Origin of the sequence: Schumannella soli (assembly GCF_006517435.1) — a bacterium.
Taxonomy (GTDB): domain Bacteria; phylum Actinomycetota; class Actinomycetes; order Actinomycetales; family Microbacteriaceae; genus Schumannella; species Schumannella soli.
The window spans coordinates 119,831-229,437 of record NZ_VHQG01000002.1 but is presented as its reverse complement, the minus strand read 5'-3'; the positions used below and the strand labels follow the sequence as shown (position 1 = coordinate 229,437).

Annotated in this window: 116 protein-coding genes and 3 tRNA genes (2 of these 119 running past the window's edge); 53 read left to right on the top strand and 66 right to left on the bottom strand. The window is 71.3% G+C overall.

What is annotated here, in order from left to right; translation table 11 throughout:
- Positions 1 to 700, bottom strand: the 5' portion of a protein-coding gene (locus FJ657_RS06785) for a helix-turn-helix transcriptional regulator (RefSeq protein WP_141162947.1). 140 nt of this gene lie to the left of the window's left edge; only the first 700 of its 840 coding nucleotides appear in the window; its start codon is at positions 698 to 700; its stop codon lies off the left edge, out of view.
- Between the two features lie 158 nt (positions 701 to 858).
- On the opposite strand from FJ657_RS06785, the gene FJ657_RS06780 reads away from it, so the two are divergent.
- Positions 859 to 1,794: an SDR family oxidoreductase gene (locus FJ657_RS06780; protein WP_141162946.1), complete on the top strand. Its 936-nt coding sequence runs from the start codon at positions 859 to 861 to the stop codon at positions 1,792 to 1,794.
- A 551-nt stretch (positions 1,795 to 2,345) separates the two neighbouring features.
- Positions 2,346 to 2,663 carry a hypothetical protein gene (locus FJ657_RS06775; RefSeq protein ID WP_141162945.1) on the top strand — a complete coding sequence of 106 codons (318 nt, stop codon included), beginning with the start codon at positions 2,346 to 2,348 and terminating at the stop codon, positions 2,661 to 2,663.
- A 125-nt stretch (positions 2,664 to 2,788) separates the two neighbouring features.
- On the opposite strand, the gene FJ657_RS06770 is transcribed toward FJ657_RS06775, so the two are convergent.
- From FJ657_RS06770 to FJ657_RS06755, 4 genes are all read right to left on the bottom strand, one after another.
- Positions 2,789 to 3,598: a nuclease-related domain-containing protein gene (locus FJ657_RS06770; protein ID WP_219995880.1), complete on the bottom strand. Its 810-nt coding sequence runs from the start codon at positions 3,596 to 3,598 to the stop codon at positions 2,789 to 2,791.
- A 177-nt stretch (positions 3,599 to 3,775) separates the two neighbouring features.
- Positions 3,776 to 4,672, bottom strand: a complete 897-nt coding sequence (locus FJ657_RS06765; protein WP_181408901.1) for a toll/interleukin-1 receptor domain-containing protein — start codon at positions 4,670 to 4,672, stop codon at positions 3,776 to 3,778.
- Entirely contained in the window at positions 4,669 to 6,312 is a 1,644-nt protein-coding gene (locus tag FJ657_RS06760; RefSeq protein WP_141162943.1) for a phytoene desaturase family protein, read from the bottom strand. The genes FJ657_RS06765 and FJ657_RS06760 overlap by 4 nt, the downstream gene beginning before the upstream one ends.
- 40 nt (positions 6,313 to 6,352) lie before the next feature.
- Entirely contained in the window at positions 6,353 to 7,051 is a 699-nt protein-coding gene (locus FJ657_RS06755; RefSeq protein WP_141162942.1) for an SDR family oxidoreductase, read from the bottom strand.
- Positions 7,052 to 7,153: 102 nt separating this feature from the next.
- Between FJ657_RS06755 and FJ657_RS06750 the strand changes: the two genes are divergently transcribed.
- Entirely contained in the window at positions 7,154 to 7,609 is a 456-nt protein-coding gene (locus tag FJ657_RS06750) for a winged helix-turn-helix transcriptional regulator (RefSeq protein WP_141162941.1), read from the top strand.
- A 92-nt stretch (positions 7,610 to 7,701) separates the two neighbouring features.
- Here FJ657_RS06750 and FJ657_RS06745 read toward each other — a convergent pair whose 3' ends face one another.
- The 5 genes from FJ657_RS06745 to FJ657_RS06725 all read right to left on the bottom strand — a co-directional run bounded on the left by FJ657_RS06745 (position 7,702) and on the right by FJ657_RS06725 (position 12,221).
- Positions 7,702 to 8,157, bottom strand: a complete 456-nt coding sequence (locus tag FJ657_RS06745; RefSeq protein WP_141162940.1) for a VOC family protein — start codon at positions 8,155 to 8,157, stop codon at positions 7,702 to 7,704.
- 39 nt (positions 8,158 to 8,196) lie between these two features.
- Positions 8,197 to 9,246, bottom strand: a complete 1,050-nt coding sequence (locus tag FJ657_RS06740; RefSeq protein WP_141162939.1) for a CPBP family intramembrane glutamic endopeptidase — start codon at positions 9,244 to 9,246, stop codon at positions 8,197 to 8,199.
- A 171-nt stretch (positions 9,247 to 9,417) separates the two neighbouring features.
- Positions 9,418 to 10,644 (bottom strand): CE1758 family FMN-dependent luciferase-like monooxygenase, encoded by a 1,227-nt coding sequence (locus tag FJ657_RS06735; protein ID WP_141162938.1) that lies wholly within the window; start codon positions 10,642 to 10,644, stop codon positions 9,418 to 9,420.
- Between the two features lie 80 nt (positions 10,645 to 10,724).
- A complete protein-coding gene (locus FJ657_RS06730) occupies positions 10,725 to 11,396 on the bottom strand; it encodes a VOC family protein (RefSeq protein ID WP_141162937.1) in 672 nt (223 codons plus the stop codon).
- A gap of 48 nt (positions 11,397 to 11,444) precedes the next feature.
- On the bottom strand, positions 11,445 to 12,221 hold the full coding sequence (locus tag FJ657_RS06725; RefSeq protein WP_141162936.1) for an alpha/beta fold hydrolase: 777 nt from the start codon (positions 12,219 to 12,221) through the stop codon (positions 11,445 to 11,447).
- Positions 12,222 to 12,473: 252 nt separating this feature from the next.
- Here FJ657_RS06725 and FJ657_RS06720 point away from each other — a divergent pair, with 252 nt between their 5' ends.
- Entirely contained in the window at positions 12,474 to 12,683 is a 210-nt protein-coding gene (locus tag FJ657_RS06720) for a hypothetical protein (RefSeq protein WP_141162935.1), read from the top strand.
- A gap of 482 nt (positions 12,684 to 13,165) precedes the next feature.
- On the opposite strand, the gene FJ657_RS06715 is transcribed toward FJ657_RS06720, so the two are convergent.
- From FJ657_RS06715 to FJ657_RS06690, 6 genes are all read right to left on the bottom strand, one after another.
- Positions 13,166 to 14,806, bottom strand: coding sequence for a DUF5677 domain-containing protein (locus tag FJ657_RS06715; RefSeq protein WP_141162934.1), 1,641 nt, complete (start codon positions 14,804 to 14,806; stop codon positions 13,166 to 13,168).
- 358 nt (positions 14,807 to 15,164) lie between these two features.
- Positions 15,165 to 15,239, bottom strand: a tRNA-Arg gene (locus FJ657_RS06710).
- 115 nt (positions 15,240 to 15,354) lie between these two features.
- Positions 15,355 to 15,777: a VOC family protein gene (locus tag FJ657_RS06705; protein WP_439653934.1), complete on the bottom strand. Its 423-nt coding sequence runs from the start codon at positions 15,775 to 15,777 to the stop codon at positions 15,355 to 15,357.
- 144 nt (positions 15,778 to 15,921) lie between these two features.
- Complete coding sequence (locus FJ657_RS06700) at positions 15,922 to 17,292, bottom strand: CHAP domain-containing protein (RefSeq protein ID WP_141162933.1); 1,371 nt, start codon at positions 17,290 to 17,292, stop codon at positions 15,922 to 15,924.
- Between the two features lie 283 nt (positions 17,293 to 17,575).
- Positions 17,576 to 18,073: an HNH endonuclease gene (locus FJ657_RS06695; protein ID WP_141162932.1), complete on the bottom strand. Its 498-nt coding sequence runs from the start codon at positions 18,071 to 18,073 to the stop codon at positions 17,576 to 17,578.
- A gap of 339 nt (positions 18,074 to 18,412) precedes the next feature.
- Positions 18,413 to 19,105 carry an iron-dependent transcriptional repressor DtxR gene (locus FJ657_RS06690; RefSeq protein ID WP_141162931.1) on the bottom strand — a complete coding sequence of 231 codons (693 nt, stop codon included), beginning with the start codon at positions 19,103 to 19,105 and terminating at the stop codon, positions 18,413 to 18,415.
- 205 nt (positions 19,106 to 19,310) lie between these two features.
- Between FJ657_RS06690 and serC the strand changes: the two genes are divergently transcribed.
- Together serC and FJ657_RS06680 are read left to right on the top strand one after the other, a co-directional pair.
- Positions 19,311 to 20,438, top strand: a complete 1,128-nt coding sequence (gene serC, locus FJ657_RS06685; protein WP_141162930.1) for a phosphoserine transaminase — start codon at positions 19,311 to 19,313, stop codon at positions 20,436 to 20,438.
- Positions 20,439 to 20,513: 75 nt separating this feature from the next.
- Positions 20,514 to 20,816 carry a DUF2530 domain-containing protein gene (locus tag FJ657_RS06680; protein WP_141162929.1) on the top strand — a complete coding sequence of 101 codons (303 nt, stop codon included), beginning with the start codon at positions 20,514 to 20,516 and terminating at the stop codon, positions 20,814 to 20,816.
- 19 nt (positions 20,817 to 20,835) lie between these two features.
- Here the strand turns inward: FJ657_RS06680 and FJ657_RS06675 are convergent, their stop codons facing one another.
- Both FJ657_RS06675 and FJ657_RS06670 read right to left on the bottom strand, forming a co-directional pair.
- Positions 20,836 to 21,423 carry a DUF3027 domain-containing protein gene (locus FJ657_RS06675; RefSeq protein ID WP_141162928.1) on the bottom strand — a complete coding sequence of 196 codons (588 nt, stop codon included), beginning with the start codon at positions 21,421 to 21,423 and terminating at the stop codon, positions 20,836 to 20,838.
- Complete coding sequence (locus FJ657_RS06670) at positions 21,416 to 21,799, bottom strand: cold-shock protein (protein ID WP_141162927.1); 384 nt, start codon at positions 21,797 to 21,799, stop codon at positions 21,416 to 21,418. Before FJ657_RS06670 ends, FJ657_RS06675 begins: the two co-directional genes overlap by 8 nt.
- Before the next feature lie 60 nt (positions 21,800 to 21,859).
- Here FJ657_RS06670 and FJ657_RS06665 point away from each other — a divergent pair, with 60 nt between their 5' ends.
- From FJ657_RS06665 to FJ657_RS06650, 4 genes are read left to right on the top strand one after another with little or no spacing between them, the layout of a single operon-like run.
- The gene (locus FJ657_RS06665; RefSeq protein ID WP_141162926.1) at positions 21,860 to 22,126 is read left to right on the top strand and encodes a hypothetical protein; all 267 of its coding nucleotides are present in this window, start codon (positions 21,860 to 21,862) and stop codon (positions 22,124 to 22,126) included.
- Positions 22,113 to 24,014 (top strand): helicase-associated domain-containing protein, encoded by a 1,902-nt coding sequence (locus FJ657_RS06660; protein WP_141162925.1) that lies wholly within the window; start codon positions 22,113 to 22,115, stop codon positions 24,012 to 24,014. The genes FJ657_RS06665 and FJ657_RS06660 overlap by 14 nt, the downstream gene beginning before the upstream one ends.
- Before the next feature lie 50 nt (positions 24,015 to 24,064).
- Entirely contained in the window at positions 24,065 to 25,750 is a 1,686-nt protein-coding gene (locus FJ657_RS06655; protein WP_141162924.1) for a DNA repair helicase XPB, read from the top strand.
- Positions 25,751 to 25,769: 19 nt separating this feature from the next.
- Entirely contained in the window at positions 25,770 to 26,399 is a 630-nt protein-coding gene (locus FJ657_RS06650; protein ID WP_141162923.1) for a dihydrofolate reductase family protein, read from the top strand.
- Positions 26,400 to 26,402: 3 nt separating this feature from the next.
- On the opposite strand, the gene dinB is transcribed toward FJ657_RS06650, so the two are convergent.
- Complete coding sequence (dinB, locus tag FJ657_RS06645) at positions 26,403 to 27,602, bottom strand: DNA polymerase IV (RefSeq protein ID WP_141162922.1); 1,200 nt, start codon at positions 27,600 to 27,602, stop codon at positions 26,403 to 26,405.
- Between the two features lie 141 nt (positions 27,603 to 27,743).
- On the opposite strand from dinB, the gene FJ657_RS06640 reads away from it, so the two are divergent.
- The 4 genes from FJ657_RS06640 to FJ657_RS06625 all read left to right on the top strand — a co-directional run bounded on the left by FJ657_RS06640 (position 27,744) and on the right by FJ657_RS06625 (position 31,370).
- Positions 27,744 to 28,436 (top strand): response regulator transcription factor, encoded by a 693-nt coding sequence (locus FJ657_RS06640; RefSeq protein WP_141162921.1) that lies wholly within the window; start codon positions 27,744 to 27,746, stop codon positions 28,434 to 28,436.
- 166 nt (positions 28,437 to 28,602) lie between these two features.
- Positions 28,603 to 30,315, top strand: a complete 1,713-nt coding sequence (locus FJ657_RS06635) for a sensor histidine kinase (protein WP_141162920.1) — start codon at positions 28,603 to 28,605, stop codon at positions 30,313 to 30,315.
- A gap of 9 nt (positions 30,316 to 30,324) precedes the next feature.
- Positions 30,325 to 30,612: a WXG100 family type VII secretion target gene (locus FJ657_RS06630; protein ID WP_141162919.1), complete on the top strand. Its 288-nt coding sequence runs from the start codon at positions 30,325 to 30,327 to the stop codon at positions 30,610 to 30,612.
- A 113-nt stretch (positions 30,613 to 30,725) separates the two neighbouring features.
- Positions 30,726 to 31,370, top strand: a complete 645-nt coding sequence (locus FJ657_RS06625) for an HD domain-containing protein (protein WP_141162918.1) — start codon at positions 30,726 to 30,728, stop codon at positions 31,368 to 31,370.
- Positions 31,371 to 31,557: 187 nt separating this feature from the next.
- Here the strand turns inward: FJ657_RS06625 and groL are convergent, their stop codons facing one another.
- The 5 genes from groL to FJ657_RS06600 form a co-directional block, all read right to left on the bottom strand.
- On the bottom strand, positions 31,558 to 33,177 hold the full coding sequence (gene groL / locus FJ657_RS06620) for a chaperonin GroEL (RefSeq protein WP_141162917.1): 1,620 nt from the start codon (positions 33,175 to 33,177) through the stop codon (positions 31,558 to 31,560).
- A 243-nt stretch (positions 33,178 to 33,420) separates the two neighbouring features.
- Positions 33,421 to 33,624 (bottom strand): cold-shock protein, encoded by a 204-nt coding sequence (locus FJ657_RS06615; RefSeq protein WP_141162916.1) that lies wholly within the window; start codon positions 33,622 to 33,624, stop codon positions 33,421 to 33,423.
- Between the two features lie 192 nt (positions 33,625 to 33,816).
- Positions 33,817 to 34,395, bottom strand: coding sequence for a LytR C-terminal domain-containing protein (locus FJ657_RS06610; RefSeq protein ID WP_141162915.1), 579 nt, complete (start codon positions 34,393 to 34,395; stop codon positions 33,817 to 33,819).
- A 16-nt stretch (positions 34,396 to 34,411) separates the two neighbouring features.
- Entirely contained in the window at positions 34,412 to 34,774 is a 363-nt protein-coding gene (locus tag FJ657_RS06605; RefSeq protein WP_141162914.1) for a DUF3263 domain-containing protein, read from the bottom strand.
- 189 nt (positions 34,775 to 34,963) lie between these two features.
- Positions 34,964 to 36,262, bottom strand: a complete 1,299-nt coding sequence (locus FJ657_RS06600; RefSeq protein WP_141162913.1) for a DUF2332 family protein — start codon at positions 36,260 to 36,262, stop codon at positions 34,964 to 34,966.
- On the opposite strand from FJ657_RS06600, the gene msrB reads away from it, so the two are divergent.
- The 5 genes from msrB to FJ657_RS06575 all read left to right on the top strand — a co-directional run bounded on the left by msrB (position 36,261) and on the right by FJ657_RS06575 (position 40,384).
- On the top strand, positions 36,261 to 36,713 hold the full coding sequence (gene msrB, locus FJ657_RS06595; protein ID WP_141162912.1) for a peptide-methionine (R)-S-oxide reductase MsrB: 453 nt from the start codon (positions 36,261 to 36,263) through the stop codon (positions 36,711 to 36,713). The genes FJ657_RS06600 and msrB overlap by 2 nt on opposite strands.
- Complete coding sequence (locus tag FJ657_RS06590; RefSeq protein WP_141162911.1) at positions 36,710 to 37,252, top strand: nitroreductase family protein; 543 nt, start codon at positions 36,710 to 36,712, stop codon at positions 37,250 to 37,252. Before msrB ends, FJ657_RS06590 begins: the two co-directional genes overlap by 4 nt.
- A 162-nt stretch (positions 37,253 to 37,414) precedes the next feature.
- Positions 37,415 to 37,783 carry a metal-sensitive transcriptional regulator gene (locus FJ657_RS06585; protein ID WP_141162910.1) on the top strand — a complete coding sequence of 123 codons (369 nt, stop codon included), beginning with the start codon at positions 37,415 to 37,417 and terminating at the stop codon, positions 37,781 to 37,783.
- Positions 37,784 to 37,814: 31 nt separating this feature from the next.
- Positions 37,815 to 38,084 carry a heavy-metal-associated domain-containing protein gene (locus FJ657_RS06580; RefSeq protein WP_141162909.1) on the top strand — a complete coding sequence of 90 codons (270 nt, stop codon included), beginning with the start codon at positions 37,815 to 37,817 and terminating at the stop codon, positions 38,082 to 38,084.
- Complete coding sequence (locus FJ657_RS06575) at positions 38,081 to 40,384, top strand: heavy metal translocating P-type ATPase (RefSeq protein WP_141162908.1); 2,304 nt, start codon at positions 38,081 to 38,083, stop codon at positions 40,382 to 40,384. Before FJ657_RS06580 ends, FJ657_RS06575 begins: the two co-directional genes overlap by 4 nt.
- Positions 40,385 to 40,473: 89 nt before the next feature.
- Here FJ657_RS06575 and FJ657_RS06570 read toward each other — a convergent pair.
- Both FJ657_RS06570 and FJ657_RS06565 read right to left on the bottom strand, forming a co-directional pair.
- Positions 40,474 to 40,547 (bottom strand) — tRNA-Thr (locus tag FJ657_RS06570).
- 39 nt (positions 40,548 to 40,586) lie between these two features.
- Complete coding sequence (locus FJ657_RS06565; protein WP_141162907.1) at positions 40,587 to 41,600, bottom strand: DsbA family protein; 1,014 nt, start codon at positions 41,598 to 41,600, stop codon at positions 40,587 to 40,589.
- A 330-nt stretch (positions 41,601 to 41,930) separates the two neighbouring features.
- Here FJ657_RS06565 and FJ657_RS06560 point away from each other — a divergent pair, with 330 nt between their 5' ends.
- The gene (locus tag FJ657_RS06560) at positions 41,931 to 43,079 is read left to right on the top strand and encodes an ABC transporter ATP-binding protein (RefSeq protein WP_141162906.1); all 1,149 of its coding nucleotides are present in this window, start codon (positions 41,931 to 41,933) and stop codon (positions 43,077 to 43,079) included.
- Between the two features lie 121 nt (positions 43,080 to 43,200).
- On the top strand, positions 43,201 to 44,499 hold the full coding sequence (locus FJ657_RS06555; RefSeq protein ID WP_141162905.1) for a DUF4032 domain-containing protein: 1,299 nt from the start codon (positions 43,201 to 43,203) through the stop codon (positions 44,497 to 44,499).
- Positions 44,500 to 44,511: 12 nt separating this feature from the next.
- Here the strand turns inward: FJ657_RS06555 and FJ657_RS06550 are convergent, their stop codons facing one another.
- The 6 genes from FJ657_RS06550 to FJ657_RS06525 form a co-directional block, all read right to left on the bottom strand.
- Positions 44,512 to 48,126: a TM0106 family RecB-like putative nuclease gene (locus tag FJ657_RS06550; RefSeq protein WP_141162904.1), complete on the bottom strand. Its 3,615-nt coding sequence runs from the start codon at positions 48,124 to 48,126 to the stop codon at positions 44,512 to 44,514.
- Between the two features lie 109 nt (positions 48,127 to 48,235).
- A complete protein-coding gene (locus tag FJ657_RS06545; RefSeq protein ID WP_181408899.1) occupies positions 48,236 to 49,189 on the bottom strand; it encodes an ADP-ribosylglycohydrolase family protein in 954 nt (317 codons plus the stop codon).
- A gap of 2 nt (positions 49,190 to 49,191) precedes the next feature.
- Positions 49,192 to 50,196 (bottom strand): 23S rRNA (guanosine(2251)-2'-O)-methyltransferase RlmB, encoded by a 1,005-nt coding sequence (rlmB, locus tag FJ657_RS06540; RefSeq protein WP_141162903.1) that lies wholly within the window; start codon positions 50,194 to 50,196, stop codon positions 49,192 to 49,194.
- Positions 50,193 to 51,596: a cysteine--tRNA ligase gene (gene cysS, locus FJ657_RS06535; RefSeq protein ID WP_141162902.1), complete on the bottom strand. Its 1,404-nt coding sequence runs from the start codon at positions 51,594 to 51,596 to the stop codon at positions 50,193 to 50,195. The genes rlmB and cysS overlap by 4 nt, the downstream gene beginning before the upstream one ends.
- 76 nt (positions 51,597 to 51,672) lie before the next feature.
- The gene (gene ispD / locus FJ657_RS06530) at positions 51,673 to 52,830 is read right to left on the bottom strand and encodes a 2-C-methyl-D-erythritol 4-phosphate cytidylyltransferase (RefSeq protein ID WP_141162901.1); all 1,158 of its coding nucleotides are present in this window, start codon (positions 52,828 to 52,830) and stop codon (positions 51,673 to 51,675) included.
- Positions 52,831 to 52,964: 134 nt separating this feature from the next.
- Positions 52,965 to 53,447 carry a CarD family transcriptional regulator gene (locus FJ657_RS06525; protein ID WP_141162900.1) on the bottom strand — a complete coding sequence of 161 codons (483 nt, stop codon included), beginning with the start codon at positions 53,445 to 53,447 and terminating at the stop codon, positions 52,965 to 52,967.
- A gap of 130 nt (positions 53,448 to 53,577) precedes the next feature.
- Between FJ657_RS06525 and FJ657_RS06520 the strand changes: the two genes are divergently transcribed.
- Positions 53,578 to 54,183 (top strand): hypothetical protein, encoded by a 606-nt coding sequence (locus FJ657_RS06520; RefSeq protein WP_141162899.1) that lies wholly within the window; start codon positions 53,578 to 53,580, stop codon positions 54,181 to 54,183.
- Between the two features lie 91 nt (positions 54,184 to 54,274).
- Here FJ657_RS06520 and FJ657_RS06515 read toward each other — a convergent pair whose 3' ends face one another.
- Together FJ657_RS06515 and FJ657_RS06510 are read right to left on the bottom strand one after the other, a co-directional pair.
- Positions 54,275 to 54,955 carry a response regulator gene (locus tag FJ657_RS06515; protein ID WP_141162898.1) on the bottom strand — a complete coding sequence of 227 codons (681 nt, stop codon included), beginning with the start codon at positions 54,953 to 54,955 and terminating at the stop codon, positions 54,275 to 54,277.
- Entirely contained in the window at positions 54,952 to 56,106 is a 1,155-nt protein-coding gene (locus tag FJ657_RS06510) for a sensor histidine kinase (protein WP_141162897.1), read from the bottom strand. Before FJ657_RS06510 ends, FJ657_RS06515 begins: the two co-directional genes overlap by 4 nt.
- 166 nt (positions 56,107 to 56,272) lie before the next feature.
- Between FJ657_RS06510 and phoU the strand changes: the two genes are divergently transcribed.
- From phoU to FJ657_RS06495, 3 genes are all read left to right on the top strand, one after another.
- Entirely contained in the window at positions 56,273 to 56,926 is a 654-nt protein-coding gene (gene phoU, locus FJ657_RS06505; RefSeq protein WP_141162896.1) for a phosphate signaling complex protein PhoU, read from the top strand.
- 140 nt (positions 56,927 to 57,066) lie between these two features.
- Complete coding sequence (locus FJ657_RS06500; RefSeq protein ID WP_141162895.1) at positions 57,067 to 57,570, top strand: P-loop nucleotide/nucleoside kinase family protein; 504 nt, start codon at positions 57,067 to 57,069, stop codon at positions 57,568 to 57,570.
- A 96-nt stretch (positions 57,571 to 57,666) separates the two neighbouring features.
- Positions 57,667 to 58,209: a YaeQ family protein gene (locus FJ657_RS06495; protein ID WP_141162894.1), complete on the top strand. Its 543-nt coding sequence runs from the start codon at positions 57,667 to 57,669 to the stop codon at positions 58,207 to 58,209.
- Between the two features lie 82 nt (positions 58,210 to 58,291).
- On the opposite strand, the gene FJ657_RS06490 is transcribed toward FJ657_RS06495, so the two are convergent.
- Together FJ657_RS06490 and FJ657_RS06485 are read right to left on the bottom strand one after the other, a co-directional pair.
- A complete protein-coding gene (locus FJ657_RS06490; protein ID WP_141162893.1) occupies positions 58,292 to 58,771 on the bottom strand; it encodes a 2'-5' RNA ligase family protein in 480 nt (159 codons plus the stop codon).
- 19 nt (positions 58,772 to 58,790) lie between these two features.
- A complete protein-coding gene (locus FJ657_RS06485) occupies positions 58,791 to 59,537 on the bottom strand; it encodes a phosphoglyceromutase (protein WP_141162892.1) in 747 nt (248 codons plus the stop codon).
- A gap of 85 nt (positions 59,538 to 59,622) precedes the next feature.
- Here FJ657_RS06485 and FJ657_RS06480 point away from each other — a divergent pair, with 85 nt between their 5' ends.
- Together FJ657_RS06480 and FJ657_RS06475 are read left to right on the top strand one after the other, a co-directional pair.
- Positions 59,623 to 60,441, top strand: coding sequence for a class I SAM-dependent methyltransferase (locus FJ657_RS06480; protein ID WP_141162891.1), 819 nt, complete (start codon positions 59,623 to 59,625; stop codon positions 60,439 to 60,441).
- A gap of 52 nt (positions 60,442 to 60,493) precedes the next feature.
- Entirely contained in the window at positions 60,494 to 61,309 is an 816-nt protein-coding gene (locus FJ657_RS06475; protein ID WP_141162890.1) for a DNA/RNA non-specific endonuclease, read from the top strand.
- A gap of 120 nt (positions 61,310 to 61,429) precedes the next feature.
- On the opposite strand, the gene FJ657_RS06470 is transcribed toward FJ657_RS06475, so the two are convergent.
- The 4 genes from FJ657_RS06470 to FJ657_RS06455 all read right to left on the bottom strand — a co-directional run bounded on the left by FJ657_RS06470 (position 61,430) and on the right by FJ657_RS06455 (position 64,780).
- Positions 61,430 to 62,599, bottom strand: a complete 1,170-nt coding sequence (locus tag FJ657_RS06470; RefSeq protein WP_141162889.1) for an FUSC family protein — start codon at positions 62,597 to 62,599, stop codon at positions 61,430 to 61,432.
- Positions 62,600 to 62,644: 45 nt separating this feature from the next.
- On the bottom strand, positions 62,645 to 63,712 hold the full coding sequence (gene ygfZ / locus FJ657_RS06465) for a CAF17-like 4Fe-4S cluster assembly/insertion protein YgfZ (protein WP_141162888.1): 1,068 nt from the start codon (positions 63,710 to 63,712) through the stop codon (positions 62,645 to 62,647).
- Positions 63,705 to 64,313 carry a heme-binding beta-barrel domain-containing protein gene (locus FJ657_RS06460; RefSeq protein ID WP_141162887.1) on the bottom strand — a complete coding sequence of 203 codons (609 nt, stop codon included), beginning with the start codon at positions 64,311 to 64,313 and terminating at the stop codon, positions 63,705 to 63,707. The genes ygfZ and FJ657_RS06460 overlap by 8 nt, the downstream gene beginning before the upstream one ends.
- Positions 64,314 to 64,501: 188 nt before the next feature.
- Positions 64,502 to 64,780, bottom strand: coding sequence for a hypothetical protein (locus FJ657_RS06455; RefSeq protein ID WP_141162886.1), 279 nt, complete (start codon positions 64,778 to 64,780; stop codon positions 64,502 to 64,504).
- Between the two features lie 54 nt (positions 64,781 to 64,834).
- On the opposite strand from FJ657_RS06455, the gene FJ657_RS06450 reads away from it, so the two are divergent.
- The 7 genes from FJ657_RS06450 to pstB all read left to right on the top strand — a co-directional run bounded on the left by FJ657_RS06450 (position 64,835) and on the right by pstB (position 73,005).
- A complete protein-coding gene (locus tag FJ657_RS06450) occupies positions 64,835 to 65,536 on the top strand; it encodes a winged helix-turn-helix domain-containing protein (protein ID WP_141163907.1) in 702 nt (233 codons plus the stop codon).
- 50 nt (positions 65,537 to 65,586) lie between these two features.
- The gene (locus FJ657_RS06445) at positions 65,587 to 67,758 is read left to right on the top strand and encodes an RNA degradosome polyphosphate kinase (protein ID WP_141162885.1); all 2,172 of its coding nucleotides are present in this window, start codon (positions 65,587 to 65,589) and stop codon (positions 67,756 to 67,758) included.
- Positions 67,755 to 68,699, top strand: coding sequence for an NUDIX hydrolase (locus FJ657_RS06440; RefSeq protein ID WP_141162884.1), 945 nt, complete (start codon positions 67,755 to 67,757; stop codon positions 68,697 to 68,699). Before FJ657_RS06445 ends, FJ657_RS06440 begins: the two co-directional genes overlap by 4 nt.
- 159 nt (positions 68,700 to 68,858) lie before the next feature.
- Positions 68,859 to 69,980, top strand: coding sequence for a phosphate ABC transporter substrate-binding protein PstS (locus tag FJ657_RS06435; RefSeq protein ID WP_141162883.1), 1,122 nt, complete (start codon positions 68,859 to 68,861; stop codon positions 69,978 to 69,980).
- Positions 69,981 to 70,029: 49 nt separating this feature from the next.
- The gene (gene pstC / locus FJ657_RS06430) at positions 70,030 to 71,091 is read left to right on the top strand and encodes a phosphate ABC transporter permease subunit PstC (RefSeq protein ID WP_141162882.1); all 1,062 of its coding nucleotides are present in this window, start codon (positions 70,030 to 70,032) and stop codon (positions 71,089 to 71,091) included.
- Positions 71,088 to 72,194: a phosphate ABC transporter permease PstA gene (gene pstA / locus FJ657_RS06425; RefSeq protein ID WP_141162881.1), complete on the top strand. Its 1,107-nt coding sequence runs from the start codon at positions 71,088 to 71,090 to the stop codon at positions 72,192 to 72,194. Before pstC ends, pstA begins: the two co-directional genes overlap by 4 nt.
- Before the next feature lie 31 nt (positions 72,195 to 72,225).
- Positions 72,226 to 73,005: a phosphate ABC transporter ATP-binding protein PstB gene (pstB, locus tag FJ657_RS06420; protein WP_141162880.1), complete on the top strand. Its 780-nt coding sequence runs from the start codon at positions 72,226 to 72,228 to the stop codon at positions 73,003 to 73,005.
- A 105-nt stretch (positions 73,006 to 73,110) separates the two neighbouring features.
- On the opposite strand, the gene FJ657_RS06415 is transcribed toward pstB, so the two are convergent.
- The 3 genes from FJ657_RS06415 to FJ657_RS06405 form a co-directional block, all read right to left on the bottom strand.
- Positions 73,111 to 74,295, bottom strand: coding sequence for an aminotransferase class I/II-fold pyridoxal phosphate-dependent enzyme (locus FJ657_RS06415; protein ID WP_255447298.1), 1,185 nt, complete (start codon positions 74,293 to 74,295; stop codon positions 73,111 to 73,113).
- Between the two features lie 65 nt (positions 74,296 to 74,360).
- Positions 74,361 to 75,170, bottom strand: a complete 810-nt coding sequence (locus FJ657_RS06410; protein ID WP_141162879.1) for a polyprenol monophosphomannose synthase — start codon at positions 75,168 to 75,170, stop codon at positions 74,361 to 74,363.
- A gap of 110 nt (positions 75,171 to 75,280) precedes the next feature.
- Complete coding sequence (locus FJ657_RS06405) at positions 75,281 to 75,976, bottom strand: hypothetical protein (RefSeq protein ID WP_181408898.1); 696 nt, start codon at positions 75,974 to 75,976, stop codon at positions 75,281 to 75,283.
- A gap of 159 nt (positions 75,977 to 76,135) precedes the next feature.
- Here FJ657_RS06405 and moaA point away from each other — a divergent pair, with 159 nt between their 5' ends.
- From moaA to FJ657_RS06385, 4 genes are all read left to right on the top strand, one after another.
- On the top strand, positions 76,136 to 77,227 hold the full coding sequence (gene moaA / locus FJ657_RS06400) for a GTP 3',8-cyclase MoaA (protein ID WP_141162878.1): 1,092 nt from the start codon (positions 76,136 to 76,138) through the stop codon (positions 77,225 to 77,227).
- Complete coding sequence (locus FJ657_RS06395) at positions 77,220 to 77,468, top strand: MoaD/ThiS family protein (RefSeq protein ID WP_141162877.1); 249 nt, start codon at positions 77,220 to 77,222, stop codon at positions 77,466 to 77,468. The genes moaA and FJ657_RS06395 overlap by 8 nt, the downstream gene beginning before the upstream one ends.
- A gap of 62 nt (positions 77,469 to 77,530) precedes the next feature.
- Positions 77,531 to 78,370 (top strand): MTAP family purine nucleoside phosphorylase, encoded by an 840-nt coding sequence (locus FJ657_RS06390; protein ID WP_141162876.1) that lies wholly within the window; start codon positions 77,531 to 77,533, stop codon positions 78,368 to 78,370.
- Positions 78,370 to 79,419, top strand: a complete 1,050-nt coding sequence (locus FJ657_RS06385) for an NAD-dependent epimerase/dehydratase family protein (RefSeq protein ID WP_141162875.1) — start codon at positions 78,370 to 78,372, stop codon at positions 79,417 to 79,419. The genes FJ657_RS06390 and FJ657_RS06385 overlap by 1 nt, the downstream gene beginning before the upstream one ends.
- A gap of 10 nt (positions 79,420 to 79,429) precedes the next feature.
- Here FJ657_RS06385 and FJ657_RS06380 read toward each other — a convergent pair whose 3' ends face one another.
- Entirely contained in the window at positions 79,430 to 80,137 is a 708-nt protein-coding gene (locus FJ657_RS06380; protein ID WP_255447297.1) for a sensor histidine kinase, read from the bottom strand.
- 172 nt (positions 80,138 to 80,309) lie between these two features.
- Positions 80,310 to 81,056 carry a response regulator transcription factor gene (locus FJ657_RS17345; protein WP_141162873.1) on the bottom strand — a complete coding sequence of 249 codons (747 nt, stop codon included), beginning with the start codon at positions 81,054 to 81,056 and terminating at the stop codon, positions 80,310 to 80,312.
- Positions 81,057 to 81,205: 149 nt separating this feature from the next.
- On the opposite strand from FJ657_RS17345, the gene FJ657_RS06370 reads away from it, so the two are divergent.
- The 3 genes from FJ657_RS06370 to FJ657_RS06360 are packed head-to-tail and all read left to right on the top strand — an operon-like array spanning position 81,206 to position 83,261.
- Positions 81,206 to 81,874, top strand: coding sequence for a glycosyltransferase family 2 protein (locus tag FJ657_RS06370; protein WP_141162872.1), 669 nt, complete (start codon positions 81,206 to 81,208; stop codon positions 81,872 to 81,874).
- Complete coding sequence (locus FJ657_RS06365) at positions 81,871 to 82,530, top strand: TIGR04282 family arsenosugar biosynthesis glycosyltransferase (RefSeq protein ID WP_141162871.1); 660 nt, start codon at positions 81,871 to 81,873, stop codon at positions 82,528 to 82,530. Before FJ657_RS06370 ends, FJ657_RS06365 begins: the two co-directional genes overlap by 4 nt.
- Entirely contained in the window at positions 82,527 to 83,261 is a 735-nt protein-coding gene (locus FJ657_RS06360) for a methyltransferase domain-containing protein (protein ID WP_141162870.1), read from the top strand. The genes FJ657_RS06365 and FJ657_RS06360 overlap by 4 nt, the downstream gene beginning before the upstream one ends.
- Here the strand turns inward: FJ657_RS06360 and FJ657_RS06355 are convergent.
- A complete protein-coding gene (locus FJ657_RS06355; protein ID WP_141162869.1) occupies positions 83,159 to 83,674 on the bottom strand; it encodes a hypothetical protein in 516 nt (171 codons plus the stop codon). The genes FJ657_RS06360 and FJ657_RS06355 overlap by 103 nt on opposite strands.
- Positions 83,671 to 84,837 (bottom strand): molybdopterin-dependent oxidoreductase, encoded by a 1,167-nt coding sequence (locus FJ657_RS06350; protein ID WP_255447191.1) that lies wholly within the window; start codon positions 84,835 to 84,837, stop codon positions 83,671 to 83,673. The genes FJ657_RS06355 and FJ657_RS06350 overlap by 4 nt, the downstream gene beginning before the upstream one ends.
- Positions 84,838 to 84,949: 112 nt before the next feature.
- Between FJ657_RS06350 and FJ657_RS06345 the strand changes: the two genes are divergently transcribed.
- Positions 84,950 to 86,371, top strand: coding sequence for a glycosyltransferase 87 family protein (locus FJ657_RS06345; protein WP_141162868.1), 1,422 nt, complete (start codon positions 84,950 to 84,952; stop codon positions 86,369 to 86,371).
- Positions 86,368 to 87,978, top strand: a complete 1,611-nt coding sequence (locus tag FJ657_RS06340; RefSeq protein WP_141162867.1) for a glycosyltransferase family 39 protein — start codon at positions 86,368 to 86,370, stop codon at positions 87,976 to 87,978. Before FJ657_RS06345 ends, FJ657_RS06340 begins: the two co-directional genes overlap by 4 nt.
- Before the next feature lie 52 nt (positions 87,979 to 88,030).
- Here the strand turns inward: FJ657_RS06340 and FJ657_RS06335 are convergent, their stop codons facing one another.
- Genes FJ657_RS06335 through FJ657_RS06320 form a run of 4 tightly spaced genes read right to left on the bottom strand, consistent with a single transcriptional unit; the run spans position 88,031 to position 91,881 of the window.
- Entirely contained in the window at positions 88,031 to 88,444 is a 414-nt protein-coding gene (locus FJ657_RS06335; RefSeq protein ID WP_141162866.1) for a molybdenum cofactor biosynthesis protein MoaE, read from the bottom strand.
- Complete coding sequence (gene moaCB, locus FJ657_RS06330; protein WP_141162865.1) at positions 88,437 to 89,525, bottom strand: bifunctional molybdenum cofactor biosynthesis protein MoaC/MoaB; 1,089 nt, start codon at positions 89,523 to 89,525, stop codon at positions 88,437 to 88,439. The genes FJ657_RS06335 and moaCB overlap by 8 nt, the downstream gene beginning before the upstream one ends.
- Positions 89,522 to 90,751, bottom strand: a complete 1,230-nt coding sequence (locus FJ657_RS06325; protein WP_141162864.1) for a molybdopterin molybdotransferase MoeA — start codon at positions 90,749 to 90,751, stop codon at positions 89,522 to 89,524. Before FJ657_RS06325 ends, moaCB begins: the two co-directional genes overlap by 4 nt.
- On the bottom strand, positions 90,751 to 91,881 hold the full coding sequence (locus FJ657_RS06320) for a ThiF family adenylyltransferase (RefSeq protein WP_141162863.1): 1,131 nt from the start codon (positions 91,879 to 91,881) through the stop codon (positions 90,751 to 90,753). Before FJ657_RS06320 ends, FJ657_RS06325 begins: the two co-directional genes overlap by 1 nt.
- 90 nt (positions 91,882 to 91,971) lie before the next feature.
- Between FJ657_RS06320 and FJ657_RS06315 the strand changes: the two genes are divergently transcribed.
- From FJ657_RS06315 to FJ657_RS06300, 4 genes are read left to right on the top strand one after another with little or no spacing between them, the layout of a single operon-like run.
- On the top strand, positions 91,972 to 92,403 hold the full coding sequence (locus FJ657_RS06315; protein WP_141162862.1) for a TOBE domain-containing protein: 432 nt from the start codon (positions 91,972 to 91,974) through the stop codon (positions 92,401 to 92,403).
- Entirely contained in the window at positions 92,400 to 93,215 is an 816-nt protein-coding gene (gene modA, locus FJ657_RS06310) for a molybdate ABC transporter substrate-binding protein (RefSeq protein WP_141162861.1), read from the top strand. Before FJ657_RS06315 ends, modA begins: the two co-directional genes overlap by 4 nt.
- Before the next feature lie 31 nt (positions 93,216 to 93,246).
- Positions 93,247 to 94,035, top strand: coding sequence for a molybdate ABC transporter permease subunit (modB, locus tag FJ657_RS06305; RefSeq protein ID WP_369407401.1), 789 nt, complete (start codon positions 93,247 to 93,249; stop codon positions 94,033 to 94,035).
- Complete coding sequence (locus tag FJ657_RS06300) at positions 94,011 to 94,760, top strand: ATP-binding cassette domain-containing protein (protein WP_219995879.1); 750 nt, start codon at positions 94,011 to 94,013, stop codon at positions 94,758 to 94,760. Before modB ends, FJ657_RS06300 begins: the two co-directional genes overlap by 25 nt.
- On the opposite strand, the gene FJ657_RS06295 is transcribed toward FJ657_RS06300, so the two are convergent.
- The 4 genes from FJ657_RS06295 to FJ657_RS06280 all read right to left on the bottom strand — a co-directional run bounded on the left by FJ657_RS06295 (position 94,679) and on the right by FJ657_RS06280 (position 97,831).
- On the bottom strand, positions 94,679 to 95,203 hold the full coding sequence (locus tag FJ657_RS06295; protein WP_181408897.1) for a GtrA family protein: 525 nt from the start codon (positions 95,201 to 95,203) through the stop codon (positions 94,679 to 94,681). The two genes, FJ657_RS06300 and FJ657_RS06295, sit on opposite strands and share 82 nt — an antisense overlap.
- Positions 95,204 to 95,264: 61 nt before the next feature.
- A complete protein-coding gene (locus FJ657_RS06290; RefSeq protein WP_141162858.1) occupies positions 95,265 to 96,086 on the bottom strand; it encodes an anti-sigma factor in 822 nt (273 codons plus the stop codon).
- Entirely contained in the window at positions 96,083 to 96,679 is a 597-nt protein-coding gene (locus tag FJ657_RS06285; RefSeq protein WP_141163902.1) for a sigma-70 family RNA polymerase sigma factor, read from the bottom strand. The genes FJ657_RS06290 and FJ657_RS06285 overlap by 4 nt, the downstream gene beginning before the upstream one ends.
- A 522-nt stretch (positions 96,680 to 97,201) precedes the next feature.
- The gene (locus FJ657_RS06280; RefSeq protein WP_141162857.1) at positions 97,202 to 97,831 is read right to left on the bottom strand and encodes a DNA-directed RNA polymerase subunit beta; all 630 of its coding nucleotides are present in this window, start codon (positions 97,829 to 97,831) and stop codon (positions 97,202 to 97,204) included.
- Positions 97,832 to 97,911: 80 nt separating this feature from the next.
- On the opposite strand from FJ657_RS06280, the gene FJ657_RS06275 reads away from it, so the two are divergent.
- Positions 97,912 to 97,984: transfer RNA gene (locus tag FJ657_RS06275), tRNA-Lys, on the top strand.
- Positions 97,985 to 98,069: 85 nt separating this feature from the next.
- On the opposite strand, the gene FJ657_RS06270 is transcribed toward FJ657_RS06275, so the two are convergent.
- Entirely contained in the window at positions 98,070 to 98,849 is a 780-nt protein-coding gene (locus tag FJ657_RS06270) for an SDR family NAD(P)-dependent oxidoreductase (protein ID WP_141162856.1), read from the bottom strand.
- 87 nt (positions 98,850 to 98,936) lie between these two features.
- Between FJ657_RS06270 and FJ657_RS06265 the strand changes: the two genes are divergently transcribed.
- Positions 98,937 to 99,788, top strand: coding sequence for a helix-turn-helix transcriptional regulator (locus tag FJ657_RS06265; RefSeq protein ID WP_141162855.1), 852 nt, complete (start codon positions 98,937 to 98,939; stop codon positions 99,786 to 99,788).
- A gap of 109 nt (positions 99,789 to 99,897) precedes the next feature.
- On the opposite strand, the gene FJ657_RS06260 is transcribed toward FJ657_RS06265, so the two are convergent.
- Positions 99,898 to 100,098 carry a hypothetical protein gene (locus FJ657_RS06260; protein ID WP_141162854.1) on the bottom strand — a complete coding sequence of 67 codons (201 nt, stop codon included), beginning with the start codon at positions 100,096 to 100,098 and terminating at the stop codon, positions 99,898 to 99,900.
- Positions 100,099 to 100,256: 158 nt separating this feature from the next.
- Between FJ657_RS06260 and FJ657_RS06255 the strand changes: the two genes are divergently transcribed.
- Entirely contained in the window at positions 100,257 to 100,619 is a 363-nt protein-coding gene (locus FJ657_RS06255; RefSeq protein ID WP_141162853.1) for a helix-turn-helix domain-containing protein, read from the top strand.
- Complete coding sequence (locus FJ657_RS06250) at positions 100,619 to 100,990, top strand: ImmA/IrrE family metallo-endopeptidase (protein ID WP_141162852.1); 372 nt, start codon at positions 100,619 to 100,621, stop codon at positions 100,988 to 100,990. The genes FJ657_RS06255 and FJ657_RS06250 overlap by 1 nt, the downstream gene beginning before the upstream one ends.
- Positions 100,991 to 101,017: 27 nt before the next feature.
- On the opposite strand, the gene FJ657_RS06245 is transcribed toward FJ657_RS06250, so the two are convergent.
- On the bottom strand, positions 101,018 to 101,902 hold the full coding sequence (locus FJ657_RS06245; RefSeq protein ID WP_141162851.1) for an NAD-dependent epimerase/dehydratase family protein: 885 nt from the start codon (positions 101,900 to 101,902) through the stop codon (positions 101,018 to 101,020).
- Positions 101,903 to 101,976: 74 nt separating this feature from the next.
- Here FJ657_RS06245 and FJ657_RS06240 point away from each other — a divergent pair, with 74 nt between their 5' ends.
- Positions 101,977 to 102,318 (top strand): metalloregulator ArsR/SmtB family transcription factor, encoded by a 342-nt coding sequence (locus FJ657_RS06240; RefSeq protein ID WP_141162850.1) that lies wholly within the window; start codon positions 101,977 to 101,979, stop codon positions 102,316 to 102,318.
- Between the two features lie 42 nt (positions 102,319 to 102,360).
- On the opposite strand, the gene FJ657_RS06235 is transcribed toward FJ657_RS06240, so the two are convergent.
- The 3 genes from FJ657_RS06235 to FJ657_RS17065 form a co-directional block, all read right to left on the bottom strand.
- Complete coding sequence (locus FJ657_RS06235) at positions 102,361 to 102,765, bottom strand: arsenate reductase ArsC (protein ID WP_141162849.1); 405 nt, start codon at positions 102,763 to 102,765, stop codon at positions 102,361 to 102,363.
- 66 nt (positions 102,766 to 102,831) lie between these two features.
- Entirely contained in the window at positions 102,832 to 104,016 is a 1,185-nt protein-coding gene (locus tag FJ657_RS06230) for a Na+/H+ antiporter NhaA (protein ID WP_141162848.1), read from the bottom strand.
- A 187-nt stretch (positions 104,017 to 104,203) separates the two neighbouring features.
- Entirely contained in the window at positions 104,204 to 104,347 is a 144-nt protein-coding gene (locus FJ657_RS17065; protein WP_179567046.1) for a hypothetical protein, read from the bottom strand.
- Positions 104,348 to 104,753: 406 nt separating this feature from the next.
- Between FJ657_RS17065 and FJ657_RS06225 the strand changes: the two genes are divergently transcribed.
- On the top strand, positions 104,754 to 105,008 hold the full coding sequence (locus tag FJ657_RS06225; protein ID WP_141162847.1) for a hypothetical protein: 255 nt from the start codon (positions 104,754 to 104,756) through the stop codon (positions 105,006 to 105,008).
- 241 nt (positions 105,009 to 105,249) lie between these two features.
- Here the strand turns inward: FJ657_RS06225 and FJ657_RS06220 are convergent, their stop codons facing one another.
- The 5 genes from FJ657_RS06220 to FJ657_RS06200 form a co-directional block, all read right to left on the bottom strand.
- On the bottom strand, positions 105,250 to 105,753 hold the full coding sequence (locus tag FJ657_RS06220; protein WP_181408896.1) for a hypothetical protein: 504 nt from the start codon (positions 105,751 to 105,753) through the stop codon (positions 105,250 to 105,252).
- A gap of 77 nt (positions 105,754 to 105,830) precedes the next feature.
- A complete protein-coding gene (locus FJ657_RS06215; protein ID WP_141162846.1) occupies positions 105,831 to 106,922 on the bottom strand; it encodes a VIT1/CCC1 transporter family protein in 1,092 nt (363 codons plus the stop codon).
- Positions 106,922 to 108,010 carry an aldose 1-epimerase family protein gene (locus FJ657_RS06210; RefSeq protein ID WP_181408895.1) on the bottom strand — a complete coding sequence of 363 codons (1,089 nt, stop codon included), beginning with the start codon at positions 108,008 to 108,010 and terminating at the stop codon, positions 106,922 to 106,924. The genes FJ657_RS06215 and FJ657_RS06210 overlap by 1 nt, the downstream gene beginning before the upstream one ends.
- 10 nt (positions 108,011 to 108,020) lie before the next feature.
- Positions 108,021 to 109,142 (bottom strand): aldose 1-epimerase family protein, encoded by a 1,122-nt coding sequence (locus tag FJ657_RS06205; RefSeq protein WP_141162844.1) that lies wholly within the window; start codon positions 109,140 to 109,142, stop codon positions 108,021 to 108,023.
- Positions 109,143 to 109,164: 22 nt separating this feature from the next.
- On the bottom strand, positions 109,165 to 109,607 hold the 3' portion of the coding sequence (locus FJ657_RS06200) for a DeoR/GlpR family DNA-binding transcription regulator (RefSeq protein ID WP_141162843.1). It continues 379 nt past the right edge of the window; the window shows 443 of its 822 coding nt (coding positions 380-822); the start codon falls outside the window, past its right edge — the gene reads right to left on this strand; its stop codon occupies positions 109,165 to 109,167.

Sequence of the window (109,607 nt, the reverse complement as noted above, 5' to 3'; positions counted from 1 at the left end):
CCTCGGGGTGCACGAATCGCTTCGTCTCGCGCGGCTGCAGCCCCACTTCGTGTCGTTCCCAGAGCGAACGGAACTCGTCATTGCCAGCCCGCAGCGCTTCGGCGAGACGTGCTGCTCGGGAAGCGGGTCCGCGCCGAGCGGTCAGCTCGCGTAGTCCCGATGCGAACAACCGGGAGAGGAACTCGTGATCCTCTGCGGCATAGAGGCGTCGTGAGCCCGGATCGGCAAACCATCGATAACCGAGGCTTCTCGCCGGGCCGCGCAGACTGGCTGTGTCGCCCGTGAGTGCGAGCCCGAGTCGGGTCTGCCGCAGGGTCTCGCCCAACTCGGTGACGATCTCGGCGGGCGTATCCTCCAGGCGATCGAGGATGCGCAGCATGCCCGGAGAGATGTGCTCGTCCGTCGCGTCACGTGTCGGCGGATGGTGGCCGCCGAGTCGGAAGAGGTGGTCACGCTCCGCCGGTTCCAGGTGCAGACCGAGAGCGATCGACGCCAGCATCTGATCCGAAGGCTGCGGCCCGCGCTCGCGTTCGAGGCGGGCGTAGTAGTCGACGGACATATTGCAGAGCGCCGCCACTTCCTCCCGCCGCAGCCCGCTCGTGCGCCGCCGTCGACCATGGGGAAGCCCGACGTCCTCGGGTTGCAGGGCTGACCGCCTGCTCCGGAGGAACGCCGCGAGCGCTGCTCGATCCAATTGCATCCCTGCTCCTTCGTTCGGCATCCATCGTGCCGGTCGGCGTCTCCCAGAGCCACGCCCCGGCGATCCCTGGTTCCAACCTCGGATCGCCGAGTCCTGGCTGAGCTGCGAGCTCCGGCGCGATGGTGGCTTCACACGATTCGACTCGAGCGGAGAACTCCATGCGCCACCATCAAGAAATCGACCTCCCCGATCTTCGCGGCGCGGTCGCGCTGATCACAGGAGCCAGCGACGGGATAGGACTTCGGATCGCATCGAGACTTGCCGGCGCGGGAGCCGACCTCATACTTCCTGTTCGTAATCCCGTCAAAGGCACTGCTGCGGCGGAGACGATCCGCGCCACGTCGCCGCACGCGCGGATCGATCTTCCCGAGCTCGATCTGTCCTCACTCGACTCGGTCGCGGCCCTCGCCACCGGGTTGCTCGACCGCGCCACGCCGATCCATCTGCTCATCAACAACGCGGGCGTCATGCAACCCCCGCACCGCCGGGTGACATCCGATGGTTTCGAGCTGCAGCTGGGCGTGAACCATCTGGCGCATTTCGCCCTCACTGCGCAACTCATGCCGCTCTTGCAGGAGGGGAGGGCCCGCGTGGTGTCGCAGACGTCGGTCGCGGCGCGCCGTGCCGTCATCGACTGGGACGATCCGAACTGGGAGCGCTCTTACGATGTCGCTCGGGCGTATGCACAGTCCAAGCTCGCGATCGGTCTGCTCGGGGTGGAGCTGGGGCGGCGCAGTGCGGAGGCCGGGTGGGGCATCACAAGCGCGGTTTCCCACCCCGGCGTCGCGCCGACCAGCCTTCTGGCCGCACGCCCGGAGATCGGGCGCGCCGGCGACACTGCGGGCGTGCGGATCATCCGCTTCCTCTCGGCCCGAGGCGTTCTGGTCGGCACCCCGGAGAGCGCGGCGGAGCCGGCGTTGATGGCCGCCACCACACCGACCCTCGACGAGGGGACCATGTACGCGCCGGTCGGAGCGGGCCAGCTCAGCGGGGCGGCGGCCTCCGTGGAGCTGTTCCCGCCTCTTCGGCGGAACGCTGATGCGAACCGGATGTGGGAGCTCTCAGCGCGCCTCACGGGGGTCGCGTTCGACTGAGGCCCCAAGAGCGCCGGCTCTCAGATGTCCAGCTCCTCCAGCACCGCCATCGCCGCGTCGTGGTCGCCGAGTCCGCTGACCGCTCCCCGCGCTGCGCGCCGCGTCGCAGAGCAGGATGCGCGTGCGCCGTCGCGACACCGTGGGTGCGTGTGGTGCCCGCGTTCGCGGTCGCGGCGCCGGCTTCGTTCGGGGATTCGGCGGTTTCGGGTGGTGGTGCGGGACCCCGTCGTCGGGTCGCCGCTCCTTCGGCGGCCGGTACCGAGCCGTCTGGTCGTACGAGGTCGACGGCGCGCAGCACAGCCTGCGCGACGTGGTCAATCGGATGAGCAGCTCGGACTGCACCGCCCTGCTGAACCGCGCGGCGCAGGCGGAGATCTTCTTCGACCCGGACGACCACGACCGCGCGGCCCGCGGCGATCTCGTCTAGGCGGCACTCTCGAGGCAGTGCACAGCATCCGTTCGACGGACGCGCGCGCTAACGTCATCGATGAGAACGGCTCGCCTGCAGGCCCGGCGAGCGTCGACCGCCGACGACGACCCAGGATCAGACAATGAGCTCCCTGCCCTACCCGCCGCCCGACCAGCACACCGGCACGGCGCCGGTCGCGCCCCCTCGCCGCAGCCCCGTCATGGGCGCGCTGGCGCTGACCTTCGGCATCGTGTCGCTCGTGCTCTGCTGGGTGCCGATCGTCGACTACTTCACCTTGGTGCTCGGGATCGCGGCGATCGTGCTGGGTGTGCTGTCCGGTCCGCGCCGCTCGGGCACGAGGCTCGGCTACTGGGGCTTCTGGCTCGGCCTGTTCGGCGCGACCTTGTCCTTCGCCCTCGGCATCGTCTGGACGATCATCCTCGTCGCGACGGGGTGGTGAGACGGCGATCTCGGCGCCGAACGCGCGATCCGCGATGACGTCGATCCCGCAAGCACCTCGTGGCGCGGGTGGTGCTGGGGTGTCGGCGCTGCCGGCACTGCTGAGCCGCGCTGCACACCGGCGAGTCAGAACAGCTTCGACACGACCCCGGCGATGAACTGCGGGTATCCGCCCGCCATCGAGAGGGCGAGCGCCGCGATCCCACCTGCGACGAGGATGCCGACGAGCAGCACCAGCAGATTCCAGCGATCAAGACCGCGGTCCAGCCGGTCGTAGACGTCACGCAGGGCCGCGAGGTCGATCGACACCCGCTCGCTTGCGGCCCAGGTGTCGGGCCGTGCGAGCGCCGCCGCGATGCGCCCGACCTGGTCGGCATCCAGCCGGGCACGGCGGCGCAGACGTCGAGCGATCGCCGGCGTCTCGACGACCTCCACGGGCTCGCCGTTCCAGCGCGGAGGGGACTTGACGGTCAGCGACTTCACGCCCGACACCGCGATCACCGGTGTGGCGGTGGCCGTGACGCCGACGGCGGCGAGCAGCTTCTCCAGTCGACGCGCCTCGTGGGTCGAGTTGCGCAGGTAGGGCTTCTTGCTGCCGTTGATCAGGAAGGTGCCGCCGCCGACCCAGACCCGCGCATCCGGGCTGCGCTTGGTGTTGATCGTGAACAGGCCGCCGGGTCCGACGGCGACATGATCGATGTCGCTGTCGTTCGAGCCGACCGGCACCGAGTGCAGCACCGTCCACCCATCGCCGAGCTTCGCCAGACGCCGCGCGACCTCGATCTCGCCGCGCGCGCCCTTGAACCACGACAGCCAGTCGCGCGACGGATACGCGATGCCGAACGGCAGCCAGCGCACGGCGCCGTCCTGCTCGAGGGCATGCAGCTTCTCCATGAGCGCCTGCGCGGGCATCCTGCTGGCAAGGTCGATCGGCACGCGTCCCCCTCCTGATCCCTGCTCATATTGGATGAGTGTTTAAGGTCGCCTACAGCCGAGGAGCGAGGTGCAGTTGTCAGCTAAGTACCGGACCTGGATAAGGCAGAACTATCACTGTTGCGACCGCCCGAGGCGGCACCAATCCGCACCATCGCGACCCATCTACTTCTCCAGAGGTCAGAAGGGAGCTTCGTCGGTTGATCCATCGCGGGCAAAACTGGCAGTCCGGTTAGAAGCCAACAACCGCACGCGAACCTTCTCGTGCTGCGCGACTTCGAAGGCTGCATCGAAAACACGAGTCGGGAGGGGCGAGGGCAAGTCGGATCCGAGCAATGCATCGATTCCTTGTGGCGTCGCTTCGCATTGGAAGACAGCTATTCCCTCGGCCTCTAGCTCCTTCTTCAAGAAACTAGCTGCCGGCTCAAGCCTGTCGCGCCGCGACGGGCTCACCGTACGCGGAGCCGCGGTTCGCTTCTCCATTCGGGCGACACGGGTATCAACGTCTCTGACTCGATGGAGCAACTCCTCGATCATCTCCGAGATGTCGATTTCTGGTTTCACGGGCTCTGGACTCTCCACAGCTCCACGAGTTGGCTTGCCAGGGAGTTTGATCAACTCGAGCCGCTGCTGAAGCTTCGGCCACCAAACTTCGATCGCTTCATCTAGCGCCGCCGATGGAACAGCGTCGCCTGCGACCTTATTCATAGATGCGAGCAAGAGCTTGAAATCTTCAGGCTCGATCGCAGTCATTTGAAGCTGCGCGATCGGAGCCTTGACGTCGGACTTCTCGACCCCAAAAAGCACTGGACAAACTCGTGAATGTACCGATTTCGTAATCGCTCCGGCCTCGTAATTAAGCCACGGGGAAGACAGGTTGTCGGGAGCCAGACAGATCACGCCGAATTCCGCGTCCTCGAGTTCACGCGCCAATTCAACGGTCCAGTTAGCACCCTTATCGATGTCTTTAGCAGATACGAACGGGTCGATGCTTTGCACGACTTTAGGCAACCATTCGGCGAGCGCTTCTGCGACCGCTCGACTCGTGGCTCCGGACCAGCTGATGAAGACCTTCACGACGAAAGAGTAGCGCGAGCAATGGTCAACTCCTCCAGCACCGCCATCGCCGCGTTGTGGCCGCCGAGGCCGCTGACCGCTCCCCCGCGCCGCGCACCCGACCCGCACAGCAGGATCCGCTCGTGGGCCGTCGCGACGCCCCAGCGCTGAGCCGGGGTGTCGAGCGGCTCGTCGTCGGACGCGAAGGGCCACGACAGCGGTCCGTGGAAGATGTTGCCTCCGGGCATCGCGAGCGCGCGCTCGATGTCGCGCGTCGTCTTCGTCTCGACGCAGGGGCGTCCGTCCGCATCCGTCAGCAGCAGCGGCTCGATCGGCTCGGCGAGCACCGAGTTCAAGGATGCGAGTACCGCCGCCTGCAGCGCGTCGCGCAGCTCGTCGTGTGCCGCTTCGCTTCCACCGGCCGCCGCGCTCGCCAGCCGGTCGGGCACGTGCAGCCCGAAGACGGTCAGCGTGTACGCCCCGCTCGCGGCGAGCTCGAGGCTCAGGATCGACGGGTCGGCGAGCGTGTGGCAGTAGATCTCCGCCGGCAACGGGTTCGGGATGCGGCCCTCGGCCGCAGCCGCGCGCGCCGCCTCGAGCTGAGTGGCGGTCTCGTTGATGTGGAAGGTGCCGCCGAAGGCCGCCTCGGGCGCGACCGCCGCATCCTTCAGTCGGGGAAGCCGGCTCAGCAGCAGATTCACCTTCACCTGCGCTCCCTCGGGATGCGCGGCGCCGGTCGCCGGAGTCGCGCCGCCGGCGGCGAGCAGGCGGTCGAGCACCTCAGGCGCGGCCCCGCTGAGGATCTTCTCGGCCGAGATCGTCTGCTCGACCCCGTGCTCGCCCACCCGGTACCGCACCTCGCCGTCGGGCGTGACCGACAGCACCTCGGCGCCCGTGATGATCCGCGCCCCGGCCTCCCGCGCGACCCGCGCGAGCTCGTCGGTCACGGCGCCCATGCCGCCGATCGGCACATCCCAGTCGCCGGTTCCGCCGCCGATCACGTGGTAGAGCAGGCAGCGGTTCTGGTCGAGACTCGCGTCGTGCAGGCCGGCGAAGGTGCCGATGAGCGCATCGGTCGCGACGACACCACGCACCAGATCGCTCGCGAAGCGCCGCTCGATCGCCTCGCCGATCGGACGCTCGAACACCTCGTCCCAGAGGTCGTCACGCGCGAGTGCGGTCCGCACCGCCGAACGGCGCCGCAGCGGCTCGGTCACGGTCGGCCAGAGTGCTTCGGCCAGCGCGCCGAGATCGTCGCCGAGCTTTGCGTAGGCCTCGGCATCCTCAGCGGCGCCGATGTCGGCGAAGGATGCGCGAGTCGCGTCGGCGTCGTTCCGATCGACGAGCAAGCCCAGCCCCTCGGCGTCGCCTGGAACCGGCGTGTACGACGAGTATCTCCGCCGCGCCAGCCGGATGTCGAGCCCCAGGTCGTCGATGATCGTGCGCGGCAGGAGGCTCACCAGATACGAGTAGCGCGAGAGTCGCGCATCCACTCCCGCGAAGGCCTGCTCGCTGACGGCGGCGCCGCCGGTGCGCCCGAGCCGCTCGAGCACGACGACGCTGCGCCCGGCCCGGGCGAGGTAGGCCGCGGCGGTCAGTCCGTTGTGCCCTCCGCCGACGATGACGACGTCGGCACTGACAGGGGCGTCGGGTTCGCTCATGACCTCATCGTGCCGCACCGCTCGGCGCCACGACCAGGGCTCACCCGAGCTGCGGGTACATCCCCTCCACCGGCCCCGACAGCTTCGCGCGCACGTCGCGGCTGACCTGATCAACGAGCACCTCGTGCTCCCCCGCGACGACCGCATCCCAGATCGCCGCGACCACATCGGACGGCGCGTTCTTCTCGGTGTCGAGGTGCTCGATCATCGGGGTGTCGGTATAGCCGAGGTGCGCGCCGAGCACCTGCGTGCCCTGCGGCGCGAGCTCGACGCGCAGCGAGTTCGTGATCGACCAGAACGCCGCCTTCGACGCCGAGTATCCACCGGCGAGCGCGATCCAGCTGAGCACCGAGTGCAGGTCGACGAGAGCGCCGCCGCCGTTCGCGCCGAGCACCGGCGCGAAGGACTTCGCCACACGAAGGGCGCCGAAGACGTTCGTCGCGAACAGCGCCTCGACCTCCTCGACCGACGCCGCGAGCAGCGACGCGGCCCCGCCGACGCCGGCGTTGTTGACCACGATCGTGACGTCGGATGCGGCGGCGACGGCCGCATCCACGCTCGCCTGGTCTGTCACGTCGAGCGCGAGCGGGATCACCCGCTCGTCGGCCCAGTCGCGCGGACGCCGCGCCGTCGCGTACACGCGGCTCGCGCCGCGGTCGAGCGCCTGCGTTACGAACTCCGCCCCGAGTCCGCCGTTGGCGCCGGTGACGAGCACGACGGCTCCGCTGAGGTCGGTCATGGTCTCTCCTGTCGATCCGAGGATGCGGCGCGACCAGGCTGTCGTCCGCGAGCCCTCACGCTACACCTGGATCTGCTTTTCAAACTCAACTAAGATGAATCCATGCTCGGCATCCTCGGTGGCGACGACCGCTGCCCCATCGCCCGCTCGCTCGACGTGCTCGGCGAGAAGTGGACGATCATGATCGTGCGGGACGCCCTCGCCGGCGTGACGCGCTTCGGCGACTTCCAGAGCTCGCTCGGCATCCCCCGCGACGTGCTCGCCGCGCGTCTGGGCTCCCTCGTCGAGGGCGGCGTGCTCGAGCGCCGCGACTACAAGCCCGAGGGCGGGCGGCGCCGCGAGGAGTACCTGCTGACCGCCGCCGGGCGCGAGCTCTCGCTCATCCTGCTGGCGCTCGGCAACTGGGCGGACCGGCACCGGCCATCGCCCCGCAACTCCCGGATGCGCTTCCTCGACAGCGAGACCGGCGCGACCGCCCAGGCCGTCGCGATCGCCGCCGGCGCCGTCATCCCGAGCGAGCGCATCGTGACGCGGATCGAGGATGCCGCGGTCGGCTGACCGGCCCGATCCGGCCGCGTCGTCCGCCCGATCACAGCGCGACCTCGTCGAGCGGCCCCATCCGATGAGCTCGCCGCGGTCGCCGCAGTTGGTCAGCCATTGGCCGCCGCATCCAGGTCGGCGACGATGATCTTCTGCATGCGCATCATCGCCGCGTTCACCCGTGCGGCGAGCGCGCGGTCGGGGTCGGCCTGGTAGCGCATGAGCGCCGAGGGCACGATCTGCCACGACAGTCCGAAGCGGTCCTTGAGCCAGCCGCACTGCGACTCGGCGCCGCCGTCGGCGGTGAGCGCATCCCAGTAGAAGTCGACCTCCTCCTGCGTCTCGACCGAGACGAAGAAGGAGAACGACTCGTTCTTCACGAAGTGCGGCCCGCCGTTGAGCGCCATCACCGTCTGCCCGGCGATGCGGAACGTCGCATAGAAGAGCGCGCCGTCCGGCATGCGGTTCTCCTCGAGCACCGCCGCGTCGGGGAACAGCTTCGTGTAGAGCTGGATGGCCTGCTCGGCGTCGTCGTCGAACCAGATGAAGGGGGTCACGGAGGTCATGTGGACAGTGTCCACCCGCGACCTCAGGCCGGCAACCGGTCAGTCAGCAGATCCGGACCTGACACCCGCCCCATCCGCCCGGCTCTCCGCCAGCGTCAGCCCCGGCAGCGGCTGCTTGCGCAGCTGCCCCGTCGCGAGCAGCACCACGATCGTCAGCCCGAGCACGATCCAGCCCGACCAGCCGAGGATCGAACCCCACGTGCTCGTGGCGACGCTGTCGCGGTCGACGAAGATCATGTAGATGTTCGTTGTCGCGTTGAGCGCCGCGTGGGCGAACACGGCCGGCCACACCGAGGCCGAGCGCAGCCGCATCCAGCCGACGACGACGCCGAGCAGCACGCACCATCCGGTCATCAGCAGCACGCCGAGCGCATCCGTGCGCTGGTAGTTGTAGCCGAGCAGGATGATCGGCGCGTGCCAGACGCCCCAGATGACGCCGCTCAGCCCCAGCGCCGGGAGGGTGCCGAGCGGACGCAGGTTCGGCAGCAGCCAGCCGCGCCAGCCGAGTTCCTCGCCGAAGGTCGCGAGGGCGTTGATGACGATGATCACGGGGATGAGCGCGAGCTGCATCACGACGGCCCGCGAGACGACGTCGGGCGAGTGCGGCTGACCGGCCAGCTCGAGAGTCGCCTCGAGCGCGCTGAAGTGCACCAGGTCGAGCTTCACGAGCCCCATCGCGCTGCCCAGGAAGAGCGCCGCGAGCGGTAGCAGGCTCAGCAGCACCGAGGCGAGCAGCACCATCCCGAGCGTGCGCTTCACCGGACGCAGCGGCCCCAGTCCGAGCAGGCGCGGGATGCTCGGCGGGCGCCGCACGAACAGCACCACCACGAACGCGGCGAGCGTCGGCGTGAACATCATCGCGCTCGTCAGCACCCCGAACAGCGGACTCGTCAGCCCGTCGCCCGACAGCCAGACCGGCAGCATCACGAGCCACGCCCCGCCGAGCGCGACCAGCAGGAACACGAGCACCGCGCGCCACGGAACGGTGGCGGGGAAGAGCGGACCGCGTTCGGGATGCGCGGCGTTGCGTGCGCGCTGCCTCTCGACTGGATCGGCCGGTGCGGTCAACTTGAGGGGGTTCTCAGCCATGACCTCATCCCACTCCTCGACCGCGTCGGGCGACTCCCCCGGGTGAGGGAATCCCGACTCCGCCGCACGGCGGAGCGGCTCCCGCGCCGTGTGAGGACGCCCCGACGGATGACGCGCGCCTCGCCGGTGAGGAGGAGGCGCGCGTCGTGCGAGGCGAGGCGCGAGTCGGGGTCAGAGGCCGAACGCGGCGCCCTGCTTCGCCGGCGCCGCACCGGACGCGGCCGCGGTCGCCGCCGTCGCGGGCGCAGCGCCGTCGTCCGACGGCGACGCACCCGTCCACACGTCCTCGCCCTCGACGTGATCCGCACCGGCGGTTCCGGCGGCCCGCGCAGCGGCGACGCGCTCGGCGTGGCTCGGCGGGTTGCTCGGCACATCCGCAGGTCGGCCGACCTCGTTGATCTTGCGCAGCTCGGGCACGATGTCCTCGGCGAGGAAGTCGATCTGCTCGAGCACCGTCTTCAGCGGCAGGCCGGCGTGGTCGATGAGGAACAGCTGACGCTGGTAGTGGCCCACCGCATCCTTCATCGCGCCGTAGCGGTCGATGACCTGCTGCGGCGAGCCGACCGTGAGCGGGGTCTGCTGAGTGAAGTCCTCCATCGACGGGCCGTGGCCGTAGACCGGGGCGTTGTCGAAGTAGGGGCGGAACTCGTTCCAGGCGTCCTGCGAGTTCTTGCGCACGAACATCTGCCCGCCGAGGCCGACGATCGCCTGATCGGCGCGTCCGTGGCCGTAGTGCTCGAAGCGGCGACGGTAGAGGTCGACCATCTGCTGGGTGTGCTGGATAGGCCAGAAGATGTTGTTGTGGAAGAAGCCGTCGCCGTAATAGGCGGCCTGCTCGGCGATCTCGGGCGTGCGGATCGAGCCGTGCCAGACGAACGGCGGCACCCCGTCGAGCGGGCGCGGCGTCGAGGTGAAGCCCTGCAGCGGCGTGCGGAACTGGCCCGACCAGTCGACGACCTCGTTCTCCCACAGCTGGCGCACGAGCGCGTAGTTCTCGACCGCGAGCGGAACGCCCTGGCGGATGTCCTGCCCGAACCACGGGTACACCGGGCCGGTGTTGCCGCGCCCCATCATCAGGTCGGCACGGCCGTTGCTGATGACCTGCAGCATCGCGTACTCCTCGGCGATGCGCACCGGGTCATTCGTGGTGATGAGCGTCGTCGAGGTCGACAGCGTGATGTTCTTCGTCACGCCGGCGAGGTAGCTCAGGATGGCGACGGGCGAGGATGCGACGAACGGCGGGTTGTGGTGCTCCCCCGTCGCGAAGACGTCGAGTCCGGCCTCGTCGGCGTGCTGCGCGATGGTCAGCAGCGAGCGGACCCGCTCGGTGTCATCGGGTGCGCGGCCCGTCGTGGGGTCGGTCGTGACGTCGCTGACGGTGAAGATGCCGAACTGCATGATGTCCTCCAAATTCGATGCGTTTGCATGAACCTGTTCAGGCTAGCGGACATTCCCGCCGCATCGGATCCGTCGCGGGATCAGTCGCCGACGTCGTCCGACCAGGCCGCGATGTCGACGCCGTGGTTGTCGGGCGAGGCGAGCGACCACCACGCCGGCGCGTGCGAGTCGTCGGCCAGACGACCGCCGGCCGCGAGCGCCGCGGCGACGCGCGCCTCCGCTTGATCGGCGGGAACCGAGACGTCGAAATGGGTTCGGCCGCGGCGCGGCACGTCGCCGGTGATCGGGTTGAACGCCAGCTGCGGCCCACGCCGCAGCGGGTCCACCGCATCACCGTCGCCGAGGTCCTCGTACCCGAGCGCGGCCGCGAAGAAGGGCCGCGCATCTGTCGCCGAATGCTGCGCCACGTAGATGCCGACCGACTGGATGCGCGCCGGATCCGGCTCGAGCCCCAGGCTCGCGGCGGCGGTCGAGACCGAGGCCGAGAACGCGATCGCGGCGGCCGAGATGCCGCCGAAGTCGCGATCCGGCACGCACACGATCACGCCCTCGGGCCGTACGTCGATGTCAGCGAGGATGCCGAGTCGCTCGGCCGCCTCGACCGCCGGCCCGACCAGCGACGCGGCCTGCGTGAGCGACACCGCCCGGAAGACCGCCTGCGGCCCGGTCGCTGTCACGCGCCACGCGGCGGTACCCGCACCACCCCGGAACTCGGCCGCGGTGATCCTCGCCTCGTTCTCTGATCCCACCATGAGGTGCTCCCTTCGGGTGCCGTGCTCGCTGTCGACCCGGCCGATCGCTCAGGCCGGGTCGATCGCCGCGGCGACCTGCCGCGCCATGCTCTCGCGGATGAGGTGGTCGTTGCCCGGAACGACCCGTGTCGTGACGTTCGAGAGCCGCGCGAGCCCGTCGAGGCTCCCTGGCACGTGGAACTCGTCGAGGGCGCCGACGAGAATGTCGACCGGCGCCGGGGTGTTGACCAGGTCGGTGATCGTCGTCTGGGACTCGATGCAGTTCTCCAACGACTTGATGAACGGCACCCAGGTCTCGACGTTGATGTCCATCGCCTTCGGAATCGGCAGCATCCGTTCGACCAGGCGGGCGTTGCGCAGAGTGAAAGCCTGGTTCTCGCGCACGAACTTGTAGAGCTGAAGGTAGACGCTCACCCGGGCCCGGAGCAGAGGATCGCCGAGCTGCGCCGGGTCGACGTACAGCGGCGGCGAGACCATCACGAGGTGCCGCACGCGCCGGGGATGCGTCGCCGCGTAGCGTGCGCCGAGGATCGTGCCGAGCGAGTGTCCCACGAGCGTGAACGGCGCGCGGAGGTGCAGTCGGTCGATGGCACGCGCGATCGCGTCGACGTGCTCGGCGACCGTGTACTCGGCGTCAGCCGGAGCCGGGGAGCGACCGAATCCGAGCAGGTCGATCGCGATCACCCGGTGGTTCGGGGTCAGCAGCGGCACCAGGTTCTGGAACGTCACCGACGACGAGGCGATCCCGTGAACGAGCACGACGACACGACCGCGCCCCTCGTCGATCGACACGGCCAGCTGGCGCTCATCCCGTCTGCCGAGCATGCCCGCCTTCCGTCCGTCACGACCCGATCGCACGAAGCCGAAGTGCGGATCTTGCACAACTATTCAAACTATGTCGTAGTAGGCGATTCACCTCTAGAACTGCTGCGCCGTTCGGCTCGGTCGCGGAGGCATAGCCGCGATCGTGCCTCTTCGCCTGCTTCGGCCCGACAGTTGCGAGAGCGTGAAGTGAACACCTTAGTTGAGCGGTACCGAGAACTTCGAAACAGGCGGACTGTCGCGCGCGAGTTCAAGATGAGCCGCACGACCGTGGCCCAACACCTCGCCCGGCGAGGTGTCGACGTGTCGCGCGGGATGAAGCCGGCGGACGTCGCTCAAGCAATCGATCGCTACGCCGAAGGATGGTCGAGCGCTCGGATCGGCGCCGAACTCGGTTTCGACAACAAGACGATCATCGCGGCACTCAGAAAGCACGGCGTCGTGATTCGCCCGCGGGTGGCGTGAAGCCAGGCGGTGAGCCCTGCTCCGCGAGTCGGAGGATGATTTTGGCCACCTGTTCGGCACTGACATCCGGATTCACCAAGCTCAACAATTCGACCGAACGCCCCTCCCCCACTCGCTCGATCGTCTTGGAGTCGCCAGTCGCGACGTCGACGTCGAAGAGACGGCCGGCATGTCAAGGAACGGCTTGATGCGCGCGAAGGCGCGGCCAGCTGGTTGCGGCAAAGAAGGGGTTTGTGCTGAGACACTGCGGCGATGCTCGGCAACTTCAAGGGGCGAAAGGTTCTTCGCCGGCTCGAAGTAGGTGTGGATACAAATCTGTTCGGCCGGACTCAGAACGACGAAGGCTCGAGCATCACGGTCGAACCACTCGCGCTGAAGTGCGGCGCGTTGACGGACGTAGCTGAGGGTCGTGAGTCGCGGCATGAGGACCGATCACTATGAGCCTTCACGCTGATCGCGTCAAACATGACCGGATCCACTAGCTAGTCGTCCTTCTGCAGGTAGATCTCATGCCAGGTATCCACGTCGTGCAGCTTCTTTCGCAGGTTCATGAGCCGTTTCGAGAACGACTCTCTTGCTTCGGGCACCCATGCGGTGATGTAGCCGAGCATGGCGTCATTCATGAGTAGCGCAATCGTCAAGAGAGGCTGAGGTCGGAACCTCACCGGGTCAAGAACAATTTCGAATCCGGTCCCCTTCCTCACTAGGTGGCTCTTCTCGATATCCGCGAAGGCACCGTGTACGACGTTCGAACCCATTCGGTACGCCGAGTACGCAGTTGGCCCGAGCGCGTGAACGCGCTTCTCCGCGGATGGCCAGCCATTTGCACCACGACTAGGCAGCGCATCCTCACTGACGCCCGCAGCGGCAAACGATGCGGCGATGGACGACAAGATGCGCTCTTCGATCGGAAGCTGTCGGCCTCTCTGCGCGATCTGCCGATCGACATCTTTCTTGAACTCGCGTTCCGCGATCATGCTGTCGTTGACGTATGAGTCGAAACGAGCTCCCGATCCATCGTCACCGAGGAGATAGTTGACGGTTGCGATCGATTCGAGCACCTCGCGGAAGATCGGGAGTTGCAGGTCCCCGTCGTGACCATCGGACAGCTGGCGAACGAGGCCCTTCACAAGCTTTATTGACTTGGCGAAGTGCCCAACGAGGATGGCCTGGTTCCGGTCCAGGCCGTTCTCCTGCTGAGTGTCTCGTCGCAGGCCGGCGACAGTGACCATCACGACGACGCTCTCCCTGAGGAGATCGAAGGAAGCGCGGATGAACGGTTCTTCGTCAGTTGCCGCCTGGAGATCGGCCACCTCCACTACCGCCTCCTCTGGAAGCACGCCCTTGAGCTCCTTGTCCAAGCGCTTTCGCCCCTTCATATGAGCGCGATACTCCCGCATGACCGCGCGCGCTTCTTGTGCGGTCGTGAGTTTCCCTACCCGTGCACGCCACTCCCCCGTGAACGCACCGGCCAACCGTGTGCTGAATCGGAGTCCAACGAGAATGGCGGCTCGAACTCTCAACGGAAGAGGTTCGCGGTCATTGAAGAAAGGAAGCATGACGAACAGCAGCTGGGCTTGTGAGTAAAAGCTCGTGGCGTAGATGAACGGCAGCAGCGCGAACGGATACCAGATAGAGAGCGCCAGGGTGCGAGCTATCAGACCGAGGTCTTGGCTGCTCCAGTTCGCGATCAGCTGAGACGTTGTGAAAACCAGCATCCCGAGCCCGATCAACCCGAGGATCACATCGAGGACGCGCGCGATCGGCTTGCCTCCCGCCCGATACTTCAGCAATACGGAAGTGACTGAAAGCACAATCACAACGAGCTGTATCGCCAGTTCCGCCACTAGGGGCATCGACACGAGGTTGACGTAGAACAGGACGAGCGCCGAGATGCCAAGAGTATCGGCAAAGGTTCGACCAAGCAGTACGACTCCGTCCTTCGCGTTGGCAGCGCGAAAGAGTAGAGGCAACCCCACGAGAAGGACTACAAGGATCGTGTCCTTCAACAAATCGAGCTGCCACCAGCCGACCCAATGCAAGGTCGCGATCACGACAGTCGCGAAGCCGAAGTAGCCCAGGAAAATCGGAAGCAGCTGTCGCGAAAACAGCAGCTTCGCCATCTTGGGAACCTCGACTCGTACACCTCGAACGAGCATCGCCAACGCTAGGAAGGCGGCGAGGAGAATCAGGGAGGCGATTTCGCGATCTGTCAGCATCTGTGCCAACGATTATGACAGCGGCATCCGACACTGAATATGGTCAGAAACACAACACCATCAGGCACATCCGACAGGGGTTGCGAATCACGCCAGATCCCGTACTGATGCACCCTGGGACGCAGCGACCCCGGGGGTGGGTTCTAGTAGCGCGCGACAGGATGACCTGCCGCAAAAGCCTCCTGGGCAACGAAGAAGGCCACCATCGGTGAATGGTGACCTCTGCAACAAGTTGGTTATGAACACAAATACTGCTCATGCTTGGTGCCCCTGGAGGGACTCGAACCCCCAACCCTCTCCTTAGGACGGAGCTGCTCTTCCATTGAGCTACAGAGGCCGGCGCATCCACTCTACCGAGGCGGCGCGCAGCGGTATCGCGCTCATGGCCGGACGCAACGGAGGGCGCCCGCCGCAACGAGCGCCCTCCGAGGTCGAGCCGGATGCAGGCCCGATCAGGCCTGGCCGGGCGCGTTGATGTTGACGAGCCAGCTGGTGCCGAACTTGTCGTCGAGCATGCCGAACAGGCCGCCCCAGGGGGCCTCGCCGAGCGGCATCGAGATCGTCGCGCCCTCGGAGAGCTTCTCCCAGTAGCCGCGCAGCAGCTCCTCCTCATCACCGCTGAGCGAGACGCTGAACGCGCTCGCCGGGGCGTACTGCATGTAGGCGGGGGTGTCGGAGGCCATGAGGGTGAAGCCTGCCGGGCTGTTCGAGATCTGCGAGTGCATGACCTTGTCGTACTCGGCCTCCTCGATGCCGGGCATCTTGAAGTCGCCGAAGGTGCTGATCGTCAGATCGCCGCCGAAGATCGAGTGGTAGAACTCGATCGCCTCGCGCGCGTTGTCGCGGAAGTTCAAGTACGGGTTCAGGATCGCCATGATGAACTCTCTTCCCGGCACCGCACGGCGCCACGGAGGTCAGCATCCCACCCGCCGGTGACAGTCACCACCGTCACCTGTCGGCGATCACGCGAACAGCGGCTATCCGCTAGCCGCTAACGGCCAACCGAGCACAGCGACGGATCAGGCGGGCGGCGCGTAGAGGAACAGCGGGATCTCGCTGACCTGCAGAACACGCTGGCCGTACTGGTGCTTGCCGCCCATGTTGTACTCCTCGAGCACGACCGAGCCGTCGGCGAGGATGCCGCTGACGTAGGCGACGTGGTTGTAGTTGAACCACGCCACAGCGCCGACCTCGGGGGTGTTGCCGGTGGGCCAACCGTGGGCCTGCCAAGCCGACTTCCACTGGCTCGCGTTGCCGCCGTTCGGGGTCAGGTTCGACCAGTCCCACTTCCACGGCGCCTGCGTGACGCCCTGGTCGCGGTTGAGCCGCCAGGCCACGAAGTCGACGCACTCGCGGTAGTAGTAGCGGAACGGCGACAGGCCGCCGCCCTCGTTGCGGGTCAGGTCGGTGGCGTAGGGGTAGTCGTCACCCTGCGCCTTCGCACCCGACGCCATGTAGGCCTCGAGGTTCTTCTGACGCAGCGCGTTCGCGTAGAGGGCGCGCAGGTCGGCGGCCTTGGTCACGCCGTAGGCGTCGCGGCCGACGGAGCCCTGCGCGACATCCGCGGCGACCGACAGCTTCTGCGTGTCGCCCTCGAGCGCGGCCTGCGTCGCGGCGGTGGGCTTGCCCTCGTCGTCGAAGGCGTAGGCCGGCAGCGCGAGAGAGGCGAAGATGCCGCCGACGAGCAGCATCGTGCCGGTCGCGGTGATGCGCTGGCGCAGTCCGCGCTTGGCGGGCTTGCTGAACGACGAGCCAGCGGAGGTGCTCGACGAGGTGCGCGCGGCGGCGGCGCGGGCGACACCCTGGGTGCGCTTCACGCGGCGGTCGCGCACGGCGGTGGCGGTCGCGGCGACGACGGCCGGGGTCACGATCTCGATCGACGCGGTCGCCGGCGTCGCGGCGACGGGGTCGATGCTCGTCGCGACGACGAGCGGAGCAGCCGATTCGACGTGCGTGGGACGGGCGGCGGGGATGGCGGACTCGGCATGGGAGCGTACCTCCGCCGGCGCGGCGGGAACGGCCGGAGCCGCCGCGATCTCGGCGGCGGCCGGCTGGTCGCCGACGATCTGGGCGAGCACGGCCTCAGCCGACTGCGCCGGAGTCGGCACGATCTCGGCCGGGGCGGCGACGCTCGGGGCCGGGGTCGCGACAGGCGCGGCTGCCTCGGCTGCGACCGGGGCGTCGGCGAGGCCGGCAGCGGCGGCGCGCTCGGCGGCCTCCCGCTGCGCACGCAGCTCGCGACGCGAGGGGAAGGGTCGCTCAGCGGGTGCGGAAGCACTCGACGATGCGAGCGCGTCCGGCGTGGTCTTGTTCTTCTCGGTTCCGGCTCCCGACTCAGTCAGGCCACCGAAGAGAAACCCCAGCGAATCGGGGATCTCGGGTTCCGTCACAGCACAGCCTCCGGGTAAGCGACCTTTCGAGGGTAGACGACCATCCACCGATTGTCACGCCGAGGTAACGAAAACGTTAGACCCCACTGCGGGGGCGGGCTTCCGGCCACGAGTCCGCACCCTGAACAGGCGAAAACCGTCGATATCGCGATGGATGCTCAGCAAACACGAACGGATCCGTCCCCACACAAGCGGGCACGCGCATCCCGCGGCGTCGACCTGACGAACGCACGCCGAAGGAATCGACGACGAGCTGCTGCTGCGCCGTGACCGGCGCCCGACCTCACGCCGCGTCGGCGAGGAACGGGCTCCACTCGTCCTGCGGACGCTCGACTCCGCGCACCATCCACGCCGAGCCGTGCGGCGCCTTCGGCTGGTACCGCAGCGTCCACCCCATCTCCTGCGGGGTGCGGTCGCCCTTCACGTTGTTGCACTTCAGGCAGCACGCCACGAGGTTCTCCCAGCTGTCCGCTCCCCCGCGCGACCGCGGCATGACGTGGTCGATGGTCGACGCCGACAGGCCGCAGTAGCCGCAGCGCTGCGAGTCGCGCCGCAGCACTCCGCGGCGCGAGACCGGGACGCTGCGCCCGTGCGGCAGCCGCACGTAGCGGGTGAGCAGGATGACCGCCGGCCGATCCCACTCCCCCGACCGCGAGAGCACCGGGTGCCCGTCGTCGCGGGCCAGGATGGCCGCCTTGCCGCTCATCACGAGCACGAGGGCTCGCTTGAACGACACGACCGCCAGGGGCTCGTATCCGGCATTGAGTACCAGGGTGCGCATGGGCGTCCTCTCGAGTCGACCCGCATGGAGTGCAGGTGATCCAGCCACGCGGCCGGTGGGGAGGAGAGGTGCCCGAAGACGAGAAAAGGCGCCGTCGCGAACGACAGCGCCTTACAGCTCACGAGTGTGACAGGGCACACTCGGACGGACGGTGTGCCGTATGCGGAACACGGCGCGGGCATCCACGGATTGGATGCTGCCCCGAGCGCGCATGCGGCCCTCCTCTTCCTTCCTCACGGAACGCGAGGACACCAGAGTACGTCCGACACGCCCGGATTGCCGGGATTGCGCGTCACGACGCGACACACGTCACCGGATGGTCATCCGGCGTTCGCCCGGTCAGGCCGCGACGTAGACGTGGATCGCGACCTCGTTGGGCAGCTCGAGCCCGTCGCCGTAGCCGTCGACCTGGATGCTGACGTACGAGCCCTCCGAGGCGATCGTCGCGGTGGCGCCCGGCACGACGCCGGCGCCGAGCAACTGCTGCAGCAGCTCCGGCTCGAACTGCACGGGCTCGCCGAGGCGGCGGATGGTGCCGGTCACGGCATCCTTCTCGTCGCGCACGCGCTCGACGATGTTGACGACGCCCTCGAGGAACGGCTTCGACTTCGCTCCGCCGATCTCCTCGAGCGCGGGGATCGGGTTGCCGTAGGGCGACTCGGTCGGGTGGTCGAGGATCTCGAGCAGGCGGCGCTCGACCTGCTCGCTCATCACGTGCTCCCAGCGGCAGGCCTCGTCGTGCACGTAGGCCCAGTCGAGGCCGATCACGTCGGCGAGCAGACGCTCGGCGAGACGGTGCTTGCGCATGACGTGCAGGGCACGGCTGCGGCCGTCGGCGGTGAGCTCGAGGTGGCGGTCGCCCTCGACGCGCACGAGGCCGTCGCGCTCCATGCGGCCGACGGTCTGCGAGACGGTCGGGCCGGAGTGGCCGAGGCGCTCGGAGATGCGCGCGCGCAGCGGGACGATCCCCTCCTCTTCGAGGTCGAGGATGGTGCGGAGGTACATCTCCGTGGTGTCGACGAGGTCGGTCATCGCTGTCCCTTTGAGCCGGTGTCCGTCGCATCCGCTGATCGGGATCGACAGATGCTGAAATCGGTTCTCACCCTACCGGTCACGGGTGACAGAAAACCGGCACGGCGTGCGGGGCGACCTCGACACGGCGGCATCACGGTGGCGGAGCGATCCCGCCGCAGTCGACCGGCCGGACGGCGTCGCGCCGCGGCCTAGGATCGTCAGCATGTCGAGCATCGAGATCCCCGCCGAGCTCCTCCCCGCCGACGGCCGCTTCGGATGCGGCCCGGCGAAGGTGCGCCCCGAGCAGCTGGACCACCTGGTCGCCAACGCGTCCGTGCTCGGCACCTCCCACCGTCAGGCCCCCGTCAAGCAGATGGTCGGTCGCGTGCGCGCCGGTCTCGCCGAGCTCTTCGACATCCCCGAGGGCTACGAGGTGCTGCTCGGCAACGGCGGTTCGACCGCCTTCTGGGACGCCGCCGCCTTCGGCCTCATCGAGAAGCGCAGCGCCCACCTCGACTTCGGCGAGTTCGGCGGCAAGTTCGTCAAGGCGGCCTCGGCGCCGTGGCTCGAGACCCCCTGGTCGGCGAAGGCCCCGGGCGGATCGCGCAGCGAGTTCGAGGCCGGCATCGAGGCCGACGTCTTCGCCTACCCGCACAACGAGACCTCGACCGGCGTCATGGCCCCGGTGCGGCGCGTGACCGGCGGAGTCGAGGGCGCGCTGACGGTCGTGGATGCGACGAGCGCCGCCGGCGGCGTCGCGGTCGACGTGAGCGAGACCGACGTCTACTACTTCGCGCCGCAGAAGAACTTCGCGAGCGACGGCGGCATCTGGTTCGCCGTGGTCTCGCCGGCGGCGATCGAGCGCATCGAGCGCATCGCCGCATCCGGCCGCTACATCCCCGAGTTCCTCAGCCTCAAGAACGCGGTCGACAACTCGCGGCTCGAGCAGACCCTCAACACCCCGGCGCTGACGACGCTGCTGCTCATGGAGTCGCAGATCGACTGGATGAACGCCGGCGGCGGCCTGTCGTTCAGCGACGCCCGCACCCGCGAGTCGTCGCAGCACCTCTACTCCTGGGCCGAGGCGTCGTCGGTCGCGACGCCCTTCGTCGTCGACCCGGCGCACCGATCGCAGGTCGTCGCGACGATCGACTTCGACGAGAGCATCGACGCGACGAAGATCGCGAAGACGCTGCGCGCCAACGGCGTCGTCGACACCGAGCCCTACCGCAAGCTCGGCCGCAACCAGCTGCGCATCGCGACCTTCGCGGCGATCGACCCCGACGACGTGCGCGCGCTGACCGCGACGATCGACTGGGTGCTCGAGAACGCGCCGGTCGGGCGCGACTGACACGACGGATGCGGTCGACCGGGCGCAGACCCGATGCCGACCGCGAGGGCGCCGCGGCGCCGGAGGAGTGAGCGGATGCGCTTCTACGTTCCCAGCGCCGAGCGCCGGCCCGACCCCGCGCCCCTGAAGACCGACGATCGCGCGGCGATCCTCGTCGGGCTCGCCCTGTGGATCCTCGCGCTCTGCGGTCTGCTGATCGGCCTGCGCCCGCTCGTCGAAGGCGGGCACGAGGTCTGGCTGTGGACGGCCGTGGTCGGCATCACGCTGGGACTGGGCGGCCTGGTGTACACCCAGCTGCGCCGCGGGCGCCTGCGTCGACGCGTGGCGGACGCGGCGGCCGAGGCGGCGGCCTCGTCACCCGAGCAGCCGACCGCCTAGCGCAGCCGCGCCGCGGAGATCACTCGTCCTCAGGGTCCGACTCGTCCGCATCCTCATCCGCGTCGTCGTCGCGGTCGTCGACGTGCTGCGCCGCCGCCTCCGGGTCGAGCCCGTCGTAGACGTCGTCGCCGAAGTCCTCGCCGTGCTCGTCGTCATGATCGTCGAAGTCGTCGTCATCCGCGTCGTCGGCGTCCGATTCCTCGTCGTCGTCATCGAAAGCATCGTCATCGTCGTCGTGCTCGCCGCCGTGCTCGTCGTCATCCGACTCGCCCGCAGCCTTGCGCGCCGCGGCCTCGGCGGCCTGCGCCGCCTTGTACTCCTCGAGGCGCACCGACCACGGAACCCAGTCGGGGGCGATGAGAGCGCCTTCGCCGGGCAGCAGCTCGGCCTCGAGCACCGTCGGCTCCTCGCCGTCGAGCTGGGCGACGCTGACCGTCCAGTGCCATCCCGGGTAGCCGAGCATCGTCGCCGCGAAGGTGAGGGTCGTCACCCCGTCGGCGTCGGTCGTCTCGCTCGTCAGGTCGCCGACCTGCGCGTCGGGGGTGATCTCGCTCAGGGCGGCGCGGGCCACATCCACTCGGCTGGTCATCGCGGTCGCCTCAGGCATCGAGATCGTCGGCGACGCGGCGCAGCACGGCCGCGAGCTTGCCACCGTGGCTCTTGTCGGGGTAGCGGCCGCGACGCAGGCCCTCGCCGATTCCGTCGAGCAGCTTCACGAGGTCTTCGATGACGACAGCCATGTCCTCGGCCGATCGGCGGTTCATCTTCGACAGCGGGATGGGCGTGTCGAGCACGCGCACGGAGAGCGCCTGGGCTCCCTTGCGCCCGTCGGCGATGCCGAACTCGAGGCGGGTGCCGGCACGCACGTTGGTGACGCCGCTCGGCAGAGCCGAGGCGTGCAGGAAGACCTCCTGGCCGTCATCGGCGGCGATGAAGCCGAAGCCCTTCTCCTCGTCGTAGAACTTGACCTTGCCGGTGGGCATCGCGGCAGCCTCTCGATCTGGGGGGAATGGGGCGGCCCCGAACGGGCCTATCCTGATGGGATGCCGAAAGACACCCCGGTGCGCTCCAATCGTATCGAACGCGCGCTCGGCGTCATGGCCGCCACCGTGCTCGGAGTGGCGATCGTCGACATCGTCGTGATCCTGATCCTGGCGCTGACCAAGGTGTCGCTGTCGAGCGGCCCCGGGCAGTTCGCCCGCTGGCTGCCCCTGCCCGCGCTCGCGATCGGCCTCGTGCTGCTGATCGCCTTCATCTTCGTCTCCGGGCTGCGACGCCGCCGCGAATCGCAGCAGGATGCCCGCCGCTAGCAGCTCCGCTCTCGCGCTCGCGGCACGGCTGCGCGCGCTCGACGACGACGCCCTGCTGCGTCTGCTGCGCGAGCGCGAGGTGCGCTCCGCGGGGATTCGCGACTGGTTCGATCTGGCGGAGGCCCTGCTCGAGCGTCCGAGCGTGCAGCGCGCGCTCGAGGGGCTGGACCGGCACGCGCTCGCGGTGCTGGCGGGCGCCGCCGAGCTGTCCGCCGCGGGGCGGGCGCCGACGGTGGAGCAGCTGGCCGACCGCATCGGCAGCGACAGCACCGAGGTGCGCCATCGCGCGGCCGTGCTCGCCGAGCTCGGTCTCGCGGCCGTCGAGTCCGATCGCGTGGCACCGTGGGACGGCGTGGCCGAGCAGCTCGCCGCGTGGCCCTCGTTCGACCTGCCGAGCGCGGAGGAGCTGATCTGGACGCCCGCTCCCGGCGCGCTCGTGCCGGTCGCCGACGCCGATCGGGACGCCGTCGACCGGCTCGCCGGCGAACGCGCCTTCGCGGCCACCGGCCGCGTCACCGAGCTCGTCGCCGAGCTGCAGCGCGAGCCGGCCCGACGCCTCGCGAAGGGCGGGATCGCGCTGCCCGAGACTCGACGCCTCTCGGCGGCGATCGGAGCCGAGCAGGATGATCTGACCCCGTTGCTCGACCTGGCGCAGCGTGCCGAGCTGATCGGCGACGACGGCGCCGTGCTCGCCGTCACGGCGGCGGGAGCCGAATGGCTGGGTCTCGACGACGCCGAACGCTGGTCGACGCTCGCCGCCGCCTGGATCGCGCGACTGGCGCCCGACGTGCGCCGCCTGCTCGAGGAGCGCGCCGCCGCCGAGTGGGACGACGGGCTGCTGCACTATCTCGCCTGGCTCTACCCGGGCTCCGCCGAGCGGATGCTGCGCCGGGTCGAATCGGCCCGCGCGCACGCCCGTCTGCTCGGCATCACCGTCGACGCCACGCCCTCCGGCCCCGGGCGCGCCCTGCTGATCGAGGGCGTCGCCGCCGCGCGTGACCGTGTCGCCGCGCTGTTCCCCGAGCACGTCGAGCAGGTCTACCTGCAGCACGACCTCTCGATCATCGCGCCCGGCCCGCTGCGCGCCGACCTCGACGGCCGCCTGCGTTCGATGGCCGACGTCGAGGCCCGTGGCCTCGCCTCCACCTACCGCATCACCGCCGCCTCGCTCGGCCGCGCCCTCGCGCGCGGCGAGACGGGCGACACGATCCGCGACTTCCTGTCCGGCATCTCGCTCACCGGCATCCCGCAGCCGCTCGACTACCTCGTGCGCGACACCGCCGAGCGCTTCGGCGCGCTGCGGGTCGGCGCGATCGCCGAGGCCGATCGCCCCGCCGACGCGGGAGCCCGCAGCTACGTGCGCAGCGACGACGCGGCGCTGCTGCGCCAGCTGACGGTGGATGCCTCGCTCGGCTCGCTCGCGCTCATCCGCTCGGGCGAGCACCGCGCGGTCAGCCGGGTCGAGGCGAGCGTGCTGTTCTGGTCGATCGTGGATGCGCGCTATCCGGCCGTGCTCGAAGACGCCGCGGGAGTCATCCAGCCGGCGTCGCGCCGCACGACCCTGGCGCCGGCGGCCTCCGGCGGGAGCCGCGATCCCGCGGTCGAGCTGGTGAAGCGACTGCGCGACTCGGGCGCCGCGACCTCGGGGGCGACGGGATCCGATGACGAGACCGACGGAGCGGCGTGGATCGCACGCCAGCTCGAGCTCGCCGCGAAGGGCCGCACCCCGGTCGTCGTGACCGTGCGGATGCCCGACGGATCCGACGTCGAGCTGCGCCTCGAGCCCACCTCGGTCGCCGGCGGACGTCTGCGCGCCCGCGACCCTCGCGCCGATCTCGAGCGCACCCTGCCGCTCAGGTCGATCACCGCGGTCGTCCCGCTCGACTGAGCTCCGCGCTCCCAGCGCAGGCACCCCGGGCGCGACTATTCTGGGAGGTCATGTCCGGACCCCTGATCGTGCAGAGCGACCGCACCGTGCTGCTCGAGGTCGCGCATCCCGACGCCGAGGATGCCCGCCACGAGCTGGCCGTCTTCGCGGAGCTCGAGCGCGCACCCGAGCACATCCACACGTACCGCATCACGCGCCTCGGACTCTGGAACGCGCGCGCCGCCGGCCACACGGCCGAGCAGATGCTCGAGACGCTGAACCGCTACGCAAAGTTCCCCGTGCCGCAGACGGTGTCGATCGACATCGACGAGACCGTCGCCCGCTACGGACGACTCGTGATCTCGCGCGACCCCGAGGTCGAGCAGGCGAACCCCGACGGCACATCGACCACGATCCCGGGCGAGCTGATCCTCAGCTCCACCGACCCGGCCGTGATGAGCGAGATCACCCGCAACGCAAAGGTCGGGCCGCTGCTCGGCGTTCGTCGCACCCCGAGCGAGTGGACGCTGCAGCCCTGGGCGCGCGGCCAGATCAAGCAGGAGCTGCTCAAGCTCGGCTGGCCCGCCGAGGACAACGCGGGCTACACGCCGGGAACCCCGCACGAGATCGAGCTGGATGAGTCGGGCTGGCACCTGCGCGACTACCAGCGCAAGGCGGTCGACAACTTCTTCGACGGCGGCTCCGGCGTCGTCGTGCTGCCCTGCGGCGCCGGCAAGACGCTCGTCGGCGCCGGGGCCATGGCGGCCGCCGGCACGACCACGCTCATCCTCGTGACCAACACCGTCAGCGCACGGCAGTGGCGGGCCGAGCTGCTCAAGCGCACGAGCCTGACCGAGGACGAGATCGGCGAGTACTCGGGGCAGGTCAAGGAGATCAAGCCGGTCACCATCGCGACCTACCAGATCCTGACCGCGCGCCGGAAGGGCGAGTACGCGCACCTGGCCGTGCTCGACGCGCTCGACTGGGGCCTCATCGTGTACGACGAGGTGCACCTGCTGCCCGCACCGGTGTTCAAGCTGACCGCCGACCTGCAGGCGCGCCGCCGCCTCGGCCTCACCGCCACGCTCGTGCGCGAGGACGGCCGGGAGTCGGACGTGTTCTCGCTCATCGGCCCGAAGCGCTTCGACGCCCCGTGGAAGGAGATCGAGGCCCAGGGCTACATCTCCCCCGCCAGCTGCTACGAGGTGCGCATCGACCTTCCGCAGGACGAGCGCCTCGAATACGCGGCGAGCGCCGACGACGAGCGCTACCGCCTCGCCGCGACCGCGCCCGCGAAGCTGCAGGTGGTCAAGGACCTCGTGGCTAAGCACGCGGGCGAGCGCATCCTCGTGATCGGCCAGTACCTCGACCAGATCGACGAACTTGCCGAGACCCTGAACGCCCCGCAGCTCACCGGATCGACCCCGATCGACGAGCGCGAGCGCCTGTTCCAGGAGTTCCGCGACGGCACGCTCACCGTGCTCGTCGTCTCGAAGGTCGCGAACTTCTCGGTCGACCTGCCCGAGGCGACCGTCGCGATCCAGGTCTCCGGATCGTTCGGGTCGCGCCAGGAGGAGGCTCAGCGACTCGGCCGTCTGCTGCGCCCGAAGGAGAGCGGGCTTCCCGCGAACTTCTACACCCTCGTCGCCCGCGACACGATCGACCAGGACTACGCGCAGAACCGCCAGCGCTTCCTCGCCGAGCAGGGGTACTCGTACACGATCCTCGACGCCGGGGACCTCGCGACCGCCGCGTAGTCGGCGATAGCCTCGCGACATGGCAGCCCCGGTGCACGCGACCATGTCCCTCTCGCTCGACGGCTACGGCGCCGGCAGCGGGCAGACCCTCGAGAGCCCGATGGGCGACCTCCCCGGCCCGGCCCTCCATCGGTGGATGTTCGAGACGCCGGAGGAGAACGCCGAGGAGCAGGCGCACATCGTCGGCGCCTCGGCGTACATCATGGGCCGCAACATGTTCGGGCCCGTGCGCGGCGAATGGCCCGTCGACGGCGAGCCGTGGACCGGATGGTGGGGCCCCGAGCCGCCGTACCACGCGCCCGTGTTCGTGCTCACCCATCACGAGCGCGAGCCGCTGGAGATGGCGGGCGGCACGACCTTCCACTTCGTGACCGACGGCATCCACTCGGCCTTCGAGCAGGCGCAGGCGGCGGTGCGGGAGCGCGGCGACGACGGCCGCATCCACATCGCCGGCGGGGTCTCGACGATCAACCAGTACCTGGCCGCGGGGCTCATCGACGAGCTGCACCTGCAGATCTCGCCCGTCATCCTCGGGCACGGCGAGCGGCTCTTCGAGGGGCTCGGCCACATCCCGCTCGAGCAGGTGTCGATCACGCCGAAGTCGCTCGTGACGCACGTCGTCTACCGCGTGTTGAAGCCCGGGGCCTAGAACTCACTCGTGCTCGGGCAGCACCGGCGTCGACCAGCCGGCATCTCGGCCGACCTGCGTGCCGCGTGACACCGCGGCGGCGCCGAAGCGATCGCGCACCGCGTCGAGCACGGTGTCGAGTCGCGCGCCGTCGTCCCAGTCGATGGGCAGCTCGGGCTGCTGCTCGCTCGCCCGGCCGAGCTGCGCGAGCGACACCCCGATCAACGTCAGTCCGCGCGCGGAGATCTCGGGGGCGCACTCGGCGAGCAGCCGCCGGGCGACGCCGAGGATGACGCCGGTGCGATCGGTCGCCGGGCCGAGGCTCTGCGACCGGGTCGCCTTCGCGTAGTCGCCGAAGCGCAGCCGCAGCACGACCGTGCGACACACCCGGTCGCCGTCGCGCAGCCGCCGGGCGAGTCGATCGACGATCTGGCTGAGGATGACGTCGAGCTCCTCGGGCGATCGCCGCCGGGCGGCGCCGAGCGCGCGCTGCGATCCGATCGACGAGCGGCGTCGTGCCGTCTCGACGGGGCGCGGGTCACGCAGACGAGCGAGCGCGTGCAGGTGCGCGCCGGCCGCGCGACCCAGCAGCCGCTCGGCGCTCGCCTCCTCCAGCTCGGCCAGCTGACCGACCGTGCGGATGCCGAGCCGACGCAGCTTCTCGGCGGTCACCGCCCCGACACCCCACAGCCGCTCGACCGGCAGCGGCAGCAGGAACTCGCGCTCGCGGTCGGGCGGCACGACCAGCAGGCCGTCGGGCTTGCTCACGGCGCTCGCGACCTTCGCCAGGAACTTCGTGCGGGCGACCCCGACCGAGATCGCGAGACCGGCCTCGGCGCGCACCCGCTCGCGAAGTCGGGCGGCGACCTGCTCCGGCTCCCCGGCGAGTCGCCGCAGGCCGCCGACCTCGAGGAAGGCCTCGTCGATCGAGAGCCCTTCGACCAGTGGCGTCGTGTCACGGAAGATGTCGAAGACCTGCCGGCTCGCGGCCGCGTAGGCGTCCATCCGCGGCGGCACCACGATCGCCTGCGGGCACAGCTCGCGCGCCCGGCGTCCGCCCATCGCGGTGCGGATGCCGAAGGCCTTCGCCTCGTAGCTCGCGGCGAGCACCACTCCGCCGCCCACGATCACGGGCCGGCCGCGCAGCTGCGGAGCGTCGCGCTGCTCGACCGAGGCGTAGAACGCGTCCAGGTCGGCGTGCAGCACGGTCGCCTCGCCCCGCATCCCCGCCTCCTGTCGCCGATCCGATGCGGGGATGCTCGCACGCGCCGACGACATCGACGGTGGCGTGGCGTGCACCGGACGTCCGGCTCGGACTGGCAGCGCTCCCAGGAATGCTCCAGGCAATGGTCAGATACTGACTGCATGACCGACGGACCCAAGATCCTCATCGTCGATGACGAGCCCAACATCCGCGACCTACTCACCACCTCCCTCCGCTTCGCCGGCTTCGCCGTGCGCGCGGTCGGCAACGGCGCCCAGGCCATCTCGGCGGTGCTGGAGGAGGAGCCCGACCTCATCATCCTCGACGTCATGCTCCCCGACATGAACGGCTTCGGGGTCACCAAGCGCCTCCGCGCCTCGGGATACACGGCGCCGATCCTGTTCCTCACCGCGAAGGACGACACCGAGGACAAGATCACCGGTCTCACCGTCGGCGGCGACGACTACGTCACCAAGCCCTTCTCGCTCGATGAGATCGTCGCCCGCATCAAGGCCATCCTGCGCCGCACCATGCACGACGACGACGACGCGATCATCCGCACCGGCGAGCTCTCGATGGACCAGGACACGCACGAGGTCACCGTCGGCGACGTGTCGGTCGAGCTCTCCCCCACCGAGTTCAAGCTGCTGCGCTACCTCATGCTCAACCCCAACCGCGTCCTGTCGAAGGCGCAGATCCTCGATCACGTGTGGGAATACGACTTCAACGGCGACGCCGGCATCGTCGAGAGCTACATCTCCTACCTGCGCCGCAAGCTCGACCAGCACTCGAGCGAGCCGATGATCCAGACCAAGCGCGGCTTCGGCTACATGCTCAAGGCCTCCAAGGTCTGATCGGATCGCCGGGACCCGATCGCCGATCGGTCCACCGGCCCCTCATCGCCGCTCCATGGTTCCGCCCCTGCTTCCTCACGGTCGCAGGGGCGTAGCCTTGCCCGCAGTGTCCGCCGTCGCGTCGCCCGCCGCGCATCCCCTGAAAGAGGTCTGAACCGTGGCCTCGATGCACGCCTCCTTCGATCACTGGTGGAACGGCATCTCGCTGCGCACCAAGATCACCGGCGTCACCGTGCTGCTGCTGACCTTCGGTCTCGCGGTCGCCGGCGTCGGCACCGCGAACGTGCTGCGCACCTACCTCTTCGAGCAGGCCGACACCCAGCTCGACAACGTCTACAACGACACCCGCAACAAGCAGCTCGGGCCCTCGGGCAGCCAGCCGTACCTCTCCGACTCGTCGCCGTACTACATCCGCATCGTCGATTCGAGCGGCACGACCCAGTGGATCAACATCGCGAGCGGTCAGGCGGATGCGGGGCCCGACCTCGAGGGCGTCGACCTCACGTCGATCGCCGATCACCACGAGGGCATCAACGTCTACAGCGTCGACCACAAGAGCCAGTGGCGCGTGAAGGCCTACAGCGGCCAGTTCAACACCGGCTCGAGCTCGACGCCGGGAACCCTGCTCATCGCCGTGAGCGTGGCCTCGACGGATGCGACGGTCGGCCGCTACGCCGTCATCTTCTTCGCATTCGCGATCGCGGTCATCGCGCTCGGCTGGGCGCTCAGCCAGCTGCTCGTCACGAGCACCTTCGCCCCGTTGCGCGATGTCGAGCGCACGGCCGCGCGCTTCGCCGCCGGCGACTACAGCCAGCGCCTCGGCGGGGCGACCCCGAACACCGAGGTCGGCCGCCTCAACCGCTCGCTCAACACGATGCTCGCGCGCATCGACTCGGCCTTCGCCGACCGCGCGCGCACGATCGAGCAGATGCGGCGCTTCGTCGGCGACGCGAGCCACGAGCTGCGCACGCCGCTCGTCTCGCTGCGCGGCTACGCCGAGCTCTACCGCATGGGCGCCATCCAGAAGCCCGAGGATGTCGCCCAGGCCATGGATCGCATCGAACGCGAGGCGATCCGGATGAGCGCGCTCGTGAGCGACCTGCTCGAGCTGGCACGCCTCGACGAATCGCGCGAGCCGCAGCTGGCCGAGGTCGACCTGCTTCCGCTCGCGCAGGATGCGGCACTCGACGCCAGCGCCTCCAACCCGAATCGCAAGATCACGGTCGTCGTGCCCGACCACACGCTGGATACCCTGTTGACGCTGCCGGCGAGCATCCCCGCGGTCGCGGCGGGTGCGCTCGAAGCCGGGCAGCCGGCGACCGTGACCAGCCCGATCGCCCTCGCCGGCACCGCGCTCGCGCGCCTGCGTCGCCGTCGCGGTCAGGCGCGCACGAACGCCACGGCCGAGATCCCGCCGCTGCAGGTGCCTCCCGTGCCGCTGCCTGCGGTCGGCCCGATCGTGCTCGCCGAGGGCGACAAGATCCGGCAGGTCATCACGAACCTCATGGGCAACGCGATGCGCTTCACCGCCGACGACAGCCCGATCGAGCTCGTCGTCGACGTGGATGCGGCCGGCGGCTACGGATCGATCTCGATCGTCGATCACGGCGAAGGCATCCCGCCGCAGCTGCGCGAGAAGATCTTCCAGCGCTTCTGGCGCGCCGACTCCTCACGCACCCGCGACACGGGAGGCAGCGGACTGGGGCTGGCGATCGTCGCCGGCATCGTCGCCAATCACCACGGCCACGTCGAGGTGCTCGAGACGCCCGGTGGGGGCGCGACCTTCCGGGTGAGCCTGCCTCTCCTCCCCCGCGCCGTCGACGAGGAGAAGTCCACGGATGCGGGCGACGGCCCCGGATCGGACGCGCCGTCGGCCTAGCTTCGAGCCATGGCTACTTACACGGTTGACAGTGACATGGTCCAGCAGACGGCGACCGCCGTGCGGTCGGCGATCGACCGCATCCGCGGCGACGTCGACTCCCTCAACTCGCGCGTGATCGAGCTGCAGCGCTCGTGGACGGGCGCGGCGTCGACCTCGTTCGCCAGCGCCGCGCAGGACTGGCGCACGGCCCAGACGGGCGTGCAGAACTCGCTGCAGAAGCTCAGTCAGGCGCTCGACATCGCCGGGCGGAGCTACGAGGAAGCGGAGTCGGCGACGCAGCGCATGTTCCGCTGACCTCGCCGGCGTCTCGACCCGAAAGAGACGCCGAGGGTCGAAGTCCTGCCGAACTCGACCGCGCGCGTCCCCGCGCGGCCCCGAGAAGGTGCGGGCGGCAGCAGGATGAGCACATGGACCCCGCCGTGCGCCCAGATCCCGACGCCGCCCGCACCGCACTGCCGACGCCGCCCGACACCGCCGCGGTGCGCGCCGCCGTGGACGTGCTCGACCGCTTCGCCTCTCCGGCGGTCCGGGCGCACTCGTGGCGCTCGTGGCACTGGGCGCTCGCGTTCGGCGCACGCCTCGGCATCGCCCCCGACGACGCCGAGCTGCTCTGCGTCGCCGCACTGCTGCACGACATCGGGCTCGCCCGTGAGTTCGACGCCGCTGTGCCCTCGTACGAGGAAGCCGGCGGTCACGTGGCCTGGGCGGTCACGGCCGGCGCCGGGTGGGCCCCGGCGCGGCGCGATCGACTCGCCGACGTGATCGTGCGCCACAACTGGCCCGAGGTGCCGGTCGATGACCCGGACGGGCACCTGCTCGAGATCGCGACCGGCCTCGACATCAGCGGCGCGCGCCCCGACGTGCTGCCCGCCGACCTCGTGGATGCGGTGCTCGCGCGATTCCCTCGCGGCGACCTGGGCGTCGAATTCGGTGCGCTCGTCACGGCCCAGGCGCACCGGAAGCCGAGCACGCAGGCGCACCGTCTCGTCGCCGGCGGTCTCGTCGACAAGCTCGCCGCGCATCCGCACGAGCATCGGTTCGACGCGCACTGAGCCGCGACGTCCACGGAGACGCGACGCTCACGGAGACGCGACTCCCACGGTGACGCGACTCCTACCGCGACTCGGCGCGGCTCGAGCTCCGGCACGCGAGCGGGAACGCCGAAGCGGGCGGCTCCCCGAAGGGAACCGCCCGCTTCTGAGCAGTGCGAGCCGAGGCTCAGACCGTCTGATCAGTGGATCAGAAGTCCATGCCGCCGGTCGGGTCGCCAGCCGGAGCCGCGACCTTCTCGGGCTTGTCGGCGACGACGGCCTCGGTGGTGAGGAAGAGGCCCGCGATCGAGGCCGCGTTGAGCAGCGCCGAACGGGTCACCTTCACCGGGTCGGCGATGCCGGCGCCGAGCAGGTCGACGTACTCGCCGGTCGCCGCGTTGAGGCCCTGGCCGGTCGGGAGGTTGCGCACCTTGTCGACCACGACGCCCGGCTCGAGGCCGGCGTTGAGGGCGATCTGCTTGAGCGGGGCGTCGATCGCGACACGCACGATCTTGGCGCCGGTCGCCTCGTCACCGGTGACCTCGAGCTTCTCGAAGGCGGTCTTGCCGGCCTGGATGAGCGCGACGCCACCACCGGCGACGATGCCCTCCTCGACGGCGGCCTTCGCGTTGCGCACGGCGTCTTCGATGCGGTGCTTGCGCTCCTTGAGCTCGACCTCGGTGGCCGCGCCCGCCTTGATGACGGCGACGCCGCCGGCGAGCTTGGCGAGGCGCTCCTGCAGCTTCTCGCGGTCGTAGTCGGAGTCGGTGTTCTCGATCTCCTGGCGGATCTGCTTCACGCGGCCCGCGATGGCGTCGGCCGAGCCGGCGCCCTCGACGATCGTGGTCTCGTCCTTGGTGACGATGACCTTGCGCGCCTGGCCGAGCAGGTCGAGGGTGGCGTTCTCGAGCTTGAGACCGACCTCCTCGCTGATGACCTGGCCGCCGGTGAGGATCGCGATGTCCTGCAGCTGCGCCTTGCGACGGTCGCCGAAGCCGGGGGCCTTGACGGCGACCGACTTGAAGATGCCGCGGATCTTGTTCACGACGAGAGTCGCGAGCGCCTCGCCGTCGACGTCCTCGGCGATGATGAGCAGCTGCTTGCCGCTCTGGATCACCTTGTCGACGACCGGGAGCAGATCCTTGATGTTCGAGATCTTCGAGTTGACGATCAGGATGTACGGGTCTTCGAAGACCGCCTCCTGACGCTCGGGGTCGGTGACGAAGTACTGCGACAGGTAGCCCTTGTCGAAGCGCATGCCCTCGGTCAGCTCGAGCGTGGTGCCGAAGGTGTTCGACTCCTCGACGGTGACGACGCCCTCCTTGCCGACCTTGTCGATCGCCTCGGCGATGAGCTCGCCGATCTCGCTGTCGGCGGCCGAGATGCTCGCGGTGGCGGCGATCTCGTCCTTGGTCTCGATCTCCTTGGCGGTCGCGACGAGCTCGGCCTCGACGGCCTTGACGGCCTTCTCGATGCCGCGCTTGAGGCTGATCGGGTCGGCGCCGGCCGCGACGTTGCGCAGACCCTCGCGCACGAGCGCCTGGGCGAGCACGACCGAGGTGGTGGTGCCGTCGCCGGCGACGTCGTCGGTCTTCTTGGCGACCTCCTTGACGAGCTCCGCGCCGATCTTCTCGTACGGGTCGTCGAGCTCGATCTCCTTGGCGATGGAGACGCCGTCGTTGGTGATCGTGGGGGCGCCCCACTTCTTCTCCAGAACGACGTTGCGGCCGCGCGGTCCGAGCGTGACCTTCACGGCGTCGGCCAGCGTGTTGAGGCCGCGCTCGAGGCCGCGGCGGGCCTCCTCGTCGAATGCGATGATCTTCGCCATGTAGTTCTCGTCCCTCCCGGACGTCGGCCTGCTGAGCACGAGTGCGCACGCGGTGGCGCACACACGGTCGTGACCGGCAGCAGTGGTTCATGGGTTAGCACTCCGAACGAGGGAGTGCCAGGAGTCATTCTGGCACTCGCCCTGAGGGAGTGCAAGCCACCGCGACGCGGGATGACGGGCGCGGACGAGCCCGCGCACACGAAAGCGGGCGGCGCCTCGGCACCGCCCGCTCGCGACGTCGTGTCAGGCCGGACGAACCGCCTCGGCCTGGGGCCCCTTCGCCCCGGTGCCGAGCTCGAAGACGACCTTCTGGCCCTCCTCGAGCACCTTGTAGCCGCTCATGTCGATCGCGGAGTAGTGGACGAACACGTCCTGTCCGCCGTCATCCACGGTGATGAAGCCGTAGCCCTTCTCCGCGTTGAACCATTTGACGGTGCCGTTGGCCATCGCCTCTCCTCGTGTGCTGGTCGCGCAGGACGGCGATGGTGCGCGGTGCTGTGAGGCCGTCCGTGCGCCGATGCTAGCTCCGAGAAGGCGCCGATCCCGCGGCGAACCGGGCAAAAGGGGGCCTGAGCGAACGATCGGCACCCAGATTAAACACTCGCGTAACACGAGCGCCCGTCAGCGCTGGATCGAGGCTCAGCCGGCCAGCTTGTAGTCATCGCCGAGCGCGATCGTGATCGGCGCGCCGGGGAAGGCCGACGACAGCCGGATCGAGCCGGTGCCGAGGATCTTCACCATCCCCTTCGCGACGCCCTCGTACTCCTTGCCGGAGTAGTACACGACGGTCGCCTTGCTGTCGCGCTCGTCGGCGTCGGCGGTTCCCGAGACGGTCCAGCCGGCATCCTTCAGCTTCGTCGCGAGGGCGTCCTGGGCGTCGTCGGTCGCGCTGGCGTTGAGGATGGAGATGCGCAGGGTCTCGGCGATCGCCGGGTCGACCGAGCCGGGCTCGGTGATCGCGGGACTCTCGTCGACCGCGCTGGAGCTGGCGCCGGGCGCGGCCGCGGAGTCGCCGGAGCCGAACGGCAGCTCGATCGAGAAGCGGGAGTCGACCCGCGACAGCGTGAAGAGGCCGACAGCGACGAGCAGCCCGGTGGCGAGCGCCGCCCACGCGAAGACGACCCAGGCCCGGCCGCGCGGAGCGGGTCCGCGGTGGGCGCCGACACGCGTGAGGTCGTGCGGGACGTCGTCGAACCGGTCGCGGGGTGCGGTGCTCATCGGGGCGGGGTGGTCCTCAGCTGTCGGTGGGCTCGATGCGGAAGGTGCGAGCGGCGCGAGCCCGAGTGCGGGCGGTGCGCAGCCGCTGCAGTCGCCGCACGAGCAGCGGATCGGCGGCGAGCGCCTCAGGGCGATCGATCGCGGAGTGCAGCAGCTGATGGTAGCGAGCCGAGGTGAGGCCCAGCTCCGAGCGGATCGCCGCCTCCTTGGCGCCGCCGCGGCCGATCCACTCGCGCTCGAAGTCGAGCACCCGGCGTTCGGCGTCGGTCAGCGCGGTCGTCGGGGCGCCCGTCGCAGCGCTCGCGGACGCCTCCGTCGCCGCCGGCACCGGGATGCCAGCCGGCGCGGCGGCGGTCTCCGGTGACGGCGAGGGGATCATCCGGTCAGGCTAGTGCGGGGCGGCTGGACGCGGTTCCCGCCCCGCCGTCGAGCCGGGATCCGGCCCCCGCGATCGGGACGACCGATCTCGAGACCGATGCGCCTCGGGGCCGATGCGCCTCGGGGACGATGCTCCTCGGGGACGATGCTCCTCGGGGACGATGCTCCTCGGGCCGACGCGCGGGCGACGTCATCCGAGCCAGCGCAGGCGATCGCCGTGCGGGCTCGTCAGGGCGATCGGCTCGCCGTCGAGCGCCAGCATCGGACCGGAGGGATGCGCGTCCGCGCGACCAGCGAGGCGCGCGGTCACCTCCGGCAGCGCGGCAGCTCCCTCGAGGGTGATCGACCGCGCGCCGATCGAGCGCACCGCCTCGAGGAACCGGGCGCGCACCTCCCGCCGCAGATAGACGAGGGTGCCGAGCGAGACGATCACGAGCTCGGCGCCCGCGGGCACGGTCGGGGCGAGCGCCCGCAGTCGCGACGGATCGGCGAGCAGCTCCGCCGCATCCCCGCGCACGACGTCGATCGGGTGGGCGCACACCGCCTCGAGAGCCGCGCGCAGCCGGGCGCGACGATCGGGTCGATCGACGGGGGTCAGCGCCTCGAGCCAGCGCGCATCGGCCGGGTCGGCGGCGTCGAGCGGGGCGACATCGACGCCGCGCCGGGCGAGGATGCTCGGCAGGCGCGTCGGGAGCGCGCCGCGACCCGACACCGTGCAGCGCACGAGCGGCTCGCCCGAGCCGAGCAGCGTCACCGCACCGGATCCGACGACGCCCGCCGCGCGCTCCGCCCCGCCGACGCCGTGGACGCCCGCGACGCCCGCATCGCCGGCCGCGCCCGCATCCTCGCGCTCGAAGCGGATCGCCCAGCGGTCCAGGGCGAGGCACAGCCCCGCCGCGGCGCCGAGCTCGAGCAGCACGACCGGGGCGCCGATCCGGGCGAGCGCAGCGGCGAGCGGCGCGGTGCGACCGACCTCGTTGGTCTGGGTGCGGCGGCCGCGCGCCGCGATGGCGAGCGTCTCGGCGTGGGCGAGCATCCAGTCGCGCAGCTGCGCATACTCTCCCGCCGGAGCGCCGAGCACATCCGCGACGGCGAACACGAGAGACGGATGCCGCTCCGCCGGCGGCAGCACGTCGAGCACGGCCAGCACCTCGGGGTCGTCGGCGATCGCGGCGGCCCACTCCCCGTGCCGCGCGCTGTGCGGGCCGAGCTCGCGCGCCGCGCGACGGAACCAGGAGGACGTCGACTCGACGGAGGTCGACGCGGGAGCGCGCTNNNGGCACCGGCACCGGCACCGGCACCGGCACCGGCACCGGCACGATCCGGCTCGCGAGAGGAGTCGGCGGTGGCGGGCATGCCCCCCATCCTGCCGCGCGCTCCGAACCGCATCCACGCCATCCGGGCGCCGCCTCCGCGCCGGGTCCGGTGGGAACAGCAGCGCCCGACACGCGGTTGAATGTGTCGTACGTCCGACGAAAGGGAACGACATGGCCTACGAGGTCGAGAAGACCGACGCCGAGTGGCAGGAGTCGCTGGGCGCCGACCGCTACAAGGTGCTGCGCGAGGCCGCCACCGAGCGGGCCTGGACCGGAGAGCTGCTCGACGAGCACCGCGCCGGCCTCTACACCTGCGGCGCCTGCAACGCCGAGCTGTTCAAGAGCGGCACCAAGTTCGATTCCGGATGCGGCTGGCCCAGCTTCTACGACTCGGTCAACCCCGAGGCCGTCGAGCTGATCGAAGACCGCAGCCTGGGCATGGTGCGCACCGAGGTGCGCTGCGCGAACTGCGGCTCGCACCTGGGTCACGTCTTCGACGACGGCTTCGGCACTCCGACCGGTCTGCGCTACTGCATGAACTCCCTCGCCCTGGGCTTCCAGGAGGAGGGCGCGGAGGCGTCGGCCGACGCCCCGGCGGAGGCTCCCGCCGAGTCCGCGACGTGACCGCCTTCGAGGCGCTCCTCGCTCGCCGCTCGTATTCGTCGGTGGGCGAGGACGCCCCGAAGCGCAAGGAGCTGCTGCGGCTGGTGGATGCGGCATCCACCCTCGCCGATCACAAGTCGCTGCGCCCGTGGCGGCTCATCGAGCTGCGCGGCGCCGACCGCGACCTGATCGGGATCGGTCTGGCGAAGGCCGAGGGCAAGAAGGGTCACGACGTCGAGAAGTACGTGCGCAAGGCCCACCGCTCGCCGCTCGTGATCGCGGTCGTGAGCGCGCCGCGTCGGGGCAAGCTGCCCGAGTGGGAGCAGGAGGCCGTCGCCTCGGGCGTCGCGCACAACCTGTCGCTGCTGCTCGACGAGGCCGGCTGGGGCGTCTTCTGGCGTACGGGCTCGCACACCCGCAGCAAGGCCGTCGCGAAGGCGCACGGTCTTGCGGACGGCGAGAAGCTGCTCGGCTGGCTGCACGTCGGGTCGAAGCCGGCACGGCGCCGGGCCGGCCGCCGAAAGCCGATCGATGCGAAGAAGTTCCTGACGCGACCCTGATGCGGCCGGTCGGCGATACCCCCGAGGGGTATTGCTGACAGAACGCTGAGATGCGCGGCCCGCGCGTGCACGAACGCCGCGGGTCGCGCATACTCGTCTTGTTCCAATACCCCTACCCCGTATTGGTATCGAGCACGACCAGCAGACATGATCGGAGACGCGATGAGCGCGACGCCCGCGGACACCACGACCACCGCAGCGAACTCCGCGGCGGACTCCCCCGCCGGTCACACGGCGCACGGCCACGGCTCCCCCGGCTACGTCGACGACAAGGATGCGCTGCTCAAGCGCCTGCGCCGAGCCGAGGGCCAGGTGCGCGGCATCGCGCGCATGGTCGAGGACGACGTCTACTGCATCGACATCCTGACCCAGGTCTCGGCCGCCACGAAGGCGCTCGAGACGGTCGCGCTCGCGCTGCTCGACGATCACCTGAGCCACTGCGTCGCCGAGGCGACCGCGGAGGGCGGACCGGTCGCCGAAGAGAAGATCCGCGAGGCCAGCGCGGCGATCGCGCGGCTCGTGCGCTCGTGACTCCCCTATCCACCCCCGAGAGGAACCCATCATGTCGACCATCACCAGCACCGTGCTCGTCGAGGGCATGACCTGCGCGCACTGCGTCGCGAGCGTCACCGAGGAGATCGGCGAGATCGCAGAGGTCTCGACGGTCGACGTCGAGCTCGTCGTCGGCGGCGCTTCGCGCGTGACCGTGGCGAGCTCCGCGCCGGTGGCGACCGAGCGCATCCGTGCGGCCGTCGAGGAGGCGGGCTACGCGCTCGCCGGCGCGGCGACCGACTCGGCCGCCGATTCCGCGGAGGGCGGCGAGCGCGCATGACCGCGGTCGAGCACCGTCTCGACATCACCGGCATGACCTGCGCCTCGTGCGCGAACCGCATCGAGCGCAAGCTCAACAAGCTGCCCGGTGTCGAGGCGACCGTGAACTACGCGCTGTCGACGGCGCACGTCGTGAGCGACGGCACCGACGACTCGGTGGATGCGCGCCGCCTGCTGCAGACGGTGGAGGCGGCCGGGTACCGGGCGACGATCCCGGTGCCGGAGCCGACGACATCCGCGCCGGTCGACGCCATCCCCGCCCCGCACGGCGAGCACGCGGGACACGACGAGCACGCCGGGCCCGGCGACTCCGGCGGCCACCAGCACGACCCCGGCGACGCCGGCGCCCTGCTGCGTCGGCTGGTGATCAGCGCCACCCTCGGCGTGCCGGTCGCGCTGCTGTCGATGATCCCCGCGCTGCAGTTCGACAACTGGCAGTGGCTGGCCCTCGCGCTCACCGGCCCCGTCGTCGTCTGGGGCGCCTGGCCGTTCCACCGCGCCGCCGCCGTCAGTCTGCGCCACGGCGGCGTGACGATGGACACGCTCATCAGCCTCGGCATCCTCGCGGCCTTCGGCTGGTCGCTCTACACCCTGTTCTTCGGCGGCGCCGGCATGGCCGGCATGCACATGAGCTTCACGCTCATCGGACGCCCCGAGGCCGGCGCCGACGAGATCTACCTCGAGGTCGCGGCCCTCGTGACCGTGCTGCTGCTGCTCGGGCGCTGGATCGAGGCCCGCGCCGGCGTCGCGTCGCGCGCGGCGCTGCGGGCGCTGCTCGAGCTCGGCGCGAAAGACGCGGCACTGCTGCGCGACGGCGTCGAGACGCGCGTGCCGGTGGCGCAGCTCGCGATCGGCGACCGCGTGGTGGTGCGCCCCGGTGAGAAGGTGCCCTCCGACGGCGTCGTGGTCGAGGGCGCCTCGGCGGTCGACGCGAGCATGCTCACGGGAGAGCCGGTTCCGGTCGAGGTGACCGTCGGAGATCGCGTCGTCGGGGGCACGATCTCGTCGGGCGGGCGGCTCGTGGTCGAGATCCGCCGCGTCGGCGCCGACACCGAGCTCGCCCGCATCCGCGCGCTCATGATCGATGCGCAGACCGGCAAGGCTCGGGTGCAGCGGCTCGCCGACCGGGTGTCGAGCGTGTTCGTGCCCGTCGTGATCGGGCTCGCCGTCGTGGCCTTCGCGGGCTGGATGCTGTCGGGCGGCTCGATCGAGATCGCTTTCACCGCGGCCGTGACCACGCTGATCATCGCCTGCCCGTGCGCGCTCGGCCTGGCGACGCCGACCGCGATCCTCGTCGGAACCGGGCGCGGCTCGCAGCTGGGCATCCTCATCCGCGGGCCGCAGGTGCTCGAGCAGACGCGCAAGGTCGACACGATCGTGCTCGACAAGACCGGCACCGTCACCGAGGGCCGCATGCGGGTCGCCGAGGTCGTGCCGGCCACGGGTGTCGACGCCGCCGAGGTGCTGCGACTCGCCGCCGCGGCCGAGGCGGGATCGGAGCACCCGATCGGGCGGGCGATCGCCGGGGCGGATGCCGCGCATCCCGTCGCGACCGACTTCGCCGCTCACGCGGGCTTCGGCGTGCAGAGTGTCGTCGGCGACTCGCTCGTGCTCGCGGGGCGGCTGAGCTGGCTCGCGGACGAGTGGGCGATAAACACGTCTCCGCTGGCGGCGAGCGCCGCCGAGCTCGAGGGCCGAGGTTCGACCGTCGTCGCCGTCGCGGCCGACGGACGCCTGCGGGGACTCGTCGCCGTCGCCGACACGATCAAGCCGACGAGCGCGGCCGCCGTCGCGGCGCTGCGCCGCCTCGGCCTCACCCCGGTGCTGCTCACCGGCGACAACCTCGGCGCCGCGCGCGCGGTCGCGTCCGAGGTCGGCATCGCCGACGTGCGCGCCGGCGTCACGCCCGCGGGCAAGCTGGATGCGGTGCGCGAGCTGCAGCAGCAGGGCCGCGTCGTCGCGATGGTCGGCGACGGCGTCAACGACGCGGCAGCCCTCGCGGCCGCCGACCTGGGCCTTGCGATGGGCGGCGGAACGGATGCGGCGATCACCGCGAGCGACCTGACGATCGTCTCCGGCGACCTGCTCGCCGTCGCCGACGCGGTGCGCCTCGCCCGCAGCACGCTCGGCACGATCCGCGGCAACCTGTTCTGGGCCTTCGCCTACAACGTCGCCGCGATCCCGCTGGCGATGCTGGCGCTGCTGAACCCGATCCTCGCCGGCGCCGCGATGGCGTTCTCGTCGGTGTTCGTCGTGCTGGGCAGCCTGCGGCTGCGCCGCTTCCGCCCGCTGCCGCGCTGAACGGATCCGAGCGGCACCGCGCCCCACGCGTGACCGGAGCAGGACGAAGGCCCGGTCGGAACACGGGTACCGACCGGGCCTTTTCGCCGAGCCCCCTGTCGGGTTCGAACCGACGACCCCCGCTTTACAAGAGCGGTGCTCTGGCCAACTGAGCTAAGGAGGCGATGCCGCCGATCCTATCGGCGGCGGAGCGCACCCGACCTCAGCCGGCGGCCGGGGCCGAACTGCTGGCGCTCGGCGAGGGCGACGGGCTCGCCGACTCGTCCTGCGTGAAGTCGCCGCCGTTCGCCTCGACGAAGGCGCGCGCGAGCTCCTTCGAGTTCGAATAGCTGCTCGGCACGAACTGCGCGGAGCCCAGCAGCACGAGCGGTGTCGCCGAGACGGCCTTGACCTTCGTGCCCGGCAGCGGTCCGTTGACGGCGCGGTTGCTGGCCGCCTGCACCCACTTGCCGAAGCGGCGCGACTCGACGCAGCTCGTCACATCCGACATCGACTGCACCTTCGCCTTCTTCGCGACGGCGAGGATGCGCGCATCCGACATGCCCCCGCTCTCCTGCGAGGGCTGCGCCGCGAGCAGGGCGACGTGGAAATCGAGGAAGGCGTCGGGCGAGAACTCGGCCACGCAGCCGGCGGCGTTCGCCGCGCGCAGCGCGTACTGGTCGGAGCCCGACTTGCTGCTCAGCGCGATCGGGTGGATCTCGAGGGTCGCCGCGCCGTCGCTCACCCAGCTGCGCAGCTGCTTCGAGTTCGCCTTCGCGAACGCGGCCGAATCCGGCTGGAAGTAGTCGACGTAGAGACGGATCGGGATCGCGCCATCCTGATCGCGCGCCTCCGTCGGCGACTCGCCCGGGCCGAGCGATCCCGTGCGCAGCGCCTTCAGATCGGCTCCGATGCGGATGCCGTCGCTGAGCATGTTGCGCGGGCCGCGCTGCGAGGGGCTGGCGAAGCTGATGATGACGAAGGTGACGACGACCACGACGGCGACGATCCCGGTGACCAGGCCGCCCCGCAGCAGCCAGGTGCGACGGCGGTCGCTCTTGCGCTGCTGGGTGCGGATCTCGCTCGCGCGCTCGCGGGCGGCGGCGCGCGCGGCGGTCTGGATCGCGGCGGTGTCGAGCGGCGGCTCCACCGGGGTGCGCGGCTCGACGGCGGCGCCGTCCGGCTCCGCGGGCGCGCTCTCGTTCTCGCGGTCGGCGGGCTCGTGCGGGTCGGTCATCGTTCCTCGTAGATGCCGCGGAGCGGCGGACGGCGATTCACGCGGCGGAGAGTGCACGCGCGACGCGGAGATCGTAGGCACCCGACCCTGGGAGCATTCCCGGTTCCGGCTGCGCTGCGAGCCTAGCGGCGCGCACGGGTAGACCGTCTCGTCCAGTGCGGACGTTCCGGGTGAGCGGACCGCGCGGACGTGCTGCGCATCCGTGGCGTCGACGAGATCCGTGCTTTATGGTGAACCCCAGGTGACCACCGACGTTCGCCGACGTGGTCACCACCATTCCATTCACTACGGATCGTCCGGCACGTACCTGCCGGTGAAGGAGATACACCCATGGCATCTGTGACCTTCGACAAGGCCACCCGCCTCTACCCGGGCGGCACCCGCCCCGCGGTCGACGCGATCGATCTCGAGGTCGCCGACGGCGAGTTCCTCGTGCTGGTCGGTCCCTCCGGCTGCGGCAAGTCGACCACTCTGCGCATGCTCGCCGGCCTCGAAGAGGTCAACGACGGCCGCATCCTCATCGGCGATCGCGACGTCACCGACGTTCCGCCGAAGGACCGCGACATCGCGATGGTCTTCCAGAACTACGCCCTCTACCCGCACATGACGGTCGCCGAGAACATGGGCTTCGCGCTCAAGATCGCCGGCGTCAGCAAGCAGGAGCGCGCCGACCGCGTGCTCGAGGCGGCGAAGCTGCTCGACCTCGAGCCCTACCTCGGCCGCAAGCCGAAGGCCCTCTCGGGTGGTCAGCGTCAGCGCGTCGCCATGGGCCGCGCGATCGTGCGTCAGCCGCAGGTGTTCCTCATGGACGAGCCGCTGTCGAACCTCGACGCGAAGCTGCGCGTGCAGACCCGCACCCAGATCGCCTCGCTGCAGCGCCGCCTCGGCGTCACCACGGTCTACGTCACCCACGACCAGACCGAGGCGCTCACCATGGGCGACCGCATCGCGGTGCTCAAGGACGGCATCCTGCAGCAGGTCGGCTCGCCGCGCGACCTCTACGAGAAGCCGAACAACGTCTTCGTGGCCGGCTTCATCGGCAGCCCGGCGATGAACCTGTTCACCGCCGACATCGTCGACGGCGGCATCCAGTTCGGCTCGAGCGTCGCGGCGATCGAGCGCGACGTGCTCACCTCGGCGACCGGCAAGCAGGTCACCGTCGGCATCCGCCCCGAAGACCTCACGATCTCGACCTCGGGCTCGGGCCTGCAGGTCGAGGTGGATGTGGTCGAGGAGCTCGGCGCCGACGGCTACCTCTACGGCCACGCCGATGTCGACGGCAAGCGCGTCGACATCGTGACCCGCGTCGACGGCCGCTCGCACCCGAACGCCGGCGACAAGATCGTGCTGACCCCGGTTCCGCAGCACCTGCACGCCTTCGACGCCGAGTCGGGCGAGCGCCTCAACGCGCCCGTCGCCGCCTCGACCTCGGCCGCGCCGGCCGCTGCTCCGGCCGCCCCCGCGGCGCCGACCGCCTGATCGGGCGAGATCCCGCGACGGCCGCGGTCCCACCCGGGGCCGCGGCCGTCGTCGTCTCGCCCGTCATCGTCTCGCCGTCACGCCACTGCGACGGCGCGAATCAGCGTCCCGGAGCCTCCGCATGAGCAGTCCCGCCCTCTCGATCACCTCGGCCGTGCCCGACCCCGCCCTGCTCGACCTGCCGTGGAACCTGCCGCTCGCCGACTGGCCCGCCGAGAACATCGCCGCCCTGCCGAAGGGCATCTCGCGGCACCTGGTGCGCTTCGTGCACCTCGCCGGCCACGTCATCGCCGTGAAGGAGACCACGAGCGAACTCGCACGGCAGGAGTACGACATGCTGCGCACCCTGCAGCGCCTCGACGTGCCCTGCGTGGAGCCGGTCGCCGTGATCTCGAACCGCACCGACGCCGCCGGCGAACCGCTGGCCCCGGTGCTGATCACCCGGCACCTGCGCTTCTCGCTGCCGTACCGCGCGCTCTACTCGCAGACGCTGCGCGCCGAGACCGGAACCCGACTCGTCGACGCTCTCGCCGTGCTGCTCGTGCGTCTGCACATCGCCGGTTTCTTCTGGGGCGACGTCTCGCTGTCGAACACGCTGTTCCGGCGCGACGCGGGCGCCTTCGCCGCCTACCTGGTGGATGCGGAGACCGGCAAGCTCTACGACGGCGGCCTGTCGAACGGGCAGCGTGAGAACGACCTCGAGATCGCGCGCGTCAACATCGCCGGCGAGCTGCTCGACCTTCAGTCGGGTGGGCGGCTCGGCGAGGATCTCGATCCCGTCGACGTCGCCGACGGGATCGTCGCCGCCTACCGCACGCTGTGGGCGGAGCTGACCGGGGCCGAGTCGTTCCCGTCGTCGGAGCGCTGGCGCATCAGCGAGCGCGTCGAACGGCTCAACGCGCTCGGCTTCGACATCGAGGAGCTGTCGATCCAGCAGGACGACACCGGCGATGGGACCCGGGTGCGCATCCAGCCGAAGGTCGTGGATGCCGGGCATCATTCCCGCCGGCTGCTGCGCCTGACCGGTCTCGACGCCGGCGAGAACCAGGCGCGTCGCCTGCTCAACGACCTCGACGCCTACCGAGCGGCGGGCGACCGGGCGCAGCAGGACGAGGAGATGATCGCGCACGAGTGGCTCGTGAAGGTCTTCGAGCCGGTCGTGCGGGCGATCCCCCGCGAGCTGCGCGGCAAGCTCGAGCCGGCGGAGGTCTTCCACCAGCTGCTCGAGCACCGCTGGCACCTCGCCGAGCAGACGGGTCGCCCGGTGCCCGTCGCCGAGGCGCTGACCGACTACATCGACACCGTGCTGCGCCACCGCCGCGACGAGGTGACCGTCGTCGGTCCGCCGACGGCGATGCTCACGGCTCCGCTCGCCCTCGGCGAGGAGGAGCAGGAGGAGGACTGGCGCAAGAACGTGTGATCGGTCCGCTGCTCATCCGCGGGGGCGCACGAGCTCGATGAAGCGGCTCAGTTCGGCGACGCCGTCGGGTTTCCACGGCAGGTGGTCGACGAGCTTCGGCGAGTAGACGAGTCGCGCAGCCCACTGCGCACGGGAGATCGCGACGTTGAGCCGATTGCGCGAGAGCAGGAAGTCGAGCCCGCGCGGGGCGTCGTCGGGGCTGGATGCGGCGAGCGAGACGAGCGCGACGACCGCCTCCTGCCCCTGGAACTTGTCGACGGTGCCGACGCGCACCCGCGCGAATCCGGCGGCGTCGAACGTCGCGCGGATGAGCTCGACCTGGGCGTTGTACGGCGCGACGACGATCAGGTCGCTCTCGGTGAGCGGGTCGTCGGCGCGGCCGGCCTCCTCGTCGGTCCAGCGCAGCCCGAGGTGCGCGCGCACCTGCGCGAGCACCTCCTCCGCCTCCTCGACGCTGGCCGTCGCGTTGCCGGAGTGCTCGACGGGCACGGCGTGGAACCCGGCGTCGACGCCGTCGAGATGCCGCCGCTCGGTGCTCGGGTGCGAGCGCAGCTCGCCCGCGTAGGCCAGTCGCGACACGGGGCGGGTGACCGCCGCATCCATGCGCCGACTCGCGGCGAGGAAGTAGCCGTACTCGGCCGGCAGCACCTCGTGCCCGGCGCTGATCGCGCCGAGCGCCGAGGCGTCGATGGGCGCCGGGTGGATGCCCTGGCTCACCTGCGGCAGCTGCTGCGGGTCGCCGAGCAGCAGGATGCGGCGCGCGGCCTGCGCGACGGCGATCGTGTTCGCGAGCGAGAACTGCCCCGCCTCGTCGATCACGAGCAGGTCGAGCTCGCGGCGTTCGACGCGCTTCGTGTTGACGAAGTCCCAGCCGGTGCCGCCGATGACCGCGCCGCGGCCGGCGTCGCGATGCCGCGCGAGGAATGCGGCCTGCGGGTTGCTTCCGCTCAGCTCGGTGAAGCCGTGGCCGTCGTAGAAGCCGGCACGCTCGCTCGAGGGGATGCCCTTCGCGACCTGGGCGGGCACGCAGCCGGCTCGCACGACGCCGTCGAGCACGTTCTCGACGACCCGGTGCGACTGGGCGACGACCCCGATCAGCCAGCCCTGCGCGACGAGCTCGGCGATCACGTGAGCGGCGAGGTAGGTCTTGCCGGTGCCAGGCGGACCCTGCACGGCGAGGTACGAGTCGTCCATGCGCCGCAGCGACGCGACGACCGCACGCACGCCGTCGTCGGCGTCCCGCATCGGCTCGAGCGCCCCGCCGTCGCGCAGTCGCGGAACACGGCGCAGCAGGATGTCGCTGGCCGGGTCGAGCGGCCAGCCGTCGCCCTGCGCGTCGACGCGGGCGCCCCACTCCTCGATCGCCGCGCGGTGCCCCTCGGTCATCGGCGGGGGCCCGGGAGTGAGGGCGATCGGCAGGTCGGTCCACGGCTCGACGCCGGCATCGGGCCCTCCGGATCCGCCGGGTGCGGCGCCCGGCAGCGTCTCGGCGAGCAGCACCGATCCGTCGTCGCCGATCTCGTCGATGACGGCGGAGTGGTCGAGCGCGTGCCGGGGGTCCCGCCCCGACTTCGCGTAGACGGCGGGCCGGTAGATCGCGGAGACCCGACCGGGGCGCGCCGAGCTGCCCGGGGCCCAGGCTCCGTGCAGTCGCACGCGGCGGCGGGTGGCGCGCTGGCCCGGCCCCGGCTCGGTCCAGTCCTGCTCGATCGTGCTCGCCGCCGCATCCACCTCGAACACGTCGCGGGTGCCGACCCAGTCGGCCGGATCGCTCTCGAGCCGCTCGAAGTGCGCCCACCAGAAGCTCTTGTCCTCCCGGCGGTGGTAATCGATCGCGGCGGCGGCGAGACGGTTCGCGGCGGCGCCGTCGGCATCGTGGTCGGTCACGCACCGCTCGGCGCGGGCGAGCAGCGCCGGGGTCAGCGGGTCGAGCCGAAAGGGACGCGCCGCGTCGGGCTCGCGCTCACCTCCGGTGCCCGGCTCGACGCCGGCTTCGGCGCGGGCGACCGCGATGAGCCAGTCGCGCAGCCTCCGGGTGGAGACGCAGTCGTAGCGGTTGTAGTCGATGATGTCGTCGAGGATGCGCTGAGCCTCGGTGCCGTCACCGGCCTGGAGTGCCGCGCGGCTTCGCGCGTACTGGATGACGGAGTCGGCCGCGGTGGTCACGCCGTCGGGCGTGCGCAGCTCGTCGCCCATGTAGAGCGGCTCGAGCTTCTTGATCGAGTAGGACCGGCTCGCGACCCGGATCGACCGCTTCACGACCGGGTAGAGGTCGACCAGCACGTTCGCGCTGAGCAGCTCGTCGACGTCGGCCTCGCCGACGCCGTGGCGCGCGGCGATCGAGGCGAGATGCGTGCGCTCGTAGCTGGCGTAGTGATAGATGTGCATGCCCGGGTTGGCCTGCCGACGCAGCTTCACGTCGTCGAGGAACGCGCGCAGCGCCACCGCCTCCGCGGCCAGGTCGTGCGCGAGGTAGCTCGTGAACTGCTCGCTGTCGTCGACGTAGCCGAACAGGTAGTCGAGACCCCACTGCGAGGTCGTGCCGTCGGCGGCGAGCTCCTGGTGCAGCGGGTCGCCTTCGAAGTCGAAGTAGATGTCGCCCGGGTCGGGAGCGGGCAGGTCGGCGATGATCTGCGGGTTGAACAGACGATAGGCGGGAACCGGATGCGCGACCGTCGCAGCACCGTCGGGGCCGCCCGCCGATGCCGCCGTCTCCTCCGCTGCGGCCCGGGCGGCCATGGCCGAGACCTGCAGCTCGGCCTGCTCCTGCAGCGCGCGGTAGGTGCCGGCGGGCACGGTGCTGCCCGCGGGCTGGTCGACGGCCGCCGCGAGATCGTCGATCGTGGTGAGCCCGCCGACACGCAGCTTGGCACGCTGGGTCGCGCGCATCCCGGCGACCAGGAAGAGGTCGCGATGCGCGTCGACCTCGGCGGCGCAGACCTCGCAGCGGCCGTCGGCGGCGTAGCGCGCATCGCCCCAGGCCACCGCCCCCGTCTCGGCGCGGTGCTCGCGGATCATGGCGTGGAGCCGCTCGCGCCGCAGCTCGAACACCGGCCGGATGTCGTCGATGCGGTGGATGCTCGAGCGGCCGTCGCCGAGGATCAGCTCGACCTCGTCATCGACTGGGATGCCGAGTCGCTCGAGCTGCTCGTGGTACGCCGCGAGCTGCAGCAATGCGGTCACCTTGGCCGAGCGGGCGAGCTTCGAGTCCTGCACCCGGTAGCGGCCGTCGCTCTGCCGCGCGAGGAAGTCGGCGAAGCCGACGAACAGCAGCTCGGGATCGCTCTCGTCGAAGAACACGGCCTGGTACACGAACCCCGCGCCCGAGCGCAACGCCTCGACCGTCTGGGCGGCGAGCCGGCGCAGCTCGTCGGGGTCGCGCGGGTTCTCGGGCCGCGGAAGCGTCACGACGTCGTCGCCGAGGTCGTCGCGCAGCTGCTCGACGATGCGCTGCTCATGCCGATCGCCGAGGCGGGCGGCTCGCTCGAGCATCGCATCCGCCTCGACATCGAGCGCCGTCGCGCGCCCCAGCTTCACGTCGAGCGTGCGCAGGAATGCGAACTCGCACTCGCTCGCGAGCTTCAGGTCGCTGGCGCTCGTCACGAGCGCGTCGTTCAGCAGGTACACGGCGCCTTCCGGTTCGGGATGTCGCTCACGCTACGACGCACCACCGACATGAGGTGCGCTCGGCTCGGCAGTCTCCGACTCAGCGTCCGTCTCCGGCCCGAGCACCGGCTCAGCCGAGCGCGCGCCCGGCCGCCTGCTCCGCGAGCGCGACGAGCTCCGCGTCGCGCAGCCCCGGCCAGCCGTGCAGCCGGGATCTCCACTCCGGCGGCAGCGCCGTGGCGCCGTGCGCCGCGCCGACGAGCTGACCCGCGATCGCCGCGACGGTATCCGTGTCACGGCCGCTGCGCACCGCGCGCTCGAGCGCATCGACCGGATCCGATGCCGCATGGATCGCCGACCACGCCGCCTGCAGCGCCTCGACGACCCAGCCGTTCTGCTCGAAGTCCCGCGGGCGTCGCGTCTCGGCCTCGTCGAGCAGCGCCGCCCAGCGCGCGGCGCGTTCGGCCGGCAGGGCGCCGAGCCCGACACGCGCATCCGCCTCGCCGGTCAGCACGGCGTGCCGTATCGCGAGCGACCAGATCACGCAGGCGTCTCCCGCGTCGTGCTCCCAGTGCGTGAGCTCGCTCACCCGACGCGCCGCGGCGGCGAGCGCCGACGGCTCGCCCGGGTCGGCCCCGAGGAACGCGAGCGCGACCGGCCCGGTCCGCATGAGCGAGCCGTTGCCGCCCGAGCGCCCGCGCTCGACGTGCAGTCGTTCGGCGGCCGCTCGCGCATCCGCTTCGGTCGACTGCGGGATGTCGGCGAGCACCGCCCGGATCTGGATGCCGACGTCGCGTGCGGTGCGCGCCCACACCCGCCACTGCTCGATCACCTCGGCGAGCGCGGCGCTGCCGTCGAAGCGCCAGCCCGCGGCGGCCGCCCGCAGCAGCGGAACGGCCATAGCCGTGTCGTCGGTCCACTCCCCCGGCGCCCAGCCCATCGTGTTGGGTCCGCCGCCGAGCACGACGGGGACGGCGTCGTCGAGCGGAGGCCCGAACTCGTAGCCCGCACCGAGCGCATCGCCGCAGGCCTGCCCGACGATCACGCCGGCGGCACGGTCGAGCAGCTGAGCGCGGTCGGTCACGATCAGCGCTCGGCGCGCAGCTTCGCGATCTCGTAGAGGGTGACCGAGGTGGCGATGCCGGCGTTGAGCGACTCCGTCACCGAGCTGATCGGGATCGACACGATCGCGTCGCACTTCTCGGTGATCAGTCGCGACAGGCCCTTGCCCTCGCTGCCGGTCACGACCAGCAGCGGACGGTTCGCGAGCTCGAGCCCCGGCAGCGACACATCGCCGTCGCCGTCGAGGCCGATCACGAAGACGCCGCGGTCCTTGATCGCGTCGATGGTCTGAGCGAGGTTCGACGCGAGCGCGACCGGCACGCGCGCGGCGGCGCCGGCGGAGGTCTTCCACGCCGAGGCGGTCACGCCGACGCTGCGGCGCTGCGGCACGATCACGCCCTGGCCGCCGAACGCGCCGACCGAGCGGATGATCGCCCCGAGGTTGCGCGGGTCGGTGACGCCGTCGAGGGCGACGAACAGCGGGTTCTTGTCGCTCTCGATGACGTCGTCGACGAGGTCGAGCGGGTGCGCGTACTGGTACGGCGGCACGGCGAGGGCGATGCCCTGGTGCACGGCGTCGTGACCGGCCTTGCGGTCGAGCTCGGGGCGCATGATCTCGACGAGCGGGATGCCGCGCTTGGTGGCGAGCGCGATCGACTCCTTGACGCGGTCGTCCATCTCGATGCGGGTCGCGATGTAGAGGGTCGTCGCCGGCACCTTCGTGCGCAGCGCCTCGAGCACCGAGTTGCGGCCGGTCAGCAGCTCGCTGTCGTCGTCGCGCTTCGGCGTGCGACGGCGGGCCGGAGCCGCGGCGTCGGGCTTGCCGCCCTTGCCGTGACGCGCGCGGGCCGCCTCGAGTCGATCCTGCGCGAGCTTGCGCTTGCCGGCGACGTGCCAGCTGCGGTCCTCGGCCTTCGGCGTCGGCCCCTTGCCCTCGAGGGCTCGGCGTCCGTTGCCCCCGGTGCCCACGGTGGGTCCCTTCTTGCCGCCCTTGCGTGCGCCGCCCGGGCGACCCGGCTTTCCGCTCATGTGATGCTCCAGTGCGCCCCGTCGGGCGTGTCCTCGATGGTGATGCCGGCCGCGGTCAGCTCCTCGCGGATGCGGTCGGCCGTGGCGTAGTCCTTCGCCGCTCGTGCAGCGGCGCGGTCGCCGAGAAGTCGTTCGACCAGGGCGCCGAGCGCGGCGTCGCCGCCGCTCGCCGCCTCCGGCCACTGGCTGGGGTGCACGCCGAGCACCTCGGTCATCGCGGTGACCTCGCCGTGGATGCGCGCGACGGCATCCACATCGTCGGCGTCGAGGGCGATGTTGCCGGCGCGCACGCGCTCGTGCAGCACGCCGAGCGCCTGCGGCACCCCGAGGTCGTCGTCCATGGCGGCCGCGAACTCCTCGGGCACGACGCCGACGCCCGATCCCGCCCAGCGGGTTCCGGCGGTGCGGCGCTCGGCGCGCTCGAGGAAGGTCTCGATGCGGTCGACGGCGGCTTCCGCCTCGGCGAGCGAGCCGTCGTGGTAGTCGATCGTCGAGCGGTAGTGCGCGCTCGCCAGGTAGTAGCGGATCGCGATGCCGCGCGCCGATCCGAGGAACTCGGCCGCGTAGATCGAGTTGCCGAGCGACTTCGACATCTTCTGACCCTCGATCGCCACGAGGCCGTTGTGCACCCAGTAGCTCGCGAAGGCGTCGCCGGCGGCGCTCGACTGGGCGAGCTCGTTCTCGTGGTGCGGGAAGCGCAGGTCGAGTCCGCCGCCGTGGATGTCGAAGGCGGTTCCGAGGTAGCGGCGCGACATGGCCGAGCACTCGATGTGCCAGCCGGGGCGCCCCTCGCCCCAGGGCGAGGCCCAGGATGCGGACGCCGGCTCCTCGGCCTTGCGTCCCTTCCAGAGCGCGAAGTCGCGGGCGTCGCGCTTGCCGCGCGTCTCCGCATCCGCCGACTCGCTCATGTCGTCGATGCTCTGGCGTGTGAGCGCGCCGTAGCCGCTCCAGCTGCGCACGTCGAAGTAGACGTCGCCCGAGTCGTCATCGGCCGCGTAGGCGTGGCCGCGCTCGATCAGCTCGTCGATGAGCTGCTGCATGCCCGGGATGCTCGCCGTGGCTCGCGGCTCGTAGGTCGGGGCCAGGATGCCGAGCGCCGAGTAGGCGGCCGTGAACTCGAGCTCGATGCGATAGGCCAGGGCCCACCACGGCTCGTGCTCGGTCGCGTTGACGAGCACCTTGTCGTCGATATCGGTGACGTTGCGCACCAGGGTCACGGCGTAGCCGCGATAGCTCAGCCAGCGTCGCCACAGGTCGTAGACGAGAGCGCTGCGCAGGTGCCCGACGTGCGGCGACGACTGCACCGTCGGGCCGCAGACGTACATGCCGACCTCGCCGTCGCGGAGCGGCACGAAGTCGCGCACAGCCTGGGCCCGGCTGTCGTAGAGGCGCACTGTCACCCGGGGAGTCTACCGGCGGGGATGCGCCCGCCCCGGCGCGTGACGCGGCAGCGGGCGTCGCGTCGGACGCGGACGCTCAGCTGCTCAGCAGCGCCGTCGCGATGCAGGCGATCCCCTCGCCGCGGCCGGTCATGCCGAGGCCGTCGGCGGTCGTCGCCGACACGCTCACGGGCGCGCCGACGAGCTCGCCGAGTCGCCGCTCGAGCTCGCCGCGGCGGCCGCCGATGCGCGGACGGTTCGCGGTGATCTGCAGGGCGACGTTGATCACCGTGAAGCCGGCGCCGGCCACGAGCGCGAGGGTCTCGCGCACGAAGACCTCGCTGCGCGCATCGCGGAAGCGCTCGTCGGCCGCGCCGAAGCGGGTGCCGAGGTCGCCGAGACCCGCCGCCGAGAGCAGGGCGTCGCACACGGCGTGCAGGGCCGCATCCCCGTCGCTGTGGCCCTTCAGACCGGGCTCGTCGGGCCAGTAGAGGCCGCCGAACCAGAGCGGCGACTCCTCGTCGTAGGCGTGCACGTCGAGGCCGATGCCGGTGCGGATGCCGCGGCTCACGCCGAGCACGTTCTCGGCCCGGCGCAGATCCCACGGGGTCGTGATCTTGAAGGCGCGCGCGTCGCCCTCGACCGTGACGACCTCGCCGCCGTCGGCCGAGAACAGGGCGGCGTCGTCGGTGTGCTCCGCGGCGGCGACCGCGTAGGCGTGGTCGAGCGCCGCCCGCGGGAAGCCCTGCGGGGTCTGCACGTGCACGAGATCGCTGCGGTCGACCGTTCCGGCGACGACGCCGTCGGCGACGCGCTTCACGGTGTCGGTGACCGGCAGTGCCGGGATGACGCCGCGGCCCGTGGAGCGCACCTGGCGCACGACCCGGTCGAACAGCTCGGCCGGTGCGAGCGCGCGGGCCGCATCGTGCACGAGCACCGTGTCGACGCCGGGCAGCACCGTCGCGAGTCCCGCCGCGACCGAGGCCTGCCGACTCGCCCCGCCCTCGACGACCGTGACGGCTCCGGCGGCTGGTCCGGCCGCGCGCAGCGCGATGGACTTCGCGGAGGCGAGCTTCGCGGCCGGGGCGACGACGATCACCTGCGCCGGCGTCGACGCGTCGAAGACGGCATCGAGGCTGCGCTCGAGGATCGTGACCCCGCGCACCTCGACGAAGGCCTTGGGCTCGGCCTGGCCGAGGCGGGTGCCGGAGCCGGCGGCGACGACGATGACGGCGAGAGTGGGCTGATCGGTCACGGGGTCTCCCTCAGGGGATCGCAGGCTCCGAGGATCACGGCGCGATGGGCGGCGACATGACGATGCGGTGGGCGGATCTCATCCGCCCACCGCATCCATCACGATTCAGGCTGTTCTGGCGAACCAGAGCGAGCTCAGGAGGCGAGCACCTCGTCGAGCACCGTCGAGGCCTTCTCCTCGTCGGTCTTCTCGGCGAGCGCGAGCTCGGAGACGAGGATCTGGCGCGCCTTCGCGAGCATGCGCTTCTCGCCGGCCGAGAGGCCGCGATCCTGGTCGCGACGCCACAGGTCGCGCACGACCTCGGAGACCTTGATCACGTCGCCCGAGGCGAGCTTCTCGAGGTTGGCCTTGTAGCGACGGCTCCAGTTGGTGGGCTCCTCGGTGAACGGCGCACGCAGCACCTCGAACACCTTGTCGAGACCCTCCTTGCCGATCACGTCGCGAACGCCGACCAGGTCGACGTTCTCGGCCGGGACCTCGATCGTGAGGTCGCCCTGCGTGACGTTGAGCTTCAGATAGAGCTTCTCTTCGCCACGGACCTTCCTGGTCTTCACTTCGGTGATGGTTGCAGCGCCGTGATGGGGGTAAACGACTGTCTCGCCGACCTCGAAGAGCATGGAGTTTTTCCTTCCGCAGACTGGCTATTCTAACACAGCTACCCCTCAGTTAGGGGTGCCTAACCTCGGTGCCCGCGATGGCCCCGATATGCTGACCTCAGCCCCGTCGAGCGATATCTGGAGAGTTCTGTTGAAGGCACGCGCGCTGGCATCCATCGCCCTCCTCGGGGGCCTCTCGATCGGCCTCGCGGGCTGCAACTTCGTGACGCCCCAGGCGACCACGAACCACTACGACCCGTCGGATGGCGTGAGCGGCAACGTCGGCCAGATCGGCCTGCGCAACGCGGTCGCGATCGTGAACGACGAGGGAGACGCGAACCTCGTGCTCACCGCCGTCAACAACTCCGACCTCGACATCAGCCTGCGCGTGCAGTACGAGGCGGGCGGCGACAAGAAGAACCTGACCCTCAACCTCAAGCCGGGCGCCAACAACGTCGGCTACGGCAAGCGGGGGCAGCGGCTGCTCGAGGACTTCGACCCGAAGGCCGGCTCGCTCGCCCAGATCTACTTCGTCTACGCCGGCCACGAGGGTCTGCAGCTCGGCGTCCCCGTGCTCGACACGACCTTCGCCGAGTACGCGGAGCACGGCCCCACTGTCAAGCCGAGCCCCTCGGTCTCGCCCAGCACGGCCCCGTCGGGCGAGGCGTCGACGCCCGCCGACGGGACCGACCAGAGCGGCACCGAGGTGAGCGGCGCGCCCAGCGACGCCGCCTCCGACCCCGCGGCGAACGGCTGAGTCGCACCGCGACCCGCGCGCTCGCCGCGACCCCGAACCAGAAGAGGGCCGGACATCCGAGTGGATGTCCGGCCCTCTCTCGTCGGATCGGCTAGGCCTCGAAGCGGTAGCCGAGTCCGCGCACCGTCACGAGCAGCGTCGGCTGCGACGGGTCCTGTTCGATCTTCGAGCGGATGCGCTTCACGTGCACGTCGAGCGTCTTCGTGTCGCCGTAGTAGTCGGCTCCCCACACCCGGTCGATCAGCTGACCGCGCGTGAGCACGCGGCCGGCGTTGCGCATGAGCAGCTCGAGCAGCTCGAACTCCTTGAGCGGCATCGCGACCTCGTTGCCGTCGACCGTCACGACGTGACGCTCGACATCCATGCGCACCGGGCCCGACTCGAGCACCGAGTCGTCGACGTCGACCGCCTCGACCCGGCGACGCAGAACGGCGCGGATGCGGGCGAGCAGCTCGCGCGACGAGTACGGCTTCGTGACGTAGTCGTCGGCGCCGAGCTCGAGCCCCACCACGATGTCGACCTCGGAGTCCTTGGCCGTCAGCATGATGATCGGCACGTTCGAGGTCGTGCGCAGCTCGCGGCAGACCTCGGTGCCGGGGAGCCCCGGCAGCATGAGGTCGAGCAGCACCAGGTCGGCGCCGCCGCGCTCGAACAGCTGCAGCGCGGAACGGCCGTCGGCCGCCACAGCGGTCTCGTAGCCTTCGCGGCGCAGCAGGTAATCGAGGGGCTCGCTGAGCGATTCCTCGTCTTCGACGATCAGGATGCGGGTCATCCCGTAGCTCCCGTGGGGACGGCGGAGGCCTCGACGGCCTCCGGCAGGCGGATGGTGAAGGTCGAGCCGTTGCCCGGCTGCGACCAGAGACGCACGTCGCCGCCGTGGTTCTGGGCGACGTGCTTGACGATGGAGAGTCCGAGACCCGTGCCGCCGGTGTTGCGGGCGCGGGCGGTGTCGACGCGGTAGAAGCGCTCGAACACGCGGTCGCGATCGGCGGCGGGGATCCCGACGCCCTGATCGGTCACGGCGATCTCGATCACGCCGTCGGTCAGGGTGACGCCGATGCCGACGCGCGAGTGCTCGGGCGAGTACTGGATGGCGTTCGCGACCAGGTTGTTGAGCGCGGTCGACAGCATGGCCGGGTCGCCGAGCACGAGCGCGTGGCGGCGCTTGCCGACGACGAGTTCGATGTCCTTCGCATCGGCGGCGACGCGGTGGTGGTCGATCGACTGGCGCACGAGGTGGTCGACATCCACCAGCTCGGCCTTCTCGAGGGCGTCGCCCGACTGGAGACGGCTGAGCTGGATGATCTCCGAGGTGATCTTGGCGAGCCGCTCGGCCTCGGCGCTGAGCCGGGCGGCGAAGCGGCGCACGGAATCCGGCTCGTCGGCGGCCGACTCGAGCGCCTCGGCCAGCAGGCCGACGGCGCCGATCGGGGTCTTCAGCTCGTGACTGACGTTCGCGAGGAAGTCGCGGCGCACCTCCTCGAGCCGATGCGCCTCGGTGCGGTCGTCGCCGAGCAGCAGCACATAGCGGGCGCCGAGCCGCGAGACGCGCACGATGAGGTGCAGCGACTGCTCCCCCAGCCGGCTGCGCGTGAGGTGCAGCTCGTCGCTCGCGGGCAGCCCGTCGCGCCGCACCTTATCGACGATATCGAGCAGCTCGGGATGCACGAGGTGGTCGTTGAAGACCAGGTTCGTGGCGAGGGCGCGCGGCGAGGCCGACACGACGTTGTTGCTCGGGTCGACGACGATGCCGACCGAATCGAGCGACTCGATCAGGGCATCCACCCCGTCGGGCACGCGCGGGGTGAGCACCTCGCGCGCCCGCTCGCCGCGGCGGGCCGCGAGCACGAGCAGAACGGTCGAGCCCACGCCGATCACCACGCCGAATCCGAGTGCGGCGGGCACGAGCCAAGCCGCGTCCATAGCCCCTACATTAGGCTCGCTCCCAGCCGTTCCCCGCAGGGCTTCCCGCCGTTCCGGGGCCGTTCACCCCGAAGTTCAGAGGATCGTCACCGGTCGTTAACCTGACAGCGCGAGCCTGGGGCCGCGGCGGGGATGAGTCTGCCGAGACAACGAGAGGACGCAGCAGATGCGTGAGGTTTTCCAGCAGGAACTGCGTGATGTGCAGGACCGTCTGGTCGAGATCGCAGGCCTCGTGGCCGAGGCGATCGACAACGCGACGACCGCGTTCAACGAGTCGAATGTCGCCCTGGCCGAGTCGGTCATCGCCGACGACAGCAAGATCGACGCCGCCGCGAACGAGCTCGACGAGCTCGCGATCGAGATCCTGGCCCGCCAGAACCCGGTCGCCCGCGACCTGCGCATCGTCGTGAGCGCGCTGCGCATCAGCGCCTCGCTCGAGCGCATGGGCGACATCGCCCGTCACATCGCGCAGCTGGCGCGCTACCGCTTCCCCGAGAAGGTCGTGCCGAAGAGCCTCCGCCCCACTTTCAAGAGCATGGGCGAGCTCGATGTGCAGATCGCGCGCAAGCTCACCGAGCTGCTCTCGACGCAGGACGTCGACATCGCCGAGCACATCCGCAACGAAGACGACAAGGTCGACGAGCTGCACCTCAGCGTCTTCGACCAGGTGCTCGCCGAGACGTGGAGCGGCGGCGCCTCCGACACGGTGGATGCCACGCTGGCCTCGCGCTACCACGAGCGCTTCGCCGACCACGCGGTGTCGATCGCGAAGAAGGTGCAGTACCTGGCGACCGGCGACTGGACTCCGGCCGAGGACTGATCCCGGCCGGCGTCGAACTCGACGCCTCACGCTGACGAGGGCGGTCATCCTGCGGGATGGCCGCCCTCGCTCGTTCCGGCCCCGTCTCGGTCGTGGATGCTGTCGCATCCGTGAGCACCGCCGCGACCTAGGCTGAGGGGATGGCCTCGGTCGCGATCCTCGTCAACGGACTCCCCGGCTCGGGCACGTCGTCCCTCGCCCGCCAGCTCGGCGGCATCCTCGGAGCCCCGGTGCTCGCGAAGGACGCGCTGAAGGAGAGCTTCGGCGAGCTGCTGCCCGACGGCGACTCGGCGCGGCTCGGCGGCATCGCGATGGACACGCTCTGGCGGCTCGCGGCCGAGACCGAGGGCGGCGTCGTCATCGACGCGGTGCTCGATCGCGAGCGGGACCTCGAGTTCGCGCGCCGCGGCCTCGAGGTCGCCGGCTCGCCGCGCACGGTCGAGCTCTGGTGCGAGGTGCCGGTCGACCTCGCGCGCGAGCGCTTCGCGGCACGGCAGTCGTCGCGCCCGGGCACCCATCGCGACTGGGATGCGGCCTTCCAGTCGTTCCAGCCACTCGCGCTCGGCCCGGTCGTGCGCGTCGACACGAGCGGCCCGGTCGAGTTCGAGGCGCTCGTGCTGGAGCTCGGGTCGCACTTCCTCTGAGCTCTCGGCTCGCCCTCCGGTCGACGCGAGTCCCGCGCCCCGTGCAGCGGCTCGATCGGTCGAGCGAGGCCGATCCGCGCACCTAGGCTCGATCTCATGGCTGCCGGCGCGACGATCCACACCTTCGACCTGACGATCTCCGACGTGGATCGCGGCGTCTACGAGTCGGTCAATCTGCGGGCCGCGCGTCACCCCTCCGAGACCGAGCAGTTCCTCGTGACGCGGGTGCTCGCCTACGCCCTCGAGTACGTCGAGGGCATCGCCTTCAGCGAGGGCATCTCGACCACGAAGAACGAGCCGGCCGTGCTCGTGCGCGACGCGACGGGCTCGATCACCGTCTGGATCGAGATCGGCGCACCCGACGCCGAGCGCCTGCACTTCGGCAGCAAGCTCGCCGACCGCACGGTCGTCTACACGCACCGCGATCCCGCGAAGGTCGCCGCGCTCTGGGCCGGTAAGAAGATCCACGACGGCGAGCGGATCGAGCTGCGCAGCTTCGACCCCGGCTTCATCGACGACGTGGCCGGCGCGCTGGGCCGCCGCAGGGAGCTGACGGTGTCGCTCATCGAGTCGCGCGTCTACGTCGAGCTCGACGGGCAGAGCTTCTCGAGCGAGCTGCACTCGCAGCCCGCGCTGTAGCCGAGCGCGGGGTCGCGTTCCGAGAGCGGGACGTCGACGCCGCGCGCTCGGCACAGAGCCCCGCGCTCGGCGACGAAGCGCGTCAGATCAGCGGGAACTGCGCGATCAGCCGCCAGACCGGACCGCCCTCGGCGTGCGCGTCGCGTTCGAGCAGGGCCACGGCATCCAGCTCGACCCGCTCGCCGCGATCGAGGCGGTCGCCGTCGGTCGCGGTGACGTGCGGACGGAACCCGGCGCCGGCGTAGCTCGCGTCGACGAGTGCGACGCCGAGCGGACGCAGCTGCTGGATGAGCGCGCGGTGCACCGCATCCAGCTCGCCCGTCTCGTCGTCGAGCAGCGTCACCTCGATGTCGTGCGCGTCGCCGAAGAGCTCGTCGTCGCCGGCCTCGACCTCGAGCGGCGCGAAGGCGGCGAGCGCCGCCTCGATGCCGGCCTCGAGCTGACCCTGATCGGCGTGGGTGTCGCCGGGCCCGAGCAGGGTCACGTGCAGCGGCAGCGTGCCCGGCTCGAACTCGGCGTCGAGGGCGACGTCGTCGAGGAAGGCCGCGACGAGGAATCGCATGGGGGTGTGACGCCCCGGCTTACTTCTTGCCCTGATTGGCGACCGCGGCGGCGCCGGCGGCGGCGGCCTCCGGGTCGAGGTAGCGGCCCGGGCCGGTGGGGCGGAAGTCGTCGTCGAGCTCGTAGACGAGCGGGATGCCGGTCGGGATGTTGAGCTCGGCGATCTCGGCGTCGCTCACGCCGTCGAGGTGCTTGACCAGGGCGCGCAGGCTGTTGCCGTGCGCCGTGACGAGCACCGTCTTGCCCTCGCCGAGGTCCTTCGTGATGTCGCTCTCCCAGTACGGCAGCAGACGGTCGATGACGAGCTTGAGGCTCTCGGTGCGCGGCAGCTCGCTGTCGGCGAGGCCGGCGTAGCGCTCGTCGCCGACCTGCGACCACTCGGCGTCGTCGGCGAGCGCCGGCGGCGGGGTGTCGAAGCTGCGGCGCCAGATCTGGAACTGCTCGGGGCCGTACTTCTCGAGCGTCTCGGCCTTGTCGAGGCCCTGCAGGGCGCCGTAGTGGCGCTCGTTGAGGCGCCAGTCGCGCTTGACCGGGATCCACAGACGGTCGGCGACCTCGAGCGCGAGGTTCGCGGTCTGGATCGCGCGGGTCAGCAGGCTCGTGTAGAGCACCTGCGGCTTCAGGCCCGACTCGGCGAGCAGCTCGCCCGCGCGCTGGGCCTCGGCGATGCCCTGCTCGCTGAGCCGCACATCCACCCACCCCGTGAAGAGGTTCTTCTGGTTCCAGTCGGAGTTGCCGTGGCGCAGGAGGATGAGCGTGCTCGTCATGGTGCTCAGCCTACCGAGCGGCGGCGACGGCGCGGTGACCGGCGGGAGCCGGTGCGGGGATGCGCGCCGCTAGCCTTCTCGGGTGGTGAGCGGAGCGCGGGGCGGACGCGTCGAGGGACGCGTGACTCGCGGCACCACGAACACGAACCGCCTGCGCCGCATCGACCGCTGGATCGCCGTGCAGCCGGTGCTGCGGCGGGCCGTCGACCCCCTCGTGGTGGATCTCGGCTACGGCGCCTCGGCCACCACCCCCCTCGAGCTGCACGAACGGCTGGCGCGCGTGCGCCCCGACGTCGAGCTGGTCGGCGTCGAGATCGAGCCGGAGCGGGTGCGCCTCGCGAACGAGCGGGCGCGGCCGGGCGTGAGCTTCCGTCTGGGCGGCTTCGAGACGCCGACGCCCGGCGGGCGCCCCGCCGCCGTCATCCGGGCCTTCAACGTGCTGCGGCAGTACGACGAGGACGAGGTCGCGGCGGCGTGGACGCGGATGCTCGCGCGCCTGCAGCCGGACGGCCTGCTGGTGGAGGGCACCTGCGACGAGATCGGACGGGTGTGCAGCTGGGTGGCGCTCGGGCCGGAGGGTCCGCGCACGCTGACCGTCTCGTTGCGGCTGCGAGACCTCGACGCGCCGTCGATCGTCGCCGAACGGCTGCCGAAGGCCCTCATCCACCGCAACGTCGCCGGCGAGCGCGTGCACGACTTCGTGACGACGCTCGACCGGGAGTGGGCGCGCGCCGCGCCGCTGTCGGCCTACGGTCCGAGTCAGCGCTGGATCGCCGTCGCCGAGGGGATGCGCGCCGCCGGCTGGCCGGTGCGCGACGGCCGCGCGCGCTGGCGGCTGGGCGAGCTCACGGTCGACTGGGACGCGGTCGCGCCGGTTGCGGCACCCCAGCGCGACGCCGGCTGACGATCGCGGGAGAGTTCACCCGGGTGTCACAGGCCGGTGCGAGGGTGGCGACGTGAGCGGATACGACGTCGACTTCCTGGCCCAGCCTCTCCCCCTGCCCGTGCCGGCCGAGGGGCGCGATCTGACGCAGCTCGACTCCACGCACTTCTCGATCGGCTTCGACGTGCATCGCCTGCTCGCCGCGTTCACGGCCGTGAACATCGACGGCGCGCAGCTGGTCGACCTCGGGCGCGGCGACGACTGGCACCTCGACGCGCGCATCCCCGCCGATCAGCAGACCGGACCCGAGGTCTACGCCCGTAACGACCTCGATCGCGGTCACCTCGTGCGGCGCCGCGACCCGGTGTGGGGCGACGCGGCGACGGCGCAGCGCGCCAACGTCGACACCTTCGCCTACACGAACGCCGCCCCGCAGTCGTCGGCGTTCAACCAGAAGCCCGAGCTCTGGCTCGGCCTCGAGGACTACGTGCTCGGGGCGACCGAGGCCAGCGACGCGAAGGTGAGCGTGTTCACCGGGCCCGTCTTCGCCTCCGACGACCCGCTGTACCGCGGCACGCACATCCCCCAGCGCTTCTGGAAGATCGCGAGCTGGGTGATCGGCGGCGAGCTGCAGGCCACCGGCTATGTGCTCGACCAGACGGCGCTCGTGGCGAAGTACCGTCGCGACGCCGACGACAGCCGCGAGTTCGCGCCGGGCGATCCGCAACTGGGCGCGTTCCGCACCTTCCAGGTGCCGATCGACGACATCGCGAGCCTGACCGCGCTCGGATTCGGCCCCCTCGTCGCCGCCGATCGGATCAGCCGTGCGACGCTCGGCGCGGAGGACCGCTGGATCGAGCTCGACTCCCCCGCTGCGCTGCGGTTCTGACGAACGACACCCGGGCGCGACGCGCGTGCCGGGCGTCGGGTGCCCGGTGTCGGGGTGGACGTCGGGTGACGAGGCCGGGTGACGAGGCCCGGGTCGGCGCCGGGGCTGGTGCCGGCAGGCTCAGATCTCGGGCAGGAGCGCGCGGGCGTCATCCGCCGCGGCGCCGGACCCGGCGAGCAGGTCGACGACGAGCGGGCGCAGCAGGATGACGATCGTCGCCTCGGCAGCGGTCGCGTTCGTCGACACCGTGGCCGGGTCGAGTCGCGCCGCCAGCCGCTCGAGGCGCGCCCGCGTCTCGCGGGGATCCGCGTCGGCCGTCGCAGCGCCGGCCCGGGTGTCGAGCGCCCGGCCCAGCGCGTCGAGCGCCTGCTGGACCTCGGCGACCAGTTCCGCCAGCTCGGGGCGCGCGATCCCGTCGCGGCTCAGGTACTCGGTGCGGCGCGCGATGACGCGCAGGTGCCGCGCGGCGAGGTCGGCCGTGCGATGCGCGATCTGCTGACGACGCAGCTCGGGCAGATGCCGGCGCAGCAGCGGCGCGATGCGCGCGACCGCGATCGCGCTCTCGAGCGACCCGGCCCACGCATCCACCATCGGCTGGGTGCGGCGCAGCCGCGTGAGCGCGAGCGCGGCGGCAGCCGTGTCGCCGTCGGCGAGCGCGCTCGCGACCGACCCGCTCGACTCGCTCAGCACGGCAAAGAGCGAGCGGCCCTCGCGACGCGCCGCTCCCCGCGGGTCGCGGGGCACGAGCGCCGTCACGAGCAGCGCCATGGCCGCGCCGATCAGGGCGTCGAGGGTGCGGGTGAAGGGTCCGCCGACCGGGGCCGGCAGCAGCATGACGAGAGCCGATTGGATGGCGGCGGCGATCGCGAACCCCGGCGAGGGCGACGCGGCGCGAGCCACGAACAGCGTCACCGTGAGCACGACCACGAGCTGCCAGAGCCCGCGCCCCGCGATCAGCAGCAGGAGATCGGAGAGCGCGATGCCGATGAGCATGCCGATGATCGTCTCGACGAGCAGGCGCGGACGTGCGTCGCGGGCGAGTCCGAGCGCGCTCAGCGTGAACGTGACCGAGAGCAACGGCGTGGCGTGGCCGATCGCGAAGTGCGCGATCGCGTAGGCGGCCGTGACCGCGGCGACGATCTGCAGGATCGCGGGCGCCGAGTCGGTGACGCGGCGCCCGACCGTGAGCACGTCGAGGCGGCGGCGGAGGCGGCGCTCGATCGCGGCGATCGCCCGCGACCGGGCCGTCGCGGCGCCGGAGGTGTCATCCGGTCCTGTCGTGGGTGCCACGATGCTGCGCCGTCCGTCGCCGGGTCGGGGTCGTCGGGCCGCGGCCTAGCGGCGCACGGCGCCGAGGCGCGGCAGGCGCGGGACTTCGGCGACGGCGCCGGCATCCACCGGCACGATGACCTCCTGCGCGGCGGCGACCTCGCCCTCCTCGGCGAGCACCACCACATCCCCCTCGGGCGCGGAGCGCTTGAGCACGGCCAGCGCGACCGGACCGAGCTCGTGGTGCTGCGCGACCGCCGTCACGCGGCCGACGATCTTCTCGCCCGCGCGCACCTCGTCGCCGGCGGCGACGACCACGTTCTCGGAGCCGTCGAGGTGCAGCATCACCAGGCGACGCGGCGGGTGGCCGAGGTTGTGCACCTTGGCGACGGTCTCCTGGCCGCGATAGCAGCCCTTGCTCAGGTGCACGGCGCTGCGCAGCCAGTCGAGCTCGTGCGGCAGCGTCGTCGCGTCGAGCTCCGTGGCGGCGCGCGGACGCCAGACCTCGATGCGCAGCGCCTCGAGCGCGAGCGTGCCGGCGGCGGCCAGGTCGCTCAGCTCGGCGAGCGCCCCGCGCGGGATCACGGTCTCGCTGTAGTCCCAGTCGGCGGCGGGATGCTCGCCCTGCGCGTACTGGTGGCCTCCCCGGGTGATCTCCGCCCACGGATCGCGCCAGACGGCGAGCGGAGAGCCGAGGCCGCGGAGCGGGTCGGCGCCGAAGCCCCCGACCGTCGCGACCTCGTCGGAGCGGTCGGCGACCTCGACGCGCAGCATGAAGCGCATCCGGTCGAGGAAGGACGCGAGCGCCGCCCCCGACTCGCGGGAGTCGAGCAGCAGCCAGGCCGTCTCACCGTCGTCGACGATGCGGGCGGCGTGCTCGACGCGTCCGCTCGGATCCAGGAGGAGGGTCTCGGTCGACTCCCCCGGTGCGAGGCCCTTGAGGCTCTGCGAGGTGAGCGAGTCGAGCCACGAGAGTCGGTCGGGGCCGGTGACGGTCAGCACGGCGCGATCCGAGAGGTCGACGACCGCCTCGCCGGCGCGCAGCGGACGCTGCTCGGCGATCGGGTTGCCGTAGTGCTGCGGCGGTGCGCCGACGGCGCCCGACCGGGAGGTGAAAGGGTCGGCGTCAGTCAACGCGCGCCAGCCGTCCCGACGCGTGCGTGCGCAGGTCCTGGCCGAGAGCCGCGATGTCCCAGGCCCAGAGAAGGTGGCCGTCGACGAGGCCGTAGAGGCGGGTCGCGGCGGCGTAGTCCTTGGCGCCCGAGGTGCGCATGACGGCATCCGTCGCCAGGTCGATGCGCGGGCCGGCGATCGTGCCGAGGTAGACCTCGCTCACCCCGCCGGGCTGCACGAGCGAGACCTCGATGTCGAAGGAGCCCTGCGCATTGCGCAGCGTCTCGACCGACTCCGCCGAGGTGAAGGGTCGCTCGCCGATACCCGGCAGCATGCCCGGCCCGACGTCGCCGTCGGTGCGGTCGCGGGCGAGTCGCCAGTAGCCCGACTCGGTGTAGAGCGGCTGCGGCGCCGCATCCTCGCCCTCGCCCGGCAGCCAGACGTACGACGAGTAGTTCAGAACCGGCAGGCCGTCGTGCGTGAATGCCACCCGCTGACCGAACTCGTGCTCGCGCACCTCGTCGCCCACCTTGTAGGCGATGACGCCGGTACCCTCCCAGACGCCGAGCAGCCACGAGAGGGGGCCGAGCTCGGCGGGGACGCCGGCGTCGATGTCGAACACGCTCAGCGCTGGCCGCGGAAGAGGTTGTAGAGCACGGTCACGGCGGTGAAGCCGATGCCGAGGGTGGCCAGCGCCAGAAGCCCGATGTAGAAGAGTTCGAGAGCCAGCATGCGGTCAGTCTAACCGGGTGCCCGGGCCGGCGCCGAGCCGCGCGGACGGTGCGTCGCCACGACGGACGACCACCGCGCTCAGACGGAGAAGGTCAGGGCGACGGGATGCACGATCGCGAGCACCCCGCTGATCGCGACGAGCACGACCAGCGCGCCGACGACGCTCACGCCGAGCCGCGTGACGAGCCCCTCGCGACGGCCGACCGCGAGCTGGATCGCGAAGGCGACGAGCAGGCTCACGGCCGCGACGACGGGGATCCAGGTCAGCCATGCCGAGCCCGACACGACGGCGACCGCGAGGCCCGCTCCGAGCGCGACGACCCAGACGGGCAGGGCGCTGACGAGTACGCGGGACATGAGGACATCGTAGGGGGCAATAGAATCGGCACCTTGGCGGAACCCGGAGGACGCGTGGCGCAGCTGTTGATCCTGACCCCGACCATCGACGGCGATGTTCTGCCCGCACTCGGGCTGCTGTCGCATCGCGTGCGGCAGATCCCCGCCGACCCCGCGGCGCTCGTGACCGCCCCCGACGCCGAGGTGCTGTTCGTAGATGCGCGCCGCGACCTCGCCGCGGCCAAGGCGCTGTGCAAGGTGCTCGATCAGGCCGGCGCCGGCGCGCCCGTGATCCTCGTGCTCACCGAGGGCGGACTGACCGCCGTTTCGGTCGACTGGGGCGTCGACGACGTCGTGCTCGCCGACGCGGGCCCGGCCGAGGTGGATGCGCGCATCCGACTCGCCATCGGCCGCGCCGCCCAGGAGTCGACCGGGTCGAAGATCCACGCCTCCGGCGTCGTGATCGACGAGGCGAGCTACTCGGCGAAGGTGCACGGCAAGCCGCTCGACCTCACCTTCAAGGAGTTCGAGCTGCTGCGGTTCCTCGCGACGCACCCCTCGCGCGTCTTCACCCGCGAGCAGCTGCTCAGCGAGGTGTGGGGCTACGACTACTTCGGCGGAACCCGCACGGTCGACGTGCACGTGCGCCGCCTGCGGGCGAAGCTCGGCGACCTCGACTCGCTCATCGGCACCGTGCGCAACGTCGGCTACCGCTTCAACCTCGACGAGGACGACATCGCCGCCCGACTCACCTCCGACGCGGCCGAGCCGAGCTGAGCCGAACCGGTTCACCTCCCGTTAACGCGGCCCGGTGGCAGGATTGCCCCATGGACAGCGACAGCCCCTACGGCGACGCCACGGTCGCGGCGGACCTCCTCGACGACTACGAGCCCGAGCCCGAGCTCGTCGACGACGGCACCCTTCCCGGTGACCGCTTCCTCGATCGGGAGCTGAGCTGGCTCGCCTTCAACCAGCGCGTGCTCGAGCTCGCCGAAGACGACACGCTCCCGCTGCTCGAGCGCGCGAACTTCCTCGCGATCTTCGCCTCGAACCTCGACGAGTTCTTCATGGTGCGCGTCGCCGGCCTCAAGCGCCGCATCGCCACCGGCCTCGCGGTGCCGACCAACGTCGGCCGCTCGCCCTCCGACGTCCTGGCCGACATCGGCCGGCTCGCGCACGAGCTGCAGGAGCGCCACGCCCGCGCCTTCCGCGAGTCGGTCAAGCCGGCGCTCGACGACGCCGGCATCCACGTCGAGAACTGGAGCGACCTCGACGAGGCCGATCGCATCCGCGTCGACGAGCTCTTCACGGGCCAGATCTTCCCGGTGCTCATGCCGCTCGCGGTCGACCCCGCGCATCCCTTCCCCTACATCTCGGGGCTCTCGCTGAACCTGTCGGTGCGCGTGCGCAACCCGAAGACCTCGCGCATCGAGTTCGCCCGCGTCAAGGTGCCGCCGAACCTGCCGCGCTTCGTGCAGCTGCCGGATGACGAGAGCGGCCGCCTGCGCTACATCCCGCTCGAGGACCTGATCTCGAACCACCTCGACCACCTGTTCCCGGGCATGGAGATCCTCGAGCACCACGAGTTCCGCGTCACGCGCAACGAGGACGTGCAGATCGAGGAGGACGAGACCGAGTCGATCATCCAGGCGCTCGAGAAGGAGCTGCTGCGGCGCCGCTTCGGACCGCCCATCCGCCTCGAGGTCACCGACGACATGGACGACGTGACGCTGTCGCTGCTCATGTCGGAGCTCGACATCACCGAGCAGGAGGTCTACCGCCTGCCCGCGCCCCTCGACCTCGGCGGGCTGTTCGAGCTGCAGAAGATCGCGCGCCCCGACCTCAAGTACCCGAAGCAGGTTCCGACGACCGCGGCGGCGCTGCTGCCGAGCGAGCCGAGCGACAAGCCCGACATCTTCGCCTCGATGCGCCGCGGCGACATCCTGCTGCACCACCCCTACGAGTCGTTCTCGACGAGCGTGCAGGCCTTCCTCGAGCAGGCCGCCGCCGACCCGAACGTGCTCGCCATCAAGCAGACGCTGTACCGCACAAGCGGCGACAGCCCCATCGTCGAGGCGCTCATCGACGCCGCCGAAGCCGGCAAGGCCGTGCTCGCGCTGGTCGAGATCAAGGCCCGCTTCGACGAGCAGGCCAACATCGGATGGGCGCGCAAGCTCGAGAAGGCCGGCGTGCACGTCGTCTACGGCCTGGTCGGGCTGAAGACGCATTCGAAGCTCGCCCTCGTCATCCGCCAGGAGCGTGGCGGCCTGCGGCACTACAGCCACATCGGCACCGGCAACTACAACCCGAAGACCTCGCGCATCTACGAGGACCTCGGCCTGCTGACGACCGACGACACGGTCGGCAAGGACATCACGCGCCTCTTCAACGAGCTCTCGGGCTACGCCATCGAGAAGAAGTTCCGCCGTCTGCTCGTCGCGCCGCTGCACCTGCGCAAAGGACTCATCAAGCGCATCGACACCGAGGCAGCGAACGCCCGCGCCGGCAAGCCCTCCGGCATCCGCATCAAGGTCAACTCGATGGTCGACGAGGCCATCATCGACGCGCTGTACCGGGCCAGCCAGGCCGGGGTTCCGGTGGATGTGTGGGTGCGCGGCATCTGCTCGCTGAAGCCCGGCGTGCCGGGGCTGAGCGAGAACATCCGCGTGCGCTCGATCCTCGGCCGCTACCTCGAGCACTCGCGCATCTTCAGCTTCGCGAACGACGGCGAGCGCCAGCTCTTCATCGGCAGCGCCGACATGATGCACCGCAACCTCGACCGCCGCGTGGAGGCGCTCGTGCGCCTCACCTCGCCGGCACACATCGACGAGCTCGAGACGCTCTTCGAAGAGGCCATGAGCGACGAGACGAGCACCTGGTGGCTCGGATCCGAGGGCGAGTGGGAGCGGCACAGCCGCGCCGCCGACGGCACCCCGCTCGTCGACCTGCAGTCGAAGCTCATGACCGAGATCGCGGCTCGGAAGCGCAGCAGCCGATGACGGTCGCTCCTTCGCCGGTGCTCGCGGCCGGCGCCGTCGTCTGGCGCGAGAAGAACGGCGAGCCGCGCGTGCTCGTCGTGCATCGCACGCAGCAAAAGGACGTGTCGCTGCCGAAGGGCAAGCTCGACCCGGGCGAGACCCTGCCCGAGACGGCGGTGCGCGAGATCGCCGAGGAGACGGGCCTGCTCGTGGGCCTCGGCGCCCCGGTCGGCGTGGTCGAGTACCCGCTGCCGAACGGCCGGCCGAAGATCGTGCACTACTGGCTCGCCGAGGTCGGCGACGACGCCATCGCCGCATCCACGTTCCAGGCGAACGACGAGATCGCCGAGCTCGACTGGGTGTCGATCGACAAGGCCCGCACGGTGCTCGACTACGAGCACGACATCGAGCTGGTCGACCGCTTCGCCGAGCTGTGGCGGCAGGGCCGCGCGCGCAGCTACGCCGTGATCGCCCTGCGGCACGGCAAGGCCGTGAGCCCGAGCGAGTGGGGCGGTCCGGATGCGACGCGTCCGCTTCAGGAGCGCGGCGCAGCCCAGGCGATGAGCGTCGCCCAGGGCATCGCCGCCTACCGCCCGCGCAAGCTCATCACGTCGACGGCGGTGCGCTGCGTCGCGACGATCGAGCCGACCGCGCGCCTGACCGGGCGCGCCGTCGCGCAGACCGACGAGATCAGCCAGGACGCTTACGCCGACGGCACCGACGACGTCGCCGCCGTCGTGCAGCGGCGACTCGACAAGCGGAAGACGGCCGTGCTCTGCAGCCACGGCCCCGTCCTGCCCGAGATCCTGGCCGAGATCGGCCGCCGCGCCGGCGCCGCGCGCCCCGACGAGCTGCGCCGCGCCTCCGGGCTCGGCACCGCCGAGTACGCGGTCGTGCACCTGCCGCTCGACCCGGCGCAGAGCGGCGTCATCGCGGTGGAGGTGCACGGCCCCGCGGCGTGAGCGACGGCGCTGACCAGCCCAGCGCGGGACGAGGCGCTCGTTGACCCTCCGTTAACCTCCCGTTCACCCGTGCCGCCGAATGTGTCCACATCAGCTTCTTAACGTGAGCAACCGAGTGCCCTGCACTCAGTCCTCAACCCGCATTCCGAAGGGAATACAGTGAAGCTCACGCGCTCTGGCAGCATCGCCGCCATCGCTCTGGTCGGCGCCGTCGCGCTGGCCGGCTGTGCCACGTCCGGCGACAGCAACGCCGGATCGGACAGTTCGAAGTCGGCCGAGGCGACCGACTACTCGAAGCTGGCCGGCACCCTGACCGCCGGTGGCTCCTCCGCCCAGGCCAACGCCCAGCAGGCGTGGACCACCGCGATCACCGCTCAGGCCAAGGGCCTGACCATCAACTACGACAAGTCGCAGGGCTCCGGCGGCGGCGTCACCAACTTCACCGCCGGCTCCTACGACTTCGCCGGCTCCGACTCGCCGCTGAAGCCCGAGCAGACCACGGCCGCCGAGGCCGTCTGCGGCGCCGACGGCGCCGTGAACCTGCCGATCTACCTCGACGGCGTCGCGGTCATCTACAACGTCGAGGGCGCTTCGGACCTGAAGCTCTCGGGCGAGACCATCGCGAAGATCTTCAACCTGCAGATCACCGACTGGTCTGACGCGGCCATCACCAAGGACAACGGCGGAAAGGCCCTCGCGGCCGGCCCGATCACCACCGTCGCCCGCTCGGACGGCTCCGGCACCACCCAGAACTTCACCAACTACCTGGTGGGCACGCAGAAGGCCAACTGGCCCTACGAGGCGTCGAACGCCTGGCCCGTCGCCGGCAACGTGTCGAAGCAGCAGGGTGGCTCGGGTGTCGTGAACACGGTCAAGGCGACCGCCGGTGCGATCGGCTACGCCGACCACAGCGCCATCGGCGACGTCAAGGCCGCGGAGATCGGCGTCGGCAGCGACTTCGTGAAGTTCTCGAGCGAGGGCGCCGCCAAGGCGTTCGAGGTCGCCGCTGAGCTCAAGTCGAACGGCGTCGAGGGCGACCTCTCGCAGAGCATCGACTACAGCAAGATCACCACGGCTGACGCCTACCCGATCCCGCTGCTCTCCTACGCGATCACCTGCAAGACCTTCAAGGACTCGAAGCAGGCCGACCTGGTCAAGGGCTACCTCGGCTTCATCGCCTCGGAGACCGGCCAGAAGGTCGCGGAGAAGAACGCCGGATCGGCCGCGCTGCCGGCCTCGATCCTCACCGAGATCAACAAGACGCTGAGCACCATCAAGTAATCAGCTGAAGCATCGCACCGTCAGACGCAGAGACCAGGAGAACATCCCCGTGACCGACAGCACGACCGTCGCGACCAGCTCTGCGTCCGAGGGCGCACCCGGCCCGGCCCCCCGCCAGGGGGGCCGGGCCCTCACCGGCAAGGGATCGGGCCGCGCCGGCGACAAGGTCTTCCTCGGCCTCAGCTCGGGCTCCGCCTGGCTGATCATGGTCATCCTCGCCGGGGTCGCGATCTTCCTCATCATCCGCTCCCTGCCCGGCATCGCCGCCAACTGGGAGACCAGCAGCGAGCTGAACTCGGGCCCGACCGCCGGCTTCGCCAACTTCTGGGCGTACGCCGGCCCGCTGCTCTGGGGAACCATCTGGGCCGCGTTCATCGCGCTCATCCTCGGCACGCCGGTCGCGATCGGCATCGCCCTCTTCATCTCGCACTACGCACCCCGCCGTCTGGCTGGAGCGCTCGGCTACCTGGTCGACCTGCTCGCCGCGGTGCCGTCCGTCGTGTTCGGCCTCTGGGGCATCATCGTCATCCGCCCCTTCCTGCTGCCGCTCGAGGAGTTCCTCAACACCTACCTCGGCTGGCTGCCCTTCTTCAGCGGCACCGTCTCGCGCAGCGGATCGACGATCCTGGCCGGCGGCGTCGTCCTCGCCGTCATGATCCTGCCGATCATCACCTCGATCACCCGTGAGATCTTCCTGCAGACCCCGCGCCTGCACGAGGAGGCCGCACTCGCCCTCGGCGCGACGCGCTGGGAGATGATCAAGCTCTCCGTCTTCCCCTACGCCCGCTCGGGCATGGTCAGCGCCACACTGCTCGGCCTCGGACGCGCGCTCGGCGAGACCATGGCGATCGCGCTGATCATCTCGCCGTCGATCCTGTTCTCGCTCACCCTCGTCACCGAAGGCGAGAACTCGCAGACCATCGCCGCGAACATCGCCACCAACTTCCCGATCGCCACCGACCTGCAGCGCTCCGCCCTCACCGGAACCGGACTCATGCTGTTCGTCGTGTCGTTCGCCGTGAACTTCATCGCGCGCTGGATCGTCGCCCGCACCGGGCCCGGCGCCACCCGCAAGACCCGCACCCGCACCCCGAAGGCGAAGACCGCATGACCTCCCCGGCCATCGACCCCACCCGCCCGACCCAGGGCATCCAGAACTCCCTCGCCACCGGGCAGCTGCCGCGGCTGATCAACGTCTGGGTCGTGCTCGGCGCGCTCCTCGTGTCGGCCGGCGTCATCACCCTGATCGGCGGCTTCAACATCACGGGCACGCTCGTGCTGACCGGCCTGCTCTACCTGATCGCCATCACGGTCGCGTCGGCGCTCGTCGAGAACGGCCGCAAGGCCGTCGACCGCCTCGTGCGCGGACTCGTCACCGTCGCCTTCCTGCTCGCGCTCATCCCCCTCGTGTCGACGCTCTGGACGGTCGTGTCGAAGGGCATCGGCCAGCTCAACTGGAGCTTTATCAGCCAGACCGGCGGATCGAGCTTCAACGCCGAGACGCTCGAGGTCACCCAGCGCGTCGGCGCCTGGCAGGCGATCGTGGGAACGCTCGAGATCACCGGGATCGCCACGCTGATCTCGGTGCCGATCGGCATCCTCACCGCGATCTACCTCGTCGAGTACGCGCAGCCCACCAACCTGCTGCGCCGCGTCGTCACCTTCCTCGTCGACGTGATGACGGGCATCCCCTCGATCGTCGCCGGTCTGTTCGCCTTCGCGCTCTTCACCCTCATCGTGGGCCCCAAGGCCTTCTCCGGATTCTCGGCCTCGGTCGCCCTGTGCGTGCTGATGATCCCGATCGTCGTGCGCTCGACCGAGGAGATGCTGCGCCTCGTGCCGATGGATCTGCGCGAAGCCTCCTACGCGCTCGGGGTGAACCGCTCGCTGACGATCATCAAGGTCGTGCTGCGCACCGCCGTCTCGGGCATCATCACCGGCGTCATGCTCGCGATCGCCCGCGTCATCGGCGAGACCGCCCCGATCTTCATCGCGGCGAGCTTCACCGACAACTTCAACGCGAACCCGTTCAGCGGCCCCATGCAGACCCTGCCGGTGCTCGCCTACTCGGGGATCAAGTTCCCCGGCCAGGACATCGACGCGTCGAACGACGCCGCCTGGGGCGCCGCGCTGCTGCTCGTGCTGCTCGTCGTCGTGTTCAACCTCATCGCCCGCATCGTCGCCGCCCTCTTCTCTCCGAAGTCCGGCCGCTAAGACCCGACCACCGCACCCCGGAAGGCCCAGCGTGTCCAAGCGCATCGAAGTCAACGATCTCAACGTCTACTACAGCGACTTCCTCGCCGTCGAAGGCGTCAGCATGCAGATCGAGCCCCGCACCGTCACCGCGTTCATCGGCCCGTCGGGCTGCGGCAAGTCGACCTTCCTGCGCACGCTCAACCGCATGCACGAGGTCATCCCCGGCGCCCACGTCAAGGGCGAGGTGCGCATCGACGGCAACGACCTCTACGGCCAGGGCGTCGACCCGGTGCTCGTGCGTCGCCAGGTGGGCATGGTGTTCCAGCGCCCCAACCCCTTCCCGACCATGTCGATCCGCGAGAACGTGCTCGCCGGCGTGCGCCTCAACAACCGCCGCATCTCGAAGACCGACGCCGACGACCTCGTCGAGAAGTCGCTGCAGGGCGCGAACCTGTGGAACGAGGTCAAGGACCGCCTCGACAAGCCCGGCTCGGGCCTCTCGGGCGGCCAGCAGCAGCGCCTCTGCATCGCCCGCACGATCGCCGTGTCGCCCGACGTCGTGCTGATGGACGAGCCCTGCTCGGCGCTCGACCCGATCTCGACCCTCGCCATCGAGGACCTCATCGAGGAGCTCAAGGCCGAGTACACGATCGTGATCGTGACCCACAACATGCAGCAGGCCTCGCGCGTCAGCGACAAGACTGCCTTCTTCAACATCGCCGGCACCGGCAAGCCGGGCAAGCTCATCGAGTACGACGAGACCTCGACGATCTTCTCGAACCCGAACGTGCAGGCCACCGAGGACTACGTCTCGGGCAAGTTCGGATGATCGACGGCCGGTCGCGCGCGGCGTGATCGGAAGGCGTTCGACGCAGGGCGTCGGGCTTCGGTTCGGCGCCCTGCGGCGTTCCCGGGCTCGCGGTCGAACGTGCCGCTAGGGGCGGAAGGACTCGAGCTGGCGGGATGCGGCCGTGACCGTCGCCGCGCTCTTGGCGAAGGTGAAGCGCAGCAGCGAGGCGAAGTCGTCGCGGTGCTCGGCGACGGTGAAGGCCGAGACCGGGATGCCGACCACGCCGACCTCGTCGACCAGACGGCGCGCGGTGGTGACGCCGTCGTGCAGGCCGATCGGGGCACCGTCGGCGACGAGGAAGTACGAGCCGCCCGGACGGTTCACGGCGAAGCCGACCGACTCGAGCGCCGCCGTCAGCTCGTCCCGGCGCGCGCGCAGCTTCTCGGCCTCGCCGCGGAAGTAGGCCTCCGGCAGCGCGAGCCCGACGGCGACCGCGGGCTGGAAGGGCGCGCCGTTGACGTAGGTGAGGAACTGCTTGACGGCGAGCACCGCATCCACCAGCTCGGGGGCCGCCGTGATCCAGCCGATCTTCCAGCCGGTGACGCTGAAGGTCTTCGCGGCGCTCGAGACCGTGATCGCCCGCCCGCGGGCGCCCGGGAACTCGCCGATGCTGCGGTGCCGCCGCTCGAAGACGAGGTGCTCGTAGACCTCGTCGCTGACGATCACGGCGTCGTGCTTCTCGGCGAGCTCGACGAGGAGCTGCAGCGTCGAGTCGGGCAGGATCGCGCCGGTCGGGTTGTGCGGCGTGTTGATGAGGATGACGGCCGTGCGGTCGGTCACCGCGGCACGAAGCTCGTCCGGGTCGGGGAGGAAGTCCGGCGCGCGCGCCGGCACCGGCACGAGGCGTCCGCCGGCGAGGCCGACGAGCGCCGCGTAGCTGTCATAGAAGGGCTCGATCACGACCACGTCGTCGCCGCGGTCGACGAAGGCGAGCAGCGACGCCGAGAGGGCCTCGGTCGCGCCGGCCGTGACGAGCACCTCGCGGTCGGCATCCCAGTCCAGCCCGCGGAAGCGCTTCTGGTGGTCGGCGATCGCCTGACGCAGCGGCGCGATGCCGCGGCCCGGCGGGTATTGGTTCGCGCCGTCGCTGATCGCCTGGCGCGCCGCCTCGAGCACCTCGGCGGGCCCGTCCTCGTCGGGGAAGCCCTGGCCGAGATTGAGGGCGCCGCGCTCGGCGGCGAGCGCCGACATCTCGGCGAAGATCGTCGGCCGGGCGACGCCGTCGGGCCCCAGCAGTCCCGCCGCGCGGACCGTGCGCTGCCACGGCAGCTCGGCCGGAGTCGAGGCCCGGTTCGAGGCGGGGTCGGATGCGGTGCTCTCGGCGTCGGCGCGGCTCACTCCCCCAGCCTAGAGACGCGTCGGGGCTCCGCATCGCGCGGTGTCGCCGCGTGACGACCCGGCCCCCGCCGGGTGCTGGGGTCCGGCTCGCGGCGCTGGAAGCGGTCGGCGACAGCCCACCGGGTCACCTGCACCAGTGCCTCCCCGATGATCCGCGTGCTCATCTTCGAGCGACCCGCGACGCGCTGGCGGAACACGATCGGCACCTCGGCCACATCGACGTGCTCGTGCGCCGCTCGGCGCAGCAGGTCGATCTGGAAGCAGTAGCCGCGGCTCGTCACCGTCTCGAGTTCGAGCCGGAGCAGCGCCGACGCCGTGAACGCGCGATACCCTCCGGTGACGTCGCGTGTGCGAAGTCCGAGCAGCCGGCGCGCGTAGGCACTCCCCGCTCGACTGAGCACGCGACGTCGGAGCGGCCAGTCCTCAACCCGGCCGCCGTCGGCCCAGCGGGACCCGATGGCGAGGTCGCGCCCCGCATCCAGCTCCTCGAGCAGTCGCGGGAGGTCGGCGGGGCGATGCGAGCCGTCCGCGTCGAGCTGGACGAAGCGCTCGTAGTCGCGCTCGAGGCCCCAGGCGAATCCATCGAGGTAGGCCGCCCCGAGGCCGCGTCGCGGCCCGTGATGCAGCACATGGATACCCGGCGAGCCCTCGGCGAGCTGATCAGCGAGGGCGCCGGTGCCGTCCGGCGAGTCATCGTCGACGATGAGGATGTCGACGTCGCGGTCGAGTCGGAGCAGCTGTCCGACGACCTCGGGGAGGTTGTCGCGTTCGTCGTAGGTCGGCATCACCACGAGGGTGCGGGGCATGAGTCGCCTCTCTCGGACCCGAGGGGCTCCGGATATGGAAGAACCCGCCGCGCGGATGCACGGCGGGTTCTTCCGGGATTCGTGCGGGAGCTGGTCCCGCCGACTCGTCGTTACTTGGTGGCGACGGTGATCTTCGCGACGCCCACGAGCAGCTGGGGCTTGACCGCATCGGTGCCGAAGGTCTTGTTCAGCAGGTCGGCAGCGTCGGCCGAGATGTGCACCGTGGTGCCCTCGAGGATGCCGTTGTTGCCCTCGGTCCGCAGCGGCTTCAGGGTGCCTCCGTGGAGGTCGAAGAGGAAGGCGTCGTCAGCGGCGACCTGGCCGTCGACGGTGACCTTGCCGTGCAGCTCGGAGGTGCCCGGGTCGATGACGAAGTCGGTCAGCTCGACGACCTTGCCGCCCCCGGTGAGGCTGATGCCCGAGCCGTTGTGGTCGATCTCGCCCTGCACGTAGGGGCGGTACGACTTGGCCGGGTCGTAGTAGTCGACGTTGCCGCCGGTGATCGGGAAGGAGAAGATCCCGTTCTCGAACTTGGCGGTGCCGACGACACCCGGGGTGAGCTGGAGGCTCGTGAGCGCGTCGACGAAGCCCTGGTCGACGGTCACCTCGGTGTCGACGCCCTTGGAAAGGTCGGGCAGCGAGACGACCGGTTCGGGCTTGGTCTCGGACGACTTGGTGGTCTCCTTGCTGGGCGAGGAGCCGCTGTCGCTGCTCGTCGAGCAGGCCGCGAGCGAGAAGGCGAGGGCGCCGACGGCGATGATGCCGAGGCCGCTCTTGACGAGCGAGTTCTTCGAGATGGAGCGCATGATTCGTTCCTTTGGTCGGTGATTCCCGGTTGGTGACATGGGTTCGGGAGCATGCTCGAAAGGGATCGGTCCGTGACCTTTTCGTGACATTGCATTCAGGTGGCGCACAGCATCGGGTGGGCGACAGCGGTGCGCGATGTCGCCGCCTACGGTGGGCACATGGGCGCTCTGACACTGGGGATGCCGAGCGTGCGGCGCTCGGCCGCCGCCGAGGACGGGGTGATCGACGTCGCCGATCGACCCGGCACGCCGCTGCTCGTCGACCGCTTCGGCCGGGTGGCCCGCGACCTGCGCGTCTCACTGACCGAGAAGTGCTCCCTGCGCTGCGTCTACTGCATGCCGGAGGAGGGGCTCCCCGCGATCCCGCGAGACCGGCTGCTGACGGCCGCCGAGGTCGCGCGGCTCGTCGGAATCGGCGTGCGCGAGCTGGGCGTCCGCGACATCCGCTTCACCGGCGGCGAGCCGCTGCTGCGCGCCGACCTCGCCGAGATCATCGAACGCAGCGCCCGCGAGGCCGACGGCGTCCCGCTCTCGCTCACGACCAACGGCATCGGCCTCGACAAGCGCGTACGAGCCCTGCGCGACGCGGGACTCACCCGCATCAACATCTCGCTCGACACGATCGATCGCGAGCACTTCGCCCGCCTGACCCGGCGGGACCGGCTGCCCGCGGTGCTGGCCGGGATCCGCGCCGCGCACGAGGCAGGACTCACCCCACTGAAGATCAACGCCGTGCTGCTGCGCGACACCCTCGCCGGTGCGGGCGACCTGCTCGCCTGGGCTCTCTCCACCGGATCGCGGCTGCGCTTCATCGAGCAGATGCCGCTCGACGCCGACGGCGCCTGGACCCGTGAGGACCTCGTGAGCGCCGCGGAGCTGCTCGACGTGCTCGGCCGCCGATTCGAGCTCTCTCCGGTCGGCCGGCACGAGGCGTCGGCGCCCGCCGAGGAGTGGGCGGTGCGCGGATACGAGGTGGACGGCGCACCCGCGACCGTCGGGATCATCGCCTCGGTCACGCGTCCGTTCTGCGCCGACTGCGACCGCACCCGCGTCACCGCGGAGGGCGCCGTGCGGTCCTGTCTGTTCGGCGACGAAGAGACCGATCTGCGCGCGCTGCTGCGCGACGGAGCGGACGATGAGGCGATCGCCGACCGCTGGCGCTCCGCGATGTGGGTGAAGCAGGCGGGCCACGGGATGGACCGCGCCGACTTCGTGCGGCCGGTGACGAGCATGGGAGCGATCGGTGGCTGAGACCGCGGTGCTGGTGCGCTACTTCGCGGCCGCCGCCGAGGCAGCCGGTCGACGCGAGGAGTCCGTCTGCGGCGTGACGACGGCGGGTGAGCTGCGCCGGGAGCTGTCGCGGCGCCACGGCGCTGCGATGGAGCGGGTGCTGGCGAACGGCTCGCTGCTCCTCGACGGGGTCGTCAGCCGGGACGACGGACGCGCCCTCGGGGCGACGGCCGACGTGCTGCCGCCCTTCGCCGGAGGCTGACGCCGGAGCCGACACCGGAGCGGGCACAGCGCCCGCGGGTCGGCGTGCCCCACAATCGAGACATGACCGCAGCAGCGACGATCGGCATCATCGGCGGCTCCGGCCTCTACGACCTCCTCGGCGACGACGCCGAGTCACGGGAGGTGGACACCCCCTACGGACGCCCCTCGTCGCCGGTGTCGATCGGGCAGTTCGCCGGTCGGACCGTCGCCTTCCTGCCGCGTCACGGAACCGGGCACTCCGTCGCCCCTCACCTGATCAACGCCCGCGCGAACATCTGGGCGCTCGCCTCGCTCGGCGTCACCGCGCTCGTCTCGACCGCAGCCGTCGGCTCCATCCGCGCCGAGTACCCGCCCCGCGCCCTCGCCGTGCTCGACCAGATCGTCGACTACACGCACGGCCGCACCGGCACGTTCTTCGACCAGGGCGACGTGCAGCACCTGCCGTTCTCCGACCCCTTCGATCCGGTTCTGCGGCGGATCATGCTGGAGGTCGCGCCCGAGGCCCAGCCGACGGCGACGATCGGGATCATCCCCGGCCCGCGCTTCTCGACGCGCGCCGAGTCCGCGCGCTACCGCGGCGACGGCGTCGACCTGCTGAACATGACCCTCGCGCCCGAGGTCGCGCTGGCGGCCGAGCTGGGGATCGGCGCGGTCACGCTCGCGATCGTCACCGACACCGACGCGGGCGAATCGGCCGACGACCCGGACACGGTCAGCGCCGAGCTGGTCTTCCGGCGCCTGAGCGAGGCGCTGCCCCGCATCCGCGAGATCATCGCCGGGGTCGTCGCCGGCGTCCCCGGCGACTTCGCTCCGCGTGAGCTGATAGCGGCCGAGGCGGTGCGACGGGTGCTCGAGCGGCCGACCACGGGCTCCCCCGCGACGTCCGGGGCGGAGGCGTGATGCGCCTGCTCGTGACCGGCGGGGCCGGGTTCATCGGATCACACGTCGTCGACGCCGCTCTCGACCGCGGCATCGAGGTGCGCGTGCTCGATTCGCTGCGCGGCGATGTGCACGAGGGGCCCGCCACGGTGCCCGACGGCGTCGAGCTGATCGTCGGCGACGCGCGCGACCGCGACACGCTCGACCGCGCCCTGCTCGGGGTGGATGCGGTGTGCCACCAGGCGGCGAAGGTCGGCCTGGGCAAGGAGATCGGCGACGCGCCGGACTACGTCGCGTCGAACGATCTCGCGACGGCCCAGCTGCTGGCCGCGGCGGCCCGGGCCGGCATCGGGCGTCTGGTGCTCGCTTCGTCGATGGTGGTCTACGGCGAGGGTGCCTATTCGGGCTCGAGCGGTCTCGTGCGCCCCGCACCGCGGCGGCGCTCCGACCTCGACGCGGGCCAGTTCGATCCGCGCCACCCCGACACCGGCGAGGTGCTCTCGCCCGAGCTGCTCGACGAGGACGCGGCTCTCGACCCCCGGAACGTCTACGCGGCGACGAAGCTGGCACAGGAGCACCTCAGCGCGGCGTGGGCCCGTGAGACCGGCGGACGCGTCGCGGCACTCCGCTACCACAACGTCTACGGCCCGCGGATGCCGAAGAACACGCCCTATGCCGGGGTCGCTTCGCTCTTCCGCTCGGCGATCGCGCGGGGCGAGACACCGCGCGTGTTCGAAGATGGCGGGCAGCGCCGCGACTTCGTTCACGTCGCCGACGTCGCCGACGCCAACCTGGCCGCGCTCGACTGGACCGATGCCCAGCAGCCGGGCGCGGTGCGCGCCTTCAACATCGGCAGCGGACGGGTCACGACGATCCTCGAGATGGCCGAGCTGCTCGCGCATCACGCCGGCGGCGACGCGCCGATCGTGACCGGCGAGTACCGGCTCGGCGACGTGCGGCACATCACCGCGTCGTCGGAGCGCGCCGCCCGCGAGCTCGGCTGGCGGGCCCGGCGCGATCTCGACGAGGGCATGCGCGAGTTCGCGACGGCGCCTCTGCGCGGCGAGTGACGCCGCGCGATCAGGCCGCCGACATCCCCGCGCCGCCGGGGAGGCTGAGCTCGAAGCGGCATCCCCCCGGAATGTTGCGGACGCTGACCTCGCCATGATGCGCACGCGCGATCCCCCTCACGATGGCGAGACCGAGCCCCGCGCCGCCCGTCTCCGCACCGGCGCCGACCGGCGAGGGCGACGCGCCGGGGCCACGCCAGCCCGCCTCGAACACACGGGCGATCTCCGCCTCGGGGATGCCCTCGCCGGCATCGACGACCGAGATCACGGGTCGTCCGTCGAGCACCGCCGCGCAGACGGTCACCGGCGCGCCGGCGGGACTGTGCTGGATCGCGTTCAGAAGCAGATTCGACACGGCGCGCGAGAGCTCCCGCTCGTCCCCCATCGCCATCACATCGCCGCCCTCGGGCACGCGCAGACGGATCTCGCGATCGAGATACCGGGAGCGATGGTCCATGACGGCGTTGCTGACCACCTCCACCAGCGACACCGGCTCGAGCGCGAGCCCCAGCGAGCCGGATTCGATCTTGCTGAGCTCGAACAGGTCGTCGACCATCCCCGAGAGCTGGAGCCCGAGGTCGTGGATGCGCCCATGGAAGCGCTGCGGATCATCGGCGACACCGTCGACGAGCGACTCGCTCATCGCGACGATCCCGCTCAGCGGAGTGCGCAGGTCGTGCGCGATGAAGGCCGCCAGCTCACGGCGCGACGCGGCCACCCGCTCTTCGCGGGCCCGTTCGCCGCGCTCGAGCCGAAGCTGATCGCGCAGGCCGGCGAGCTGAGCCGCGGAGAGGTCTCGTGCCGATCGGGCGCGTCGAGCGATCACCGCCGTGACGATCGCTCCTCCAGCGGCGAGCGCCGCCGTGATCACGGCTGCGGCGACGATCCACTCAGTCGATTCCACGTGTTTCCTCCGGATGCTCGAAGCGATAGCCGACGCCCCAGACGGTGGCCAGATGCCGAGCGGATTCCGGATTCTTCTCGATCTTCTCCCGCAGCCGCCGCACGTGCACGGTGACCGTGGAGAGATCGCCGTGAGTCCATCCCCAGACGACGCGAAGGAGTTCGTCACGCCGGAACACCTGGTTCGGTCGCTTGAGGAAGAAGGCCAGCAGGTCGAACTCGCGCGTGGTGAGCTCGAGCGGCTCGCCGTCGAGCCGGGCGGTGCGGGCGGTGGGATCGAGGTGGAAGCCTCCGAGGTCGATCGGCGACTCCGGCGCGAACTCGGAGACGGTGCGGCGCAGGATCGCCTGCACCCGCAGCACGAGCTCGCGCGGCGAGTACGGCTTCGTCAGGTAATCGTCGGCGCCGGCCTCGAGCCCGTCGATGCGCGCCTGCTCGTCACTCATCGCGGTCAGCAGCAGCACCGGCAGCTGCGCCGTCGCCGGCTCGGCGCGCAGTCGACGGCACACCTCCAGCCCGTCGATCCCCGGCATCATGCGGTCGAGCACGACCAGATCGGGGCGGATGCGCGCGACCGCCGCCAGCGCCGAGAACCCGTCGGACGCGTGATCGACGAGCAGCCCAGCCGCCCGGAGGTAGCCGATCGCGACCTCGGCGAGGTCGCGCTGGTCTTCGACGAGGAGCACCCGACGATCGCGCCGTCGGGAGTCGGCTGCGGGGCTGTCGGTGCTCACAAGGCTCAGGTTAGGGCGCGACGACCGCCGCCGCGGTGACGCACTCAGCGCGCACACGGCGACGCGGGTGCGCGAGCGGGTCGCCGCCGTTCGCGTTCCGTAACACTTCTCGCCTGCCCCCCGATCCTCGGCGCGAATACGGTCGGAGGGTGAGCGATGCCAAGGTCGATGTGGTGTTCCCGTGCCTCGACGAGGAGCGGGCGCTGCCGGGCGTGCTCGCGCGTCTGCCCGAGGGCTACCGTGCGATCGTCGTCGACAACGGCTCGTCCGACCGCTCGGCCGAGGTGGCCGAGGCGGCCGGCGCGCTCGTGATCAGCGAGCCGCGTCGCGGCTTCGGCAGCGCCGCTCACGCCGGACTCCTGGCGGCCACAGCGCCCCTCGTCGCGTTCTGCGACGCCGACGCCTCACTCGACCCGGCCGAGCTCCCGCCGATGGCCGAGCTGCTCGATACGGGCGCCGCCGACCTCGTGCTCGGTCACCGCTCGCGCGCGCGTCGGGGCGACTGGCCGCTGCACGTGCGGATGGCGAACCGCTTCCTCGCGCGGCGCCTGTCGCGCATCACCGGAACGCGCATCCACGACCTCGGTCCGATGCGGATGGCCCGCACGCGCGACCTGCAGCAGCTCGGACTGCTCGATCGCCGCAGCGGGTATCCGCTCGAGATGGTGCTGCGGGCACATGCCGCGGGTTGGCGCATCGCCGAGACGGAGGTCGGCTACACCGCGCGCGTCGGCCGTTCCAAGGTGACGGGCACTGTGCGGGGCACGGCGACCGCGATCCTCGACATGTCGCGACTGCTGGCGGAGGTGTCACGATGACGACCGTCGCTCTCATCGCCAAGGAATGCCGGCCGGGACGGGTCAAGACGCGGCTGCATCCGCCGTTGACACTCGACGAGGCGGCGGAGGTCGCCGCGGCGAGCCTCGCCGACACGATCGCCGTCGTGCGCGACCTGCCGGCGACGCGCCGGGTGCTGTTCTTCGACGGCGAGGCCACCGCCGACCTCGCGACCGGCTTCGACGTTCTCCCCCAGCCGGAGGGCGGGCTCGACGCGCGTCTCGGCGCCCTCTTCGACGCTGTCGACGGGGCGCTGCTGCTCGTCGGGATGGACACTCCGCAGCTCGCCGCCGAGGACATGTCGGCCTTCTTCGACGAGGTGGATGCGACCGAGACGGGCGCGGGCGATCATCCCGCCGCCTGGTTCGGCCCCGCCCTCGACGGCGGGTTCTGGGCGCTCGGCATGACGTCGGTCGCCGGCGCCCGCGGCGATCTGATCCGCGGCGTCCCCATGTCGCGCGACGACACCGGCGCCGTGCAGCGGCGCCGACTGATGGATGCGGGGTTGAGCGTGCGCGACCTTCCGCCGCTGCGCGATCTCGACACGGTCGACGACCTGCGGGCGATCACGATCGAGCATCCTCGACTGCGGACCGCGCGCGTCTTCGCGGGACTCCGCGAGGGGTCGCGCCGATGAGCGGCACGTTCGGCACCGGCGGTGACGAGCCGTACCGCGGGCTGCTCGGCGCCGAGCAGAGCGGACCGCTCGTGCTGCGCCGCATCGACGGCGACGGCGCCGAGATCAGCATCGACGCGGCACGCTGGCTCGGCCTGGCGACCGCCGCCGACCTCTCGGTGCTCGACCACGCCGCGGCCCCGCTGCTCGACATCGGCTGCGGCCCCGGACGCATGGTGCGCGCCGCGGCCGATCGCGCCGTCGCCGCGCTGGGCATCGACGTCTCGGACGACGCCGTCGCGATGACCTCCGCCGACGGCACTCCCGCGCTGCGCCGCTCGGTGTTCGAACGGCTCCCGCTCGAGGGCGCCTGGGGCACGATCCTGCTCATGGACGGCAACGTCGGCATCGGCGGCGATCCGCTCGCCCTCCTGCAGCGCTGCCACGACCTGCTCGCCGACGGCGGCTCGGTGATCGTCGAGGCGGATGCCGATGCCTGGCTGCACGAGACCGCGGTGTTCATCGCGGTCGGCGACGACGGCAGCGAGAGCGGCCCGTTCCCCTGGGCGCGCGTCGGTCACGCCGCACTGCGCGATCTGCTCGGTGAGGCAGGCCTGCGCCTCGAGTCGGAGTGGCAGGTGAGCGGACGCTACTTCTTGCGCGCGCGGCGCTCGATCAGCCGCGGCAGCGCGAGGGCCACGGCGACGACGACGACCGCGACGCCCCAGACGATGACGAGCGACAGCAGGTAGGGCGTCGTCGCGATCGTCGGATTGGCGCTGCCACGACGGTTGGCCAGCAGTCCGGGCACGCCGATCGCGGTCAGCACCCCCGCGACGACCAGAGCCCCCTGCACGATCGTGGCAGCGAGCCGGCCGATGCGAAGCCGTTCGCGCACGCGCAGGAACGCCAGCCCGGCGGCGACGAGCACAGGGGCGAGCACCACATCGTGCAGGATCACGGCGACGATCAGCCACGTCGCGAGGCCGACGTAGCGCTTGGGCGCGACATCGTTGAGCAAGATGACGCCCCCCACCACCCCGATCGCGACGCCGATCACGATCAGCACGACCCGAGCGACGCGATAGGGCTCGGTCGACGGCGACACCGCGAACACCGGCATCGCGCGAACGCGGCCGACCAGTCCGACCCGCGGCGCGCTCACGACACCACCTCGATGCGGGCGAGCCACTTCGTCTGCAGTGCCCCGGGCCGACCCGGCGCGATCACGCGGGCCGGATAGCCGTGATCGATGTCGAGCACCTCGCCGTTCAGCTCGAGCGCGACGAGGGTCAGCGGGTCGGCGCTGAAGCCGGCCGGCATCTCCATCCGGCTCGTGACGCCGTTGCGCTGCAGGCTGCGCACCTTGAGGTCGCTCTCGGCGGGCGCGCCGGCGGCCTCGAGCAGGTCGCGCATCCGCACGCCCTTCCAGCGCGCCATCTGGCTCCAGCCCTCGACGCAGGCGATCGGGAGGTCGACCGTGGTCTGCGGCAGAGCGCGCAGCGCCATCAGGTCGAAGCTGCGCGTCGTGTCGCCGGCGATGACCTCGAGCGCCCACTCCGGCGACTTGGCGACCGCGATGACGCCCGCCTGCATCGCGGTCTTGTTGACCGGGAGTCCCTGCGGACCGAGGTTCTGCTTGCGCGGGCCCAGGATGTTGAACGGCTTCAGCAGGTCGACCGTCTGCCCCGCGGTGGTCACGGTGACCGCGCCGACCATGACGCCGACGATGCCCACGAGCCCGCGGCGGCTGACGACAGCGCCCGCGCGCGGACGGTCGCGCGCACCGGAGCGCCAGTAGCGGGCGATGAGGGGCAGCTTGACGGCGATGTGCACGATCAGGCTGCCGAAGACGATCCAGCCGAGCGCGTAGTGCGTCTGCCGGAACGGGAACGGGAAGACGTAGACCTGGAAGATGTTGAGCAGGCCGATCGCGACCTCGACGAGCGACGCGGTCACGAGCACCGCGATCGAGAGCCGCTCGAGCACCCCGGCGAGCGAGCGGATCGGGGGCCATTCGAACAGCCGCGGGTAGACGGTCCACAGCTTCGCGAGCAGGAGCGGGATCGAGGCGATCCCGCTGATCACGTGCAGACCCTGGGTGACGCGATAGAGGCTGACCGGCCGCGGGAGCACGATCCAGCTCGGATAGTCCTGCAGCACGTGGCTGAAGACGCCGGTCGCGAAGCAGATCGTGAACGCGGCGCCGAGCAGGCGACCGATGACGACGGCGGTGCGGGTCGACTTCACCGGGTCGGAGCTGGTGCGACGCAGGCGGGCGAAGACCGGCTCGAGCCGGTCGGCCATGCGCGACGTCAGATCCGCCATGTTCCCAGTGCACCACGGACCCGGCGCCGAGGGGCGGCGCGAATCATTACGGTTCGCAGACAGAGGCCGTCTCCCGACCGGATGCGCAGGCCCGAGGGGTCAGGATCGAGAGGTGAGGACTGCGGTGGCCGTCGTGCTCGCCGCGGCCACGGCCGCGGCGATCGGCTGGTCGACCCTGAACTTCACCTCGCTGCGGCCGGGTGAGCGCCCGTCGATCGCGCTGTGGACCGGGATCGCCTGGGTTCTGTTCGCTCTCGCGGTGATCGCGCTGCGTCGCGTGCCCGCACGCCGCGTGACAGCGGTCGTGCTGGGCGGCGCGCTGCTGATCGGCGGCGCGGCGCTGCTCGCCCCGCCGACGACGAGCACCGACTCGGCGCGCTACGCCTGGGACGGCATCGTGCAGAAGGCGGGCATCTCGCCCTACGACCACGTGCCGGCCTCCGACGCCCTCGACGACCTGCGCCCCGACTGGCTCTTCGGAGAACCCGAGGTCGACGCCGACGGCAGCTTCAGCTGCCCCGGCATCCGCCAAGAGAAGGTGCGCAGCGTCGACGATGGCGATCCGCTGTGCACGGCGATCAACCGCCCGAGGGTGCTGACGATCTACCCGCCGGTTGCCGAGGCCTACTTCGCGGCGGTGCGGCTGTTCGTGCCGCCCGAGGCCGAGTACCTGCCGCTGCAGATCGGCGGCCTCGTGATCGCACTCGCCGTCACGGCGGGGCTGCTCGTCGCGCTGCGACGCCGCGGCCTCGATCCGCGCTGGGCGGCTCTCTGGAGCTGGTGTCCGCTGATCGCGATCGAGGCGGTCAACAACGCCCACGTGGATGTGCTCGGCGCGGCGCTCGCCCTCGTCGCGACCCTGCTCATCAGCCGCGGCCGGCGCATCTGGGGCGGCATCGCCCTCGGTGCGGCGATCGCGACCAAGCTCATCCCCGTCATCGTCGCTCCCCCGCTGATCCGTCGGCGCCCGATCGCGGTCATCGTCGCCGCCGTGCTCACCTTCGCCGCCGTCTACGTGCCGGCGGTGATCGCCTCCGGACCCCGCGTGCTGGGATACCTGCCCGGCTATCTCAAGGAGGAGGGCTACGACGACGGCTCGCGCTTCGCCCTCCTCACTGTCGTGCTGCCCGGCTCGGCGGCGCTGCCGGTCGCGGCCGTGCTGCTCGCCGTCATCGCAGCGCTGTGCGTGTGGCGCACCGACCCGACGCAGCCGTGGATGACGCAGGTCGTGCTCGTCGGGATGACGCTGCTGCTGGTGAGCCCGCGGTACGTCTGGTACGCGCTGCTGCTCGCGCCGTTCATCGTGCTCAGCCGCCGCTGGGAGTGGTTCGCGGTCGTGCTCGCCCTCACCGCGCGCTCGCTCATCCCCTCGTTGACGGTCAGCCGTGTCGCCCTGGCGATCGCGCTCGTGGTGCTGATCGCCGCCTGGCTGCTGCGGCGGCGCGCGGCGCGCATCAATCGGAGCGCGTCGGCATCGGCGTCGGCGTCGGCGCCATCGTCGGGCTCGGCCTCTGACTCGGAGGCGGCGACGTGACCGCGCCGGTCGTCGTGATCGACGCGGACGCGGTCGCGACCTCGCTCCCCGAGTCGTCCCCCGCCGCATCCACGGCGGCGGATCCGTCGCGCGACCGGCGCACCCGTCGCCGTCCCTGGCGCTCCGCTCTCGTGCTCGGACTGATCGCCTCGATCGTCTCGGGCGCCTTCGCCTGGGTTCCGTCGCTCTGGTACGACGAGGGCGCGAGCGTCACCGCCGCGACCCGCGACGTCGAGGCGCTCGGCGTGCTCGTGCGCCAGGTCGACGCGGTGCATGCCCTCTACTACTGGCTGCTGCACCAGTGGTTCGAGCTCGTCGGCTACTCGGCGTTCGCGCTGCGAGTGCCGAGCATCGTGGCCGCCGGCGTGACGGTCACCGTGACGGTGCTGCTGGTCGAGCGGCTGGCATCCCGCCGACTCGCCCTGATCACCGGCGCCGTGCTGCTGGTGCTTCCGCGCTTCACCTGGGCCGGCGGAGAGGGCCGCAGCTACGCCCTCAGTCTCATGCTCGTCACGCTCGCCTCGCTCCTGCTGGTGTGCGCGCTGCAGCATCGCGGCGACGTCTCACCGCATCGCCGCCGCGTCTACTGGGTGGCCTACGCGGTGGTGACCGGGCTGTCGATCGTGCTCTACCTCTACGTGGCGCTGGCCCTCGTTGCCCACGCGGCCGTGGTCACCGTGCTGCTGCTCGCCCGCCGCCTGCGCTGGCGGGAGGCCGTCCCATTCGCGATCACGGCTGCGGTGGCCGTGCTGTCGACCTGGCCGCTGACCGTGCTCGCGGAGCGGCAGAAGGGCCAGGTGAGCTGGATCCACCCGCTCGACGCGACGACGCCGCACGCGGTGCTCGTGACCCAGTTCTTCCCGAAGGCGGCCCCCTTCGCCTTCGTCGCCTGGCTGATGATCGCTCTCGGTGGGGCGCTGCTGGTGCGCGGCTTCGCGCGCCGACCTCTGCTCGCGGCGCTGACGATCGCCCTGTTGACCGCGCCCACGCTCGGACTGCTCACCGCCTCGGTGGCGCTCACTCCGCTCTACTCGCCGCGCTACCTGACCTTCTCGCTTCCGGCAGTGGCGGTCGCGATGGCCGTCGTCGTCGACGCGCTGCCGCGACGGGCGCTGCGCATCGCGGGGATCGCCGTGATCGTGGCGCTCGCGGTGCCGTCGTACGTGGGCCAGCGGATGCCCGAGGCGAAACAGCACAGCGACTGGAACCAGGTCGCCGACCACGTGGCCGAGCGCACCGCCGAGCTCGGCCTCGTGCCTGCCGGATCCGGCGCACCCGGATCTGCTCCCTCGTCGACGGCCGGGATCGTGTGGGGAGGCCTGCGCGGGCATCCGACCGTGACCTCCCGCGTGATCGCGCAGAGCTATCCGCAGGCGTTCGCCGGGCTCGGCGACGTCAACGCCTCGGCGCCGCCGCGGGGGCTGTGGGAGCGCAACACCGCTCTCGATCCGGCTCTGCTGAGCGGCTACGACGACGTCTGGTACGTCGTCAGCAATCACTCCGAGACGCAGCAGGAGAAGTTCGCGGTGTTCCGCGATGCCGGCTTCGAGCTGCGCGAGACGACCCGGTTCTCGCGCACCGACGTCTACCTCTTCGAGCGGGGCTGACGCCGAGGCCGACCGCCGTGCCCAGAGCCCGTCCTGCTCAGCGCCCGTCGGCTCAGAGCCCGACCCACTCGGATGCGCCGTCGTCGAAGGTCTGACGCTTCCAGATCGGCACGGTCTGCTTGATCAGGTCGACGAGGTCGCCGCACGCCTGGAACGCTTCGGCCCGGTGCGCCGACGCGGCGCAGGCCACCAGCGCCACGTCGCCGACGACCAGGGCGCCGACCCGGTGCACGGCCGCGACGCGCACGCCGGAGCGCTCGGCGATCGTGTCGCAGGCGCGCTGCAGGAACTCCGCCGCTGCCGGATGCGCCTCGTACTCGAGCGCGGTCACCGCGCGCCCGCCGTCATGGTCGCGCACGACGCCGCGGAAGGTGACGAGCGCGCCGGCGGAGTCGGCGGCGACCGCGGCCTCGACGGCGGCGACGTCGATCGGCCGCGTCACGACACGGGCCGCCCGGTCAGCCATGGTCGGCGTCGCCCGCGAGCTGGTGCACGAGGTGGTCGAGCAGGCCGTCGAGCACGGCGATGCCGTCGCGCACCGCGCCGATCGACCCGGGCAGCGTCACGACGATCGTGCCGCCGGCGGTCACCCCGGCGACCCCGCGCGAGAGCGCCGCGGTCGGGGTGCTGAGCAGTCCGCGAGCGCGCACCGCCTCGATCACGCCCGGCAGAGCGCGAGTCAATCGCGGTCCGACGGCGTCGGGCGTCTGGTCTCCCGGGCCGAGGCCGGTGCCTCCGGTCGTGATGAGCACCTGCGGTCCCGCGGCGAGAACGGCGTCGAGGGCGCCGGACACGTCGGCATCGGCCACCACGCGAGGCGCGTCGATCGCGAAACCACGACCGCGCAGCCAGTCGACGAGCACCGGGCCCGTGCGGTCGTCGGCCTCCCCGGCCGCCGCCCGGGTCGAGGCGACGATGACGGCGGCGGTGCGCGCGACGGGGCGCGGCGCTGGGGTCGCGGCGTCGGCGCTCGGGGTCGCGGCGTCGGCGCTCGGGGTCGCGCTGCGCTCGGGAGCGGCGACGTCGGCGGCGGCATCGGCGACGACGCCGCCGACTCCCCCGCGCCTCCAGTCCCCGTGCCGACCGCCCGTCTTGCTCTCGAGGCGCACCTCGGTCAGCGACGCGGCGGGATCGACGGCCTTGACCATGTCGTGCAGCGTGAGACCGGTGACTGTGGCCGCGGTCAGCGCCTCCATCTCGACGCCGGTGCGGGCCGTGACCCGGGCCGTCACCGTGATGAGGATGCTCGCCGCGCCACCCGGCTGCGGCGCCTCCTCGAAGGCGAAGTCGATCGCGACCGAGTCGAGCGGCAGCGGATGGCACAGTGGGATTAGCTCGCTCGTGCGCTTCGCCCCGCCGATGCCCGCCAGGCGCGCCGTGGCGAGCACGTCGGCCTTCGACAGGGCGTCGCGACGCACGAGGTCGAGCACCTCGGGGGTCGTCACGAAGCGCGCCGACGCCGTCGCGACGCGCGGGGTGACCGCCTTCGCGCCGACATCGACCATGCGCGCCCGGCCGTCGGCATCCAGATGGCTCAGTTCGCTCACAGTCCCCAGACCTCCACCTCGGCTGCCGCGGGCAGCTCCGTCGTCTCCGCCGGCACGACGATCACCGCATCCGCGGCCGCCAGTGCGGCCACCAGGTGCGAACCCGGCCCCGAGACCGGCTCGACCTCGTCGTCGCCCGCGAGTCGGGCGCGCAGCAGCTGCTGGCGCCCGGCCGGCGACACGATCGAGCTCCGCAGTCGGCGTCGAGTCCGCGACGCCATCGGAAGACCGGCGTGCTCGCGAAGCAGCGGCGCCACGAAGGCCTCGAAGGAGAGCTGCGTGCTCACCGGATTGCCGGGGAAGCCGATCACCGGCACGCCGTCGATCATCGCCAGCGCCTGCGGGCCGCCCGGCTGCATCGCGATCGTGCCGACCCACCCGCCGCGCGGCAGAAGCGATTCGCGCACGACCTCGAAGTCGCCCTGCGAGATGCCGCCCGAGGTGATCACCAGGTCGGCGACGCGCACCGCGTCGCCGAGCAGCTGGTCGAACACCGCGCGGTCGTCCTGGGCTCGACCCCGCAGTGCGACGACGCCGCCGCACTCGACGACCGCCGCCGCCGCCGCGACGGCGTTCGCGTCGTGGATCTCGCCGGGGCGGGGAACGGCGCCGACGTCGACGAGCTCGCTGCCGGTCGTGAGGATGGCGACGTGAGCACGCGGACGCACGGCCACCTCGCCGAGGCCGGCCGCCGCGAGCGCCGCCAGGTGCCGCGAGGCGAGACGGCGTCCCGCCGGGATCAGCTCGTCGCCGGCGCGGAGATCGCTACCGCGCTCACGCACGAACACGCCAGCGGCGACCGGCGCGGCGAAGGTGACCGTCTCGGCGCGCGACTCGACCTGCTCGACCGGCACGATCGCATCCGCCCCCTCCGGCACGGGCGCGCCCGTCATGATGCGGATCGCGGTGCCCGGGGCGAGCGCGGGCGGCTCCCCGGCGGTCGCGGCGACGACCGCCGCCACCGGCAGGGTGACCGGTGCCGCAGCGAGATCGGCGGCGCGCACGGCGAACCCGTCCATGTGCGAGTTGCGGAACAGCGGGAGATCGACCGGCGATGCGACCGGCTCGACGGTGACGCGGCCCAGCGCCTCGTCGAGAGGCACGAGCTCGGATCCGCCGGGCAGGGTGCCCCGCACCAGCGACGCGACGACGGCCGCGTGCTCGGCCACCGTGGGACGCGCGGCGACGTGGAAGTGCTCGGGGCGCGAGAAGGGTCGCTCGCTCATCAGTACCTGCGCATCTCGAGGTCGACGTCGACGGCCCAGGCATCGATGCCGCCCGCCAGCTCGCGCACCCGGGTGAACCCGAGTGCCCGCAGCGTCGACGCGGCCGAGCGCGAGCGCACGCCGTGGTGGCAGATCACGACGATGTCCTCGTCACGCGCGAGCGGCAAGGTCGTGCCTGCGGTCGCCTCGAGCCGCGCGAGCGGAACCAGCGTCGCCCCCGCCAGCGCCGCGCGAGCGACCTCGGCCGGCTCGCGAACATCCACCAGTCGTGGCGGCGTCGCGCTCCGCAGCTCGTCGAACAGCGCGCGCGGCGTGACGAGCTCGTCCGCCGCCAGCAGCCCGCAGAAGGCGTCGTAGTCGATCAGCCCGGTGATCGGCGCACGATCCGGATCGCGCGCGTAACGCACCTCATCGGCGGTGCCGGCGAGCGCATCCACGAGCATCACTCGGCCGACGAGCGGTGTGCCGAGTCCGCCGATCAGCTTGACGGCCTCGCCGACGAGGATGCCGCCCACGATCGCGCAGACGGCCGGGAAGACGCCGCCGTCGGCGCAGCTGGGCACCGCTCCGGGCGAGGGCGGCACCGGGAAGAGGTCGCGGTAGTCGGGTGACCCCGGGACGACGCAGCCGGCCTGACCGGAGAACTGCGACACAGCGCCCCACACCAGCGGGATGCCGAGCAGGGCGGCGACATCGTTAGCGAGATAGCGGGTGGCGAAGTTGTCGCTGCCGTCGACGAGCAGGTCGTAGCCTCGGGCGATCCCGAGCGCGTTCGCGGAGTCGAGTCGCACCCGATGCTCGATCACCTCGGCCGTCGGAGCGAGCGACCGCAGCGTCGCGGCCGCGGAGACGACCTTGGCGAGGCCCACGTCGGCCTGAGAATGCACGGTCTGTCGATGCAGGTTGCTCGTCTCCACGCGGTCGTCGTCGACGACGCCGATGACGCCGACGCCCATGCTCGCCAGCATCGGCAGCACGGCGCTGCCGAGGCCGCCGGCGCCGATCACCAGCACCCGGGCGGCGGCGAGCCGGGCCTGCGTCGCGGCGTCGAAACCGGGGAGCGCGAGCTGGCGGGAGAAGCGGTCGGCGTCACCCGTCGAGTCGGGGTCGGGGCTTCCGGTCGGCCGCATCCGGCAATTCTTACAGGCCGCAGACGAACCGCGTCGATCTCCGCATCCGCGGATACTTTGAGATCACCACGACGAGAATGCGGAGATCCGATGGTGACGACGACCTTCCGAGTCAGCGAGGCGGCGGCTCTGCTGGCCGTCAGCGACGACACGATCCGACGCTGGGCAGAATCCGGCCGACTCACGCTCGAGCGCGACGCCTCCGGGCCGCAGCACATCGCCGGAACCGAGCTCGCCCGCGTCGCGCAGGAGATCGGCGAGGCCTCGACGCTCGGCGCGGCGTTCCCCACCGCGAAGGCGTCGACCCGCAACCGCGTCACGGGGATCGTCACCCGGGTCGTGCGCGACACGGTCATGGCGCAGGTCGAGCTTCAGGCCGGGCCGTTCCGCATGGTGTCGCTCATCAGCCGCGAGGCCGCCGACGAGCTCGAGCTGCAGCCCGGCTCGCTCGCCGTCGCCACCGTCAAGGCGACCAACGTCGCCATCGAGCTGCCCGATGCCGCCCGCCGGAGCGAGTCGTGAGCGCCCGCCGACCCCGGTACTGGGCCCTCGTCGCCGGACTCGCGGCTGCCGCGCTCGCTCTCGCCGGCTGCGCTGCCGGTTCGAGCGGCTCCGGCTCCGGAATCGACTCCGCGTCTCCGAGCACCGAGCCGAAGCTCAGCGGCACCGTCACGATCTTCGCCGCGGCATCGCTGACCGAGGTGTTCGGCGAGGCCAAGACGATCTTCGAGAAGCAGCATCCCGGTGTCGAGGTCGTGCTCAACTTCGGCGGCAGCTCGGCGCTCGCCGAGCAGATCCTCAGCGGCGCCCCCGCGGATGTCTTCGCGGCCGCGAGCCCGGCGACGATGACGACCGTGGCCGACGGCGGCGCCGCCGCGGGCGCCCCGACGACCTTCGCGACGAACACGCTCGAGATCGCCGTGCCGAAAGACAACCCCGGCAAGGTCACCAAGCTCGCCGACTTCGCCGATGCCTCCCGCACGATCGCGATCTGCGCGCCCGAGGTGCCCTGCGGCGCCGCCGCGGTGAAAGTGTTCCAGTCGGCCGGCATCACCGCCGCACCCGACACCCTGGAACAGGATGTGAAGGGCGTGCTCACGAAGGTGAGCCTGGGCGAGGCCGATGCCGGGCTGGTCTACCGCACCGACGTGCTGACGGCGGGCGCCGCCGTGAAGGGCATTCCCTTCGACGAAGCCGCCGACGCCGTCAACGACTACCCGATCGCCGTGCTGAAGGATGCGCCCTCCCCCGACGCCGCGAAGGCCTTCGTCGACTGGGTGCTCTCGGACGCCGGACAGAAACTGCTCGCGAAGGCCGGGTTTGGCGCGGCCTGAGCGTGCACCCCGGCGTCGTCCGGCACGCGCGGTGAGTGCCGGGGTCGTCTGGATCCCGGCGCTCGTCGCGCTGGCGGTGCTCGTGCTGCCGCTCGTAGCCCTCGTCGTGCGCGCCCCCTGGGGCGAGCTCGGCACGGTGGTCGCGCAGGCGAGCGTCGTGCAGGCGCTCGGACTCTCGCTCACGACCGCGGCGGCGTCGACGGTCATCAGTCTGCTGCTCGGGGGGCCGCTCGCGCTCGCGCTGGGGAGGACCCGATCGTGGCCCGCGGTTCCCCGGCGGCTGCTGCGGGCGCTCGTGACCGTGCCGCTCGTGCTGCCGCCGGTCGTCGGCGGCGTGGCGCTGCTGCTGCTGCTCGGCCGACGCGGGCTGATCGGGTCGCTGCTCGATGCGTGGTTCGGCATCACCATCCCGTTCACGACGGCCGCCGTCGTGATCGCGCAGGTCTTCGTGTCGATGCCGTTCCTCGTGCTGGCGGTCGAGGGCGCCCTCGGCGCCTCCGACCGCCGCTTCGAGGTCGCCGCGGCGACGCTCGGCGCGAGCCGGTGGACGATCCTGCGCCGGGTGACGCTCCCCCTGATCTGGCCGGGGCTCAGCGCCGGCGCCCTGCTGTGCTTCACCCGCGCGCTGGGCGAGTTCGGGGCGACCGTGACTTTCGCGGGCAGCTTCCCCGGCATCACGCAGACGCTGCCGCTCGCGACCTACCTCCAGCTGCAGACCGATCCGGATGCGGCGATCGCCCTGGCCCTGGTGCTCATGGCCGTGTCGCTGGTCGTGCTGGTCAGCCTGCGCGACCGGTGGATCCCGGGGCTCGCATCGTGACGGCGCTCGAGGCGCAGGTCGGCGCCCGTCGCGGCGACTTCGACATCGACGTGCGTGTGACCGTGGAGCCCGGCCAGACCCTGGCCGTCGTCGGACCGAACGGCGCGGGCAAGTCGACGCTGCTGCAGGCGCTGGCCGGGATCGTGCCGCTCTCCGACGGCCGCATCCGGCTCGGCGCACGCTCGCTCGCCGACGCCTCGACCGGCATGGAGCTGCCGACGGCCGACCGGCGCATCGGCTACGTCTTCCAGGACTACCTCCTGTTCCCGCACCTCACCCTGCTCGACAACGTGGCGTTCGGGCCGCGCGCACGCGGCGCGACGCGCGGGGATGCGCGTGGCATCGCCCGCGACTGGCTCGACCGCGTCGGGCTCGCGGACGCGCAGGGTCGTCGCCCGCACGAGATCTCGGGCGGACAGGCTCAGCGGGTCGCGCTCGCGCGCGCTCTCGCGAGCGATCCGGAGCTGCTGCTGCTCGACGAGCCCCTCGCGGCCCTCGATGCGGAGACCCGGGTCGCGATGCGCGACGAGCTGACCGACCACCTCGCCCGTTTCGCCGGGCCGACGATCGTGATCACGCACAGCCGCGCCGACGTCACGCAGCTGGCGTCGCGCCTGATGGTGATCGAGGCGGGCCGGGTCGTTCAGTCGGCGCCGGTCGCGGACGCGCTCGGAACGCCGGCGAGCGGCTTCGCCGAGCGATTCGCGGCCGGCGATTTCGGCTGAGCCGCGTCGCCACTGCCGTCGGATGCCGACGCGGGCGCCCGGAACACGATCAGCTGATAGCAGGCGAACCGGAACGCCGTGCCGAGGGCCACCCCGATCAGATTGCCCGCGACGTTGTCGGCCACGACGCTGCGCAGCCCGAGAAGGTCGTGCGAGACCCAGAGGCAGCCGGCGGCGATGAGCAGGCCGCCCAGGTTCGCCAGCACGAACATTCCGAGCTCCCGGCCGAGCGACTGCTCTCGACGACGGCGGAACACGAGCGTACGATGCCCGATCCACGCCACCGCGATCGACACCGTGGCGGCGAGGACCTTCGCGACCACGACCTCGTCGGCGAGTACGGTGGCGCGCAGCAGGTTGAAGAGTCCCGCATCCACCACGAAGGCGATCGCGCCGACGACTCCGAAGGCGGTCAGTCGGCGCAGTGCCGCACGCCAGCGCACGAAGCGACCTCCATGCGCAGGCGCAGCCGTGCGCACGGAGGTCGATGACATCTGAACCGGCTCAGGCGGTCGTGATGGCCACGATCGGAGCCGTCGTCGGCTGCTTCGATCCGCCCTTCGGCTCGACCGTCACGCCGATCGTGTCGCCCTTGGCGTAGTCGCCGCTGAGCGGCGTCGTCGCGGAGTCGTGACCGGCGCGGAAGGTGCCGGCCGAGGTCGCGGCGCCATTCCCGTCGATGTACCAGAGCTGATAGACCTCATCAGCACTGAGTCCGTCGAGATCGCGGGTGGTGAGCACCGAGCGCTGCAGCGACGGCGACCAGGCGAGCTCGGCGCTGCCGCCGCCGGCGACATCGGCCGAGGCGCGCTGCACATCCGAGGCGGAGGTGACGGCGCTGATCTCTTGGTTCTGCTGGAGCACAGGCAGGCCGACCGCACCGCCCACGACGGCGCCGACCACGACGAGACCGGCGGCGACCGAGACCAGAGCCGCACGGGCGCCCGACCAGCGCGACCGCGCCTTGAGCTCGGCGGGCGTCGGCTGAGCCGGCGCCTCCGTCGAGATGCGGCTCGGCACGGCGGACTCCTGCTCGGGGAGCGCGGGCACGATCGACAACGGCGCCGCAGCCGGAGCACTCTGCTGAGGCAGGTCGGCGATGGCGTCCAGGATGCTCGCCCGCAGTTCCGCAGACGGCTTCTCGGGCTCGACGGCCAGGCCCAGGTAGACAGCGGTATCGGCGAACTCGGTGGCCTCGGCGCGCACCTCATCGGCGTCGGCGAGGAAGCTCTCGAACTCGGCGCGCTCGGCGTCACTCAACGCATCCAGAGCCCAGGCTCCGGTCAGCGCGGCGAGTTCGTCACGGCGACGGTCGTCGGCGGTCACGAGGTCACTCCCATCTCATCGCGCAGACGGATCATGCCGTCGCGCAGTCGGGTCTTCACGGTTCCGATCGGGATGTGCAGCATCTCCGACACCTCGCGGTGAGAATAGCCGCCGTAGTAGGCGAGCACGACGGCCTGGCGCTGCAGGTCGGTGAGCCGGCCGAGCGCGACCTTGACCCGCTCGTTCTCGACGCGCACCTCGACGTTCTCGGAGACGACGTCGACGTCGGGCTCCCAATCGCGGATGCCGATGCGGGTGTCGCGGTCACGGCTGGCCTGCGAAGCGCGGATGCGGTCGACCGCGCGGCGGTGGGTCATCGTGAGGATCCACGAGATCGCGCCGCCCTTGGTGTGGTCGTAGTTCGAGGCGCCCTGCCAGATCTCGAGGAAGATCTCCTGCGTGACCTCCTCCGACTGGGAGTGGTCGCGCAGCAAGCGCTTCACGAGTCCGAAGACGCGCGCCGAGAGCCGGTCGTAGAGCTGGGCGAACGCGGTGCGGTCGCCGCCGGCGATCTGCTCGAGCAGCTCCTCCGAACTCGTCTCGGGCTGCGGGGTTCGGTCGGCGCCCGTCTCGGGGATCGCGTCGTCGGCCATGCCGGTCAGCTTTGCACGCTCCGATGCGTGAACGTCGGATGCGGAGCGCGACACCAGAATCGAGGTCATCGCGAACTCCTTCCCGCCTCGTGAGGCGCTCGTCCGACGGGGTGGATCGGTGGGGGCGTCGACTGGGACGTCCGCCCCCACCGGGTACGTGGGCACCGACGTCGGGCGAGCCGGTGACATGAAGGTGTTCGGGGTGCGGAGCGGACGGGTTTGGTGCGGACTTCTCGAATCCGCACCCCTGATCGGGTGGGATCGAGGATCGCCGGCGCACGTCGTGTCGGGTCGTCCGGGGATGACACGCCCGGGCCGTGGCGATGACGCCCTCGATCAGCGAGGTCGGTCCCGCTCTCGTTACACTGGCTCGGCCGGGCCGCAGTAACCCCGGGCTCCAAATTCAGCCGCTTCGAGCGGCCTTGCGCCGAGAGGCGTTCTGCGGCCCGGTTCTTCTGTGTCCGGGCCCGGCTTCGCCCCCATGACGCGAGCGGGCTCGGAGTCGGGCGGACTCTGCCGGATTCAGTTCAGCTGATCGCGGCGTTCGAGCCGCGCCGCCTGGTCGAGGTCGTCGCCGAAGCTGTCGAAGCGAGCCGCGCGTGCCGTGAGCGCCGTCGCGTGCTCGGGATCGGCCGGGTCGCGCGCATCCGCCAGCTCAGCCCAGCCGACGGCGCAGATGCGGCAGTAGGCCGATGCGCGCTCCAGCGCCGTGCCGAGGTCTCCCTGGAAGACGCCGCGCAGGATCTCGTCGGCCAGCGCGCTGATCTGCTCGGGGCCGGTCGGCTCGGAGGCTCCGGCGACGACCGGGTCGATCGTGCTCAGCGCGGCGGCGCCGGTGCGGTACGCGAGCGCCGAGCCGTTCGCGTCGTCGCGCACGGCCGTGCGCAGCAGATAGAGCCGCCACAGCGCGCCCGGCAGCGTGTGCGGCCCGGCGGCCGCCCAGAGCTGCGCGACGAGGTCGAGCCCGTGCTCATCGGTGTGCGTCAGCAGCCGGTCGACGACTCCCTCGTCGGTGGTCTGCCGGGCACGGGCGAGCAGGGCCGCCGCCGACTCGTGCGCGCGGCGCAGGGTGACCGCAGGATCCTCGCCGCCCACGTGGTACTCGAAGTGGTCGTTGGGGATGCGCGCCGGCTTGTGGAACCGTTCCGCCATCCCTCCAGGGTACGACCGGCGGCGGCCGCGCCGCCCGGCGCACGGCAGCCGCCGAATCGTCAGTATCCTGGGGAGCGATCGGGCCTGTAGCTCAGTTGGCAGAGCATCGGACTTTTAATCCGCGGGTCGTGGGTTCGAGCCCCACCGGGCCCACCCCACCCCTCCCCTTCTCCTACTCCTCCCCGCCCGCCACCGGCTCGGGTCTGGTCGGCGCGGCGCGCCGGGCCGCGCCCTCGGCTCAGGCGCCTGCTCCCCCATCGACCGGCACGATCGCACCCGTCACGATCGAAGCGCGGTCGCTGAGCAGGAACGCGGCGACCTGGGCGACCTCGACCGGCTCGGCCATGCGTCCCATCGGGATCGAGGCGTTGATCTGCGCGGTCACGCCGGGCGTCGCCGACTCCCACTCGGCGATCATGTCGGTCGCGGTGCCGCCCGGGTGCAGGCCGTTGACGCGGATTCCGTCCGGCGCCCACGTCACGGCCGCCGTCTCGGTGATGCTGTCGAGCGCACGCTTGATGGCGCCGTAGGCGGGCAGCGCGGGGTTGGCGCGGCGCGCGCCGATGCTCGAGGTGTTGACGATCGCGCCGCCGCCCGAGCGGCGCATGAGCTCGGCTTCGGCGTTCATCGCGATCCAGTGGGCGCGGAAGTTGACGACGAACTGCTGCTGGATGTCGTCGTCGCTCGTCTGGTCGAGCGGGCCCGGCTGCTGCACGACGGCGGCGTTGTTGAACGCGCCGTCGAGGCGTCCGTGCAGCTCGTCGACGCGGGCGAGGGCCGCGCGGATGCTGTCGTCGTCGGCGAGGTCGAGGGCGACCGCATCCGCCGTACCGCCGTGCTCGCGGATGCCGGTGACGACGCCGTCGAGCGCGTCGACGCCGCGGGCGCCGAGCACGACGGACGCGCCCTCGGCGGCGAAGAGCCGGGCCGCGGCGGCGCCGATCCCGCGGCTCGCTCCGCTGATGAAGATGACCTTGCCGGCGAGCAGGCCGGCGGGCTGGATGTCGTGATTCGTCATGCCTCCGAGCGTCGTCGCGGCCGCGCATCCCATTCAGGTACCGGCGGTACCAGGCTGCGGCGGGCGCGGGAGCGCACACTGGTGGGCATGGACAGAACGGAGCTCGCCGCGTTCCTGCGCGGGCGTCGCGAGCGGCGCAGCCCCGCGGACGTCGGCCTGCCGACCGGTCCGCGACGCCGCACCCCGGGCCTGCGTCGCGAGGAGGTCGCGGTGCTCGCGCACATCTCGACCGAGTACTACGTACGGCTCGAGCAGGGTCGCGCCCCGCGTCCGTCGGCCGAGGTGCTCGCCGGCATCTCCGGAGCTCTGCGGCTGACGCCCGAGGAGTCGGATCACCTGCACACGCTCGCCGGCACCGCCCCGATCCGCTCGCAGCAGCTGCGGCGCGATGTGCGGCCGAGCATCCTCGCGCTGCTCGAGCGCCTGCCGAACACGGCCGGGTTCGTGATGTCGGCCGCGTTCGAGGTACTCGCCTGGAATGACCTGACGGTGGCTCTGATGGAGGACTTCGGCGCGCTCGCGCCGCGCGACCGCAATCTGGCGCGACGCGCATTCCTCGACCCGGACCCGGAGACGAGCCCGCTCTACGGCATCTCCGACGGAGCCGAGTTCCGGCACCACGCGGTCAGCGAGCTGCGACAGACGCTCGCCCGCTACCCCGACGACGACTCGGTCGCCGAGCTGATCGACGAGCTGCGCACCGGCAGCGCGACCTTCGCCCGCCTCTGGGAGCAGCACGACGTGCGGTCAGCGCCGATGCTGACGAAGACGTTCCAGCATCCGGTCGTCGGCTCGATCACGGTCGACTGCGACTCCCTCGCGCTCGCCGAGCGCGACCAGCGCCTCGTGCTCTACAGCGCCCCGGTCGGCTCGCCCGACGCGGATGCGCTGGCGCTGCTGGGCGTGCTCGGCGCGGATCAGCGGTCGCTCAGCTTGTGAGGGGCGGGCGCCGCTGAGGATCCGGCCCGGCCCGCCGCTTTCGGGCAGCGTCGGGCCGGGCACGGGTGAGCGCGGCCGGGCGAGGGACGAGCCCGCCCGGACGCGGTGATCAGGACGCTCGATCCGACTCGTCGAAGATCCGTCGCAGCAGAGCGGCTCGCGGAACCCCGAGCCACGCGGCGATGAGATCGACCTCGCTCAACGACAGGGCGACCACGCCGTCGTGCAAGGCGACAGCGTCACGGACGTTCTCCATGTCGAGGATCGCGGCGAGCTCGGAGATCGGCTTGCCCTGATTTCGCATCTCCATCCGAACCCGAGCCGCGACGTGTTCGGCGTAGGGAATCGGAGAACTCACGAGCGTCAAGCTTTCCTTATTTAGATGACTTGTCAACCTATATAGGGACATCCGAACGAAACGTGTGCTCTAGTGCCGCCGCCAGGATCGGTTCGGATACCGTCGGGGCTGTGCCGAGAAGAGCCGAGCCCGCCCCGAGCCCCTTCGCGGTCGCCGCCGCCCGCGCGGTCACCCGTCGCATCGACGAGGTCGACATGTCGCGTGCCGCCGTTGCCCGCGTGGCCGGACTCAGCGACAGTTATCTCAGCGAACGACTGATGCTGCGCAAGAGCTTCACGCTCTCGGACATCGAGGCCCTGGGACGAGCGCTCCACTTCGAACCGTCCGATTTCCTCGCCGGGATCGACGCCGACATCCAGCCCGCGACGGCATCCCTTCACGATGTCGGCGCCATCGGAGACCATCGACACGAAGAGCGATTCGCCGCCGACCGCGGCGATGAGGCGGTGAGTCCCGAGGAGGCCGGAGACTGATGATCGATCCGTGGGATGCCGCTCGGCAGATGGGTATCCGCGTCGAGACCTGCGCGATCCCGGAGGCTGGACGCTGGTATGACGATCATCGCCTGATCCTCTTGCGATCAGGGCTCGGGCCCGTGGCCGAGCGCTGCACGCTCGCTCACGAACTCGGTCACGCGGCGCTCGGCCACAGGACCTCGACACCGCGACATGAGCGCGCCGCCGATCTGTGGGCGGCGCTTCGACTCATCGACCACGATCACCTCGTCCGACTCGCCGCGGCGTACCCGGCGCAGCCGACCCGCTGGTCCTATGAGCTCGACGTCACGAAAAAGCTCATGCTCGCATACCTCTCCGGCAGCGCCCGCGCCGTCTCCGCCGCTTGATCCGCGCTCGCGGACGGCACGCGATACTCACCGCACCCAGCGCAGGTCGCGGCAGGTGAAGCCGCCGTCGGGGAGGGCCGCTCGGATGCGGTCGTCGTCGAAGCGGCGCCGCGGGCGGATGCCGGCGGGCACCTCCGGCGCGGGCGGCAGCGCCTCGCTGACGCCCTCGCCGAGCATCACGGCCTGCGCCTTCGCGACGAGCGGCACTTTCATGGTCCACTCGGTGAGCTGCGCGAGCAGCCGGATCGCCCACACCGGCAGCGGCACGTAGAGCACGCGGCCGCCGGCGACGCGGGCGATGCGGCGCACGGCGTCGCCGAGCGGAAGCTCCTCGGCGCCCATGACCGCGACCGTCGGCTCGGCGATGCGCCCCTCGAGAGCCGCGAGCAGCACATCCACCGCGTCGTCGACCGGAACCGGACGCACCGTGCGCTCGCGGAACCCGACCGTGCCGAACACCGGCAGCGTGCGCACCGCCTTGGTGACGTGGTCGACCATGTGGTCGCCGCGGCCGTAGACCATGCCCGACTTGAGGATCGTGTGATCGAGCCCCGAGTCCCGCACGAGCTGCTCGGCCGCCCATTTGCTCTCGTGGTACGGCGAACCGCAGTCGGGGCGGGCGCGCAGGAAGCTGAGCAGCACGATCCGCTTCACTCCCGCCCGCCGCGCCGCCTCGATCACCGCACGAGTGCCGTCGATGTGCACGCGCTGGAAGGTCTGGTCGCCGATCTCGCGATTGATGCCGGCGCAGTGCGCGACCGCGTCGCAGCCGGCGAAGGCCGCGGCGAGCGCGTCCACGTCGTCGATCTCGACTCCGGTGCGGCGGGAGACGATGACGGTGGATGCGGGATCGAGCCGGGCCGCGAGGTGGCGGCCGACGAACCCGGCGCCTCCGGTGATGGCGATGCGCATGATCTGCTCCTGAGCTATTTCGCTAAATGGCTAACTAGCTCGGTTATATCTAGCTTCGGTGCTAAATTGCAAACATGGCCGACACCGCGAGCGACATCTTCGCCGCGCTCGCGCACCCCACGCGGCGCCAGATCCTGCAGGACCTCAAAGACGGCGAGCTCGCCGCCGGAGAGATCGCCGCGAAGTTCAGCGCCTCGGGTCCGACGATCTCGCGGCACCTCGGCGTGCTGCGCCAGGCCGGGCTCGTGAGCGAGCGCCGAGACGCGAACCGCATCCTCTACTCCCTCGTCGCCGACAACCTCGCGCTGTCGGTCGGCGACTTCCTCAGCACGGTCTGCCCCGAGCAGATCGTGCTGCGCGAGGTGCGCAAGAAGCGCGCGCCGAAGGCCGCGAGCGCGTCCGAAGCCACGGCCTGAGCGCCGCGCGGCGGGCGGTCATAGGCGACGCGGTTGCCGCGGCTACGCGTCGAGCAGCTCCGTCGCGAGCGCTTCGACCCGGCGACGGATGTCGTCACGGATCGGACGCACCCGCTCGAGCGGCTGACCGGCGGGGTCGTCGAGCGCCCAGTCCTCGTAGCGCTTGCCGGGGAAGATCGGGCAGGCGTCGCCGCAGCCCATCGTGATGACGACGTCGCTCGCGCGCACGTCGTCGACGGCGAGGATGCGCGGGGACGCCTCTCCGAGATCGATGCCGACCTCGGCGAGCGCCGCGACGGCGACCGGGTTGACCTGGTCGGCCGGCTCGCTGCCCGCGGAGAGCACCTCGATGCGATCGCCGGCGACGTCGCGCAGCAGCGCGGCGGCCATCTGCGAGCGACCGGCGTTGTGCACGCAGACGAAGAGAACGGTCGGACGTCGGGTCATGCGCCGATCATCTCAGCGATGGTGGACGCCGCGGGACACACGGCGAGGCCTCCGGCACCGCGGATCTCAGCTCGTCGCGACCGCCGCGGCACGGCGCCGACGCACCCGCCAACGCAGCAGCACCGCGGCGAGCACGATCGACACCCCCGAGCCCACGAGCACGGCCAGGGTCCCCTCGTCGGCGACGGTGCGGTCGCCGGCGAAGGCGAGCTGGTTCATGAGCAGCGACACCGTGAATCCGATGCCGCCGAGCGCGCCGACCGCCAGCGCGTCGCCCAGATCCGGTCGTGTGCGCGAGGCTCGCGGCACGAAGCGCGCCGAGAGGATGGCGCCGAGCGAGATGCCGACGATCTTGCCGAGCGGCAGTGCGAGGGCGATGCCCCAGAACGCCGGGGACAGCTGCGAAGGCGCGACCGCGGGGATCACGACCAGTGCGGCCGAGAAGGCGAACAGCGGCAGCACGGTCGCGTTCGAGATCGGCTCGAGCCGGTGACGCAGCCGTCCTGCGGGCGCCGAGCTCATCGCGAGACCGAGGGCGACCCCGGCGATCGTGGCGTGGATGCCCGACCGCAGCACGAGCACCCAGGCGACGAGGCCCAGCACGACGAGCACGACCCCGATCAGCACGCGCCGAGGTCGGGATGCGACGCGGTCGCCCCGCAGCAGGGTGCTGAGCAGCCCGAACGCCACGACGGCGACCAGCGCGCCGCCGAGCATCAGCAGGTCGGGCGAATGCGCGAAGACGACGGCGATGATCACGATCGCGATGATGTCGTCGAGGATCGCGAGGGCGAGCAGGAACGACCGCACGCGCGACGGCATCCCCCGTCCGAAGACGGCGAGCACCCCGAGGGCGAAGGCGATGTCGGTCGCGGTGGGAACCGGCCAGCCCCGCAGCAGCTCGACTCCGCCGCCGGACGCGCCGACCACGACGAGGAAGATCACGATCGGCACGACGACGCCGCCGACGGCCGCCACCGCCGGGCGCAGCGCCCGTGACGGCGAGTTCAGCTCGCCGGTCGTCAGCTCGTGCTTGAGCTCGATTGCAGCGAGCAGGAAGAACACCGCGAGCAGGCCGTCGCTGATCCAGTGACCGACCGAGAGATCGATGCCGAGCGCGGGGATCGCGAGATGCGCCTCCTGCAGCCCGAGGGCCGACGGTCCGATCGGCGAGTTGGCGACGACCAGCCCAAGCAGAGCGGCGACGAGCAGGAGGGCGGCGCCCACGCGCTCGGAGCGGAGAAGAGACATGCGATCCCGACGACGAAGACACACCGCGGTCACGACGTGACGCGCGGGCCGACCAGACTTCCCGGCACTCCGGAGTCGAGTCTACTCAGCGCCCACGTCGGTTCGAGGATCGTGCCATCCCGTCGGAATCAGCGCGCCAGAACGACGCGTCGGCACGATCCTCGAGACGAGGCGGGGCGTCTCCGCGTCAGGGGCGGTCGCTGATCGCCGTGCGCGGGTCGGCGACGACGTGCGGCTGCTGCAGGCAGAACCAGGCGTAGAGCGAGCCGGAGCGGCGAGCGGTGTCGTAGCGGTAGACGACGCCGGAGCCGCAGGTCGGGCAGTGGGACATGGCGCGACGGTAGGCCGCCGATGTGACGCGGCGGCGGCGATCCGGTGAACGGATGCCCGCCGCAGGTCAGCGCGAGGGTGACGAGCTTGGACGGGCGCCCCGCGTCCGCACTGACGCGGGCGCCCTACTCTCGTGCGCGCGGGGGATGAACGCGTGCTCGGGCGCGCGGAGCGTTGAGGGCCGCGTCGCCCCGGGAGCGCGCTTACTGTACGCCGCTCATTCGGGCGCCGACAGGGGTTGCCAGGGCCGAGGGGATGTGCAGTCGACGCCGTCGGAAGGGCCAGCCGACGAGGTCGATGCACCGTCGGCGCGACGTCCGGCGATGTCGGGGCGAGCGAGCGACAGAACCCCGGAATCACCCCGACAGCCGTCGCGGATCGCCGAGGCCGCGCGTAGGATCCATCGCGTGACCGACGCCGCCGAGACCTTCGAGCAGCTGGTCAACCGACTCGCCGCGACGCACCCGCGGGTCTCGGCCGGGCGCATCGCCGGCATCCTCTTCGAGGAGCACGATCTGCTCGTCGGCACCCCCGCCGGCGACATCATCGGGCCGACCGTGATCGACGCGGTCGCCGAGCGGGTCGCCCGCGAGCAGTCGCGGGCCGAGCGCCGCCGCGGACGCGCCGCCGGGAATCATCCCGCCGGCGACGACCACGACTGACGCCGTTCACCTGACCCGACACGACGCGGCCGCTCGCACATCCGTGCAGTCCGCGTGCGTGGACCGAACGTTCTAGTTATTCGCTCACGTTCGTTCGGCTAGTCTCCCAACTCGGCGGCTGGTTACCGCCTCACCCGAACGAGCACGGCCGTCTCCCTGATCGCGGCCTCGGCTCCAACCGGTACTCGATGCCCGGAGCGCCCGAATCGCTCCGGGCATCGTCGTGTCTAGCGCGTCGTGTCTAGCGCGGTCGACGCTCGGGGCGCTGCGGCGGCTGCTCGCCGAGCTGGCGTCCCGTGTTCGCCATGCGCACGGCCGTGTTCACGACCGAGCCCGCGGCCATCACGACGACCAGCACGATCCACACCCAGATCGGCCACTCGTAGCGCTCGACGAGCTCCCACGTCTCCTTGAGCGCGATGAGCGCGGCGCCGCCGGCGACGAACAGCCAGCCGGTCGCCTTGTTGAGGAACCCGAGGAACTGCCGGCGCGTCTCGATGGGCATCGCGTCGAAGACGACCCGCTGGTACTCGGTACGGTCGCGCCGGATCTTCAGGTAGGCGACGGGCGGCAGCAGCCACCACCAGGGCGAGATCGGCCGCGGCTCGGGAACGCTCTCGTGCGCTCGCCCGATCGCCTCGCGGTCGACCTCCTCGTCGCGCAGCTCGAGCGCGGCCTGGTAGATCGGGCCGGCGACGAGCAGCCAGCCGCCCAGGAAGCCGACCCAGAGGATGATCGTGTGCACGGCATCCACGCTAGAACCTGACGGCGGGGTGCGGGGAGGCGCGACCGAGCGGATCGCGGCGCGGCGAGGAGCGGCGATCAGATGCCGGCCGCGCCGAACAGCAGACCCAGCAGATAGGTCGCCGCAGCCGCGCCGAAGCCGATGCCGAGCTGGCGCAGTGCGCGCAGCAGCGGCGAGGCGCCCGAGAGCAGGCCGACGACCGCGCCGGTGCCGAGCAGCGCGACGCCGACGAGCACGGCCGCGATCACGACGGCGAGCAGTCCGGTCGCGCCGAAGAGGTACGGCAGCACCGGGATGATGGCGCCGCTCGCGAAGAACAGGAAGCTCGAGGTCGCCGCGCGCCACGGCGACCCGACGGCCTCGTGCTGGTCGCCGACCGTCTCGATGCTGCCGGTCGCGAGCGCCGGGTCGGCGGCCGCGAGTCGCGCGAAGGTGCGGCGCGCGTGCTCCGCGGCCTCGTCGGGGGTCTCGCCGCGCGCGCGGTAGACCAGCGCGAGCTCGTTGGCGTCGACGTCGAGATGCGGCAGCGCGGCATCCGCCTCGGGGTCGGGGTGGGATGCGGCCAGCAGCTCGCGCTGCGAGCGCACCGACACGAACTCCCCCGCGCCCATCGAGAGCGCGCCGGCGAGCAGGCCGGCGACGCCGGTGAACAGCACCGTCTTCGGGTCGACGCCGGTCGCGCCGACGCCGAGCACGAGCGCGAGGTTCGACACGAGGCCGTCGTTCGCTCCGAAGACGGCGGCGCGGAAGGTGCCCGAGAGCCGCTCGCGACCGCGCGCCGCGAGACCGCGCAGCACCTCGCCGTGGATGCGCTCGTCGGCCGCCATCTGGTCGGTCGCATCCGCGTCGTCGTCGTAGGGGCTGCGCGCCTCGGCACGCTGAGCCAGCGCGAGCACGAACACCGACCCGAAGCGCTGCGCGAGCAGCACGAGCAGGCGGGTGCGCAGACTGCCCGCGCGCGGGCGCCCGACGCGGTCGCCGAGCAGCTCGAGCCAGTGCGCCTCGTGCCGCTTCTCGGCGTCGGCGAGCCCGAGCAGGATCTCGCGCTCCTCGCCCGTCTTGCGCTCGGCGAGCTGCAGGTAGAGCGAGGCCTCGACGCGCTCGTCGGCGAGGTAGCCGCGCCAGCGGCGCAGCTGCCGCTCGGTCGGCGCAGGCGCGACGCCGCTCATCAGGCGAGGTCGGTCGACGAGCCGGCGGCCGGCGCGGGCGTGTAGCGCAGCGCCCACGATCCCGACCACTCGGCGCCCGGTTGCAGGTGGATGAGCCCCTCGCCCGAATTGAGCGCGTCCGGCGGGGCGGTCATCGGCTCGATCGCGATCGCATCGCCGAGCGGTCCGCCGAGATAGCCGCTGCCCTCGACGTCGGGACCGGAGGTCGCCGGGTCGACGGCCGTCCAGCCGCCGGCCGGGAAGATCGCGGTGGTGAACACCTGCACCCAGCGCCAGTCGGGATCCTGCAGGAGCGTCAGCCGTGATCCGTCAGGCGCCTCGATCCACGCGGTCGCACCGTCGACGGGGCTGAGGTCGGCGTAGGCGGTGTCGAGGTCGAGGTCGCTGAACAGGCGACCGGCGCGCAGATCGACCGGGGTGCCGTCGACCGGCTTCACGCCGATCGGGTTGAGCCGGTCATCCACCTCGACGTAGCTCGCCGCGGGCACGGTCACGCGCAGCTCGCGCACGGGCACGTCGCCGAGCCGCAGGTAGGGGTGAACGCCGGTCGCGTAGGGCGCCGTGACCCCGGAGAGGTTGCGCACGCCGTGGGTCGCGCGCAGCCCGCCGGGCACGAGCTCGTAGCGAACCCAGCTGTCGAGGGTGAAGGGCCAGCCGTGCTGGGCCGGGATGAGCGCTCCGAGCGTCACCGAGGTCGGCGTCTGCTCGCGGATCTCGTGATCGGTGAACTGCAGCAGTCCGTGCAGGGCGTTGTTCCGGTCGCGCTCGGTCACGTCGAGCTGCTGCGTCGCGCCGTCGTGCGTCCAGCGCCCGTCGCGCACGCGATTCGGCCAGGGCGCCAGGAAGATGCCGTTGCAGTACGCCGGCCAGGCGTTCTCGTCGATCGGCTCGGTCAGCTGCACGCCGTCGACGCGCAGCGAGGCGAGGGTCGCGGCGATCGTGCCGATCACGGCCTCGACGCCGCCGCCGGAGAGGTGGATGCGGCGGCCGATCGGCGAGACCGCGTCGGCTGCGAGACCGTCCGTCTCGGCGGACGCCGGCGGGGCGGACGTCGTCGTGGGGGTGGTGGTGGCTCCGTCGCTCGTCACGGCGCCCACTCTAGGGGTGCCGCTTCTCGGCGGCGGCGATGCGGCGGATGCCCCACGAGGCCGACCAGCTCGCGCCCGGCTCGAGCCAGACGAGGCCCTCGCCCGAGTTGAGCGCATTCGCCGGCGCGGTCATCGGCTCGAGCGCGACGGCCTTCCCGGTCGGCTCGGGGCCGCCGAGCGGACGCGGGAAGTCGCCGGGCGTGAACACCTGCACCCAGCGGAACGGCGGATCGCCCCAGAGCTGCGTCGCGGCGCCGTCCGGCGCGGTGAGGCGGGCGATCTCGCGGGCATCGCCGGCGTCGCCGCGGCTGCCGGCGTCGTCGTCGTCCGCCGCCGGACCGCCGGCCGCATCCACCGCGAACGCCGTGTTGAGGTCGAGGTCGCCGACGCGGCGACCCTCGCGCAGATCCTCCTCGGCGCCGACGGTGCGGGCTCCGACCGGGATGAGCGTCGCATCCACCTCGAGCGCGACACCCGCCGGCACCCGCAGCTCGAGGTCGGCGACGGGCGTGCCGCCGACGCGGAGGTACGGATGCGCCCCGACCGCCCACGGCGCCCGCGTCGCCCCGGCGTTCGTCACGTGATGCGTCACGACGAGGCCGTCGGGTTCGAGCGCGTAGCGCACGCGGGTCTCGAGCCGGAACGGCCAGCCGTGCTGGGGTGGGATGAGCGCCGCGAGCTCGACGGTCGAGGGCGTGTGTGCGACGAGGCGGTAGGCGGTGTTGCGCAGCAGGCCGTGCGAGGCGGCGTTCCACTTCGGATCGGTCAGGTCGAGTTCGAGCTCGGCGTCGGCCGCGGCGCCGCTGTCGGCGGCCCGCAGAGTCCAGCGGGCGCCCCGCACCCGGTTCGGCCACGGCGCGAGCACGATGCCGCAGCCCTGCGGCGGCAGGCCGTCGATCGGAACCGTCTCGGTCAGCGCCTGCCCGTCGACCTCGAGTTCGCACAGCACCGCGGCGACCGAGCCGATCACCGCACGCGCGTCGCCGCTGCGCAGCTCGAAGCGCGGTCCGCTCAGCGGCGCCGGCGCGGTCAGAGCGGCGACCGGTGAGGCGCCGACGAGCGCCGAGGTCGCGGCCGCCGCCGCGGGCACAGCCGAATCGGGATGCGGGGACGGGACGCGGGCGTCGGTCATGCCGTCAGGTTACGGCCCGGCGTCAGCCCCGCGCATCCACCGCCAATAGGCGGCAGCCGGCCTCGCGCACGCTGTCGAGCACGGCCGCATCGGCGACCTCGCCGCCCGTCACGAGCGCCTCGAAGTCGGCGAGCGCGCCGACGCGACCGAGGTGGGTCACGCCGAGCTTCGAGCCGTCGGCGACGAGCACGGCGCGGTCGGCGGCGCCGAGCATGGCGCGCTTCACCTCGGCCTCGGGCAGGTTCACGTTCGTGACGCGCCCCGAACGGTCGACGCCCGTGCAGCCGATGATCGCGAGGTCGGCGTGCAGACCCTCGAGCGTGGATGCCGCGACCGGGTTCACGAGGGAGTGCTGCAGCGGGCGCAGGGTGCCGCCGGTCACGATCACGTCGAGGCGCGGGATCGCCCGCTCGAGCGCGAGGGCGACCGAGAGCCCGTTCGTGATGACGACCACGTCCGTGAGCT

What these genes read in the sequence shown, in the direction of transcription:
- FJ657_RS06780 (WP_141162946.1), top strand. Translation starts at nt 859, where the DNA reads ATGCGCCACCATCAAGAAATCGACCTCCCCGATCTTCGCGGCGCGGTC.
- FJ657_RS06775 (WP_141162945.1), top strand. Translation starts at nt 2,346, where the DNA reads ATGAGCTCCCTGCCCTACCCGCCGCCCGACCAGCACACCGGCACGGCG.
- FJ657_RS06760 (WP_141162943.1), bottom strand. Translation starts at nt 6,312, where the DNA reads ATGAGCGAACCCGACGCCCCTGTCAGTGCCGACGTCGTCATCGTCGGC.
- FJ657_RS06755 (WP_141162942.1), bottom strand. Translation starts at nt 7,051, where the DNA reads ATGACCGACCTCAGCGGAGCCGTCGTGCTCGTCACCGGCGCCAACGGC.
- FJ657_RS06750 (WP_141162941.1), top strand. Translation starts at nt 7,154, where the DNA reads ATGCTCGGCATCCTCGGTGGCGACGACCGCTGCCCCATCGCCCGCTCG.
- FJ657_RS06745 (WP_141162940.1), bottom strand. Translation starts at nt 8,157, where the DNA reads ATGACCTCCGTGACCCCCTTCATCTGGTTCGACGACGACGCCGAGCAG.
- FJ657_RS06740 (WP_141162939.1), bottom strand. Translation starts at nt 9,246, where the DNA reads ATGGCTGAGAACCCCCTCAAGTTGACCGCACCGGCCGATCCAGTCGAG.
- FJ657_RS06735 (WP_141162938.1), bottom strand. Translation starts at nt 10,644, where the DNA reads ATGCAGTTCGGCATCTTCACCGTCAGCGACGTCACGACCGACCCCACG.
- FJ657_RS06730 (WP_141162937.1), bottom strand. Translation starts at nt 11,396, where the DNA reads ATGGTGGGATCAGAGAACGAGGCGAGGATCACCGCGGCCGAGTTCCGG.
- FJ657_RS06725 (WP_141162936.1), bottom strand. Translation starts at nt 12,221, where the DNA reads ATGCTCGGCAGACGGGATGAGCGCCAGCTGGCCGTGTCGATCGACGAG.
- FJ657_RS06720 (WP_141162935.1), top strand. Translation starts at nt 12,474, where the DNA reads ATGAGCCGCACGACCGTGGCCCAACACCTCGCCCGGCGAGGTGTCGAC.
- FJ657_RS06715 (WP_141162934.1), bottom strand. Translation starts at nt 14,806, where the DNA reads ATGGCGAAGCTGCTGTTTTCGCGACAGCTGCTTCCGATTTTCCTGGGC.
- FJ657_RS06705 (WP_439653934.1), bottom strand. Translation starts at nt 15,777, where the DNA reads ATGGCGATCCTGAACCCGTACTTGAACTTCCGCGACAACGCGCGCGAG.
- FJ657_RS06695 (WP_141162932.1), bottom strand. Translation starts at nt 18,073, where the DNA reads ATGCGCACCCTGGTACTCAATGCCGGATACGAGCCCCTGGCGGTCGTG.
- FJ657_RS06690 (WP_141162931.1), bottom strand. Translation starts at nt 19,105, where the DNA reads ATGACCGACCTCGTCGACACCACGGAGATGTACCTCCGCACCATCCTC.
- serC (WP_141162930.1), top strand. Translation starts at nt 19,311, where the DNA reads ATGTCGAGCATCGAGATCCCCGCCGAGCTCCTCCCCGCCGACGGCCGC.
- FJ657_RS06680 (WP_141162929.1), top strand. Translation starts at nt 20,514, where the DNA reads ATGCGCTTCTACGTTCCCAGCGCCGAGCGCCGGCCCGACCCCGCGCCC.
- FJ657_RS06675 (WP_141162928.1), bottom strand. Translation starts at nt 21,423, where the DNA reads ATGCCTGAGGCGACCGCGATGACCAGCCGAGTGGATGTGGCCCGCGCC.
- FJ657_RS06670 (WP_141162927.1), bottom strand. Translation starts at nt 21,799, where the DNA reads ATGCCCACCGGCAAGGTCAAGTTCTACGACGAGGAGAAGGGCTTCGGC.
- FJ657_RS06665 (WP_141162926.1), top strand. Translation starts at nt 21,860, where the DNA reads ATGCCGAAAGACACCCCGGTGCGCTCCAATCGTATCGAACGCGCGCTC.
- FJ657_RS06660 (WP_141162925.1), top strand. Translation starts at nt 22,113, where the DNA reads ATGCCCGCCGCTAGCAGCTCCGCTCTCGCGCTCGCGGCACGGCTGCGC.
- FJ657_RS06655 (WP_141162924.1), top strand. Translation starts at nt 24,065, where the DNA reads ATGTCCGGACCCCTGATCGTGCAGAGCGACCGCACCGTGCTGCTCGAG.
- FJ657_RS06650 (WP_141162923.1), top strand. Translation starts at nt 25,770, where the DNA reads ATGGCAGCCCCGGTGCACGCGACCATGTCCCTCTCGCTCGACGGCTAC.
- dinB (WP_141162922.1), bottom strand. Translation starts at nt 27,602, where the DNA reads ATGCGGGGCGAGGCGACCGTGCTGCACGCCGACCTGGACGCGTTCTAC.
- FJ657_RS06640 (WP_141162921.1), top strand. Translation starts at nt 27,744, where the DNA reads ATGACCGACGGACCCAAGATCCTCATCGTCGATGACGAGCCCAACATC.
- FJ657_RS06635 (WP_141162920.1), top strand. Translation starts at nt 28,603, where the DNA reads ATGCACGCCTCCTTCGATCACTGGTGGAACGGCATCTCGCTGCGCACC.
- FJ657_RS06630 (WP_141162919.1), top strand. Translation starts at nt 30,325, where the DNA reads ATGGCTACTTACACGGTTGACAGTGACATGGTCCAGCAGACGGCGACC.
- FJ657_RS06625 (WP_141162918.1), top strand. Translation starts at nt 30,726, where the DNA reads ATGGACCCCGCCGTGCGCCCAGATCCCGACGCCGCCCGCACCGCACTG.
- groL (WP_141162917.1), bottom strand. Translation starts at nt 33,177, where the DNA reads ATGGCGAAGATCATCGCATTCGACGAGGAGGCCCGCCGCGGCCTCGAG.
- FJ657_RS06615 (WP_141162916.1), bottom strand. Translation starts at nt 33,624, where the DNA reads ATGGCCAACGGCACCGTCAAATGGTTCAACGCGGAGAAGGGCTACGGC.
- FJ657_RS06610 (WP_141162915.1), bottom strand. Translation starts at nt 34,395, where the DNA reads ATGAGCACCGCACCCCGCGACCGGTTCGACGACGTCCCGCACGACCTC.
- FJ657_RS06605 (WP_141162914.1), bottom strand. Translation starts at nt 34,774, where the DNA reads ATGATCCCCTCGCCGTCACCGGAGACCGCCGCCGCGCCGGCTGGCATC.
- msrB (WP_141162912.1), top strand. Translation starts at nt 36,261, where the DNA reads ATGGCCTACGAGGTCGAGAAGACCGACGCCGAGTGGCAGGAGTCGCTG.
- FJ657_RS06585 (WP_141162910.1), top strand. Translation starts at nt 37,415, where the DNA reads ATGAGCGCGACGCCCGCGGACACCACGACCACCGCAGCGAACTCCGCG.
- FJ657_RS06580 (WP_141162909.1), top strand. Translation starts at nt 37,815, where the DNA reads ATGTCGACCATCACCAGCACCGTGCTCGTCGAGGGCATGACCTGCGCG.
- FJ657_RS06575 (WP_141162908.1), top strand. Translation starts at nt 38,081, where the DNA reads ATGACCGCGGTCGAGCACCGTCTCGACATCACCGGCATGACCTGCGCC.
- FJ657_RS06565 (WP_141162907.1), bottom strand. Translation starts at nt 41,600, where the DNA reads ATGACCGACCCGCACGAGCCCGCCGACCGCGAGAACGAGAGCGCGCCC.
- FJ657_RS06560 (WP_141162906.1), top strand. Translation starts at nt 41,931, where the DNA reads ATGGCATCTGTGACCTTCGACAAGGCCACCCGCCTCTACCCGGGCGGC.
- FJ657_RS06555 (WP_141162905.1), top strand. Translation starts at nt 43,201, where the DNA reads ATGAGCAGTCCCGCCCTCTCGATCACCTCGGCCGTGCCCGACCCCGCC.
- rlmB (WP_141162903.1), bottom strand. Translation starts at nt 50,196, where the DNA reads ATGAGCGGAAAGCCGGGTCGCCCGGGCGGCGCACGCAAGGGCGGCAAG.
- FJ657_RS06525 (WP_141162900.1), bottom strand. Translation starts at nt 53,447, where the DNA reads ATGCTCTTCGAGGTCGGCGAGACAGTCGTTTACCCCCATCACGGCGCT.
- FJ657_RS06515 (WP_141162898.1), bottom strand. Translation starts at nt 54,955, where the DNA reads ATGACCCGCATCCTGATCGTCGAAGACGAGGAATCGCTCAGCGAGCCC.
- FJ657_RS06510 (WP_141162897.1), bottom strand. Translation starts at nt 56,106, where the DNA reads ATGGACGCGGCTTGGCTCGTGCCCGCCGCACTCGGATTCGGCGTGGTG.
- phoU (WP_141162896.1), top strand. Translation starts at nt 56,273, where the DNA reads ATGCGTGAGGTTTTCCAGCAGGAACTGCGTGATGTGCAGGACCGTCTG.
- FJ657_RS06500 (WP_141162895.1), top strand. Translation starts at nt 57,067, where the DNA reads ATGGCCTCGGTCGCGATCCTCGTCAACGGACTCCCCGGCTCGGGCACG.
- FJ657_RS06495 (WP_141162894.1), top strand. Translation starts at nt 57,667, where the DNA reads ATGGCTGCCGGCGCGACGATCCACACCTTCGACCTGACGATCTCCGAC.
- FJ657_RS06490 (WP_141162893.1), bottom strand. Translation starts at nt 58,771, where the DNA reads ATGCGATTCCTCGTCGCGGCCTTCCTCGACGACGTCGCCCTCGACGCC.
- FJ657_RS06485 (WP_141162892.1), bottom strand. Translation starts at nt 59,537, where the DNA reads ATGACGAGCACGCTCATCCTCCTGCGCCACGGCAACTCCGACTGGAAC.
- FJ657_RS06455 (WP_141162886.1), bottom strand. Translation starts at nt 64,780, where the DNA reads ATGTCCCGCGTACTCGTCAGCGCCCTGCCCGTCTGGGTCGTCGCGCTC.
- FJ657_RS06445 (WP_141162885.1), top strand. Translation starts at nt 65,587, where the DNA reads ATGGACAGCGACAGCCCCTACGGCGACGCCACGGTCGCGGCGGACCTC.
- FJ657_RS06440 (WP_141162884.1), top strand. Translation starts at nt 67,755, where the DNA reads ATGACGGTCGCTCCTTCGCCGGTGCTCGCGGCCGGCGCCGTCGTCTGG.
- pstA (WP_141162881.1), top strand. Translation starts at nt 71,088, where the DNA reads ATGACCTCCCCGGCCATCGACCCCACCCGCCCGACCCAGGGCATCCAG.
- FJ657_RS06410 (WP_141162879.1), bottom strand. Translation starts at nt 75,170, where the DNA reads ATGCCCCGCACCCTCGTGGTGATGCCGACCTACGACGAACGCGACAAC.
- FJ657_RS06405 (WP_181408898.1), bottom strand. Translation starts at nt 75,976, where the DNA reads ATGCGCTCCATCTCGAAGAACTCGCTCGTCAAGAGCGGCCTCGGCATC.
- moaA (WP_141162878.1), top strand. Translation starts at nt 76,136, where the DNA reads ATGGGCGCTCTGACACTGGGGATGCCGAGCGTGCGGCGCTCGGCCGCC.
- FJ657_RS06390 (WP_141162876.1), top strand. Translation starts at nt 77,531, where the DNA reads ATGACCGCAGCAGCGACGATCGGCATCATCGGCGGCTCCGGCCTCTAC.
- FJ657_RS06385 (WP_141162875.1), top strand. Translation starts at nt 78,370, where the DNA reads ATGCGCCTGCTCGTGACCGGCGGGGCCGGGTTCATCGGATCACACGTC.
- FJ657_RS06365 (WP_141162871.1), top strand. Translation starts at nt 81,871, where the DNA reads ATGACGACCGTCGCTCTCATCGCCAAGGAATGCCGGCCGGGACGGGTC.
- FJ657_RS06360 (WP_141162870.1), top strand. Translation starts at nt 82,527, where the DNA reads ATGAGCGGCACGTTCGGCACCGGCGGTGACGAGCCGTACCGCGGGCTG.
- FJ657_RS06350 (WP_255447191.1), bottom strand. Translation starts at nt 84,837, where the DNA reads ATGGCGGATCTGACGTCGCGCATGGCCGACCGGCTCGAGCCGGTCTTC.
- FJ657_RS06335 (WP_141162866.1), bottom strand. Translation starts at nt 88,444, where the DNA reads ATGGCTGACCGGGCGGCCCGTGTCGTGACGCGGCCGATCGACGTCGCC.
- FJ657_RS06325 (WP_141162864.1), bottom strand. Translation starts at nt 90,751, where the DNA reads ATGAGCGAGCGACCCTTCTCGCGCCCCGAGCACTTCCACGTCGCCGCG.
- FJ657_RS06320 (WP_141162863.1), bottom strand. Translation starts at nt 91,881, where the DNA reads ATGCGGCCGACCGGAAGCCCCGACCCCGACTCGACGGGTGACGCCGAC.
- FJ657_RS06315 (WP_141162862.1), top strand. Translation starts at nt 91,972, where the DNA reads ATGGTGACGACGACCTTCCGAGTCAGCGAGGCGGCGGCTCTGCTGGCC.
- FJ657_RS06285 (WP_141163902.1), bottom strand. Translation starts at nt 96,679, where the DNA reads ATGGCCGACGACGCGATCCCCGAGACGGGCGCCGACCGAACCCCGCAG.
- FJ657_RS06280 (WP_141162857.1), bottom strand. Translation starts at nt 97,831, where the DNA reads ATGGCGGAACGGTTCCACAAGCCGGCGCGCATCCCCAACGACCACTTC.
- FJ657_RS06270 (WP_141162856.1), bottom strand. Translation starts at nt 98,849, where the DNA reads ATGACGAATCACGACATCCAGCCCGCCGGCCTGCTCGCCGGCAAGGTC.
- FJ657_RS06265 (WP_141162855.1), top strand. Translation starts at nt 98,937, where the DNA reads ATGGACAGAACGGAGCTCGCCGCGTTCCTGCGCGGGCGTCGCGAGCGG.
- FJ657_RS06260 (WP_141162854.1), bottom strand. Translation starts at nt 100,098, where the DNA reads ATGGAGATGCGAAATCAGGGCAAGCCGATCTCCGAGCTCGCCGCGATC.
- FJ657_RS06250 (WP_141162852.1), top strand. Translation starts at nt 100,619, where the DNA reads ATGATCGATCCGTGGGATGCCGCTCGGCAGATGGGTATCCGCGTCGAG.
- FJ657_RS06245 (WP_141162851.1), bottom strand. Translation starts at nt 101,902, where the DNA reads ATGCGCATCGCCATCACCGGAGGCGCCGGGTTCGTCGGCCGCCACCTC.
- FJ657_RS06240 (WP_141162850.1), top strand. Translation starts at nt 101,977, where the DNA reads ATGGCCGACACCGCGAGCGACATCTTCGCCGCGCTCGCGCACCCCACG.
- FJ657_RS06235 (WP_141162849.1), bottom strand. Translation starts at nt 102,765, where the DNA reads ATGACCCGACGTCCGACCGTTCTCTTCGTCTGCGTGCACAACGCCGGT.
- FJ657_RS06230 (WP_141162848.1), bottom strand. Translation starts at nt 104,016, where the DNA reads ATGTCTCTTCTCCGCTCCGAGCGCGTGGGCGCCGCCCTCCTGCTCGTC.
- FJ657_RS17065 (WP_179567046.1), bottom strand. Translation starts at nt 104,347, where the DNA reads ATGTCCCACTGCCCGACCTGCGGCTCCGGCGTCGTCTACCGCTACGAC.
- FJ657_RS06215 (WP_141162846.1), bottom strand. Translation starts at nt 106,922, where the DNA reads ATGAGCGGCGTCGCGCCTGCGCCGACCGAGCGGCAGCTGCGCCGCTGG.
- FJ657_RS06205 (WP_141162844.1), bottom strand. Translation starts at nt 109,142, where the DNA reads ATGACCGACGCCCGCGTCCCGTCCCCGCATCCCGATTCGGCTGTGCCC.